105 protein-coding genes and 1 other annotated feature (2 of these 106 only partly in view) are annotated in these 115343 nt (G+C 46.9%); of the genes, 77 read left to right on the top strand and 28 right to left on the bottom strand.

The window, feature by feature from the left end; all coding sequences use genetic code 11:
• The 7 genes from mdtC to AC791_RS14760 all read right to left on the bottom strand — a co-directional run.
• On the bottom strand, positions 1 to 1522 hold the 5' end (the start) of the coding sequence (gene mdtC, locus AC791_RS14790; protein ID WP_049841169.1) for a multidrug efflux RND transporter permease subunit MdtC. The gene continues 1556 nt to the left of window position 1, outside the view; the window shows 1522 of its 3078 coding nt (coding positions 1-1522); it begins with the start codon at positions 1520 to 1522; its stop codon lies beyond the left edge, outside the window.
• Positions 1523 to 4645, bottom strand: coding sequence for an MdtB/MuxB family multidrug efflux RND transporter permease subunit (locus tag AC791_RS14785; RefSeq protein WP_049841168.1), 3123 nt, complete (start codon positions 4643 to 4645; stop codon positions 1523 to 1525). It lies immediately after the preceding gene.
• Positions 4645 to 5871, bottom strand: a complete 1227-nt coding sequence (locus AC791_RS14780; protein ID WP_049841167.1) for an MdtA/MuxA family multidrug efflux RND transporter periplasmic adaptor subunit — start codon at positions 5869 to 5871, stop codon at positions 4645 to 4647. The genes AC791_RS14785 and AC791_RS14780 overlap by 1 nt, the downstream gene beginning before the upstream one ends.
• Before the next feature lie 319 nt (positions 5872 to 6190).
• Positions 6191 to 7543 carry a molecular chaperone gene (yegD, locus tag AC791_RS14775; RefSeq protein WP_049841166.1) on the bottom strand — a complete coding sequence of 451 codons (1353 nt, stop codon included), beginning with the start codon at positions 7541 to 7543 and terminating at the stop codon, positions 6191 to 6193.
• 86 nt (positions 7544 to 7629) lie between these two features.
• Positions 7630 to 8847, bottom strand: a complete 1218-nt coding sequence (locus AC791_RS14770) for an SGNH/GDSL hydrolase family protein (RefSeq protein WP_049841165.1) — start codon at positions 8845 to 8847, stop codon at positions 7630 to 7632.
• Positions 8834 to 9889, bottom strand: coding sequence for a DUF459 domain-containing protein (locus tag AC791_RS14765; RefSeq protein ID WP_049841164.1), 1056 nt, complete (start codon positions 9887 to 9889; stop codon positions 8834 to 8836). Before AC791_RS14765 ends, AC791_RS14770 begins: the two co-directional genes overlap by 14 nt.
• Positions 9876 to 11042, bottom strand: a complete 1167-nt coding sequence (locus AC791_RS14760) for an MBOAT family O-acyltransferase (RefSeq protein ID WP_339374365.1) — start codon at positions 11040 to 11042, stop codon at positions 9876 to 9878. The genes AC791_RS14765 and AC791_RS14760 overlap by 14 nt, the downstream gene beginning before the upstream one ends.
• A gap of 410 nt (positions 11043 to 11452) precedes the next feature.
• Here AC791_RS14760 and alkA point away from each other — a divergent pair, with 410 nt between their 5' ends.
• A complete protein-coding gene (alkA, locus tag AC791_RS14755; RefSeq protein WP_049841162.1) occupies positions 11453 to 12304 on the top strand; it encodes a DNA-3-methyladenine glycosylase 2 in 852 nt (283 codons plus the stop codon).
• On the opposite strand, the gene AC791_RS14750 is transcribed toward alkA, so the two are convergent.
• The gene (locus tag AC791_RS14750) at positions 12297 to 15626 is read right to left on the bottom strand and encodes a diguanylate cyclase (protein WP_049841648.1); all 3330 of its coding nucleotides are present in this window, start codon (positions 15624 to 15626) and stop codon (positions 12297 to 12299) included. The genes alkA and AC791_RS14750 overlap by 8 nt on opposite strands.
• 339 nt (positions 15627 to 15965) lie before the next feature.
• Between AC791_RS14750 and udk the strand changes: the two genes are divergently transcribed.
• The 3 genes from udk (at position 15966) to asmA (ending at position 19152) form a co-directional block, all read left to right on the top strand.
• Positions 15966 to 16607 carry a uridine kinase gene (gene udk / locus AC791_RS14745; RefSeq protein WP_049841161.1) on the top strand — a complete coding sequence of 214 codons (642 nt, stop codon included), beginning with the start codon at positions 15966 to 15968 and terminating at the stop codon, positions 16605 to 16607.
• 89 nt (positions 16608 to 16696) lie between these two features.
• Complete coding sequence (gene dcd, locus AC791_RS14740; RefSeq protein ID WP_049841160.1) at positions 16697 to 17278, top strand: dCTP deaminase; 582 nt, start codon at positions 16697 to 16699, stop codon at positions 17276 to 17278.
• A gap of 26 nt (positions 17279 to 17304) precedes the next feature.
• Positions 17305 to 19152, top strand: a complete 1848-nt coding sequence (asmA, locus tag AC791_RS14735; protein ID WP_049841159.1) for an outer membrane assembly protein AsmA — start codon at positions 17305 to 17307, stop codon at positions 19150 to 19152.
• Between the two features lie 68 nt (positions 19153 to 19220).
• On the opposite strand, the gene AC791_RS14730 is transcribed toward asmA, so the two are convergent.
• A complete protein-coding gene (locus tag AC791_RS14730; RefSeq protein ID WP_049841158.1) occupies positions 19221 to 20804 on the bottom strand; it encodes a TerC family protein in 1584 nt (527 codons plus the stop codon).
• Positions 20805 to 21478: 674 nt separating this feature from the next.
• Here AC791_RS14730 and AC791_RS14725 point away from each other — a divergent pair.
• The 28 genes from AC791_RS14725 to ugd all read left to right on the top strand — a co-directional run bounded on the left by AC791_RS14725 (position 21479) and on the right by ugd (position 54186).
• Positions 21479 to 22618 (top strand): polysaccharide export protein, encoded by a 1140-nt coding sequence (locus tag AC791_RS14725; RefSeq protein WP_049841157.1) that lies wholly within the window; start codon positions 21479 to 21481, stop codon positions 22616 to 22618.
• Between the two features lie 6 nt (positions 22619 to 22624).
• Positions 22625 to 23068 carry a low molecular weight protein-tyrosine-phosphatase Wzb gene (wzb, locus tag AC791_RS14720; RefSeq protein WP_049841156.1) on the top strand — a complete coding sequence of 148 codons (444 nt, stop codon included), beginning with the start codon at positions 22625 to 22627 and terminating at the stop codon, positions 23066 to 23068.
• 2 nt (positions 23069 to 23070) lie between these two features.
• Positions 23071 to 25233 (top strand): tyrosine-protein kinase Wzc, encoded by a 2163-nt coding sequence (gene wzc / locus AC791_RS14715; protein WP_049841155.1) that lies wholly within the window; start codon positions 23071 to 23073, stop codon positions 25231 to 25233.
• 120 nt (positions 25234 to 25353) lie between these two features.
• On the top strand, positions 25354 to 26199 hold the full coding sequence (gene wcaA / locus AC791_RS14710; RefSeq protein ID WP_416202307.1) for a colanic acid biosynthesis glycosyltransferase WcaA: 846 nt from the start codon (positions 25354 to 25356) through the stop codon (positions 26197 to 26199).
• A gap of 2 nt (positions 26200 to 26201) precedes the next feature.
• Complete coding sequence (gene wcaB, locus AC791_RS14705) at positions 26202 to 26690, top strand: colanic acid biosynthesis acetyltransferase WcaB (RefSeq protein WP_148677828.1); 489 nt, start codon at positions 26202 to 26204, stop codon at positions 26688 to 26690.
• Positions 26687 to 27901 (top strand): glycosyltransferase, encoded by a 1215-nt coding sequence (locus AC791_RS14700; RefSeq protein ID WP_049841153.1) that lies wholly within the window; start codon positions 26687 to 26689, stop codon positions 27899 to 27901. The genes wcaB and AC791_RS14700 overlap by 4 nt, the downstream gene beginning before the upstream one ends.
• Positions 27876 to 29099, top strand: a complete 1224-nt coding sequence (wcaD, locus tag AC791_RS14695; RefSeq protein WP_049841152.1) for a colanic acid polymerase WcaD — start codon at positions 27876 to 27878, stop codon at positions 29097 to 29099. Before AC791_RS14700 ends, wcaD begins: the two co-directional genes overlap by 26 nt.
• A 10-nt stretch (positions 29100 to 29109) precedes the next feature.
• The gene (gene wcaE / locus AC791_RS14690) at positions 29110 to 29856 is read left to right on the top strand and encodes a colanic acid biosynthesis glycosyltransferase WcaE (protein ID WP_049841151.1); all 747 of its coding nucleotides are present in this window, start codon (positions 29110 to 29112) and stop codon (positions 29854 to 29856) included.
• Positions 29857 to 29871: 15 nt separating this feature from the next.
• Positions 29872 to 30435, top strand: a complete 564-nt coding sequence (gene wcaF, locus AC791_RS14685) for a colanic acid biosynthesis acetyltransferase WcaF (protein ID WP_049841150.1) — start codon at positions 29872 to 29874, stop codon at positions 30433 to 30435.
• A 71-nt stretch (positions 30436 to 30506) separates the two neighbouring features.
• Positions 30507 to 31628, top strand: a complete 1122-nt coding sequence (gene gmd / locus AC791_RS14680; RefSeq protein WP_049841149.1) for a GDP-mannose 4,6-dehydratase — start codon at positions 30507 to 30509, stop codon at positions 31626 to 31628.
• 2 nt (positions 31629 to 31630) lie between these two features.
• Complete coding sequence (fcl, locus tag AC791_RS14675; RefSeq protein ID WP_049841148.1) at positions 31631 to 32596, top strand: GDP-L-fucose synthase; 966 nt, start codon at positions 31631 to 31633, stop codon at positions 32594 to 32596.
• Between the two features lie 2 nt (positions 32597 to 32598).
• The gene (locus AC791_RS14670) at positions 32599 to 33078 is read left to right on the top strand and encodes a GDP-mannose mannosyl hydrolase (RefSeq protein ID WP_049841147.1); all 480 of its coding nucleotides are present in this window, start codon (positions 32599 to 32601) and stop codon (positions 33076 to 33078) included.
• Positions 33075 to 34301 (top strand): colanic acid biosynthesis fucosyltransferase WcaI, encoded by a 1227-nt coding sequence (gene wcaI / locus AC791_RS14665; protein WP_049841146.1) that lies wholly within the window; start codon positions 33075 to 33077, stop codon positions 34299 to 34301. Before AC791_RS14670 ends, wcaI begins: the two co-directional genes overlap by 4 nt.
• Position 34302: 1 nt before the next feature.
• Entirely contained in the window at positions 34303 to 35739 is a 1437-nt protein-coding gene (gene cpsB, locus AC791_RS14660; protein WP_049841145.1) for a mannose-1-phosphate guanyltransferase, read from the top strand.
• Positions 35740 to 35789: 50 nt separating this feature from the next.
• Positions 35790 to 37160, top strand: a complete 1371-nt coding sequence (gene cpsG / locus AC791_RS14655) for a colanic acid biosynthesis phosphomannomutase CpsG (RefSeq protein ID WP_049841144.1) — start codon at positions 35790 to 35792, stop codon at positions 37158 to 37160.
• Positions 37161 to 37356: 196 nt separating this feature from the next.
• A complete protein-coding gene (gene wcaJ / locus AC791_RS14650) occupies positions 37357 to 38739 on the top strand; it encodes an undecaprenyl-phosphate glucose phosphotransferase (RefSeq protein WP_049841143.1) in 1383 nt (460 codons plus the stop codon).
• 10 nt (positions 38740 to 38749) lie between these two features.
• Complete coding sequence (locus tag AC791_RS14645; RefSeq protein ID WP_049841142.1) at positions 38750 to 40228, top strand: MOP flippase family protein; 1479 nt, start codon at positions 38750 to 38752, stop codon at positions 40226 to 40228.
• Between the two features lie 22 nt (positions 40229 to 40250).
• The gene (wcaK, locus tag AC791_RS14640) at positions 40251 to 41531 is read left to right on the top strand and encodes a colanic acid biosynthesis pyruvyl transferase WcaK (RefSeq protein WP_049841141.1); all 1281 of its coding nucleotides are present in this window, start codon (positions 40251 to 40253) and stop codon (positions 41529 to 41531) included.
• Positions 41528 to 42748, top strand: coding sequence for a colanic acid biosynthesis glycosyltransferase WcaL (gene wcaL, locus AC791_RS14635; RefSeq protein WP_049841140.1), 1221 nt, complete (start codon positions 41528 to 41530; stop codon positions 42746 to 42748). The genes wcaK and wcaL overlap by 4 nt, the downstream gene beginning before the upstream one ends.
• A 12-nt stretch (positions 42749 to 42760) precedes the next feature.
• Positions 42761 to 44167 (top strand): colanic acid biosynthesis protein WcaM, encoded by a 1407-nt coding sequence (wcaM, locus tag AC791_RS14630; protein ID WP_049841139.1) that lies wholly within the window; start codon positions 42761 to 42763, stop codon positions 44165 to 44167.
• A gap of 146 nt (positions 44168 to 44313) precedes the next feature.
• Positions 44314 to 45210, top strand: coding sequence for a GalU regulator GalF (gene galF, locus AC791_RS14625; RefSeq protein ID WP_049841138.1), 897 nt, complete (start codon positions 44314 to 44316; stop codon positions 45208 to 45210).
• 485 nt (positions 45211 to 45695) lie between these two features.
• The gene (locus tag AC791_RS14620) at positions 45696 to 46718 is read left to right on the top strand and encodes an EpsG family protein (RefSeq protein ID WP_049841137.1); all 1023 of its coding nucleotides are present in this window, start codon (positions 45696 to 45698) and stop codon (positions 46716 to 46718) included.
• The gene (locus tag AC791_RS14615; RefSeq protein ID WP_049841136.1) at positions 46718 to 47959 is read left to right on the top strand and encodes an oligosaccharide flippase family protein; all 1242 of its coding nucleotides are present in this window, start codon (positions 46718 to 46720) and stop codon (positions 47957 to 47959) included. Before AC791_RS14620 ends, AC791_RS14615 begins: the two co-directional genes overlap by 1 nt.
• Positions 47960 to 47971: 12 nt before the next feature.
• Entirely contained in the window at positions 47972 to 48967 is a 996-nt protein-coding gene (locus AC791_RS14610; protein WP_148677808.1) for a DUF6625 family protein, read from the top strand.
• 8 nt (positions 48968 to 48975) lie between these two features.
• On the top strand, positions 48976 to 50046 hold the full coding sequence (locus AC791_RS14605; protein ID WP_228136912.1) for a glycosyltransferase: 1071 nt from the start codon (positions 48976 to 48978) through the stop codon (positions 50044 to 50046).
• Between the two features lie 54 nt (positions 50047 to 50100).
• Entirely contained in the window at positions 50101 to 51219 is a 1119-nt protein-coding gene (locus AC791_RS14600) for a glycosyltransferase family 4 protein (RefSeq protein WP_049841133.1), read from the top strand.
• Positions 51220 to 51354: 135 nt separating this feature from the next.
• Positions 51355 to 52761, top strand: coding sequence for an NADP-dependent phosphogluconate dehydrogenase (gene gndA / locus AC791_RS14595; protein WP_049841132.1), 1407 nt, complete (start codon positions 51355 to 51357; stop codon positions 52759 to 52761).
• A 258-nt stretch (positions 52762 to 53019) separates the two neighbouring features.
• On the top strand, positions 53020 to 54186 hold the full coding sequence (gene ugd / locus AC791_RS14590) for a UDP-glucose 6-dehydrogenase (protein WP_049841131.1): 1167 nt from the start codon (positions 53020 to 53022) through the stop codon (positions 54184 to 54186).
• A 61-nt stretch (positions 54187 to 54247) separates the two neighbouring features.
• Here the strand turns inward: ugd and AC791_RS14585 are convergent, their stop codons facing one another.
• Positions 54248 to 55252, bottom strand: a complete 1005-nt coding sequence (locus tag AC791_RS14585) for an NAD-dependent epimerase (RefSeq protein ID WP_049841130.1) — start codon at positions 55250 to 55252, stop codon at positions 54248 to 54250.
• A gap of 1056 nt (positions 55253 to 56308) precedes the next feature.
• Between AC791_RS14585 and AC791_RS14580 the strand changes: the two genes are divergently transcribed.
• From AC791_RS14580 to AC791_RS14530, 11 genes are all read left to right on the top strand, one after another.
• Positions 56309 to 57562: a flippase gene (locus AC791_RS14580; RefSeq protein WP_049841129.1), complete on the top strand. Its 1254-nt coding sequence runs from the start codon at positions 56309 to 56311 to the stop codon at positions 57560 to 57562.
• An 89-nt stretch (positions 57563 to 57651) separates the two neighbouring features.
• On the top strand, positions 57652 to 58557 hold the full coding sequence (locus AC791_RS14575; protein ID WP_049841128.1) for a glycosyltransferase family 2 protein: 906 nt from the start codon (positions 57652 to 57654) through the stop codon (positions 58555 to 58557).
• On the top strand, positions 58550 to 59689 hold the full coding sequence (locus AC791_RS14570) for a glycosyltransferase (RefSeq protein WP_049841127.1): 1140 nt from the start codon (positions 58550 to 58552) through the stop codon (positions 59687 to 59689). Before AC791_RS14575 ends, AC791_RS14570 begins: the two co-directional genes overlap by 8 nt.
• On the top strand, positions 59689 to 60627 hold the full coding sequence (locus AC791_RS14565; RefSeq protein ID WP_049841126.1) for a glycosyltransferase family 2 protein: 939 nt from the start codon (positions 59689 to 59691) through the stop codon (positions 60625 to 60627). Before AC791_RS14570 ends, AC791_RS14565 begins: the two co-directional genes overlap by 1 nt.
• A gap of 5 nt (positions 60628 to 60632) precedes the next feature.
• On the top strand, positions 60633 to 62060 hold the full coding sequence (gene wbaP, locus AC791_RS14560) for an undecaprenyl-phosphate galactose phosphotransferase WbaP (protein WP_199485509.1): 1428 nt from the start codon (positions 60633 to 60635) through the stop codon (positions 62058 to 62060).
• 19 nt (positions 62061 to 62079) lie between these two features.
• Positions 62080 to 62622, top strand: a complete 543-nt coding sequence (rfbC, locus tag AC791_RS14555; RefSeq protein WP_049841125.1) for a dTDP-4-dehydrorhamnose 3,5-epimerase — start codon at positions 62080 to 62082, stop codon at positions 62620 to 62622.
• Positions 62623 to 62648: 26 nt separating this feature from the next.
• Positions 62649 to 63734: a dTDP-glucose 4,6-dehydratase gene (gene rfbB, locus AC791_RS14550; RefSeq protein ID WP_049841124.1), complete on the top strand. Its 1086-nt coding sequence runs from the start codon at positions 62649 to 62651 to the stop codon at positions 63732 to 63734.
• Positions 63734 to 64633: a dTDP-4-dehydrorhamnose reductase gene (gene rfbD, locus AC791_RS14545; RefSeq protein ID WP_049841123.1), complete on the top strand. Its 900-nt coding sequence runs from the start codon at positions 63734 to 63736 to the stop codon at positions 64631 to 64633. The genes rfbB and rfbD overlap by 1 nt, the downstream gene beginning before the upstream one ends.
• 38 nt (positions 64634 to 64671) lie before the next feature.
• Positions 64672 to 65550, top strand: a complete 879-nt coding sequence (gene rfbA, locus AC791_RS14540) for a glucose-1-phosphate thymidylyltransferase RfbA (RefSeq protein ID WP_049841122.1) — start codon at positions 64672 to 64674, stop codon at positions 65548 to 65550.
• A 115-nt stretch (positions 65551 to 65665) separates the two neighbouring features.
• Complete coding sequence (gene wzzB / locus AC791_RS14535) at positions 65666 to 66646, top strand: LPS O-antigen chain length determinant protein WzzB (RefSeq protein WP_049841121.1); 981 nt, start codon at positions 65666 to 65668, stop codon at positions 66644 to 66646.
• A gap of 161 nt (positions 66647 to 66807) precedes the next feature.
• Positions 66808 to 67935: a hypothetical protein gene (locus tag AC791_RS14530; RefSeq protein ID WP_148677807.1), complete on the top strand. Its 1128-nt coding sequence runs from the start codon at positions 66808 to 66810 to the stop codon at positions 67933 to 67935.
• A 41-nt stretch (positions 67936 to 67976) separates the two neighbouring features.
• Here AC791_RS14530 and hisIE read toward each other — a convergent pair whose 3' ends face one another.
• From hisIE to hisL, 9 genes are all read right to left on the bottom strand, one after another.
• Entirely contained in the window at positions 67977 to 68588 is a 612-nt protein-coding gene (hisIE, locus tag AC791_RS14525) for a bifunctional phosphoribosyl-AMP cyclohydrolase/phosphoribosyl-ATP diphosphatase HisIE (RefSeq protein WP_049841119.1), read from the bottom strand.
• Positions 68582 to 69358, bottom strand: a complete 777-nt coding sequence (gene hisF / locus AC791_RS14520) for an imidazole glycerol phosphate synthase subunit HisF (protein WP_049841118.1) — start codon at positions 69356 to 69358, stop codon at positions 68582 to 68584. The genes hisIE and hisF overlap by 7 nt, the downstream gene beginning before the upstream one ends.
• On the bottom strand, positions 69340 to 70077 hold the full coding sequence (gene hisA / locus AC791_RS14515; protein WP_049841117.1) for a 1-(5-phosphoribosyl)-5-[(5-phosphoribosylamino)methylideneamino]imidazole-4-carboxamide isomerase: 738 nt from the start codon (positions 70075 to 70077) through the stop codon (positions 69340 to 69342). The genes hisF and hisA overlap by 19 nt, the downstream gene beginning before the upstream one ends.
• Positions 70077 to 70667, bottom strand: coding sequence for an imidazole glycerol phosphate synthase subunit HisH (gene hisH / locus AC791_RS14510; RefSeq protein WP_049841116.1), 591 nt, complete (start codon positions 70665 to 70667; stop codon positions 70077 to 70079). The genes hisA and hisH overlap by 1 nt, the downstream gene beginning before the upstream one ends.
• Entirely contained in the window at positions 70667 to 71734 is a 1068-nt protein-coding gene (gene hisB / locus AC791_RS14505) for a bifunctional histidinol-phosphatase/imidazoleglycerol-phosphate dehydratase HisB (protein ID WP_049841115.1), read from the bottom strand. The genes hisH and hisB overlap by 1 nt, the downstream gene beginning before the upstream one ends.
• Positions 71731 to 72792 carry a histidinol-phosphate transaminase gene (gene hisC / locus AC791_RS14500; RefSeq protein ID WP_049841114.1) on the bottom strand — a complete coding sequence of 354 codons (1062 nt, stop codon included), beginning with the start codon at positions 72790 to 72792 and terminating at the stop codon, positions 71731 to 71733. The genes hisB and hisC overlap by 4 nt, the downstream gene beginning before the upstream one ends.
• A complete protein-coding gene (gene hisD / locus AC791_RS14495; RefSeq protein WP_049841113.1) occupies positions 72789 to 74093 on the bottom strand; it encodes a histidinol dehydrogenase in 1305 nt (434 codons plus the stop codon). Before hisD ends, hisC begins: the two co-directional genes overlap by 4 nt.
• Positions 74094 to 74152: 59 nt before the next feature.
• A complete protein-coding gene (gene hisG / locus AC791_RS14490) occupies positions 74153 to 75052 on the bottom strand; it encodes an ATP phosphoribosyltransferase (RefSeq protein ID WP_049841112.1) in 900 nt (299 codons plus the stop codon).
• Between the two features lie 38 nt (positions 75053 to 75090).
• Positions 75091 to 75212 (bottom strand) — a sequence feature (His leader region).
• Positions 75188 to 75238, bottom strand: coding sequence for a his operon leader peptide (gene hisL / locus AC791_RS20435; RefSeq protein WP_148677827.1), 51 nt, complete (start codon positions 75236 to 75238; stop codon positions 75188 to 75190). It overlaps the preceding feature by 25 nt.
• 171 nt (positions 75239 to 75409) lie before the next feature.
• Between hisL and AC791_RS14485 the strand changes: the two genes are divergently transcribed.
• The 5 genes from AC791_RS14485 to tsuB all read left to right on the top strand — a co-directional run bounded on the left by AC791_RS14485 (position 75410) and on the right by tsuB (position 79455).
• Positions 75410 to 76234 carry an SDR family oxidoreductase gene (locus AC791_RS14485; protein ID WP_049841111.1) on the top strand — a complete coding sequence of 275 codons (825 nt, stop codon included), beginning with the start codon at positions 75410 to 75412 and terminating at the stop codon, positions 76232 to 76234.
• 284 nt (positions 76235 to 76518) lie between these two features.
• Positions 76519 to 76581, top strand: a complete 63-nt coding sequence (gene yoeI, locus AC791_RS20975; RefSeq protein WP_148677826.1) for a membrane protein YoeI — start codon at positions 76519 to 76521, stop codon at positions 76579 to 76581.
• On the top strand, positions 76571 to 77932 hold the full coding sequence (locus AC791_RS14480) for an APC family permease (RefSeq protein ID WP_049841110.1): 1362 nt from the start codon (positions 76571 to 76573) through the stop codon (positions 77930 to 77932). The genes yoeI and AC791_RS14480 overlap by 11 nt, the downstream gene beginning before the upstream one ends.
• A gap of 220 nt (positions 77933 to 78152) precedes the next feature.
• Positions 78153 to 79208 (top strand): thiosulfate utilization transporter TsuA/YeeE, encoded by a 1056-nt coding sequence (tsuA, locus tag AC791_RS14475; protein ID WP_049841109.1) that lies wholly within the window; start codon positions 78153 to 78155, stop codon positions 79206 to 79208.
• A gap of 19 nt (positions 79209 to 79227) precedes the next feature.
• Complete coding sequence (gene tsuB, locus AC791_RS14470; RefSeq protein ID WP_049841108.1) at positions 79228 to 79455, top strand: thiosulfate utilization sulfurtransferase TsuB/YeeD; 228 nt, start codon at positions 79228 to 79230, stop codon at positions 79453 to 79455.
• A 24-nt stretch (positions 79456 to 79479) separates the two neighbouring features.
• On the opposite strand, the gene sbcB is transcribed toward tsuB, so the two are convergent.
• On the bottom strand, positions 79480 to 80904 hold the full coding sequence (gene sbcB / locus AC791_RS14465; RefSeq protein WP_049841107.1) for an exodeoxyribonuclease I: 1425 nt from the start codon (positions 80902 to 80904) through the stop codon (positions 79480 to 79482).
• Between the two features lie 184 nt (positions 80905 to 81088).
• Here sbcB and dacD point away from each other — a divergent pair, with 184 nt between their 5' ends.
• The 4 genes from dacD (at position 81089) to AC791_RS14445 (ending at position 84461) form a co-directional block, all read left to right on the top strand.
• The gene (gene dacD, locus AC791_RS14460; protein WP_148677806.1) at positions 81089 to 82261 is read left to right on the top strand and encodes a serine-type D-Ala-D-Ala carboxypeptidase DacD; all 1173 of its coding nucleotides are present in this window, start codon (positions 81089 to 81091) and stop codon (positions 82259 to 82261) included.
• A gap of 99 nt (positions 82262 to 82360) precedes the next feature.
• Positions 82361 to 82876 carry a DNA gyrase inhibitor SbmC gene (gene sbmC / locus AC791_RS14455; protein WP_049841106.1) on the top strand — a complete coding sequence of 172 codons (516 nt, stop codon included), beginning with the start codon at positions 82361 to 82363 and terminating at the stop codon, positions 82874 to 82876.
• Between the two features lie 21 nt (positions 82877 to 82897).
• On the top strand, positions 82898 to 83956 hold the full coding sequence (locus AC791_RS14450) for an FUSC family protein (RefSeq protein WP_049841105.1): 1059 nt from the start codon (positions 82898 to 82900) through the stop codon (positions 83954 to 83956).
• Positions 83957 to 84119: 163 nt separating this feature from the next.
• On the top strand, positions 84120 to 84461 hold the full coding sequence (locus AC791_RS14445; RefSeq protein WP_049841104.1) for a DUF496 family protein: 342 nt from the start codon (positions 84120 to 84122) through the stop codon (positions 84459 to 84461).
• 126 nt (positions 84462 to 84587) lie between these two features.
• Here the strand turns inward: AC791_RS14445 and AC791_RS14440 are convergent, their stop codons facing one another.
• The 6 genes from AC791_RS14440 to AC791_RS14415 form a co-directional block, all read right to left on the bottom strand.
• Positions 84588 to 85286: a hypothetical protein gene (locus AC791_RS14440; protein ID WP_049841103.1), complete on the bottom strand. Its 699-nt coding sequence runs from the start codon at positions 85284 to 85286 to the stop codon at positions 84588 to 84590.
• Positions 85279 to 85845: a hypothetical protein gene (locus AC791_RS14435; protein WP_049841102.1), complete on the bottom strand. Its 567-nt coding sequence runs from the start codon at positions 85843 to 85845 to the stop codon at positions 85279 to 85281. Before AC791_RS14435 ends, AC791_RS14440 begins: the two co-directional genes overlap by 8 nt.
• An 80-nt stretch (positions 85846 to 85925) precedes the next feature.
• Positions 85926 to 86657 carry a type III secretion system inner membrane ring lipoprotein SctJ gene (sctJ, locus tag AC791_RS14430; protein WP_049841101.1) on the bottom strand — a complete coding sequence of 244 codons (732 nt, stop codon included), beginning with the start codon at positions 86655 to 86657 and terminating at the stop codon, positions 85926 to 85928.
• Entirely contained in the window at positions 86654 to 86974 is a 321-nt protein-coding gene (gene sctI / locus AC791_RS14425; RefSeq protein ID WP_049841100.1) for a type III secretion system inner rod subunit SctI, read from the bottom strand. Before sctI ends, sctJ begins: the two co-directional genes overlap by 4 nt.
• Before the next feature lie 13 nt (positions 86975 to 86987).
• Positions 86988 to 87266, bottom strand: a complete 279-nt coding sequence (locus AC791_RS14420) for a type III secretion system needle complex protein (protein ID WP_049841099.1) — start codon at positions 87264 to 87266, stop codon at positions 86988 to 86990.
• Positions 87267 to 87284: 18 nt separating this feature from the next.
• Positions 87285 to 88613, bottom strand: a complete 1329-nt coding sequence (locus tag AC791_RS14415) for a PrgH/EprH family type III secretion apparatus protein (protein ID WP_049841098.1) — start codon at positions 88611 to 88613, stop codon at positions 87285 to 87287.
• 266 nt (positions 88614 to 88879) lie between these two features.
• Between AC791_RS14415 and AC791_RS14410 the strand changes: the two genes are divergently transcribed.
• The 21 genes from AC791_RS14410 to ispG all read left to right on the top strand — a co-directional run bounded on the left by AC791_RS14410 (position 88880) and on the right by ispG (position 106781).
• Complete coding sequence (locus tag AC791_RS14410) at positions 88880 to 89236, top strand: hypothetical protein (protein ID WP_049841097.1); 357 nt, start codon at positions 88880 to 88882, stop codon at positions 89234 to 89236.
• 2 nt (positions 89237 to 89238) lie between these two features.
• Entirely contained in the window at positions 89239 to 89982 is a 744-nt protein-coding gene (locus AC791_RS14405; RefSeq protein WP_049841096.1) for a helix-turn-helix domain-containing protein, read from the top strand.
• A complete protein-coding gene (locus tag AC791_RS14400) occupies positions 89972 to 90241 on the top strand; it encodes a hypothetical protein (RefSeq protein ID WP_049841095.1) in 270 nt (89 codons plus the stop codon). Before AC791_RS14405 ends, AC791_RS14400 begins: the two co-directional genes overlap by 11 nt.
• Positions 90213 to 91970 (top strand): type III secretion system outer membrane ring subunit SctC, encoded by a 1758-nt coding sequence (gene sctC, locus AC791_RS14395; RefSeq protein WP_158443037.1) that lies wholly within the window; start codon positions 90213 to 90215, stop codon positions 91968 to 91970. Before AC791_RS14400 ends, sctC begins: the two co-directional genes overlap by 29 nt.
• 6 nt (positions 91971 to 91976) lie before the next feature.
• Complete coding sequence (locus AC791_RS14390) at positions 91977 to 93113, top strand: HrpJ domain-containing protein (RefSeq protein WP_049841093.1); 1137 nt, start codon at positions 91977 to 91979, stop codon at positions 93111 to 93113.
• Positions 93079 to 93423: a hypothetical protein gene (locus AC791_RS14385; RefSeq protein ID WP_049841092.1), complete on the top strand. Its 345-nt coding sequence runs from the start codon at positions 93079 to 93081 to the stop codon at positions 93421 to 93423. Before AC791_RS14390 ends, AC791_RS14385 begins: the two co-directional genes overlap by 35 nt.
• A gap of 13 nt (positions 93424 to 93436) precedes the next feature.
• On the top strand, positions 93437 to 95506 hold the full coding sequence (locus AC791_RS14380) for an EscV/YscV/HrcV family type III secretion system export apparatus protein (RefSeq protein WP_049841091.1): 2070 nt from the start codon (positions 93437 to 93439) through the stop codon (positions 95504 to 95506).
• A gap of 11 nt (positions 95507 to 95517) precedes the next feature.
• The gene (locus AC791_RS14375) at positions 95518 to 95922 is read left to right on the top strand and encodes a hypothetical protein (protein ID WP_049841090.1); all 405 of its coding nucleotides are present in this window, start codon (positions 95518 to 95520) and stop codon (positions 95920 to 95922) included.
• On the top strand, positions 95922 to 97223 hold the full coding sequence (gene sctN, locus AC791_RS14370) for a type III secretion system ATPase SctN (RefSeq protein WP_049841089.1): 1302 nt from the start codon (positions 95922 to 95924) through the stop codon (positions 97221 to 97223). Before AC791_RS14375 ends, sctN begins: the two co-directional genes overlap by 1 nt.
• Complete coding sequence (locus AC791_RS14365; RefSeq protein WP_049841088.1) at positions 97213 to 97665, top strand: hypothetical protein; 453 nt, start codon at positions 97213 to 97215, stop codon at positions 97663 to 97665. Before sctN ends, AC791_RS14365 begins: the two co-directional genes overlap by 11 nt.
• A complete protein-coding gene (locus AC791_RS14360) occupies positions 97650 to 98717 on the top strand; it encodes a hypothetical protein (RefSeq protein WP_049841087.1) in 1068 nt (355 codons plus the stop codon). The genes AC791_RS14365 and AC791_RS14360 overlap by 16 nt, the downstream gene beginning before the upstream one ends.
• An 8-nt stretch (positions 98718 to 98725) precedes the next feature.
• Positions 98726 to 99637 (top strand): FliM/FliN family flagellar motor switch protein, encoded by a 912-nt coding sequence (locus tag AC791_RS14355; protein ID WP_158443036.1) that lies wholly within the window; start codon positions 98726 to 98728, stop codon positions 99635 to 99637.
• A gap of 9 nt (positions 99638 to 99646) precedes the next feature.
• Positions 99647 to 100330 (top strand): EscR/YscR/HrcR family type III secretion system export apparatus protein, encoded by a 684-nt coding sequence (locus tag AC791_RS14350; RefSeq protein ID WP_049841085.1) that lies wholly within the window; start codon positions 99647 to 99649, stop codon positions 100328 to 100330.
• 6 nt (positions 100331 to 100336) lie between these two features.
• Entirely contained in the window at positions 100337 to 100597 is a 261-nt protein-coding gene (gene sctS, locus AC791_RS19915) for a type III secretion system export apparatus subunit SctS (protein WP_072094360.1), read from the top strand.
• 12 nt (positions 100598 to 100609) lie between these two features.
• Positions 100610 to 101377, top strand: coding sequence for a type III secretion system export apparatus subunit SctT (gene sctT, locus AC791_RS14345; RefSeq protein ID WP_049841084.1), 768 nt, complete (start codon positions 100610 to 100612; stop codon positions 101375 to 101377).
• Position 101378: 1 nt separating this feature from the next.
• Positions 101379 to 102470 carry an EscU/YscU/HrcU family type III secretion system export apparatus switch protein gene (locus AC791_RS14340; protein ID WP_049841083.1) on the top strand — a complete coding sequence of 364 codons (1092 nt, stop codon included), beginning with the start codon at positions 101379 to 101381 and terminating at the stop codon, positions 102468 to 102470.
• Positions 102471 to 102484: 14 nt separating this feature from the next.
• A complete protein-coding gene (locus AC791_RS20210; RefSeq protein ID WP_077264642.1) occupies positions 102485 to 103183 on the top strand; it encodes a lytic transglycosylase domain-containing protein in 699 nt (232 codons plus the stop codon).
• Between the two features lie 86 nt (positions 103184 to 103269).
• Positions 103270 to 104133 carry an IpaD/SipD/SspD family type III secretion system needle tip protein gene (locus AC791_RS14330; RefSeq protein WP_049841081.1) on the top strand — a complete coding sequence of 288 codons (864 nt, stop codon included), beginning with the start codon at positions 103270 to 103272 and terminating at the stop codon, positions 104131 to 104133.
• An 18-nt stretch (positions 104134 to 104151) separates the two neighbouring features.
• Positions 104152 to 104778, top strand: a complete 627-nt coding sequence (locus tag AC791_RS14325) for a hypothetical protein (RefSeq protein WP_049841080.1) — start codon at positions 104152 to 104154, stop codon at positions 104776 to 104778.
• 181 nt (positions 104779 to 104959) lie between these two features.
• Positions 104960 to 105622 carry a response regulator transcription factor gene (locus AC791_RS14320; protein WP_049841079.1) on the top strand — a complete coding sequence of 221 codons (663 nt, stop codon included), beginning with the start codon at positions 104960 to 104962 and terminating at the stop codon, positions 105620 to 105622.
• Between the two features lie 73 nt (positions 105623 to 105695).
• Positions 105696 to 106781: a flavodoxin-dependent (E)-4-hydroxy-3-methylbut-2-enyl-diphosphate synthase gene (gene ispG, locus AC791_RS14315; protein ID WP_049841078.1), complete on the top strand. Its 1086-nt coding sequence runs from the start codon at positions 105696 to 105698 to the stop codon at positions 106779 to 106781.
• 82 nt (positions 106782 to 106863) lie between these two features.
• Here the strand turns inward: ispG and AC791_RS14310 are convergent, their stop codons facing one another.
• Positions 106864 to 108306, bottom strand: a complete 1443-nt coding sequence (locus AC791_RS14310) for a hypothetical protein (protein WP_049841077.1) — start codon at positions 108304 to 108306, stop codon at positions 106864 to 106866.
• A 715-nt stretch (positions 108307 to 109021) separates the two neighbouring features.
• Here AC791_RS14310 and AC791_RS14305 point away from each other — a divergent pair.
• Positions 109022 to 109774, top strand: coding sequence for a hypothetical protein (locus AC791_RS14305; RefSeq protein ID WP_049841076.1), 753 nt, complete (start codon positions 109022 to 109024; stop codon positions 109772 to 109774).
• A gap of 153 nt (positions 109775 to 109927) precedes the next feature.
• Here the strand turns inward: AC791_RS14305 and AC791_RS14300 are convergent, their stop codons facing one another.
• Positions 109928 to 112510 (bottom strand): hypothetical protein, encoded by a 2583-nt coding sequence (locus tag AC791_RS14300; RefSeq protein ID WP_148677804.1) that lies wholly within the window; start codon positions 112508 to 112510, stop codon positions 109928 to 109930.
• 252 nt (positions 112511 to 112762) lie between these two features.
• Here AC791_RS14300 and AC791_RS14295 point away from each other — a divergent pair, with 252 nt between their 5' ends.
• The 3 genes from AC791_RS14295 to AC791_RS14285 all read left to right on the top strand — a co-directional run.
• Positions 112763 to 113311 (top strand): tetratricopeptide repeat protein, encoded by a 549-nt coding sequence (locus AC791_RS14295; RefSeq protein WP_049841074.1) that lies wholly within the window; start codon positions 112763 to 112765, stop codon positions 113309 to 113311.
• Positions 113292 to 115214 carry a type III secretion system translocon subunit SctE gene (sctE, locus tag AC791_RS14290; protein ID WP_228136911.1) on the top strand — a complete coding sequence of 641 codons (1923 nt, stop codon included), beginning with the start codon at positions 113292 to 113294 and terminating at the stop codon, positions 115212 to 115214. Before AC791_RS14295 ends, sctE begins: the two co-directional genes overlap by 20 nt.
• A 111-nt stretch (positions 115215 to 115325) precedes the next feature.
• On the top strand, positions 115326 to 115343 hold the 5' portion of the coding sequence (locus tag AC791_RS14285) for an IpaC/SipC family type III secretion system effector (protein WP_049841072.1). 1068 nt of this gene lie beyond the right edge of the window; only the first 18 of its 1086 coding nucleotides appear in the window; its start codon is at positions 115326 to 115328; the stop codon falls past the right edge of the window.

Here is a 115343-nt window from a genome sequence, read left to right as displayed (position 1 = left end):
GCATCCGGCTAAACCCTCTGGTGCGGGTTGGCTGATGCGGCTGGCTGCGCTTAAGCATCAGACCGCACATCATGGGCGTCAGGGTGAGAGAAACCACCAGTGAAATACCGATGGCGACCGATAGCGTTACCGCAAACTCGCGCAGCAGTCGGCCCGGTAAACCGCCCATTAGCAGCAGCGGCAGGAAAACCGCTACCAGCGAAAGGCTCATCGACAACACCGTAAAACCGACTTCGCGGGTACCCTGTAGCGCAGCCTGAAGCGGTCTCATGCCCGCTTCCAGGTGACGGGAGATATTTTCCAGCACCACAATGGCGTCATCAACCACAAAGCCGGTAGCAATGGTTAACGCCATCAGCGACAGGTTATTGAGGCTAAAGCCGCACAGATACATGGCGGCAAAGGTGCCAATCAGCGACACCGGCACGGCCACCGCCGGGATCAGCGTGGCGCGCCCGGAGCGCAGGAACAGGAACACGACGAGGATCACCAGCGCCACGGAGATGATCAGCGTCTGTTCCACTTCTTCCAGCGAGGCGCGGATGGTTGGAGAGCGGTCCTGGGCAATTTGCAGATCAATTGCCGCCGGGATGGTCTTCTGTAATTCAGGTAAGCGGGCGCGGATGCTGTCGACAGTCTGAATAATGTTGGCTTCCGGCAGCTTGCGGATCATTAACAGGATCGCCGGTTTAGCATTGGTCATCCCGGCGTTGCGGACATCCTGTACCGAATCCGTAACCGTAGCGACGTCGCTCAGGCGCACTGCCGCGCCATTGTTGTAATGCACAATCACCGGCTGGTATTCGGCGGCGGTTTTCAGTTCATCATTGGTCTGAATTTGCCAGCGGCGGCTGCCGTCTTCTATCGCGCCCTGGGGGCGACGGACGTTGGCGCTGCTGATGGCGTTGCTAACATCATCCAGCGATACGCCCTGGTTGAACAGCGCCTGCGGATTTAACCCGACGCGTACCGCGGGCAGGGAGCTACCGCCGACATCGACATCGCCAACGCCGTCAATTTGCGCAATAGTCTGCGCCAGCTGCGTTGAGGCAAAGTCATAGAGCTCGCCCTGGGAATAGGTATCCGAGGTAAGCGTCAGGATCATAATTGGCGCATCGGACGGATTAGCTTTGCGATAGGTCGGACGGCTCGGCATCCCGCTCGGCAGCAGGCTTTGCGCCGCATTAATTGCCGCCTGTACATCACGCGCCGCGCCGTTAATATCGCGATCGAAATTGAACTCCAGAATAATGCGCGTGCTGCCAAGTGAACTGCTGGAGGTCATTTCGCTGACGCCGGCAATGCGGCCCAGCGAGCGTTCGAGCGGCGTTGCCACCGATGAGGCCATTGTTTCCGGCGACGCGCCCGGTAGCGAGGCGCTGATCATAATGACCGGAAAATCGACCTGCGGCAGCGGGGCGACGGGCAGCAGGCGAAAGCCCAGTACGCCGCACAGCGTAATCGCCAGCGAAATTAAGAATGTGGCTACCGGACGATGAATGAAAAGCGCGAAAAACTTCACCTACGCCTCCTCATTACGCTGCGGGAGCCGACTGCGCAACCAGAGTGAGAGACGATCAAACAGCAGGTAAATGACCGGCGTGGTAAACAGCGTCAGCACCTGACTGACCAGCAGGCCGCCGACCATCCCAATCCCTAGCGGACGTCGCAATTCAGCGCCGACTCCGGTACTGAGCATTAATGGCAGCGCCCCGAGCAGCGCCGCCAGGGTGGTCATCAGAATCGGCCTGAAGCGCAGCAGACAGGCCTGATAAATGGCGTCGCGCGGGGTCATGCCCTGTTCACGCTCGGCGGCCAGCGCGAAGTCAATCATCATGATCGCATTCTTTTTCACAATGCCGATCAGCAGTATGATGCCGATAATGGCGATGATATCCAGCTCGCTACCCGCCAGCCACAGCGACAGGAGCGCGCCGACGCCTGCTGTCGGGAGGGTTGAGAGGATCGTGATGGGATGAATAAAGCTTTCATACAGCACGCCAAGTACGATGTACATGGCCACCACCGCAGCTACAATCAGCCATACCGTACTGCCCAGCGCCGACTGGAACGCCAGGGTGCTGCCCTGAAACTGGGTAGTGATATCCGCAGGCAGGCTCAGTTCTTGCTCCGCAGCGGTAATCGCCTCAACCGCATCGCCCAGTGAATGACCAGACGCCACATTAAACGAGATGGTAGTCACCGGAAACTGATCGAGGTGATTAATCGACAGTGGCGCAAAACGTTGTTCAACCCTGGCAATCGAATTCAGCGGCACCATGCCGCCGTCGCTGCTGGTGAGGCGGATACCGTCCAGTGCCGCCAGCCCCGGCGTGTTGTCGGTATTGTGCTCCAGCACCACCCGATACTGATTCGCCTGGGTGTAAATTGTCGAGATCAGGCGCTGACCAAATGCGTTATACAGCGCATTATCGATATCAGCCATACTAATGCCGAGGCGGCTGGCGCTATCGCGATCCACATTCACGTATGCCACCAGGCCTTTATCCTGCCAGTCGCTGCTGACATCGGCCAGCGCCGGCTGCGACTGGAGACGCGTCATCAGCAGCGGTACCCAGTGGCTTAGCGCATCCAGCGACGTTGCCTGTAACGTGAACTGATACTGGGTGCGACTGACGGTCGTATCAATGGTGAGATCCTGGGTCGGTTGCAAATAGAGTTCAGCGCCCGGCACACGGCCTGCCGCCTGCTGTAGGCGGCTAATGACGGTTTGCACCCGGTCATCGCGATCCTCCAGCGGCTTCAGGTTAATTTGCAGACGCGCGCTGTTAAGCGACGGATTAGTGCCGTCAACGCCAACAAAGGTGGTTAAGCTCTCTACTGCCGGATCCTGCAGGATGGCATCGGCGACCTGCCGCTGGCGCTGCGCCATGCTGGCGAATGATGCCGACTGTGGTGCCTGGAGCGTGCCCTGAATAATGCCGTTATCCTGGATCGGAAAGAAACCTTTAGGAATAAAAACCCACAGCAGCACCGACAGCACCAGCGTGGTGAGCGCCACGCTCAGCGTCAGCCACGGATGATTCAGTACTTTTGTTAAGCCACGACCGTAAGCGGCAATCACCCGTTCAAAAAAGCGCTCGCTGGCGCGTGAGAAACGATTCTGCTTACGCAGAGACTCTGCGCTTAGCATTCGCGCGCACATCATGGGGGTGAGCGTCAACGACACAACGGCCGAAATAAGGATGGCCACCGCCAGGGTTACGGCAAATTCACGGAACAGGCGTCCAACGATATCGCCCATAAACAGCAGCGGGATCAGCACCGCAATTAGCGAGAAGGTCAGGGAAATAATGGTAAAGCCAATCTCACCCGCACCTTTTAACGCCGCGGCCATCGGTTTTTCGCCTTTCTCGATGTAGCGGGAGATATTCTCGATAACCACAATCGCATCATCAACCACAAAGCCGGTGGCGATAGTCAGCGCCATCAGCGTCAGGTTGTTAATCGAGAAGTCGAGAAACACCATTACCGCGAAGGTGCCGACCAGCGACAGCGGCACTGCCACGCCGGGAATGATCGTCGCCGGGACGTTGCGCAGGAACAGATAAATAATCATTACCACCAGCGCAATTGCCAGCATCAGCTCAAACTGGGTATCGCTAACGGAGGCGCTGATATTGGTGGTGCGATCCGAGAGCACGTTTACCTGCACGGATTTAGGCAGACTTTCGGTCAGCTGCGGCAGCATCTGTCGAATGCTGCCCGCAGTGTCGATAATATTGGCTCCCGGCTGACGCTGGACGTTCATCACAATCGCCTGCTCTTTATTTGCCCACGCGCCAAGCCAGCTATTTTCCGCCCCCTGTTCGATGGTCGCCACATCGCCAAGACGGATCGCCGCGCCATTCTGATAAGCAATAATCAGGCGACGATAATCTTCCGCATTTTGCATTTGATCGTTAGCGGAGAGCGTGATTGCCCGGGTTGGGCCATCAAGACTGCCTTTAGCTGAGTTGACGTTCGCGCTGGTAATGGCGGTGCGCACGGTTTCGCTGGTCAGACCCAGCGCGGCAATGGCCTGGGCGTTAAGCTTGACGCGAACGGCCGGGCGCTGACCGCCCGCCAGCGTCACCAGGCCGACGCCTGACACCTGGGATATTTTCTGCGCCACCCGCGTTTCAACCATATCTTCGACCTGGGTCATCGGCAGGGCAGAAGAGGTTACTGCAAGGGTCATGATCGGCGGGTCTGCCGGGTTGACTTTGCTGTAGACCGGCGGGTTAGGTAAATCGTCCGGCAGCAAATTGGTAGCGGCATTGATCGCCGCCTGCACTTCCTGCTCGGCAACGTCCAGCGGCAGAGTCAGCTGGAACTGAAGCGTTACTACCGATGCGCCGCCGGAGCTTTGCGAAGACATCTGTTTAAGGCCCGACATTTGACCAAACTGACGCTCAAGCGGGGCGGTAATGGCTGATGTCACCACATCCGGGCTGGCCCCGGGATAGAGTGTCACCACCTGAATGGTGGGATAATCCACTTCCGGCAGAGCGGAAACTGGCAAAAAGCGATAGCCGATGATCCCGGCAATCATGATCGCCACCATCAACAGCGTTGTGGCGACCGGGCGCAGAATAAAAAGACGGGAAGGACCGCCACTGGCACGGGGAGGTGACACCTGCATCAGGAGCGTACTCCTTTTTTACCGTACTCGCGGCTGGTGGGTTTTTCAGCGGCCGCAGCGGGCGCGCCCTGAGCTTCAACGACCTCAACCTTCGCCCCCTCTGTCAGGCGATCAATACCGTCGGTGACGACCCGGTCACCGGCTGACAGCCCGTCAGTAATCACCACTTTCAGGCTATCCTGAATACCGGGTACTACGGTGTGCTTGCTGACTTTATTTTCTGCATTCACCACCCAGACAAAGTTACCTTCGTTACCCATTTGCAGTGCGGCGGTGGGGATCACCACGGCATCTTGCTGAGTATCGACCAGCAGACGGGCGTTAACAAACTGGTTGGGAAACAGCGCATCATCCTGGTTGTCAAAACGCGCTTTAAGTTTAATGGTCCCGGTGGTGGCATCAATTTGGTTGTCGAGGCTAAGTAACGTTCCGCTGCTCAGTTTCTGCTTATTGGTGCGATCCCACGCTTCCACCGGCAGCGTTTTCCCGGACTTCTGCGCCTGGACAATGGTGGCAATATTGCCTTCGGGCAGGGTAAACACCAGATCAATAGGATGGGTTTGCGTCAGGACGACGATCCCTGTGGTATCGCCGCTGGAGATTTGATTACCAATATCGACCTGTTTAAGGCCTGCGCGTCCGTCAACCGGCGCGGTGATCTTGCTCCATGTCACCTGAAGCTGTGCGCTGGCGACGCTGGCTTCATCCGCCTTCAGCGTGCCCTCTGTTTCACTGACCAGCGCCTGCTGCGCATCCATCTCCTGACGCGAAATAACATTGGTTTTCACCAGCTGTTGGTAGCGCGCCAGGTCGCGCCGGGCGTTGGCAAGCGTGGCCCGATCTTTGGCCAGTTGGCCCTGAGCCTGTGCCAGCGCCACGTTAAAAGCGCTGGGATCGATCTCCGCCAGTAAATCGCCTGCTTTGACCTGCTGGCCTTCTTTAAAATGGATTGCCAGTAACTGCCCGTCCACCCGGCTACGTACCGTCACCGTGTTGGCGGCAGTAATCGTACCCAGTCCGGAAAGATAGCGCGGAACCGACTCGCTGGTCGCCGTCGCGGCCTGTACCGGGGCCAGCTGCGCGTGACGTCCACCGCCGGCTGGCGCAGTACGTGCCGCAGAGGGCGTTTCGGATGGCGCGCGGCTATGCCACAACCAGAGGGCGGCAATGGCCGCAAGGATCACGATTAGCGCTGTTGCCCAGCGGGCTTTGTTACTGCCTTTCATTGTTATAAACGTCTCATCCTGAAGCGGGTCGCGGAATAATACTAGTTTAGTCAGGCAGCGACCTGCAAAAATGGAGGAACTATGAAAGATAAGAAGGAATAGTCTGAATGCGGGGAAGTATGAAACCCTTTTCTGGCGGTAAAACAGGCACCTGACGCTGCAAGAGTGGCTGCCGTTTTGCCGGGTGGCGGCTTCGCCTTACCCGGCTTGCGAAGACTGAATAGTATTCGTCATTTATAGGCCTGTACAAGCGTAGCGCCGCCAGACCTATTGCGGCCCAGGTAAATCACCCGTCGAGGCAGGTCACCGGGTAAGTTCTTTACCTGAACATCACCTCTGCCCAGCGTGCCAGCCCTGCTGTTACCGAACCGAAATCATCGCCGCCGGCAACCGGAATTCCCGGTAAATACCCGGCAAGCGCTTTTTTGATCAGCGGAGAGCGGGCGCTGCCGCCGGTCAGATAAATAACGTCCGGTTTCTCCTGGGCATTGTCCAGCGCCAGATGCACCTGCTCCAGTATGCGGGCGAGCGGCTGACTGAGCGCCGTTTCCAGCTCCTGGCGGGTAATGGCGGTGGCCAGATCGTCGCTGATAAAAGGCAGCGTCGCCAGCGTGTGCGCACTTTGCGAGAGGGCAATTTTGTGTTCTTCGGCACTGCGTACCAGACGATAGCTCAGGCGCTGTTTCCAGACTTTCAGCAACAGCGCAACTTTATCGCCGTCGCGGGCATCACGCACCAGATCGTTAAGCATACGACCATTGGCGCTGCTGTAGAAATCACTCTGTGCCGGAACATCGTTAATCGCCACCGCGTTCCACCACGGCAGGATCGGCAGGGCGATGCCTTTTTCGGTCTCACCGCCCAGCCCCAGCAGCGGCATCAGGCTTTTAAATGCCAGCGCAATATCCAGATCGTTGCCGCCAATGCGACAGCCGCTATGCCCCAGCAGGCTGCCATCACGATCGCGTCGATGACGCCATTGTGGCCCCATCAGCAGCAGCGAGCAGTCGGTAGTCCCGCCGCCGATATCGACTACCAGCACGCGTTTCTCTTCTTGCAGGGTGGCTTCAAAATCCAGACCTGCTGCGACCGGCTCATACTGGAACACAACATCCTGAAACCCTGCGCGGTGAGCCGCACGCTCAAGAATGCCCTGGGCCTGGGTATTAGCGTCATCGCCGCCTAACCCCTGGAAGTTGATTGGCCGACCAATAACGGCCTGAGTTATGGTTTCGCTCAGCTGGCTTTCAGCCTGCTTGCGAATATGCAGCATCATTGAGCAGACCAGATCTTCAAACAGGGCGATCTGCTGAGGTTTCAGTCCGCTGGCACCGAGGAAGGATTTGGGCGATTTAACGAAGTAAACTTCTTGTGGGTCGTCAACGTACTGATGCAATGAGGCCAGGCCGAATTGAACACTGCCCGGCAGGACATCAATATCTTCATCGCGATTATAATTCATGGCGCGGCGCAGCAGCGCCTGCGTTTCACCCGGCGTCGCCGGAACATCATGATGACGGTAAAGCCACTCGCTGACCGCTTCACGCGTGGGTGCGCTAAGCATCGAGGGGAGAAGAGTACTGCCATTTTCCATTGTCAGCAGCTGTGGCGCACCCTCGCGCATCACAGCCACCGAACAGTTTGCCGTACCGTAGTCAAATCCGATAAACACGCGTAAATCCCCATGCCGGTGAAGAAGGGGGGCGACTTTAGCGAAATGTCAGCACAGCTGCAAGCCCGGCGGTGCGGGTCAGCGCTTTATTGCGCCTGCTTAAGTAGCGTAATCAGTTGCCCGAAAAGGGCATCGGCGCTCTTTTTATATCCTGCAGCGGAGAGATGTATCATATCAGGCCGGGCCTTATCTTCCGCAGACCAGCGCTCCATTGAACATGCGCCACCCATATATGCGCGCCAGTCCCAGAAAAGGATCTGTTGCTGTTCGGCAACCTCTTTCTGGATCTGTATCACTTTCATCAGACTCACCGGCTCACGCGTGCTACACGCAGATTGCGCTTTATTTTTTATACTGTCAGGCGGGCTAATGAGCAGGATCGCGGTATCGGGCATAGCCTCGCGGATCTGAATGAGCCGTTCTTCCAGCTGATGCCGGTAGAGATCGGGGTCGAGCTGGTCATTAAATGCTTCGTTAGTGCCGTAGGCCATGATTACCATATCGGGTTTTAGCGCTGCCAGAGGGACGAGCCAGTCAGATTGCCATTTTTTCCATGCCGAAAGCGTGGCTCCGTTAATCCCTGTTGCAGAGAAAATCACGCCCGGGCGCAGGGAGGAGATGAACCAGCCGCCCAGTTGAAGCTGCTTCTGACCCCTGAATGTAACATTCAGGGGAAACGTGATCTGTCTGGCGTCGGAGAACTGCCAGCGATCCTGTGTGTCTGGCAGTACCATAACGCCGTTGTGTGTCAGTGACAGCGCACTGATTGCGGAGGATTTATACAGTGCGCGAATACGATAATGCCCGCTATTGTCATCTTTCATGTTCAGGCTCACCGGCGCTGGACTCTGTAACGGCTGGGCAATCAGCCCGGTAAATGGAAAATCCTGGCGCGCATCTGTCCGCGTTGAATAAAGCTGCCAGAATTTGCCCGGCCTGCTGAAACTGACTACGTTGCTGCGCTGACCGGCTACGGTCATCGGGCTGACCATTCCGGGGCCACCGTCGCCAAAGCGTTGCTGAAAGCGCAGTCGCAGTTGGCCGGTAAAAATATCAGCCGCAGTATGCGAGTCGCCAAGTTGCAGAATGTGCACGCTCTGTTTATTGACCAGCAGCTTATCAGCCAGGCGATGAAGACTTTTATTACCGAAGGAAGCTAACGGGTTTCGGCTCGCCGTTTTATGCGCCGGTTTTGCCGGTTTCAGGGTGTTTTGATTCGCGACGTCTTTACATGAAAGCATGAGCAGCAGGCTTAACAGCAGGATCAGTGGTCGATAAAGCCGTAAAATTTTAGGGTTGTTCAACGGAGTTTTCCTTTTTTGCTTCTGCGCCTTCAACGACAATCATCGAAAGCACTCTGGCGGCAATCAGTTTTTGCGCATAGGGAGTAAAGTGAATGCCGTCACCGCTGCGGAGCTTAAGTTTGCGCCCGTCCTTTTCCTGATAATCAGAATAGGTGTCACCCTGATAACCCAGAATGTCATTGGCCGAAAGATAATATTGCCCGGCGTCGGAAACGGCTGAAGAGTAGAGGGTAGCAAGCCAGGCAACCCCTTCGGAGAGCGCTTTCTTGCGCATATTGGGCGGGCCTATCCATAACACGGGAATATGCTTTTGCTGCGCGCTTTGCAGGATAGTATTGATACGACTGCGGTACAGCTGTTCCCATTCCGGGGTTTTGAATTTGAGATATTGTCCGCCGCCATCCGGTTTCATGGACCACGGATCGTTGGGACCTAAAAACATCACCAGCAGTTCAATATCTGCATTATCGTGCAGCGTTTCGCTGATGGTGCGCGGCCAGTTAAAAAAACCAGGCAGCGTCAGACCAGTGCTCTGTTTACTTTTATTGATGCTTTGGATGCCATATTGTTTATTCAGCGCCAGCATGATGTGGGGGGCGACACCCTGCATCATCGAATCTCCGGCAAAAAAGACTTTACCCTGCGCGGTTAACACGATGTGGTCTTTGTCGTGCTCAGGGGCGAACGCAGCCGGGACGAGTTGTGCGGCGGCGACCGGCGGTACCGCTGTCTCAATAGTGGCGGAAACAATACGCGCGGCAACCAGCAGCGGCAGCGGCGGCGAAATGGCCGCGTCGGGGGTGTCGTCCAGCGCATCTGTGAAGGCGTTTTTGCTGGCATTAAAGGCAGCCAAAATCTTGCCGCCCTCCAGCCATGCCGGCTGCCTGACCACGCTCCACGGGGCATCCTCGTGAAACTCCTGTTGCCAGTAAAGCGTCAGTGAGCGCTGATTAAGCCAGACGGTCAATAGCGTGCTGAAGAGCATGATATAGACAAATTTATAGACTTTATAAAACTGCGAAATATTATCAAAAGTTTGCATAGATAAACTCCGGCAGACCCGCAGGTGAGAAAAAGAACACCGTAGTTAAGAACAGCGCCAGCGGGACCGGAAACCAGAACCAGGGGATTCGGCAGGCCAGCGCACCGAGTTTTATTCTCAAGGTATTGAACTGCGGATACACAATAAAGAAGATTAAAAAAACGCTAAGGGCTGATATTTCTGGTGCTGATGCTAGTGAAGAAAAGGAGAGATGGTTGAGGCCCGTGAGGATGGCACAGGCCGTTGAGAAATCCGTCGCGCGAAAAAATATCCATGCAAAGCAGATAAAGTGAAAGGTCAGCAGGCGCGAGGCCAGCGTTATTAGCGGACCCCTGCGCCGTGCCGGATAAAGGCGATTTTTATAATTTAAGCCCACCAGCCCGAGGCCATGGATCGCGCCCCAAAGAACGAAATTAAATCCGGTCCCGTGCCACAGGCCGGAGAGGATCATTGCTATCAGCAAATTGATATTCTTGCGTAAAAAACCGCGTCGATTGCCACCCAGTGGGATATAAATATAATCGCGAATAAACAACGATAAGCTAATATGCCAGCGCGCCCAGAATATCTGTAAGTTTTGGGCGCCGTAGGGAGCGTTAAAGTTAACCGGCAGTGTAAAACCGAGCAGGGCGGCCAGCGCAGTAACCAGATTGGTATAGCCAGAAAAGTTAAAGTAAATCTGCCATGCATACGCATATATCGCCACGAGCAGTTGCAGTGGCGTGGCATTTTCCGGCGAGTCAAATACCGCATTAACATAGCGTTCGGCAAGCCAGGCGCCGCACAAAAATAACTTCGCGATGGCCAGCGCCAGTAAGCACAGCGGCCTGCGAATACTGCTCAACTTACGCGGTGTTTCCCGCTCGATTTGCGGCAGAAAGTGGCTGGCGCGGTTGATTGGGCCGCAAACAACGCTCGGGAAGAAGCTGATATACAGCAACACATTGACCAGGCCTGCGGGTAGCAACTCCTTTTTAGCAATCGAAACGATATAGCTGACCGAGTGAAAAATATAAAATGAAAGCCCGAGCGGGACAATAATATCAATCAGCGGCAAATCAACATTGATGTTCGCCTGATAGAAGCTAAGTTGCAGATTTTCACGCGTAGCCGGATAGTATTTAAAGGTGATAAAAAAGGCCAGAATGAGCATGATGAGCAGCGTATACCCGACCCTGTGATAATTTGTTTTATGAATAAATATACTGATGATATATATCAATAAACTATATATTAATAAGGTGGCAGCCGAGCTAACTGAAAAGCAGGCAATAAAAGCATAGCTGGTAATAAGTAAAAGGCCATTTTGCAGTCGAGGCCAGGCGGTCAGCAGCCAGTACAGCAAAAAGAATAACAAGAAGAAATAACAGAAAGTCAGCGACAATATATTCATTATTTAGCCATCCCTGCTAAATCATGGTAAGGGCGCAGGAATATACGCTGCGGGCCTGACCGGATGCAACGGTTGAATGGAAGAAAATTTATTATATATTTGTAATGAATAATTTTTGTTTAAATATATATTTATAATTATAACTATCACGCCACAATGAGGAAGATAATATGTTCACCCTGCACTGGCAGCCGCCCTACGACTGGACGTGGATGTTCTCTTTTTTGCGGGCGCGCGCCGTTGACGGCATCGAGACATTCAGTGGCAACAGTTTTACCCGCAGCATGGTTGTTGACGGGTATCGCGGCCTGCTTACCCTGACACCTGTAGAGCAAAACCATACGCTGAAGGTTGAACTGACCGACGGGCTAATGCCGGTGGCCGACGAGTGTCTACAGCGCATTGAACGGCTGCTGGACCTTAATTGCGATCCGCACTGTATTGCCCGCGCGCTGGGTCCGCTGGCCAGTGCCAGACCTGGATTGCGCCTGCCGGGATCGGTTGATGCGTTTGAACAGGGCATTCGGGCCATTCTTGGTCAGCTGGTGAGCGTGGCGATGGCGGCAAAGCTCACCGGAAACGTGGTGACTGCCTACGGTGAGCCGCTGGCGGAGGCGCCGGAATATTACACGTTTCCGGGGCCAGAGGTTCTGGCCGCAGCCGATCCGCAACGTTTAAGGTCGCTGGGAATGTCGTTAAAACGGGCGCAGGCAATTATTCATCTGGCGCAGGTGGCACATGCCGGGGAATTTCCGCTGCGTGCGCCGGCGGATGTGGCGCTGGGGGTTAAAATGCTCCAAACGTATCCGGGAATTGGCCGCTGGACGGCAAACTATTTTGCCCTGCACGGCTGGCAGGCAACCGATATTTTTCTGCCGGATGATTACGCCATCAAACAGCGCTTTACCGGCATGACGCCTGCGCAAATTCGCCGCTATGCAGAACGCTGGCAGCCCTGGCGCTCCTATGCGGTACTGCACATCTGGTTTACCAAAGACTGGCAGCCGGAACCGGTTAATTGATAGCGAAATAGCTGGTATTAAGCAGCAGATCCAGCGGCTGAGTTTGCGCAATGGTATCGCCATAAATCAGGTCGATACCAATACCTGAAAGCGTATCCATCATCAGTGGGGTGTTAGTGGGTCCGGCGATAGTGCGCATTCCAAGACGGTGCGCATGTCCCTGGACAATCGTTACCATCATCTCATCCAGCAAATTAGTCTGCACATTTGCGACCAGTTCAGGATCGAGCAAAATATAATCTGCCACTGACGGCGTAAGATGATTAAACAGTTCAAGATCCTGATTAATATGGCTAAGAATAATCTTGCAGCCCGCCTGGCGTAATTTGCGCAATCCTTCATTGATCTGATGCCCATTACGCATAATCGCTTCGGAATGAATAATCAGGTGGAGCAGGCGTGCTGGCAGGGCGCTTTGCGCGAGGGTTTCCAGCAGCTCGTCCACCAGCGTCATACTGGTCAGGCCAGCCGTCGACAGAGGCAGGGTGATGCCTAACCCTTTGGCGGCAACGGCCTGCGCATGATGAGCAAAGAATTCAGTAAATATCCGCCGATCCAGGGCGTGGAGTAACTCCGGGTCGGAGAGTCCGGCGCGAAATGCCTGTTCTTCAATCATTTCACCTTCGCTGGTCCATAACCGCAGCGACAGCAGCCAGAAATGGCTGGTCTCCGGTATACGCGGGGAGGCCACGCTGCGGGCCATGATCATCAGCGCATTGTCTTTGATCATCGTCCACTGCTCTTCCAGCGCCATCATACTGCGTGCGCCGTGAGCCCGCTCCTGTTGCGCTTCATAAACGGTGACAATGCCCCGACCATGATTTTTGGACGCATAACAGGCGATATCGGCCTGCGACATCACCTCAGATGCCTGATCGTTGGTCTCATCGACGAGGGTAATGCCCGCACTGGCCCCGATACGATGCAGTCGACCTTCCCACATAAAGTGATAGTCATTGATCGCTTCAATAATTCTTCCGGCAATATAGCGGGCGCTCTCAATATTGCAATCCGGCAGCAGCAGGCCAAATTCATCGCCGCCAAGACGCGCCAGAATGTCGCTGGTCCGCAGCATACTGAGCATCAGTGAGGACAGTTCGCGCAGGAGCGCGTCGCCCGCTGCATGCCCCGCAGTATCATTGACTGCCTTAAAGCGATCGAGATCGATAAACACCAGCGCGTGACGCTGATGCGTCTCATGAACCGTTTGCAGCAGGCGTTTCAGATGGCTTTCAAAACTGACCCGGTTTGCCAGGTGGGTCAGCGCATCGTGGGAAGCGCTGTAGCTGAGCTGCCGCAGCATTTTACGCGATTCGGTCACATCCTGAATGACCAGCACCGATCCAATGGTTTGCCCATCGAGGGTACTGAGTGGAGTGATACTGTAGTGAATATCGTAACTGCCGCCGTTACGGCATTTTAATACCAGATCCTGCTCAATGGCTGAGCGGGACATATCTCCGCTATGAATATTCTCCATCAGCGGACCCTCATCACCAAAAGTGATGTGTAAGACCTGAAGCAGCGGCTGGCCCATAGCCTGCTCCTGCGTCCAGCCGCTCATTTTCTCGGCAACCGGATTCATAAAGCTCACGTGCATATTGTCATCGATGCAGACGACGGCCTCACCGATGGAATCGAGCGTAATATGCAGACGCTCTTTTTCCTGATATAGCGCTTCATTAAGCTGTTTAACCTCGGTCATATCCATGTTGACCCCCAGCAGACGTTCTACTTCGCCCTGGTTGTTCAACACCCTGCTGGCCAGAGAACGGATATGGCGTACGCCTTCTTTCACCTGAATACGAAATTCGAGCTTAAAGGGCGCGCGGCTGTGTAGCGCATCACGCACCGTTGTTGAAGCGCTGTCGCGATCTTCCGGGAGTAAACTTTGATACCACAGCTGCCAGGTGGGTTTGGTGTGCGGGGGGATCTCATACAACTCAAACATACGCTGATCCCAGCTAATCACGTCGGGTTCCAGTTCCCATTCCCAGATGCCGATACCGCCGGCTTCATTAGCAAGCGTAATGCGCTCCATCAGGCGCTTATTCACCCATTCGGTATGTTTAAGATCGGTAATGTCTTCTATTTGCGAGATAAAATAGAGCGGCGTACCGTCTGCATGCCGCACCAGCGATACCGCCAGTAACGCCCATACCACTTCACCTTTACGGTTGTAATAGCGTTTTTCCAGTGAGTAGCTGTTAATTTCGCCGCGCACCAGCATATTCAGCTGATCGAGATCGGAATTAAGATCTTCCGGCCAGGTCAGTTGCTGAAAGGTGAGGTTGCGCAGCTCTTCCTGGCTATAGCCGAGAAAACGGCACAGAGCTTTGTTAACCTGGAGCCACTGTCCCTCGGTGCCGACCAGCGCCATACCGATGGCGGAATACTCCATTGCATTGCGAAAACGCTCTTCGCTTTCAGTAATGTGCTTACGCTCGGCGCGAAAAGCATACATCACCATGGTCATAATATTTGCCGGAAGTAGCATCATCAGGAAAGGCAGCCATGGCGCATTGGTCATCGCAGAAATGTGCGTTGCCGTTAAATCGCGCGGGTTAGTCGCCATGATCATGGAGACCAGCATGATGGTCAGCAGGAAAACCAGAAATGCTTCCATGCGCGGTAAACGTACTGCGCTCCACATGAGCAGCACAATAATGCAGGTGAATGGCCACGGCAGATACAGCATTGCCCCTGCACTAAGCGCCAGCGTTGCCGCCAGGGTGACCAGCGTCTCCACCAGCATTCGCGGTTCCCGGTGGCGCAGCAAATAATGCGGTTTATACAGTAAGCCCAGCGGCACCAGCGCCAGCGCGGCAATTGCCTCGGACAGCGTCCAGACAAGAACGATTTGTAGCGTAGGGCCGCCGTTGGCCAGCGGCAGGATCAGCAAGCCACCCACCAGCGGCGGAATAATCGCACTGCCGACAGCCAGCCGAATCCAGTCACCAAGGCCTTTCAACGGGTTATATTGTGGAAGCAATTTTCGCAGCAGCAGTGCGCCAATGACGGCTTCAACGATGTTGATGCAGGTGTACCACAGGTTCAGCGTGTGTAGCGGATTGACGATGAGCGATGCGCCGATGCTGCCAAGCGAGCAGGCAATGGCGATGCCCGGCCAGACTTTACCGGCATGGCGGTAAAATGCCACCATCATGATTGCCGTTGGAAACCACAGCGGTGCGATAAGCGTGCCAAAACGGGTCAACTCAAGCGAGAAGAGCGTAAAAATGAAGGTTAACAGCCCCAGGCTGATAAAACGCATCAATGGATGCGTCGGAGTGATTAATACTCGCTGGTACGGTTTCTTCATTACCATTCTATCCGCCAGGCTCTGCTCCAGGAGCAAGCCCGGACGTTAAGATGTCAAATTGGGATTATGCTAGTACAAACAATTTACAATTCCTATGGTACCTGCTCATAATTTGACATCATAAAGATATTAATTAATGAGTCTGGTTAAAAAAAGACGAAACTGCCTCATAATTAAGCATAAAAATTTGACTAAGGGTACGTCATTGGCCATTAAGCCGGGTCTTAAACCATTACGTGTATTCGACTGGTATCATCACGCACAAATCCCTATAATTGCCGCGTTTGGCGCTTCGGCGTCGCCCTCCCTTACATCCAGGTTAATCAGGTCGCTAAATTTATGACTGATAAGTCTCATCAGTGCGTCATCATAGGCATCGCAGGCGCATCCGCATCAGGTAAAAGTCTCATTGCCAGCACGTTATACCGCGAATTGCGTGAACAAGTCGGCGATGAGCATATCGGCGTTATTCCAGAAGACAGTTACTACAAAGATCAAAGCCATCTGCTCATGGAAGAACGTATCAAGACCAACTATGACCATCCCAGTGCAATGGATCACAGCCTGCTGTTCCAGCATTTACAGGACTTAAAGCGCGGAACGGCTATCGAATTACCGGTGTATAGCTACGTTGAGCATACCCGCCTGCCAGAAACGATTCATGTCGAGCCAAAGAAAGTGATTATTCTGGAAGGCATTTTACTGCTGACGGATGCTCGCCTGCGTGAGGCGATGAACTTTTCGATTTTTGTCGATACCCCGCTGGACATCTGCCTGATGCGCCGCATCAAGCGTGATGTTAACGAACGTGGACGCTCAATGGATTCGGTAATGGCGCAGTATCAAAAAACGGTTCGTCCAATGTTTCTGCAGTTTATCGATCCGTCGAAACAGTATGCTGACATCATTGTGCCGCGCGGCGGTAAGAACCGGATTGCCATTGATATTCTGAAAGCCAAAATTAGTCAGTTTTTTGAATAAATCCCGCGAATTGTGTAACGTGCAGAGAGTTTCTGTTAATCCCTTATGCTCAATGGCGTGAGGGCACGCTGCACGAAAGGAGAAAGCGCATGCGTTTGTGTGACCGAGATATTGAAGCCTGGCTGGATGCAGGCCGTCTGTCGATTAATCCCCGTCCACCGGTGGAGCGGATCAGTGGCGCGACGGTGGATGTGCGTCTGGGCAATAAATTTCGCACATTCAGCGGACACACCGCTGCGTTTATCGATTTAAGCGGGCCGAAAGCGGAGGTCAGCGCGGCGCTTGATCGCGTGATGAGCGATGAAATTGCCCTGGCAGAAGGCGACGCCTTTTATTTGCATCCCGGTGAACTGGCGCTGGCAGTGACGCTGGAGTCGGTAACGCTACCTGCCGATCTGGTGGGCTGGCTCGACGGACGTTCATCGCTGGCGCGTCTGGGGCTGATGGTGCACGTTACGGCGCACCGCATCGATCCCGGCTGGTCAGGATGTATTGTGCTTGAATTCTATAATTCCGGTAAGCTGCCGCTGGCACTGCGTCCGGGAATGTTGATTGGCGCATTAAGCTTTGAACCGCTTTCCGGTCCTGCAGCGCGTCCCTATAACCGCCGTGAAGATGCGAAATATCGCGATCAGCAGGGTGCTGTCGCCAGTCGTATTGATAAAGACTGAGTTAACGCGGTGTAACTGAGGAAGCCATGAGACGAATTCTGACGACGCTGATGATCCTGCTGGTGGTACTGGTTGCCGGTCTCTCTGCGTTAGTGATGCTGGTGAATCCGAACGACTTCCGCGCCTATATGGTGCGTCAGGTTGCTGAGCGTAGTGGCTATCAGCTTAAACTGGATGGCCCGCTACGCTGGCACGTCTGGCCACAGCTGAGCATCATCTCCGGCAGAATGACGCTGACGGCTCCCGGAGCCAGTCAGCCGTTGATTGCCGCTGATAACATGCGCCTTGATGTGGCGCTGATGCCGCTGCTTTCACATCAGTTACAGGTTAAACAGGTGATGCTGAAAGGCTCAGTGATTCAGCTAACACCACAAACTGAAGCCGTGCATGACAACAATGCACCGGTTGCGCCACGGGTTAATTCGCTGCCGCAGGTGGCTGAAGATCGCGGCTGGTCTTTTGACATCGCCGGTCTGCAAGTGGCCGACAGCGTACTGGTGTTTCAGCATGACAGCGATGAGCAGGTCACGATCCGCAACATTCGTCTCAAAATGACCCAAAATCAATATCACCAGGCTGATGTTGATTTCTCAGGCAATATTACCCGCAATCAACGTGATTTAGCGCTGTCGTTGCAGGCCCAGGTCGATGCTGGCGACTATCCGCATCTGCTTACCGCCACTTTCAATCAGCTCAACTGGAAGCTCCAGGGAGCCGATTTACCTGCGCAGGGCATCGGCGGGCAGGGTACGCTACGCGCCCAGTGGCAGGAAGAAGAGAAAAAAATTGCCTTTAGCCAGCTTAACCTCACCGCCAGCGACAGCGTTCTGCGCGGTGAAGGGAGCGTGGTGCTGGGCGATCGGCCGCAGTGGTGGCTTAATCTCCAGTTCGATAACCTCAACCTTGATAATCTGCTGTTACGCAGCGATGCGACAACCGCAGCGCACGTCGATCAACAGGGACAAAGCCAGAAAAATCCGCCGCGCCCGGTGATAGCATCGAGCGGTGACGAGGCGGATTACCGCGATCTGGCCGGGTTCGATGCGCAACTGGTGCTAAAAGCCAAACAGCTACAGTGGCGCGGAATGCCCTTTTCTCAGGTGAGCACGCAGATGACTAATCAGGGCGGACTGCTTAAATTTAATGAGTTGCAGGGTAATCTGGGAAGCGGACATATTTCGCTCCCCGGTTCGCTGGATGCGCGTAAAGCCGTTCCTGTGGCCGCGTTCAGGCCACAGCTTGAAAATATTGAAATCAGCACGCTGCTAAAAGCATTTGATTACCCTGTTGCCCTGACCGGTAAAACCCGCCTGAGCGGCGAATTTTCCGGCAGTAAAATCGATGCTGCTACGTTTCGCCGGGAATGGCAGGGCAAGGCTCAGATCAGTATTACCGACGCTCGCGGTGAAGGGCTTAACTTTCAGCAGCTGGTGCAGCAGGCGGTGGCACGCAGTACCAATGTGCAGGCTCAGGAAGACTACGAGAGCGCCACGCGTCTTGATTTACTGGCCAGCACCATGACATTCAATAATGGTAAGGTAAATCTGGACAGTATCACCGGGCGCTCACCGCTGTTGTTGCTTGACGGCCAGGGGACGCTGGACCTGCTTCAGGAGGAGGGCGATGTACTATTTAATATTCGCGTTATTGACGGCTGGAAAGGCAATCCTGAACTGATTGCCCTTCTGAAAAACACCGCCATTCCGCTGCGCGTTTACGGCAAATGGCAGGCGCTTAATTACAACCTGCAAATCGATCAGGCGTTGCGTAAACATCTTCAGGATGAAGCGAAACGACGGATCAATGACTGGATCGAGCGTAATAAAGACAGCCGCGATGCGCAGGATGTGAAAAAGCTGCTGGATAACAGGTAGCGCGTTACGTTATTGCCGGACAGGAGTGAGGGGCAGAGCATGGATAGTCGTGCTCTGCCCCTGGTGCATTACACTTCGTCGTCCGCTAAATCCTCGTCGGCTGGCGGAATGATTTTAACCTTCTGCACCCGGTGGCTTTCGACCTGAAGCGTTTTCAACGTATAGCCATCCACCACCACTTCCTCACCGGCTTTCGGTACGCGCTGCAAATACTCCATCAACAGGCCAGCAATGGTGTGATACTCACGACGATCGTCCAGCGGCAGAGGGACATACTGAACCAAATCTTCCAGCGGCATATGGCCGTTGGCCGTCCAGCCACCGTCGGCATCTTTCTGGATATCATGACGGGCGTCGATCTCTTCCACTTCATTTGGTAAATTCCCGGCAATGGTTTCCATTACGTCGCTGAGGGTGACCACCCCTTCAACCGAGCCAAACTCATCCACTACGAAGGCAAAGTGGGTGCGCGCATTACGGAACTGCTCCAGCGCAGAGAGCAGAGGAAGCCCTTCGGGAAACACCAGCGGCTGACGGATCAGGGCGCGCAGGTTTAACGCTTCGCCATGCAGCGACTGCTGAAGCAGATCGAGAATATGTACCACTCCCAGCAAATCCTCTTCTGCATCGCCGCCGGTGATCACCAGGCGAGTGTGCTGATTCTTATCAAGCAGCGCGCGTACTTCTTCTTCCGGGGCGCTGAGATCGATATGCTCAATATCGTGCCGCGAGGTCATAATGCTGCTGACCGTACGCTGGTTAAGATTCAGCACCCGTTCAATCATCAACCGCTCCTGCGGATTAAAAATCTGCCGGTTATCATGATCGGCAAGCAGCGAGGAGGTTTGCGCATCCAGCTCGGCATCCTCTTTCCTGCCGCTTAACAAACGCATTACGGCTTCCGTGGTGCGCTGGCGCAGCGTGTGATTCGCTGACAGAAAGCGACGACGATTAAAATTGGCCAGCTGGTTAAGCGATTCAATCAGCACTGAGAAACCAATCGCGGCATACAGATAGCCTTTTGGAATATGATAACCAAAACCGTCGGCGATCAGACTGAAGCCAATCATCAGCAGGAAGCTCAGACACAGCACCACCACGGTCGGGTGATTATTCACAAAGCGGGTCAGCGCTTTACTGGCCAGCAGCATGACGGTAATGGCGATAATAACCGCCGCCATCATTACCGCCAGATGATCGACCATGCCGACCGCCGTGATCACCGAATCCAGCGAGAAAACCGCATCCAGAATGACGATTTGCGCCACCACCGCCCAAAATTTAGCCCCGCGTCGTTGGGTCGGGTTTTCACTGTCTTTGCCTTCCAGCCGCTCGTTTAATTCAACGGTTGCCTTAAACAGCAGAAATAGCCCCCCCACCAGCATAATCAGATCGCGGGCGCTAAAACTGAAACTGCGGATCGTAAATAGCGGCGCAGTTAAGGTGACTAACCAGGAGATAGAGGCAAGCAGCGCAAGGCGCATGATCATGGCCATCAGCAGCCCCGTCACTCTGGCGCGGTCGCGCTCTTCGGGGGGAAGTTTATCGGCCAGGATAGCAATAAAGACCAGGTTATCGATACCCAGTACCAGCTCGATGACCACCAGCGTTAACAGACCCGCCCAGATTGAAGGATCGGCAATCCATTCCATATTGAAGCAATACCTTAAGTAGCATGACATTTGTCAATATTTGATCATGGATAAAGCGACGGCAAAATGCAATAAATTGCTGCGATTTATCCTGGTGACAACTCAATAACTGTACGAAATATCACTTAATTTTTATTTGCAATAGCATAATTTATTTTCAGACTTTATCCATGTGAGATAATTTAATTCTAATTGACCTAATATTGTCAATATCAATAAAATCCTAAAACTTCAAAAGTTAGGGATTAATATTATTCTTAAAAACTAAGGGGGTCAGGATAAGCGCCTTGCCAGTATTTAGGTTAGCTGTAACAATCCTCTGCGCATAAACAATGAGAATGATTTTTGGTCATATTAAAAGATTATTACCGCAACGTTTAATCTGCTGTTTTGCTGTGCCATAAATAATTCTCCCCGACTGCTGTTTATGCGGAGTGGTGCCTGTAAATTAATGATTCGACAGTGAATTGGTAACTGAAAGCCAGGGGCGGTAGCGTGCTGAAAGACCTGTCAGTTAACCCCCCGGAATTCTGTCAATAGCCGGCGGATGAATAAACTTTTTTTTCGGATATATGCCAGTTAACTTTTTTATGTTTCCCGGCATTCTTTTTCTCTCAATCCCTGTTTATTTAAATCGCACAGGATAATTACTCTGCCAAAGTGATAACTAATCAATGATGAAACCCAAACTAAAATTGATGCCGTTATTGGTGTCTGCAATTCTACTAAGCGGTTGTACGGTCTTTCCCGGGAGTAATATGTCAACGCTGGGCAAAGACGTGGTTAAACAACAAGACGCTGATTTCGATCTTGATCGGATGGTGAATGTTTATCCGCTGACGCCCCGACTTATTGAGCAATTACGGCCGCGTCCTTCCGTGGCGCAGCCCAATATGTCGCTGGATCAGGAGCTAAGCAATTATCAATATCGCATCGGGCCGGGCGACGTGCTCAACGTCACCGTCTGGGATCACCCTGAACTCACCACCCCGGCAGGTCAGTATCGTAGCTCCAGTGATACCGGCAACTGGGTCCAGCCTGACGGCACGATTTTTTACCCCTATGTTGGCCGGATCCACGTTGGCGGTAAAACCCTTGCTGAGGTGCGCAACGATATAACCGGACGGCTGGCAAGCTACATTACCGACCCGCAGGTTGACGTCAATATTGCCGCATTCCGTTCGCAAAAAGCGTATATCTCCGGCCAGGTGAATAAATCCGGCCAGCAGGCCATTACTAACGTGCCGCTGACCATTCTGGATGCCATCAATACCGCAGGCGGCCTGACGGATTCTGCCGACTGGCGCAACGTTATTCTGACCCACAAAGGAAAGGAACAACGCATTTCTCTACAGGCGCTGATGCAAAACGGCGATCTGAGTCAGAACCGGCTGCTTTACCCTGGCGACATTCTGTTTGTGCCACGCAATGACGATTTGAAAGTGTTCGTGATGGGTGAAGTGAAAAAGCAGAGCACGCTGAAGATGGACTTTAGCGGAATGACGCTGACCGAAGCGCTGGGCCAGGCGGAAGGTCTTGACCTGACGACGTCCAACGCCAGCGGTATTTTTGTTATCCGTCTGCTGAAAGGCGAGGGCGCGGCGCGGGGCAAGATTGCCAATATTTACCAGCTCAATATGTCAGACGCCACTTCGCTGGTGATGGCCACTAATTTTCGTCTCCAGCCGTATGACGTGGTGTATGTCACGACCGCACCGGTTGCCCGCTGGAACCGTCTGGTCAGTCAGTTGCTGCCAACGATCAGTGGCGTGCGCTACATGACCGATACGGCCACCGACCTTCATAACTGGTAATGCGCGATGTTTAACAAAATTTTAGTGGTTTGTGTGGGGAATATTTGTCGTTCCCCAACGGCAGAGCGTCTGCTACAGCGCTACGCCCCACAGCTTACGGTGACCTCTGCCGGACTGGGTGCGCTGGTCGGTAAAGGCGCGGATAGCCGTGCGGCGAGCGTGGCCGGGGCGCATCAGCTGTCGCTGGAGGGACATATCGCCCGACAGATCGACCGCCGCCTGTGCCAGCAGCACGATCTGATCCTGGTAATGGAGAAACAGCATATCGCCGCGCTATGCGAGATCGTGCCGGAGATGCGCGGCAAAGTGATGTTGTTTGGTCACTGGGATAGCCAGCGAGAGATCCCCGATCCATATCGAAAAAGCCGCGAGGCGTTTGAGGCGGTGTATGCCTTACTCGATCAATCTGCCCGCCAGTGGGCGCAGGCACTGAACGTTCAGCAGGGATAACAATGACTGATAAAGTACAACCTTCTGCCGCTGCCACCGCAGCCAGCGACGAGATCGATATCGGCCGCCTGGCAGGCACCGTTATCGAAGCAAAATGGTGGGTGCTCGGCGTTACAGCGCTGTTCGCGCTGATCGCTATCATTTACACCCTCTTCGCCACGCCTATTTATAGCGCCGATGCGCTGGTACGCATTGAACAAAATCAGGGCAGCGCGCTGGTGCAGGATATCAACAGCGCATTAGCCAACAAGCCGCCCGCGTCGGAAGCTGAAATTAAACTGATCCAGTCGCGCCTCGTACTCGGTCAGACGGTGGATGATTTGGATCTGGATATCGCGGTAACCAAAAATACCCTGCCGCTGCTCGGCGACGGCTGGGAGCGGTTGATGGGACGACAAAATGAAACGGTTAACGTATCGACCTTTATTCTGCCAAAAGGGATGGGACAGGATGCTTTCACGCTGCACGTGCTGGACAAGCAGCACTATCAACTCACCAGCGATGGCGGCATCAGCGCTGACGGTCAGGTGGGTAAACCCCTTGAACAGGATGGCATTACCCTGACGGTCGATGCCATTCATGCCCGGCCTGATACCGACTTTACGCTAACCAAATTTTCCACCCTGGGGATGATTAATACGCTGCAAAACAACCTGACCGTCACTGAAGACGGTAAAGATACCGGCGTGCTGACCCTGACATATACCGGCGAAGACCGCGAGCAGATCCGCGATATTCTCAACAGCATTACCCACAATTACGTCAAACAAAACGTGGCGCGTAAATCAGAAGAAGCGTCCAAAAGCCTCGCTTTCCTCAAACAACAGCTTCCGGAAGTGCGTGCCAGTCTGGACGTAGCGGAGAATAAACTTAACACTTTTCGCCAGACCAAAGATTCAGTGGACTTACCGCTGGAGGCTAAATCAGTGCTGGACTCGATGGTGAATATCGACGCCCAGCTTAATGAACTGATGTTTAAAGAGGCTGAAATCTCCAAGCTGTACACCAAACGCCATCCGGCTTACCGCACGCTGATGGAAAAACGTCAGGCGCTGGAAGAGGAAAAAGCACAGCTCAACAAGCGCGTAACGGCAATGCCGAAAACGCAGCAGGAGATCGTGCGGCTGACCCGCGATGTGGAATCCGGTCAGCAGGTCTACATGCAGTTGCTGAATAAACAGCAGGAGTTAAGGATTAATGAAGCCAGTACCGTCGGCGACGTGCGCATTGTCGACGATGCCATCACTCAGCCTGGGGTACTGAAGCCGAAAAAAGGGCTGATTATCCTCGGCAGCATTCTGTTTGGTCTGATCGCTTCTGTTGTTGGTGTCCTGCTGTTATCTCTGCTGCGTCGCGGTGTGGAAAGCCCGCAGGCCCTTGAGGAGCGCGGCATTAATGTTTATGCCAGCATCCCGCTTTCAGAATGGCAGAAAGCACGTGACCGCGTGACGGCCAGTAAAGGGGTGAAGCGCTATAAACAGAGTCAGCTTCTGGCAGTAGGTAATCCGGCCGATCTGGCAATTGAAGCCATCCGCAGCCTGCGTACCAGCCTGCATTTTGCCATGATGCAGGCCAGCAACAACGTGGTGATGATGACCGGGGTCAGTCCGTCAATTGGTAAAACCTTTGTCTGTGCCAACCTCGCGGCGGTGATTAGCCAGACCAATAAACGGGTACTGTTAATCGACTGTGATATGCGTAAAGGTTATACCCACGAGCTGATGGGCACCACCAATGCCAACGGGCTGTCGGACATTCTGATCGAAAAAGATGAGATTGCGTCCTGCGCCCGACCGACCTCGATTACCAACTTTGATCTTGTTCCGCGCGGACAGGTGCCACCAAATCCTTCAGAGCTGCTAATGAGCGATCGCTTCGGCGAACTGATTAGCTGGGCCAGCGAAAACTACGATCTGGTCCTGATTGATACCCCGCCAATTCTTGCCGTAACCGACGCCGCCGTGGTCGCCCGCTATGCCGGAACCACGCTGATGGTAGTGCGCTATGCGGTCAACACCCTGCGCGAAGTGGAAACCAGCATTAGCCGTTTTGAGCAGAACGGAATTCCGGTGAAAGGCGTGATCCTGAACTCTATTTTCCGCCGGGCGTCGGGGTATCAGGACTACGGATACTACGAGTATGAGTATAAGTCTGATGCGACATAGTGGGCTTTTTGCCCTCACCCTAACCCTCAGGAGAGGGTGAGGGTAGCCCTGATGACAGGCACCCGCCGCCGGCGCATTAACCCGCAGGGCGCAAGTGAAATTTCTTCCGGAGAATGGAAAATGAATACAATGGTGACTCCTTTGATCTCCATCTATATGCCAACCTGGAACCGGCAGCAGCTGGCGATTCGGGCGATAAAATCAGTGCTGCGTCAGGATTATCCCCACTGGGAAATGCACATTGTCGACGACTGTTCAGCCAATTTTGAGCAGTTGCAACAGTTTGTCAGAGCGCTAAACGATCCGCGCGTTAGCTATACCCATAATGATTTCAACGCCGGGGCCTGTGCGGTGCGTAATCAGGCAATCTGCCAGGCTAACGGGCGTTTTATTACCGGCATCGACGACGACGATGAATGGATGCCAAACCGTCTGTCGCTGTTTCTTGAACATCAGCATCAGCTGGTGACTCACGCGTTTCTGTATGCCAATGACTATGTGTGTGAAGGCGAAGTCTATTCTCAGCCCGCCAGCCTGCCGCTTTATCCCAAATCACCGTTTTCCCGCAAGCTATTCTACAAGCGCAATATTATTGGCAATCAGGTGTTTACTCTGGCAGACCGCTTTAAAGCCAGCCTGTTTGATGTGGAGCTAAAAGCCGCTCAGGATTACGATATTTTTCTGCGGATGGTGGTTGAATACGGCGAGCCGTGGAAAGTGGAAGAAGCAACGCAGATCCTGCATATCAACCACGGCGAAATGCAAATAACCTCATCGCCGAAGAAATTCTCCGGCTATTTCCAGTTTTACCGCAAGCATAAAGACAAATTCGACCGCGGCAGTAAGAAATATCAACTGTTTACTCTCTATCAAATCCGCAATAAGCGGATGAACTGGCGCACCTTACTCACGCTGTTGTCGCTACGAAATGGTAAGCGTCTGGCCGATGGCCTGCGGGGGAAGTAATGCTGCTGGAAGATCTACGCGCTAATAGCTGGAGTCTGCGCCCGTGCTGCATGGTCATCGCCTACCGTGTTGCCCACTTTTGCTCGGTCTGGCGCAAGAAAAATGTGCTTAATAATCTGTGGGCCGCGCCGGTTCTGGTGCTGTACCGCCTGTTTACCGAATGTCTGTTTGGCTATGAAATCCAGGCCGCCGCCACTATTGGTCGACGCTTTACCATCCATCACGGTTACGCGGTGGTGATTAATAAAAACGTGGTCATTGGCGATGATTTTATCCTGCGCCACGGGGTCACTATTGGCAATCGCGGTGCGGATAGCCTTGCCTGTCCGGTGATTGGTAACAGCGTCGAGCTGGGGGCCAACGTGATTATTACCGGCGATATTTCGATCGGCAATCACGTGCGGATTGGTGCGGGCAGCGTGGTACTCGATAGCATCCCGGATCATGCGCTGGTGGTGGGTGAAAAAGCGCGTATCAAGGTGAGCCAATGAATATTTTACAGTTTAATGTTCGCCTCGCCGAAGGCGGGGCCGCCGGTGTTGCGCTGGATCTGCATCAGCGCGCACTCCACCAAGGACTGCATTCGCGTTTTGTCTACGGCTATGGCAAAGGCGGGAAAAACAGCGTCAGTCACGATCGCTACCCTAATGTGATCCGGCATACGCCGCGTCTGACGTCAATCGCCAATCTGGCGCTATTTCGTCTGGTCAATCGCGATCTGTTCGGCAATCTTAATTCTTTATATCGCACTGTGATCCGCACGCCGGAACCGGTGGTGCTGCATTTTCATGTGCTGCACAGCTACTGGCTTAACTTCGAACGGCTGGTAGATTTTTGCCGGCGGGTCAGGGGGCATAAAGCGGGTGTCAGACTGGTCTGGACCCTACACGATCACTGGACGGTTACCGGGCGCTGTGCATTCCTTGACGGTTGCGACGGCTGGAAATCAGGCTGCCAGGCGTGTCCGACGCTGACTAACTATCCGCCGGTAAAGATTGATAATGCTCGCCATCAGGTGGATAAAAAGCGCCGCCTGATCGACGCCATGCTGGCTCTTGGCTGCCAGTTTATCTCGCCCAGCCAGCACGTTGCGGAAGCCTTTAATACGCTGTTCGGCAAAGGGCGCTGCCGAATCATCAATAACGGTATTGATGTCGCAACCGAAACTATCCTGGCCGGTATGACGCCGGTTATCACCGCCGGAAAACCCAAAATTGCCGTTGTCGCCCACGATTTGCGTTATGACGGTAAGACCCGTCAGCAGCTGGTGCGTGATGTTATTGCCCTCGGAGAAGCCGTGGAAGTACACACCTTCGGCAAGTTCTCGCCCTTTAGCGGCAAAAACGTGGTGAACCACGGCTTCCTGACCGACAAACAGCAGTTGATGACCGAACTCAATCATATGGATGCGCTGCTGTTTACCTCCCGGGTGGACAACTATCCGCTGATCCTGTGTGAAGCGCTGTCCATCGGCGTACCGGTTCTGGCGACCCACAGTGAGGCGGCGCAGGAAGTACTGAATAAATGTGGCGGGGTGACCCTTGATGACGCGGCGATTTTGGCCTGCGTCCCGCAGGGTAAAGAGGCTATAACGCAGGCCGTTTTCAATACTACCCACGCTGCTTTTCATCAACGTAGCCGCGTGGCGTATAGCGGACAACAGATGCTGGAGGAGTATGTCTCGTTCTATCAGAATCTGTAGCTACCTGCTGCTGCCGCTCATATACCTGCTGGTCAATGTCAAAATTGTTCAGCTGGGTGAAAGCTTTCCGGTCACCATCGTGACGTTTTTACCGCTGTTGTTGCTGCTGTATATCGAAAAAATTAGCGTTAAAAAGCTGATGATTGCCCTGGGAGCGGGGGGCGGGCTAACGCTTTATAACTATCTGTTCGGTCAGTCGCTTGATGCCAGCAAATACGTCACCTCGACCATGCTGTTTGTCTACATCGTGATCATCATCGGCATGGTCTGGAGTATTCGCTTTAAACCTGTTTCACCGCATAACTATCGTAAGATCCTGCGCTTTTTCTACGCAGTCGTAACGCTGATAGTTCTGCTGGCGGCGATAGAAATGGCGCAAATTATTCTTAGCGGCGGCAGCAGTTTAATGGAGATTATTTCGAAATATCTTATTTACAGTAATAGCTATGTCCTGAATTTTATCAAATATGGTGGAAAGCGAACCACTGCACTCTATTTCGAACCGGCATTCTTCGCTCTGGCATTAATCTCAATTTGGCTCAGCATCAAACAGTTTGGTATCAAAACACCAAAAACTGATGGTATGATCCTGGCCGGAATTGTTCTTTCTGGATCGTTTTCCGGGGTGATGACATTTATCCTGTTTTATCTTCTGGAATGGGCATTTCAGTATTTGAATAAAGACGCAATAAGGAAGAGGCTGCCTCTGGCAATTATTTCTCTGGCCTTTTTCTTAATTGGTGTGTTTTTCGCGATGCCGTATATTGCCGGACGCCTGGGTGAACTGGGGACGGAAGGCTCATCGTCTTATTACCGTATTGTCGGGCCGCTGGTAATGGTAGGGCATTCATTAACCAGTATTGATGGCGTTGTCAGATTTGGCTCACTTTATGAATATGTCGCATCATTCGGAATCTTTAACGGTGCGGACGTCGGAAAAACAATAGACAATGGCCTGTATCTGCTTATTATTTATTTTTCATGGATCGCCGTATTTTTGACGTTATGGTATTTATTTAAAGTTGCAAGAATGGCGGTGCAGGCATTTGGTAATAACCAAAATTATGGTGTGCAGTTGTATCTTTTTACGCCGGTGTCACTGTTTTTTACCGGCTCAATATTTAGCCCGGAATATGCGTTTTTAATCGTTTGTCCATTTATTTTGCGCAAAGCACTGAATATCGTGCAGGCCAGATGAGGAAAGTCAGATGCTGTTAAGTGTCATTACTGTCGCCTTCCGTAACTATGACGGAGTGGTTAAAACGTGGCGGTCGCTGGCTCACCTGGCGCGCGATGAAAACATTGAGTTTGAGTGGATAGTGGTTGACGGCGGTTCCGCTGACGGTACGGCCGAATTTCTGGAAAAACGTAACGCAGAGTTTAACTTACGCTATGTTAGCGAGCAGGATGACGGACTGTATGATGCCATGAATAAAGGGATTGATATGGCGCGGGGCAAGTTCGCTATCTTCCTTAATTCCGGTGACATTTTCCACGAAGATATTGCCCACGTTGTTCGCCAGCTCGCAGATAAAAAAGATAATGCAATGTTTATCGGTGATGCGCTGCTTGATTTTGGTGACGGGACTAAAATTCGCCGTAAGGCAAAACGCGGCTGGTATATTTATCACAGCCTGCCGGCCAGTCATCAGGCGATTTTCTTTCCGCTGATGGGTCTGAAAACTTATCCTTATGAACTGCAGTACCGTGTTTCTTCAGATTATGCTGTGGCAGCAAAATTGTATAAATATGGCTATAAATTTGAGCGTATTCACGGTCTGGTTTCAGAGTTTTCAATGGGCGGTGTCTCAACGTCAAATAATCTGCAACTGTGCCGTGATGCAAAGAACGTGCAGCAAACTATTTTACGCGTGCCGGGCGTAATTGTGCATTTATCCTATTTATTACGGCTGCGCACGACGGGCAAAACTAAAGCCTTATATAACAAAGCATAAATATAAGGAAAACCAATGCAGGAATTAAACGGCTTTTCTGTGCCGCGGGGTTTTCGTGGCGCCAGCGCGCTGAAAGTACAATTGTGGTGGGCAGTTCAGGCCACGCTTTTCGCCTGGTCACCGCAGGTTTTATATCGCTGGCGGGCATTTTTATTACGTCTGTTTGGCGCAAAAATTGGTAAAGGTGTGGTAATTCGTCCGTCAGTGAAAATTACCTATCCGTGGAAATTAACCGTTGGTGATTATGCATGGGTTGGTGATGACGCCGTTCTTTATACCCTCGGGAATATTACCCTTGGGAATAATTCGGTGGTATCGCAGAAGTGTTATTTATGCACCGGCAGTCACGATTATACCAGCGCTCATTTTGAGATTACTGCCACGCCGATTGTGATCGGCGCGAAATGCTGGCTGGCGACGGATGTCTTTGTGGCCCCCGGCGTCACCATCGGTGACGGCAGCGTGGTCGGCGCGCGGAGCAGCGTTTTTAAATCGCTTGCGGGCGGGATGGTTTTTCGCGGCAACCCGTTGAAGGCAGTGCGTGAGCGGGTACCTCTCTCAGGGAGAGAGGCGGGGTGAGGGTGGTTCCCCCCGTCTCCCCGTTTTTACATGAATTAGATGGTTAACACGTTTAACAAAGGAAACTGATTATGACTAAAGTTGCTCTCATTACCGGTGTTACCGGGCAGGATGGGTCTTATCTGGCGGAGCTGCTGCTGGAGAAAGGTTATGAGGTTCACGGTATTAAACGTCGCGCCTCATCATTTAACACCGAACGTGTGGATCACATCTATCAGGATCCGCACACCTGTAACCCAAAATTTCACCTGCACTATGGTGATTTAACCGATACCTCGAACCTGACGCGGATCCTTCAGGAGGTGCAGCCGGATGAAGTGTATAACCTGGGGGCCATGAGCCACGTGGCGGTTTCCTTTGAATCGCCGGAATACACCGCCGATGTCGATGCCATGGGTACCCTGCGCCTGCTGGAAGCCATTCGCTTCCTCGGCCTTGAAAAGAAAACCCGTTTTTATCAGGCGTCCACCTCTGAACTGTACGGTCTGGTGCAGGAAACGCCACAAAAAGAGACCACGCCGTTTTATCCGCGCTCACCCTATGCGGTAGCCAAACTGTATGCCTACTGGATCACCGTTAACTATCGCGAATCCTACGGCATGTATGCCTGCAACGGCATCCTGTTTAACCATGAATCCCCGCGCCGCGGCGAAACCTTCGTCACTCGTAAAATTACCCGGGCGATTGCCAATATTGCCCAGGGCCTGGAGTCCTGCCTGTACCTCGGCAACATGGATTCCCTGCGCGACTGGGGCCATGCCAAAGACTACGTAAAAATGCAGTGGATGATGCTCCAGCAGGAGCAGCCGGAGGATTTCGTGATCGCCACCGGCGTCCAGTATTCAGTACGCGACTTCGTGGAAATGGCGGCGGCACAGCTTGGCATCAAACTGCGTTTTGAAGGCAACGGTGTCGACGAGAAAGGCATTGTGGTCTCCGTCACCGGTCACGATGCGCCGGGGGTTAAGCCGGGCGATGTCATTATTGCTGTCGATCCGCGCTATTTCCGTCCGGCAGAAGTTGAAACCCTGCTCGGCGATCCGACCAAAGCGCACCAGACCCTGGGCTGGAAACCGGAAACCACGCTTCAGGAAATGGTTTCTGAAATGGTGGCCAAAGACCTGGAAGCAGCGAAGAAGCACTCTCTGCTCAAGTCCCACGGTTACGAGGTTGCCATCGCGCTGGAGTCCTGAGCATGAGCAAACAACGCATTTTTGTCGCCGGACATCGCGGAATGGTGGGATCGGCAATCGTACGTCAGCTGGAACAGCGTGGCGATGTCGAACTGGTTTTACGCAGTCGCGACGAACTGAACCTGCTGGATCCGGCGGCGGTCGCGCAGTTTTTTGCCCGCGAACGCATCGACCAGGTCTATCTGGCCGCGGCGAAAGTCGGCGGTATTGTGGCAAACAATACCTATCCGGCAGATTTCATCTACGAAAACATGATGATCGAAAGCAACATTATTCACGCCGCGCACTGCAATGACGTGAATAAACTGCTGTTTCTCGGATCCTCCTGTATCTACCCGAAGCTGGCAAAACAGCCGATGGCAGAGGGCGAACTGCTTCAGGGAACGCTGGAGTCGACCAACGAGCCGTATGCGATTGCCAAAATCGCCGGGATCAAACTGTGTGAATCGTATAACCGCCAGCACAACCGCGATTATCGCTCGGTCATGCCGACCAATTTATACGGGCCGCACGACAACTTTCACCCGAGCAACTCGCATGTGATCCCGGCGCTGCTCAGGCGTTTTCATGAAGCGACCGAACAGAATACGGCGGATGTGGTGGTCTGGGGCAGCGGCACACCGATGCGCGAATTTCTGCACGTCGATGATATGGCCGCCGCCAGCATTCACGTCATGGAACTGGATCGCAGCGTCTGGCAGGAAAACACCGAGCCGATGCTGTCGCACATTAATGTCGGTACCGGCGTTGACTGCACCATTCGCGAGCTGGCGCTGACCCTGGCGCAGGTAGTGGGTTTTAAAGGGCGGGTAGTGTTTGATGCCACTAAACCCGACGGCACGCCGCGTAAATTACTCGACGTTACGCGTCTGCACCAGCTTGGCTGGTTTCATGAAATCACGCTTGAGGCCGGGCTTGCCAGCACGTACCAGTGGTTTCTGGCGAATCAGCAGCGGTTTCGGGGGTAATCATGTTTCTCAGCGCTGAAGATTTCGCCACCGTGGTCCGTACCACGCCGCTGGTTTCCCTGGATTTGATCGTGGAGAACGAGCGCGGCGAATTTTTACTCGGTCAACGGACGAATCGTCCGGCACAGGGGTGCTGGTTTGTGCCGGGCGGGCGGGTTCAGAAAGATGAGACGCTGGCACAGGCGTTTAGCCGCCTGACGGAGGCGGAACTGGGCATTAGCCTGCCGATGACCGCCGGCGAATTTTACGGCGTCTGGCAGCATTTTTATGACGATAACTTTTCCGGTACCGGCTTCTCTACCCATTATATCGTGCTCGGCTTCCGCCTGCGGGTGGAAACCTGCACGTTGCGCCTGCCCACCGAACAGCATAATGCATACCGCTGGCTGACGGCGGATGCCTTACTGGCCAGTGAAAACGTGCACGACAACAGTCGGGCCTATTTTCTGGCTGAACGTCAGGCGGGAGTGCCGGGATTATGAAAATTCTCGTCTACGGCATTAACTATGCGCCCGAACTGACCGGTATCGGCAAATACACCGGTGAAATGGTCGAGTGGATGGCGCGTGAGGGCCACGAGGTCAGAGTGATCACCGCGCCGCCGTATTACCCTCAATGGTACGTGGACGCCCCTTATCGGGCGTGGCGCTATCAGCGTGAAACCGGCGTGGCCACCGTCTGGCGCTGTCCGCTGTACGTGCCGAAACAGCCATCAACCCTGAAGCGGCTGCTCCATCTCGGCAGTTTCGCGCTCAGCAGTTTTTTCCCGCTGATGGCGCAGCGCCGCTGGAAGCCGGACCGCATTATCGGCGTGGTGCCGACGCTATTTTGTACCCCGGGTATGCGTCTGCTGGCAAAACTGAGCGGCGCACGGACGGTGCTGCATATTCAGGACTATGAAGTGGACGCCATGCTCGGCCTGGGCATGGCGGGTAACGGAAAAGCCGGCCTGGTAGCGCGCCTGGCGACCGCCTTTGAGCGCCGCAATTTACGCGGGGTTAACGCGGTTTCGACTATCTCGCGCTCGATGATGAACAAGGCGCAGGAAAAGGGCGTTCCGGCACAAAACATTCTCTATTTTCCCAACTGGTCTGAAGTCGCCCGTTTTCGCGATATTGCCCCGGCTGACGTGAGTGCACTGCGTCGTCGACTCGGGCTGAGCGAGGCGCAAAAAATCATTCTGTACTCCGGCAATATCGGCGAGAAACAGGGATTAGAGAACGTCGTCGAGGCGGCGAACCTGCTGCGCGATCATCCGTGGACGTTTGTGATTGTTGGACAGGGCGGCGGCAAAGCGCGGCTGGAGAAGAAGGTTGCCGAACTCGGCCTGACCAATATCCGCTTTCTGCCGCTGCAACCCTGGGACGATTTGCCCGCGCTGCTGGCGCTTGGCGACTGCCATCTGGTTATCCAGAAACGCGGCGCAGCGGACGCCGTTCTGCCGTCCAAACTGACCAATATTCTCGCGTCAGGCGGTAATGCGGTGATCACCGCCGAAGCACAGACCGAACTGGGCCAGCTCTGCCAGGCCTGGCCGGGGATCGCGATTTGTGTCGAGCCAGAAGAGGTGGCGGCGCTGGTTGGCGGGATTGAGCAGGCGCTATTGCTGCCAGAAAACAACACGGTGGCACGTGAATATGCCGAACGCACGCTCGAAAAAGAGAACGTGTTACGCCAATTTATTTCAGATATTCGGGATCACTAATATGCGTCAACCTACGCTCTATCCGGTCGTTATGGCAGGCGGTTCCGGCAGCCGTTTATGGCCGCTTTCCCGCGTACTCTACCCTAAACAGTTTCTCTGCCTGAAAGGGGAATTGACCATGCTGCAGGCGACCATCAGTCGTCTGAACGGTGTGGAATGCGAAAGCCCGGTGGTGATTTGTAACGAACAGCATCGTTTTATCGTCGCCGAGCAGTTGCGCCAGCTTAATAAGCTCACCGAGAACATCATTCTGGAACCCGCAGGGCGTAACACCGCCCCGGCGATTGCGCTGGCGGCGCTGGCGGCGAGCCGAAATTCTCCCGATGACGATCCGCTGCTGCTGGTGCTGGCGGCCGATCACATGATCCAGGATGAAGCCGCCTTTCGTGCAGCCGTCACGGCCTCGATTCCTCATGCCCGGGCGGGCAAGTTAGTGACCTTCGGCATCGTGCCGGATCTACCGGAAACCGGCTATGGCTATATCCGCCGCGGCGACGTGACGCCGGGCAATGAAGATAGCGTGGCGTTTTCGGTGGCCCAGTTTGTCGAAAAACCGAATCTGGCGACCGCTCAGGCCTATGTCGCCAGCGGTGAATACTACTGGAACAGCGGGATGTTCCTGTTTCGTGCCGGACGTTATCTCGAGGAGCTGGAAAAGTATCGCCCGGACATTCTCGAGGCCTGTCAAAAATCAATGGCGACCGTCGACCCGGATCTTGATTTTATCCGGGTGGATGAGGCGGCCTTTCTCGCCTGCCCGGAAGAATCGATTGACTATGCGGTAATGGAGCGTACCGCCGATGCGGTGGTAGTGCCGATGGATGCCGGCTGGAGCGACGTTGGCTCCTGGTCTTCGCTATGGGAAATCAGCCCGCATACGCCGGAGGGAAACGTTCATCACGGCGACGTCATCAGCCACAACACCGAAAACAGCTACGTCTACGCTGAGTCCGGCCTTGTCACCACCGTCGGGGTAAAAGACCTGGTGGTGGTGCAGACCAAAGACGCCGTGCTGATTGCCGATCGTAACCACGTGCAGGAAGTCAAAAAAGTGGTTGAGCAGATCAAAGCTGACGGTCGTCATGAACACCATATTCACCGCGAAGTGTACCGCCCGTGGGGCAAATATGACTCTATCGACGCCGGCGATCGCTATCAGGTGAAACGGATCACCGTCAAGCCGGGTGAGGGATTGTCGCTGCAAATGCATCATCACCGCGCTGAACACTGGGTGGTGGTCGCGGGCACGGCAAAAGTCACCATTAACGGTGAGATCAAACTGCTGGGTGAGAACGAGTCAATTTATATCCCACTCGGTGCGGCCCACTGTCTGGAAAACCCCGGAAAAATCCCTCTCGATTTGATTGAAGTGCGCTCCGGATCGTATCTCGAAGAGGACGACGTGGTGCGTTTTGAGGATCGATACGGGCGCGTGTAATACGCCGGTTCGCTACGTGTCTGCCGGGTAACCTGAATAAGAGAAAAAGCATGACGACATTAACCTGTTTTAAAGCCTACGACATTCGCGGCAGGCTGGGTGAGGAATTGAATGATGATATCGCCCGGCGAATAGGGCGTGCGTATGGCGAATACCTGAAACCGGACACCGTGGTGCTGGGCGGTGATGTTCGCCTGACCAGCGAAGCACTGAAGCTGGCGCTGGCAGAGGGCCTGCGTGATGCCGGGGTAAACGTGCTGGATATAGGGCTTTCCGGCACCGAAGAGATCTATTTCGCTACCTTCCATCTTGGCATTGACGGCGGCATTGAAGTGACGGCCAGCCACAATCCAATGGACTACAACGGTATGAAACTGGTGCGCAAAGGCGCTCGTCCGATTAGCGGCGACACCGGCTTGCGTGATGTTCAGCGTCTCGCCGAAGCGAATGATTTCCCGCCGGTCAATCCGGCCATGCGCGGCCGCTTTAAGCGCATCGACCTGCGTGAAGCCTACATTGACCATCTGCTTGGCTATATCGATGTTAACAATCTGACCCCGCTGAAACTGGTGATCAATTCCGGCAATGGCGCGGCGGGTCCGGTGGTAGATGCAATCGAAGCCCGTTTTAAGGCGCTTAACGTGCCGGTAGAGTTCGTCAAGGTTCACAACACGCCGGACGGCACTTTTCCCAATGGCATTCCGAATCCGCTGCTGCCCGAATGCCGCGACGACACCCGGCGGGCAGTGATTGAGCACAGCGCGGATCTCGGCATCGCCTTCGATGGTGATTTCGACCGTTGCTTTCTGTTTGATGAGAAAGGGCAGTTTATCGAGGGCTATTACATTGTTGGCCTGCTGGCAGAAGCGTTTCTGGAAAAACACCCCGGCGCGAAGATTATTCACGATCCGCGCCTGTCATGGAACACCGTGGATGTGGTCAGCGCGGCGGGTGGCGTTCCGGTGATGTCGAAGACTGGCCATGCCTTTATCAAAGAGCGAATGCGCGAAGAAGATGCGCTTTACGGCGGTGAAATGAGCGCCCACCACTACTTCCGCGATTTTGCTTATTGCGACAGCGGGATGATCCCGTGGCTGCTGGTCACCGAACTGCTGGGTCTGAAAGGGCTATCGCTGGGCGAACTGGTGCGCGATCGGATGGCAGCCTTTCCGGCCAGCGGGGAGATCAACAGTACGTTGACCGATCCGGCGACGGCAATGGCGCGAGTGGAGGCACATTTTGCGCCACAAGCGCTGGAGGCCGACCGCACTGACGGTATTAGCCTCGCGTTTGCCGACTGGCGCTTTAATTTGCGCTCATCAAACACCGAGCCGGTAGTGCGCCTGAACGTGGAGTCGCGTGGGGATGCCCGGCTGATGCAGTCGCGTACTGAGGCCATTCTGGCACTGCTTAATCAGTAGCGGGCGCGCAGGGTTGCTCTCCCCCTCACCCTAACCCTCTCCCTCAGGGAGAGGGGACGGACCGCGGCACAGAGGAGCGAGGTGCCCCGGATGAGGATAAAGACCGGAGCGCAGTCCCGCTTTTCTCCCTCTCCCTCAGGGAGAGGGCGGGGGGAGGGACAACCCAACCAACGCAAGGAAAAACAAAGGAACAACGATGACGACTCTAAAAAAGCGCGAGCGAGCCAAAACGAATGCATCGTTAATCTCAATGGTGCAGCGATTTTCTGATATCACCATCATGTTCGGTGGATTGTGGGTGGTTTGTCAGGTCAGCGCGCTGCCGTTTTTGTATATGCATCTGTTGATGGCGCTGATCACCCTGGTGGTATTCCAGATGATTGGCGGCATGACCGACTTTTACCGTTCATGGCGCGGTGTCAGGGTAACCACCGAGCTGTTGCTGCTTATCCAGAACTGGACCCTGAGCCTGATTTTTGGCACCGGCCTGATGGCGTTTAACAACGATTTCGATCACAGCGTTGTCACGCTGCTGGCGTGGTATCTGCTCAGCACCTTCGGCATGATTGCCTGCCGCACCCTGATCCGTTTTGGCGCGGGCTGGCTGCGTAATCTCGGCTATAACTCGCGCCGGGTGGCGGTAGCGGGCGAGCTTCCGGCAGGGCAGGCGCTGCTGCAAAGCTTCCGCAATCAGCCGTGGCTGGGCTATGAGGTTGTCGGCATCTATCACGATAACCCGAATGCCGCACGCGTCGGCAATTACACCCAGCTGGTGAGTGATGCGCGCGACGGCAAAATCCATAATATCTACATCGCGATGGCGATGCAGGACGAAGCCTGTATTAAAGCGCTGGTCCGCGATCTGGCGGATACCACCTGTTCGGTGATCCTGATCCCCGATCTGTTTACCTTCAACATTCTGCACTCGCGGGTAGAAGAGGTGAATGGCGTTCCGGTCGTGCCGCTGTACGACACGCCGCTCTCCGGCATTAACCGGATCCTGAAGCGAATTGAAGACATCGTACTGGCGACACTTATTCTGCTGCTTATCTCTCCGGCGCTGGGCTGTATTGCGCTGGCGGTAAAACTGACGTCGTCGGGGCCGGTTATCTTCCGTCAGACCCGCTACGGCATGGATGGCAAGCCGATCATGGTCTGGAAATTTCGCTCTATGCGGGTCATGGAAAACGACGCCGTGGTGACGCAGGCGACGCAGAACGATCCGCGCGTGACGCCGGTGGGCAACTTCCTGCGCCGGACATCGCTGGATGAACTGCCGCAGTTTATTAACGTTCTGACCGGCGGAATGTCTATCGTCGGACCGCGCCCACATGCGGTGGCGCATAACGAGCAGTATCGCGCGCTGATTGAAGGTTACATGCTGCGGCATAAAGTGAAACCGGGTATTACCGGCTGGGCGCAAATTAACGGCTGGCGCGGCGAAACGGATACGCTTGAAAAGATGGAAAAACGTATTGAGTTCGACCTGGAATATATCCGCGAATGGAGTCTGTGGTTCGATATCAAAATCGTCTTTCTGACGGTATTCAAAGGCTTTGTGAATAAAGCGGCTTACTGAGGAAACGTTGATGAGTTTACGGCAAAAGACCCTCAACGGCGCGAAATGGTCAGCCATGGCGACAGTGGTGATTATCGGCCTCGGGCTTATCCAGATGACCCTCCTGGCGCGGATTTTCGATGGTCATCAGTTCGGTCTGCTGACCATTTCGCTGGTGATCATCGCCCTGGCCGATACCCTGTGTGATTTTGGCATCGCCAATTCGATTATCCAGCGTAAAGAGAGTAGCCACGGTGAACTGACCACCCTGTACTGGCTGAATGTCTGGCTGGGCATTGGGGTCTTTATCGCCGTCTATTTGCTCAGCGATGTGATTGCCCGACTGCTGCACAACCCGGATCTCGCCGTGCTGATTAAGACGCTGTCGCTGGCCTTTGTAGTCACCCCGCACGGGCAACAGTTTCGGGCGCTGATGCAAAAGGAGCTGGAATTTAACAAAATTGGCGCAATTGAAACGCTTTCCGTGCTGGCCGGTTTCACCTTTACCGTACTGAGTGCGCGCTACTGGCCGTTGGCTATCACCGCCATTCTCGGCTATCTGGTGAACAGCGCGGTGCGGACCCTGTTATTTGGCTGGTTCGGACGCAAAATTTACCGTCCGGGGCTGCATTTTTCTCTGCGTGAGGTGGTGCCTAACCTGCGTTTTGGCGCATGGCTGACGGCGGACAGTATCATCAATTACGTTAATACCAACCTGTCGACGCTGGCGCTGGCGCGTATTCTTGGCGCCAGCGCGGCGGGTGGCTATAACCTCGCGTGGAACGTGGCGGTGGTTCCGCCGATGAAGCTGAACCCGATTATTACCCGGGTGCTGTTTCCGGCCTTCGCTAAAATTCAGGATGACACCGGAAAACTGCGGGTGAATTTCTACAAGCTGCTGTCGGTAGTGGGAATCATTAATTTTCCGGCGCTGCTGGGGCTGATGGTGGTCGCAAACAACGTCGTGCTGGTGGTATTTGGTGAGAAGTGGGCTTACATCGTACCGGTCCTGCAACTGCTGTGCGTGGTCGGTCTGCTACGCTCGGTGGGAAATCCCATCGGTTCGCTGTTGATGGCCCGGGCGCGGGTCGATCTCAGTTTTAAATTTAACGTGTTCAAAACCTTTCTGTTTATCCCGGCGATCCTGGTGGGCGGACATCTGGCGGGCGTGATTGGCGTCACCCTCGGATTTTTGCTGGTACAGATCCTCAATACCATCCTGAGCTATTTCGTGATGATCAAACCGGTGGTAGGGCCGAGCTACCGTCAGTATTTGCAGAGCCTGTGGCTGCCAATGCGGCTGTCGCTGCCGACGCTGCTGAGCAGCTATGCGGTGGGCGAACTGCTGGCGGGACAGCTCTCTTTACCGCTGCTGCTCGCGGCCCAGATAGCCGTCGGCGTCATCAGTTTTGGTCTGGTACTGGTGCTTTCACGCAACAGCCTGGTCGTGGAAATGAAAAAGCCGTTTTGCCGCAGTGAGACACTAAAAACGCTCCTGCGCGCGCATTAATAAAACCCTTTCAGAGGCGAGAATGAAATTATTAATTTTAGGTAATCACACCTGTGGAAACCGTGGCGATAGCGCCATCATGCGTGGCCTGATCGATGCGATTTACCATCAGGAGCCACAGGCCGAGCTGGATGTGATGAGTCGCTTCCCGATCAGTTCCTCCTGGCTACAGGGCCGGACCATCATGGCCGATCCGCTGTATCAACTCAGCCAGAGACAGCAGGCGGCGGCAGGCATGCGCGGGCGAATTAAAAAAGTGCTGCGCCGTCGCTATCAGCATCGTATTTTACTGGCCAGAGCGACTGGCGAAGGCAAACTGCGTAATTTCCGTCTCGCCCCGGAGTTCAACCGCTTCGCCGAGTTTCTGAAAAACTACGATGCGATTATTCAGGTTGGCGGCTCAAACTATGTCGACCTGTATGGCCTGACTCACTTCGAATATCCGTTCTGCGCCTTTATGGCGAATAAGCCGATTTATATGGTGGGGCATAGCGTCGGGCCGTTCCAGAATCCGGATTTTAATCAACTGGCGAATTATGTTTTTGCCCGCACCAATGCGCTGATCCTTCGGGAAACCGTCAGCCGCGATCTGATGGTAAAAAGCAATATTAGTACCGACAGAGTCGAGCAGGGCGTGGACACCGCCTGGCTGGTGGATCGTCGCCACGACACCTTTACCGCCAGCTATGCGGTACAGCACTGGCTGGATATCGCCCGCCGGCAGAAAACCGTCGCTATTACGCTGCGCGAACTGGAACCCTTCGACAAACGTCTTGGCACTACCCAGCAGGCCTACGAGCAGGCATTTGCCGGGGTGGTTAACCGCCTGACGGCAGACGGTTATCAGGTGCTGGTCCTGTCAACCTGTACCAGTATCGACCGCTATAACCGCGATGACCGGATGGTGGCGCTGCGTATGGCGCAGTACGTTAACCATCCTGAACAGCTGTATATTGCCATGGACGAGCTGAATGACGTGGAGATCGGCAAAATCCTGGCAGAGTGTGCGCTGACGATTGGTACACGTCTGCACTCGGCAATTATCTCAATGAACTTCGGCACGCCGGCGATTGCCATTAATTATGAACACAAGTCGGCAGGCATTATGCAGCAGCTTGGGATGCCGGAGATGGCCATCGACATCCGTCATCTGCTGGACGACTCCCTGCAGGGCGTGGTGGCCGATATCCTTAATCAACTGCCGGCCTTAGGTGAGAAAGTTGAACGCGCCGTGACTGCCGAGCGCGAAAAAGGCTTTGCGATGATCGGCTCCGTACTGGACAGGATCAGGGGGGCGCAATGAAAGTCGGCTTCTTTCTGCTGAAATTCCCGCTGTCGTCAGAGACGTTTGTGCTCAACCAGATCGTGGCGTTTATCGATATGGGCCACGAGGTGGAAATTGTGGCGTTACAGAAGGGGGATTTGCAGAACACGCATCCCGCCTTTCACGCTTATCAACTGGCAGAAAAAACCCACTGGTTGCAGGACGAGCCGCAAAGCAAACTGGCAAAACTGCGTTATCGGGCATTGAGTATTTTACAGGGCGCGCATAAAGCGGCGACATGGCGGGCGCTGAACATTCAGCGCTACGGGGACGAAGCCCGCAATTTGATCCTGCCGGCGATTTGCGCCACCGCGCCCCGGGCTTTCACCGCAGACGTCTGGCTGGCTCATTTCGGCCCGGCGGGCGTCACCGCCAGTCGTCTGCGTGAACTGGGCGTACTTCGCGGCAAAATCGCCACGATTTTTCACGGCATTGATATCTCCAGCCGCGATGTACTGGCGCGCTATACCGCTCAGTACCAGCAGCTTTTTGCCAGCGGTGACGCTATGTTGCCGATCAGTGAGCTGTGGGCAGAACGCCTGCTTGGAATGGGCTGTGCACCGGAAAAAGTCACCGTCTCGCGGATGGGTGTTGATGTCCAGCGCTTCTCCCGCCGGCCAGTCAAAATGCCCGGCGAGACGCTGGAGATCATCTCTGTTGCCCGTCTGACCGAAAAAAAAGGGCTGCACGTTGCTATCGACGCCTGCCGCCAGCTTAAGGCGCAGGGCATCAAGTTTCACTACCGCATTCTGGGCCCTGGACCGTGGGAGCAGCGTCTGCGCACCATGATCGCGCAGTATCAACTGGAAGACGTCATTGAGATGTGCGGCTTTCGCCCCGGTCACGAAGTCAAGGCGATGCTGGATGAAGCGGATGTTTTCCTGCTCCCTTCAGTAACCGGTGAGGATGGAGATATGGAAGGCATCCCCGTCGCGCTGATGGAAGCGATGGCGGTCGGCATTCCGGTCGTGTCTACCCTACACAGCGGTATTCCCGAACTTATCGACAATCACGCATCCGGCTGGCTGGTGGCAGAGAATGACGCTGCCGCGCTGGCTGCTCGCCTGATCGCTTTCAAAACGCTCGACGAAGCAACGCTCACCGCTATTCTCGGACGCGCCAGGCAAAAAATTGAAACTGACTTTAATCAGCAGGTGATTAACCAGCGGCTCGCCAGCCTGCTGCACACGCTCTAATATCGAGGTCCCATGGGTAAACATCCGCAAGAACTCTCCCGACGTCGCTTTCTGTCGGCAGGCTCCGCCCTTGCCGCGCTTCCCTTGCTCCACAGCCCGCTGGTTCATGCCCTGAACCGCAGCCAGACGGTGGACATTAGTGATTTTCTTACCGGCAATGACTGGGTCCGCGCGTTCCGCCAGGCGTTTGCCGTTGCCGATACCGTTAACGTTCCTGAAGGCGTGGTATGCGAGAACATTAATACCAGCATCACCATTCCGCCGGGGAAAACCCTGCGGCTTTCGGGCAGCATCAAAGGCAATGGCCGGGGACGTTTTAACCTGAGCGATGGCTGTCAGATTATCGGTAAGGCGGCTGCCAGCCTGTATAACGTGATGCTCGACGTGCGCGGCTCAGACTGCACCATCCAGGGGGTGACGATGAGCGGCTATGGCCCGGTGGCGCAGATTTTTATCGGCACCAAAAAAAAGCAGACCCTGCGCAACCTGACCATTGATAACATCACTGTGACTAAAGCCAACTACGGCATTCTGCGTCAGGGATTTCACGACGCGGTAGAGAAGGCGAGCATTACCCACAGCCATTTCAGCTATCTCCAGGGCGATGCTATCGAGTGGAACGTGGCCATCAATGACCGCGATATTCTGATTTCTGACCATGTCATTGACCATATCGACTGCACCAATGGCAAAATCAACTGGGGCATCGGCATTGGACTGGCGGGCAGCACCTACGATAATGACTATCCGGAACATATGGCGGTTAAAAACTTTGTCGTTGCCAACATCACCGGCAGCCACTGCCGCCAGCTGATCCATGTTGAAAACGGCAAGCATTTTATTATTCGCAACGTCAAGGCGCGCGATATTACGCCGGCATGGAGTAAAAATGCCGGTATTGATAACGCGACGGTCGCAATTTATGGCTGTGATAATTTTGTTATTGATAATATCGATATGGAAAACAGTGCCGGAATGCTAATTGGCTACGGGGTGATCAAAGGCAATTACCTCTCTATTCCGCAAAACTTCCGCCTGAATAATATTCGCATCAATAATGGTGACCTGCCGTGGAAGCTGCGCGGTATACAAATCTCGTCGGGCAATGCGACCTCATTCGTCGCTATCACCAATCTCAATACCACCCGGGCATCGCTGGAGTTTCACAACAAACCGCAACACCTTTTTATGCGTAATATCAACGTGATGCAGGAAGCCCGCCGTGGGGCCGCACTCAAGCTTAACTTTGACCTGCGTAAAGACGTTCGCGGCAAGTTTATGGCGCGTGACGATACATTGCTGTCGCTGGCAAACATCAAAGCGGTAAATGAGAAAGGGGAGAGTTCAGTTGACATCGACCGGGTGGATCAGCAGGTGGTCAAGACGGAAAGGGTGAATTTCAAACTGCCGGGTCATTAATTTGCGAATATTCCTGGGTGTAAAACCTTCCGCTTAAGAATTTAGCTCAGGTTTTCAACAGTGATAAGGCGTATCCTCTTAGAACTGACTGGATAAAACATTTTTAGAGTCTATAATTCACAAATCATTTATAGGTGGAAGAAATAATGATTAATTTGAAAGCGGTTATACCGGTAGCGGGCTTAGGAATGCACATGCTACCCGCCACAAAAGCCATCCCGAAAGAGATGCTACCGATTGTCGACAAACCCATGATTCAGTACATCGTTGACGAGATTGTGGCAGCAGGGATCAAAGAGATCGTACTTGTTACTCACTCTTCCAAAAACGCGGTTGAAAACCACTTCGACACCTCCTATGAACTGGAAGCTCTGCTGGAGCAGCGCGTTAAGCGTCAGTTGCTGGCTGAAGTGCAGTCCATCTGCCCTCCGGGCGTAACCATTATGAACGTGCGCCAGGCTCAGCCGCTTGGCCTCGGCCATTCGATTCTTTGCGCGCAACCGATTATCGGCGATAATCCTTTCGTTGTCGTGCTGCCCGATATCATCCTCGACACGGCCACCGCAGACCCATTGCGCTATAACCTTGCCGCGATGGTTGCTCGCTTTAATGAGACTGGACGCAGTCAGGTGCTGGCTAAAAGGATGGAAGGCGATCTCTCTGAATATTCCGTTATTCAGACTAAAGAGCCGATCAATAATGAAGGTAACGTCAGCCGTATCGTTAACTTTATTGAAAAACCTGATGAACCGCAGACGCTGGATTCCGACCTGATGGCAGTGGGGCGCTACGTCCTGTCCGCCGATATCTGGCCGGAACTCGAACGTACTCAGGCCGGTGCCTGGGGCCGTATCCAGTTAACAGACGCCATTGCCGAACTAGCTACTAAACAGTCCGTCGATGCGATGTTAATGACCGGCGACAGCTATGACTGTGGTAAAAAAATGGGTTATATGCAGGCCTTTGTCAATTATGGGCTGCGTAACCTGAAAGAAGGTGCAAAATTCCGTGACAGCATTAAAAAGTTGCTTAATGCAGAATAATTAAGCCCCGCTCGGGGTCGGATACGCCATTCAAATAACGGCAGTGGCATTATGAAATTTGAGTTTTTACTCATCTCATAATGCCACTGCCGTTTTGTTTTTATCTTTCAAATCAATAACTAAAAAAGGTAGGGTTAGACGGATTTTTTATAATGCAGATTAAGAATTTTCTTGTCTAAAGGTTAAATTCATATAACAATGATGTTGTCGTTGATGAAGGGTTTAGTATGCATTTTGTGTGCCGGCGTTCGTGCGCGCAGAGGATGCTTGCGAGTGGTTACAGTGGACTGGTAGCTGTTGAGCCAGGGGCGGTAGCGTGGATATATCGTTCAAAATTAATGAGTGATTTTTCTAAATAGATTAAAAATTTGCCTCGAAAATTTCTTAGATAAGATACTTAGAAACTGTCACTTTAATAAAGTTAGGGTTAATAGCCAGTAGCGTTTTTACATGGGAATATTATGTACTATGATAAAAGGTCATAAATGTTAATTTATTATATTATCATTTTTTCTACAGTGATCATTGGCTATGTCTATGAACACTCAGATAAAAACTTGCAGAAAATAATTAATTTTCTTTTCATTGCTATTTTTACTGTAGTAATCGGATTGCGTAATGAAGTAGGTGTAGATTGGTTTGCTTATATTGATATGTATTTGCGTTTAACTGCAGAACCATTTGTATATGATACGAACGAACTTTTATATAAATTCCTAAATGTCGTTTCATACTATACAGGTATAGGTTTTGGTTTAGTGGTTTTTATGACGACGTTTATATTTATACTTTGTAGCATTAGGGGGCCAAAAATAATTAATCTTAATCCTTACTATTTTTTTGCAGTCGTTGGATCTTATTATTTTGTAATGGCTGGATTAAATTTCATTAGGCAGGGTGTTGCCTTAGCTATTATGGTGGTGGCATTTTCTCATCTTATTAATGGTAGTAAAATAAGGTTTCTGGTAACAACATTTTTAGCAGGTATGTTTCATACGTCGGCATTATTATTGATAGTTTTTATAATAGCTGATTTGAATATTATATTTGTAGTGGCATCTGTTTTTTTTGTACTAGGTTTAGTCATTTATTTCCCCATAGAAAGATATCAGTTATATCTTACGAGTGATATGGAGAATGCAGGGTTGGTGCTACGAGTCGGTTATCTCATAGTTCCTAGTATATATATTATTTTCAACTTTAAATCGTGGTTGAAAAAATCGCTGCTTATAAAGCGGTTATATATAATATCTATCTTTTTCGCACCAACACTCGCAACCCTTAGTTTAGTCAGTAGTACAATTTCTGATCGAGTTGCATATTATTTTATCATTTTTATTACGCTATTAGTCATGAAATTAGTAGCGGAAAATAAAAATAACTTCAATAAAGTGACTTTGATTGTTATGTTCGTAATATCAATGATTGCTCTTTCTGTATGGTCATATAATAGTAAATATATTGAATATTATAGGTATAATAGTTACTTAATAAAATGGTTGTCATAATGAAAAGGCTATTAGAGAATGTAATTTTACTGAGCGCTATAAAATTCTGCGATATGTTTATTCCATTATTGATTATACCTTATGTTATATCTATAATAGGATTAAATTCGTATGGGGTTTTTGCTGTATGCTTAACGGTTTTTAACTTTATATTAACTTTCAATGATTTTGGACTTAATACTTTACTAGCTAAAGAGGTGGCCCAGAAAAATGATAAAATATGGTCCCGGAATTATTTAATCACGTGTACAAACGTTAAAATTATTTTATCTTTTTTTTCATCATTAGCTTTTATTTCATTTGTTTTTGTAAAGGGTAGTGACTATATATATGTGTCACTTTTTTTTATAATGGGTGCATTCTTTGAATCTATATCTCCAGTAGCATATTTTCAAGGGATTCAGCAATTAAGGCTTGCGTCTTTATTTCAATTCACTTGTAGATTAATTTCTGCATTATTGGTTTTTGTATTAGTAAAACAAAACAATGATTTGATACTATATGCATTTATTCATAATATTTCGTATGTAGTTAATTGCATGTTACTATTAAATTTAATTAATAAAAAACATGATATAAAATTAAGATTTAAAATAATACCTTTTGCGACCTTTGAGAAAATATTTAAAGATGCATGGCATATCTATTCTTTTAGATTTGTCTCTGGTCTTATTAATCCCATAATTACCATTTTTTTATCTTCCTTTTATGGAGAACAAATTGTCAGTATATACTCTGTATCTCAAAGAGTATGCTCAGCCGCATCCAGAGTTTACGAGCCAATTAATAATGCAATATTTCCTCACATGGCAACTATCGTAAAAACAAGATTTAAAAAATTTTTAAAGCAAAGCATAGTATATATTTTTTTATTACTGATATCTTCATCTATAGTATGTTTCTTTTTATTGATGTATCAAAGCCAGGTTCAGGTTTATTTAATAAAAAGGAATTTTATTGGTAAGGAGCTAAGTATTTATTTTTACGCTATAATTATACTTATTCCAAGTGTTATTAATCTGTATCTCAATTATATGTTAATTGCATTAAACAAGGCATCAGTTATAAAAAATAATTTATTCGCTAGTGTTATTATTCTTATAGTAGGATTAGCTTTTATAGCTAGTGAGAATCTAGAACCGCAATATGTGGCTACATTACTTTTAATATCAAGTGGATTGCTAACAATAGGTTTGTTTTTTTCAATATACGTCACCATTAAAAAAATAACTTTAATATAGAGTAGTAACACCATGAATAGAATTGCTCTGATTTTACCATATATGGGAAGTTTCCCTAATTATTTTAGTCTATGGGCCATGTCTGCTAAAAAAAACGATTTTATAGATTTTTATGTAATCACCGATCAAGTAAAAAATAGATGCAATGATGAAAATATTTACTATATCCCTATGGCATTTAATGAATTAAAATTCAATATACAAAAAATTTTTGATTTCCCTATAGCTCTTGATGAAGCTTATAAAATATGTGATTATCGTCCTGTATTTGGAAAGGTATTCGCTGATATTCTAGCATCCTACGAGTTTTGGGGGCATTGTGATCCCGACGTGATTTGGGGAAAGCTAAAAAATTTTATTACTGAAGAAATATTAAATGATTATGATAAAATATATTCATGTGGACATTTAACAATATATCGTAATAATGAATTTATTAATAATCTTTATGCTAAAAGCATTTGTTTTAATATGCTGAATTATAGAGATGCATTCCAAACAAACTATCCATGTCACTTTGATGAAAGTGAGGGTATGACATACATCTGTAAAAAAACAAATGTTAAAACATACGAAAAAATCGACTATGCCGATATAAACTATAGGAATTATGCTTTTGCTCGCGCCGTTTCAGATGAGTCTAAATTTTTTATCTATAAATGGATTAACGGAGAGCTATTTGAGTGCTCCTATAGTGATGAGCAAAAAAATATTCAAGATAAAAGATGCGCATATATACATTTACAAAAAAGAAAAATGAATATATTTCTGGACATAGAACAGGGGGCTACAGAAAAATTTTTGATAGTACCTAATGCTTTTCTTCCAATGTCTGATGATAATATTATCTCTAAAGCCATATTCATTAAGCATACTACAGATAAAAAGTTTTATTCAGATTATTATATCAGTAGAATGAAAAATATTAAATTTAAATTAAAAAATGGCTATATAAAATATAAGTTAGTAAGGGCTGCTAGAAAGCTGATTAAAGGAGTTAACATCTAGTGAAAGTTATGCATATTATATCATCACCTGCAGCCGGTGGAGCCGAAATTTATGTTAAAGACTTATGCATTAATATGGCTAAAAATGACTGTGATATTTTTATATTATTTATAAGCCATGCGGTGGAAATTGGTCGCTCTAAAGAATTTGAGAATAAATTTTTGGAAGAGTTAACTGCTAATAATATAGCATTTGGTTTTATTGGTAACGATTGTAAAAGAAATATCTATAAGGGTATAACCAAAGTAAGAAAGGCTACCAAGTTTTTCGATCCAGACATAATTCATTCTCACTTATATTTTGGTGCTATTTTTTCTCTTTTCACAAATAAAAAAAATAGAATTTACACGCATCATAATATCAAGCTTCGTGCTAGCAAGCATATTTACAAGGTTCTAGACCTGGGGACTAAAGCCTATATTGGAATCTGTGAGGCTTGCACAGTATTACTTAAAACGCATACACATAAAAGAGTGGTAAAAATAAATAATGGTGTCGATCCTCAAAGGATAATAAAAAAATTACAATCTTGTGATGAGCCTAATAAACCTATAAAAATTTTCATGGCAGGAAGGCTAGTTGAGCAGAAAAATTATAAACTGATATTAGAGGCTTTAAGCGAAATTAGCTTTTCGAATTATCAACTTATTATTGCAGGTGAGGGGCCAGAGAAAGAAAATCTGGAGAGTCTTGCTAAAAGATTAGGTATTTCTGGTAAGGTTATTTTTTTAGGTAATTGTAATAGTGTTAATGAAGCCATGAGTGAAGCAGATGTCTTTGCTATGTGCTCTGCATGGGAAGGGCTTCCAATCTCATTAATTGAGGCAACACTTGCTGGTTTGCCTGTAATTGTAACAGATGTTGGTGGATGTGCTGAGATTGTGAATTATGTTAATAATGGCATCATTGTAGATAACCTTAGTGCAAATAGTTATGGCAATGCTCTTAATAATATTCTTGCATCCCCATCATTAAGAGAGAAATTTCATAAGAATGCTTTAAATAAAAGCCACATATATACAATAGAGTCTTGTGTGGAACAGCACATGAATCTTTACTATGAAATATTAAATTCTTAATCCTACTTCCTATTTCATTTAACAATAACCCAGTCTTATTAGCATAGGTTCTATATGGCTACCATTGCTCTCACAGCAAATACCAGTTGGTATATATATAATTTTCGCAGAAATACTATTTTGCAATTGATAGAAATAGGTTATTGTGTTGTGGTTGTAAGCCCTACAGATGAATATACAAAAAAGATCATAGCTTTGGGGGCCAGACATATAGAAATTAGAATGAATCCCAATGGCTTAAATCCATTTCAAGATGTCAAAACATTAATTGAATTTTACAGAATTTATAAGAACACCAATATTGATGTCATTCTTAATTTTACTCCCAAAAACAATATATATAGTACTCTAGCAGCTTTTTATTCCAATAAAAAAGTTATCAATAATATTGCTGGTTTAGGTACTGTTTTTACTCAAAAAAATTTACTTTCTTGGGTTGTTAAAAACTTATATCGTATAAGTCAAAAAAAAGCTGATTATATATTCTTCCAAAATGATGATGATAGAAATGTTTTTTTGGCAGCGAATATTGTTAAATTTGAAAAAACCATGAGGGTTCCCGGTTCAGGTGTGGATATCAAGAGGTTTAATTTTTCATTTTCAGAAACATATAGTTTAGAGTTTTTATTAATTGCGAGAATGCTATATCAAAAAGGTATTACATATTATGCAGATGCGGCAAGAGTTTTGAAAAAAAAATATGGAGATAAAGTAAGGTTCAGTTTGTTAGGTTTTTTAGAACCAACTAATCCTTCCTATGTATCTCCTGAACAGATGGACGCTTGGATTAAAGAGGGTATCATAACTTATCTGGGTGTATCTGATTCAGTAGAAAATGAAATTGAAAAAGCAGATTGTATAGTATTACCCTCTTTCTACCGTGAGGGTGTTCCAAAGTCGTTATTAGAAGCTGCTGCTATGGGTAAACCAATCATTACCACAGATAATGTCGGCTGTAGAGATATAGTTGATGATGGTGTTAATGGCTATTTATGTAAACCTCAGTCATTAGATGAATTGGTAAACGCAATGGAAAAAGTGATATTGATGTCACCTAAACAAAGGAAAGATTTTTCTATTGCAAGTCGTAAAAAAGTGGAAAAAGAATTTGACGAAAAAATTGTAATTAATAAATACCTTGACGCAATTAATAAAGTCTTAAAGGTTGAATAAGCTTTTTTCTAACAATAAAATGCGATTAAATATAATCTTATTAATTAACTTGTTCTTTTCAGTGTGTTATTGGAGTAATATCTGATCACATCGAAACAGTAAAACTAGTGGTTAACATCCTGACAGGAGTAAGAAATGTCCAAGCAACAGATCGGCGTCGTCGGTATGGCAGTAATGGGGCGCAACCTTGCGCTCAACATTGAAAGCCGTGGCTATACCGTCTCCGTTTTCAACCGCTCACGTGAAAAGACCGAAGAGGTCGTTGCTGAGAATCCGGGTAAGAAGCTGGTTCCTTACTATACGGTACAGGAGTTCGTTGAATCCCTTGAAACGCCGCGTCGTATCCTGTTAATGGTGCAAGCGGGCGCAGGTACTGACAGCGCCATCAACTCTCTTAAGCCTTATCTTGATAAAGGCGATATCATTATTGATGGCGGTAATACCTTCTTCCAGGACACCATCCGCCGTAACCGTGAGCTTTCAGAAGATGGCTTTAACTTCATCGGTACGGGTGTTTCAGGTGGCGAAGAGGGCGCGCTCAAGGGGCCGTCCATCATGCCTGGCGGTCAGAAAGATGCTTACGAGCTGGTCGCACCTATCCTGACTAAAATTGCTGCCGTCGCGGAAGATGGAGAGCCATGTGTCACCTATATTGGCCCGGATGGCGCAGGTCATTATGTCAAAATGGTGCACAACGGCATCGAATACGGTGATATGCAGCTGATTGCTGAAGCATATGCTTTGCTTAAGGGAGGCCTGAATCTGTCAAATGAAGAGCTGGCATCTACCTTTACCGAGTGGAACGAAGGTGAACTGAGCAGCTACCTGATTGACATCACTAAAGACATCTTCACTAAAAAAGATGAAGAGGGTAAATACCTGGTCGATGTCATCCTGGATGAAGCGGCGAATAAAGGCACAGGTAAGTGGACCAGCCAGAGCTCGCTGGATCTGGGTGAGCCACTGTCGCTGATCACCGAGTCTGTCTTTGCTCGCTACATCTCTTCTCTGAAAGAACAGCGCGTTGCCGCATCTAAAGTATTGAGCGGTCCTCAGGCGAAACTGGCTGCAGACAAAGGCGAGTTTATTGAGAAAGTGCGTCGTGCACTTTACCTGGGCAAAATCGTTTCTTATGCGCAGGGATTCTCGCAGTTACGTGCAGCGTCCGATGAGCATAGCTGGGATCTGAACTACGGTGAGATTGCGAAAATCTTCCGCGCCGGCTGTATCATCCGCGCTCAGTTCCTGCAGAAGATCACAGATGCCTACGCACAGGACGCGGGAATCGCTAACTTACTGCTGGCCCCTTACTTCAAGCAGATCGCTGACGATTATCAGCAGGCCCTGCGTGATGTCGTTGCTTACGCGGTGCAGAATGGCATTCCAGTTCCGACGTTCTCTGCGGCAATTGCCTATTACGATAGCTATCGTTCTGCCGTACTGCCTGCAAACCTGATTCAGGCGCAGCGTGACTACTTCGGCGCTCATACTTATAAGCGTACCGATAAAGACGGCGTCTTCCACACTGAGTGGCTGGATTAATCTGATTTAATCTTGCACAGAATTTAAACCCGGAAAATAAAAATCCGGGTTTCTTTTACTTAAGTTCCTTTGTATCACTGCTTTCTAATCATTAATTATAAGAATAAACTCAGGTTAGTCTTTTAATTTATTTAAATGTGTTCAAATACCCTACTTGACAAGCTATTAGCGTTAACGTTAAAACGCTAAGGTTAATAGTTATCGTGATGGCGATGGAGCCATCTCCTTTACTTATAAACTTATAAAAGTTGCGCTCTAATGAAAATAACGATATCGGGTACAGGTTATGTTGGTTTATCAAACGGGATTTTGATTGCTCAAAATCATGAGGTCGTGGCATTAGATATTATTCCTGCTAAGGTAGACATGCTGAATCAGAAGCAGTCGCCTATTGTGGATAAAGAAATTCAGCACTATCTGGCTGAGAAAGAACTGAATTTTCGTGCCACGACGGACAAGCATGAAGCCTATCAGAATGCCGATTACGTAATTATTGCTACACCAACCGACTACGATCCCAAAACTAATTATTTTAATACCGCATCGGTAGAGAGTGTCATACGCGATGTAATTGAAATTAACCCTTCGGCGGTAATGATCATTAAATCTACCATTCCGGTTGGATTTACTGAGACGATTAAGAAAGAGTTGGGTGTCGACAATATCCTTTTCTCTCCTGAGTTTTTGCGCGAGGGAAGGGCGCTTTACGACAACCTGCATCCATCTCGCATTGTGATTGGCGAGCGTTCAGAACGTGCAGAGCGTTTTGCCGCGTTGCTTCAGGAAGGCGCGATTAAGAAAGATGTTCCGGTTCTGTTCACAGATTCAACGGAAGCAGAGGCTATTAAACTCTTTGCTAATACCTATCTGGCAATGCGCGTAGCCTATTTTAATGAGCTGGACAGCTACGCCGAAAGCCTGGGGCTTGATTCCCGTCAAATCATTGAGGGTGTTTGTTTAGACCCACGTATTGGTAGTCACTATAATAACCCCTCATTTGGGTATGGCGGCTACTGCCTGCCGAAGGATACTAAGCAGCTGCTGGCCAACTATCAGTCTGTGCCTAATAACATCATCTCTGCCATTGTGGATGCTAACCGTACACGTAAGGATTTTATCGCTGATTCTATTCTGGCGCGTAAGCCTAAAGTGGTTGGCATTTATCGTTTGATTATGAAAAGCGGATCGGATAATTTCCGGGCTTCATCTATTCAGGGGATTATGAAACGCATCAAAGCTAAGGGCGTAGAAGTTATCGTCTACGAGCCGGTTATGGCTGAAGATGAGTTTTTTAATTCACGAGTGATTGACAATATTGAGGCTTTTAAAAGTGAAGCCGATGTCATTATTTCGAATCGTATGGCTGAAGAGCTGGCAGACGTCGCAACGAAAGTCTATACGCGCGATCTTTTTGGTGGCGATTAATTATATTTTACGGTTATATTCATTAAAATCAGAAGAGCCCTCATATGAGGGCTCCTGAATATTATATATTATAATATTCTTTATACCACGCTACAAAATTCGCCACGCCCTTTTTAACACTCGTCTCAGGTTTAAATCCAATCACATCATACAGCGCTTTCGTATCCGCACTCGTCTCTAATACATCCCCGGCCTGAATCGGCATCATATTTTTTTCAGCTTCGATACCAAGTGCTTCTTCAAGCGCAGTAATATAGTCCATTAATTCGACGGGGGAACTATTGCCGATGTTGTAAACACGATAAGGCGCAGAGCTGGTAGCAGGGGAGCCGCCTTCTACAGTCCAGTCTGTCTCTGCTTGAGGAATAACGTCCTGAAGCCGAATAATAGCTTCAGCAATGTCATCGATGTAAGTGAAGTCACGTTTCATCTTGCCATAGTTATAGACATCGATACTTTCTCCCGCGATCATGGCTTTAGTAAACTTGAAAAGTGCCATATCCGGTCTGCCCCACGGCCCATATACCGTAAAGAAGCGCAGGCCAGTTGTGGGCAGTCCATAGAGATGCGAATAAGTATGCGACATCAGTTCATTTGCTTTTTTTGTCGCCGCATACAGTGATACCGGGTGGTCAACTGAATCTTCAGTTGAAAATGGCATCTTACGATTGAGGCCATATACCGAACTTGAAGAAGCATAGAGGAGATGTTTCACTTTATTATGCCTGCATCCTTCAAGCACGTTCAAATGCCCCATGAGGTTCGACTCAGCATAAGCATGAGGATTCTCAATCGAGTAACGAACGCCTGCCTGGGCAGCAAGATGAATCACACGGTCAAACTTGCCTTCTGAAAAAAGTTGCTCCATGGCTGCCCGATTGGCGAGATCGATTTCTTTAAAAATAAACTGTTGCGATGTAATCTGCGCCAGACGTGCTTCTTTTAACGTTACTTCATAGTAATCATTCAGATTGTCTATCCCTGTAACGTCGTGACCAGCTTCAAGCAGACGTTGAGCAACGTGAAAACCGATAAATCCCGCTGCGCCAGTAACCAGAAACTTCATATATTTCTCCGGATTTGAGTTTTTCCATATCGATCTTTATCTTACACTGATTCATATTGCTTTCTAATCACTAATTCGGGTTTTGTTTATTCACTACTATAAATGGTATAAAATCGCCGGAAAGTAATATTTTCGCCAGGTAAATCGCTTATGACTAATATCCTGGCAGAGTATGCTTTTTGTTTGACCTCGCATTTATGCCGAATGTCACTGGCATCCACCGGCCGATCTCAGCAGCGATCGGATAATTTCTATTCTTTATCCATTAGAGAGAACATATAAACAACGGCGCTGAAGTCGCTTTATGAGTGACAATGGCTAAAGATTAATTTTCATCTATCATGTCGCAGGCATTCCAACAGCATTCAAAAATGATGCGTTTAATTAGTGGCTACGGCTGCTGTTACTGACTTAGAAAAGAACACATAATGTCTAGCCAGAACCTATAGCGCGATTGACTCTACGCATCGGCAGCGGGTTTTGCGAGAATTCTTAGCGCCCATAATGCTCAAAAGGTATACCGTTTGCTCAAGTCCTGCAACGAAGCATGGACTTTCACTGGAGATATGAATGGAACGGACTATAATGCCACAGCGTAATTGGCAGTAAGCGGCTCGTTTTTCAATCAGTTAGGGAGGTTTTACGTGCCTGCACGGCGGTGTGCATGATAGCAACGAGATACCATTGCGCCACGCATCATTCATGCTGTCGATACCTCGGGAGAGTACCAAGGTTTGGACGATCGCATCCTGTTGAGCATAGTCTGGATATTCACATTTGCTGTCGGTATGTTGAGGTTTAGTTGAATTCCGTTTGTAATTACGCCTTTTAGCCTCAATTTCGGTTGAATTATGAGCAAAAAAGCTGCTTGTATCTGGTAATGATACAAACGACAATATCGCAGAATTTTGGTCTGAACGCTTAAGACAGGGCGTGCGTCAGGCCTGCGTTGTCAATCGGGTTGCAAATCAGTGCACTGGTAGCTGTTAAGCCAGGGGCGGTAGCGTGCTCATATGATTCATGGCATGTTGAATTTTTATTTATTGCAGAAAAATTATGAGTTTAATAAAGAATAGCGTCTATAATTTGGCCGGGTTTGCGATCCCTACTTTGATCGCTGTGCCAGCGCTGGGCTTCCTGGCGCGGGTAATTGGTGTAGAAGCATTTGGTATCTTTACCCTGGCTTTTGCTATCGTAGGATATGCCAGCATATTTGATGCCGGTCTTAGTCGGGCAGTGATACGAGAAGTTTCAATGTATCGTGCTGACAACGCTGAACAAAAAAAAATCGTTTCTACTGCCAGCAGCGTTGTTTTTATCCTCGGAGTTATCGCGGCACTTCTGCTCTATATCAGTACGCCGCATCTCGGCTCGCTTTTAAAGGTGTCGGTAAAAAATACTCAGGAGGTACGGCAGTCTTTTGCGCTGCTGGCGCTGGTCATTCCTCTGTATTTGCTAAATCAGGTGTGGCTGGGATGGCTGGAAGGCCATGAAAAGTTCTTAAACATTAATATTCAAAAGACTATTAGCAACTCTGCAATTGCCGGTTTTCCTGCGCTGTTTTGCCTGTTTGAGGCATCACTAAAGTCGGCTATTCTTGGACTGATACTGGGGCGGGTCATTTCCTTTTTAATTACACTGGTGATCTGTCGCAAGATTATTTTTGACAGCGGCGTTAAATTTTATAAAGAAACCTTCTCGCGGCTGGTTAAATTTGGCGGCTGGCTCACCGTGAGCAATATAATTAGTCCGTTAATGGTTTACTGCGATCGCTTTATTATATCTAATTTACTCGGGGCCAATAAAATTGCTTACTATACCGCGCCATCCGAAGGGGTGGGGCGGCTATTGAACATCCCTGCAGCGCTTTCCAGAGCGCTGTTTCCTAAGCTCAGCTACGCAAAGACCCTTGAGGAAAGAAAAAAACTTGAGAAACTCAGTTTTGTTCTGATGTCAGTTGCATGTGTACCTGTTGTAATAGTGTGTCTTCTTTTCGCTCAACAGCTTATGACGTTATGGATGGGAGCGGAGCTTGGTGAACATTCAGCAAATATTCTGAAAGTATTGATTATTGGGTTTTACATGAACTCGATAGCTCAAATACCTTATTCTTCAATTCAGGCGCTGGGGTGGGCAAAAATAACCGCATTCATTCATATGTGCGAGATTGTGCCCTATCTTCTGGCCCTGTACCTTTTAACCCTGCACTACGGCTTATTGGGTACCGCAATTGCGTGGACTGCGCGCATGACATTCGATGCTGCCGTATTAATCTATTTCTCCAGAAAAATAGTTAAGCTGAAGTATTAGCTCTCATATTCCTTTGATTCAGTTACTGATAAAAAATTTAATGCTAACTGATAAATATCATTTTGCGTTAGTCAAGGCCAATAAATACTATGTGTAATACGGTTGTTGATGTCATTCTTGCCGCTCATAATGGCGAAAAATACATAAAAGAACAAATCGAATCCATTTTGGGTCAGACGCATTCTGCACTAAAGTTAATTGTCACTGACGATGGCTCTAAAGATTCCACGGTCGACATTGTGAAAAGCATAGCCGCAATTGATACTCGTGTGAGTCTCCACATTTGTCCTGATTCAACCGGTGTAGTAAGCAACTTTAACTATGGCTTACAGTTCAGTAATGCAGACTACATTTTCTTCAGCGATCAAGATGATGTCTGGGAAGACACTAAAATTGAATTGATGCTAAGCAAAATGCGTGAAACTGAAATGGTTAATGGCGCAGTCGCTCCCTGCCTTGGTTTTTCGAATCTACATGTAGTCGATGAGCATCTACAAACTATCCATAGTGATTTCTACCGTTTCTCGCAGCTCGCTCCTGAGAACAATCTTAACATCAATTATTTACTGTGGCGCTCATCTGTGTATGGCTGTACGACGGTGATGAATCGGGTCTTATTTAATTGTGCAGGTAAAGTTCCTGCCAGGATCGCAATGCACGATCACTGGTACGCTTTTCAGGCTGCGCTGCACGGCAAAATATTCTACGTTCCTCAGACGTTGATTCGATACCGTCAGCATTCGGCAAATGTCGTTGGGGCCCATCAACGGGGCTTGCTGGCGCGAATTAAGCGCTTCAGGAAAACGCTGGATGGGATAAAACGATCGGTAGTTTCTGCCCGCCTTATGTATCTGATGTACCATCATAAAGACGAAAATAGCCCACTCTCTTTGACGGAAAAACTTTCATTTTTAAAGAATAATATTCTGCCTTACTACAAAGAGAGACTGGCTTACAATATGATTTTTTCAATACTGTGGTTGACTCATGGATAAGTTAATTGTTCTTTCAGGCGTCAATATGGTCGAGGGCGGTATTCTGACCGTCTACCGAACTATGATTGCCACTTTTAGTAAAGTTCAGGGCGTCAAACTGATTTGTCTGGTTCACGATACTGCACTGTTTAGTGAATATACTGGCCTGTCGAACGTTGAGTTTCGTGAGTACCCGGCAATCAAAAGCAGCTGGTTTAAGCGAATAAAATTTGAGTATGTGACCAGCTATACATTAAGCAAAGAGATCAAGCCTGACGCATGGATTTCTTTACACGATATGTCAGCTCGGGTGGCAACGCCGAACCAGTTTGTTTACTGCCATAATCCATCGCCTTTTTATCAGTCCAGCAGTGTTGATTTAAAGTACGATCGTACTTTTTACCTATTCACTAAATTTTATAAATTTCTGTATGGTATTAATATAAAAGCTAACCGCTATGTAATTGTTCAGCAGCAGTGGATTGCGCGCTACTTTCAGAAAACGTATGGCATCAGTAATATTATGGTTGCGCGCCCAGTTGCTGAAGTCAAAACGCATGAGCAGCACATACCTGTAATTAGAGAATCTGAATATCAGAAAACGTTACTTTATCCTGCGTTTCCTCGTACCTTTAAAAACTTTTCGGTACTGGTTGAGGCGATGGATATTCTCAAGCAGCGTCAGCGTGAAATTTATGATCGGATTGAGATCCTGCTGACCTTTGATAAAGGCATGACCAAATTTGGTGATTACATTATCGAGGAATGCGAGCAGCGCCAGTTAGATAATATTCGCTTTATTGGATTACAGAGTAAACAGCGACTGGATGAGATGTATCGTAACGAGACGGATGCTCTGATCTTTCCTTCAAAGCTTGAAACGTGGGGATTACCGCTTTCAGAAGCGAAAGCTTTTTCACTGCCGATCCTTTCCGCTGAATTGCCCTACGCGCATGAGACGATAGGCGATTACGATAAGGTTGCTTTTTTCCCACCGGACGATGCAACGCAGTTAGCAGAAAAGTTGGCGGCATTCTGTAACGGGCAAAATATTTTCAGCAGCACTGCATTTGTTGACGATCCCGCGTTTTTAACTAGCCATAGCTGGGATGCATTAGTAAAAAATATTCTCAATTCCCTGGAAACAAGATAATGAGTTCTTCGGTAAAGATAGGTATCGCGGTTGTAACTTATAACGGCGGCAAAATCTGGGAGCAGGCGGCACAAGCCATTCATCAGAACTGCCAGTCAGGCATGGATGTGGTCGTAATAGATTCTCAGAGCCGGGACAACACCCAGCACATTGCCCGTCAGTATGGTTTCACTGTTCATGAGATCGCGCAAAGTGAATTTAACCACGGTGGCACGCGCAATGTTGCCATGGAACATTTCCATGATAAAGACTACGTGGTACTCCTGACGCAAGATGCAATTCTCGCCTCCGGCGATGCCGTTACTGCTCTGGTCAGCTATATGGTGGAAAACGATCTTAGCGCTGCCTATGGCAAGCAGTTACCACATCTGGATGCCAACGCGGTAGCGTCACATGCCCGCTATTTTAACTATGGCGATCGCTCGCTGGTGAATCAGCAGCAGGATATTCCGCTGCGCGGTATTAAAACCGTTTTTATGTCGAATTCCTTTTCGGCCTATAAAGTAGCGGATTTTCAGCGACTTGGTGGCTTTCCTACCGATACAATTCTTTGTGAAGATATGTTCTTCGCGGCAAAGGCTATCCAACAAAATCTCAAAACGGGTTACTGCGCTGATGCAGCAGCTCGTCACTCGCATAACTATTCTACTGTCGAAGAATTTAAACGCTATTTTGATATTGGTGTGTTTCATTTTGATGAACCCTGGATCCAAAAAGAGTTCAATGGTGTTTCTTCCGAAGGTAGCAAATTCATTAAGTCAGAAATTAGCTACTTAATCAAACACAATCCATTATTATTGCCTAAAGCGTTTGCTAATAATGCTGCTAAATTACTTGGCTATAAACTTGGTTTGAAATATAAATCTCTGCCGTCTTCACTGGTCAAAAAAATGAGCATGCACAGACGTTACTGGGATAGCAGCGCGTATAACAGGTGAGCATAATGAGTAATAGCGTTCGTCATTTTATACCTAAATACCTTTTTGCATTGATGGATTTTGGTATTTATATTTCGTGCTTATTTGTGGGCATGTGGTTAACAAAGCACTTTTTTGGAGGCGACCTCTCGCCATTTTTGCCTCAGGAAGATTACAACTTCCGTGTGCTTTCGCATTTTGCGCTGGGCTTTATCGCGGTAGCCTGGTTTGGCATACGCCTACGGCACTATACCTACCGTAAGCCTTTCTGGAATGAACTTAAGGAAATCCTGCGGACCATCGTCATTTTTGCGATCATCGATCTGGCGATGGTAGCCTTCTCAAAATGGCATTTTTCCCGTTATCTTTGGGTGTTCACATGGATCGGCATTTTTATTCTGATCCCGGTAGGAAGAAAGCTCATTAAGTTATTGCTTAATAAGCTAGGCATGTGGAAGAAAAAAACCATTATTCTTGGCGGTGGCATTAATGCGTATGATGCTTATCAGGCATTGATGAGCGAGAAAAACCTTGGTTACGATATTCAATATCTCTATTCTATTAATGGCCAGGACGTACCTGTTGACAGTAATATTCAGGTGCTGACAGCTGAAGAAGAAATTTATCGCTTAAAGGATTACCGAAATATTCAGTACATTCTTGCTTTTGACGACAATGATTCTCAGCAGCTTGAAATGTGGCTTAAAAACCTGACCAAGAAAAAGTGCCGTTCTATTTCAGTTATCCCAACGATTCGCGGGGTACCGCTGTACGGGACGGATATGGCGTTTATCTTCAGTCACGAAGTTTTACTTCTGCGCGTCAATAACAACCTGGCTAAACGCAGCTCCCGCTTTGTTAAGCGGACCTTTGATATCGTGGTCTCCAGTCTGTTGCTCATCGTGCTTTCGCCGCTGTTTATTTATCTCAGCCTGCAGGTGAAAAAAGATGGCGGTTATGCGATCTACGGTCACGAGCGGGTAGGGCGCAGAGGCCGTCTGTTCAAGTGTCTTAAGTTCCGATCAATGGTCATGAATTCTCAGGAAGTCCTGCAAAACTTACTGGAAAACGATCCGGTAGCGCGGGCCGAATGGGATAAGGACTTTAAACTGCGTGACGATCCGCGCATTACGCCCATCGGTAAGTTTATTCGCCGCACCAGCCTTGATGAGCTTCCGCAATTGTTTAACGTGCTAAAAGGTGAGATGAGCCTGGTAGGACCGCGGCCTGTTATTGCTGAAGAACTGCTGCGCTATTGTGATGATGCAGATTATTATCGCATGGCCAAGCCGGGAATGACCGGACTATGGCAGGTGAGCGGGCGTAATGACGTCGATTATGAAAAGCGGGTCTACTTTGATTCGTGGTACGTCAAAAACTGGTCCTTGTGGAATGATATCGTAATATTGTTCAAAACTGTCAGCGTCGTTTTAAAACGCGACGGCGCATATTAAAAGTACGAAAGGAATGATGATGAAAGTAATTGACACCAAAATTGCGGGTGTGAAGATTATTGAGCCCCGCGTTTTTGAAGATGCGCGCGGCTTTTTTCTGGAAACCTTTAATGCCCAGCGTTACAAGCAAATGCTGAATATCGACCTCGATTTTATTCAGGATAATCATTCACGTTCGGTTAAGAATGTTCTGCGCGGGCTGCATCTGCAAACTAATAACCCGCAGGGCAAACTGGTTCGCGTAGTGCAGGGCGAAGTCCTGGACGTGGCAGTTGACATCCGCAAAGACTCCCCGACCTTTGGCGTCTGGGAGTCCGTGATCCTCAGCGAAAGCAATAAAAAACAGTTCTGGATCCCGCCCGGTCTTGCTCACGGTTTCGTCGTCCTCTCTGATACCGTTGATTTTGAATATAAATGCACTAACTATTACGATCCGCAAAGTGAGAAATGCATTCTGTGGAATGATGCCGATCTGAATATTGACTGGCAGGTCACCGATCCTATTCTGTCTGAAAAAGATATGAAGGGAATGACGTTCAAAGAATATGTTGCTCAACTTTAAATAATTACGACATAAAGGTCCATTTAATGAAAATTCTGGTAACAGGTGGCGCGGGTTTTATTGGTTCTGCGGTTGTTCGCCACATCATCGAGAATACGACTGACTACGTTGTTAATGTCGATAAATTGACGTATGCCGGCAACCTGGAGTCGCTGGAAAGCGTGGCGGAAAGCGAGCGTTATGCTTTTGAAAAAGCCGATATCTGCGATAAAGCTGCTATGGATCGCATTTTCGCCGATCACCAGCCCGATCTGGTGATGCATCTGGCGGCAGAAAGCCATGTGGATCGCTCTATTAGCGGACCGGCTGATTTTATTGAAACCAATGTGGTAGGCACCTATACCCTGTTAGAAGCTGCACGCGCTTACTGGAATCAACTGGATGCCGCGCGTAAAGACGCATTCCGTTTCCATCATATTTCCACGGATGAAGTTTACGGTGATTTGCCGCATCCGGACGAGTGGACCAGTAGCGAACCGCTGCCGCTTTTCACTGAAACTACCGCCTATGCGCCAAGCAGCCCTTACTCTGCATCCAAAGCCTCCAGCGATCATCTCGTTCGCGCCTGGAAACGTACCTATGGTCTGCCTACTCTGGTGACCAACTGCTCTAACAATTATGGTCCTTATCACTTCCCGGAAAAACTGATCCCGCTGGTGATCCTGAATGCACTGGAAGGTAAGCCGCTGCCGATTTATGGCAAAGGCGATCAGATCCGTGACTGGCTATACGTTGAAGATCATGCGCGAGCACTGTATTGCGTTCTGACTCAGGGCAAACCGGGCGAGACTTATAATATCGGCGGCCATAACGAGAAGAAAAATATCGAAGTAGTGCACACTATTTGCGATCTGCTTAATGAACTGGCTCCGTCTGCAACCTCGTATCGCGATCTTATCACCTGGGTTGCTGACCGCCCGGGCCACGATCGCCGTTATGCCATTGACGCTGATAAAATTCAGCGTGAACTGAACTGGGCGCCGCAGGAAAGTTTTGAAACGGGCATCCGCAAAACGGTGCAGTGGTATCTGGATAATCAGGCGTGGGTAAATAACGTAAAAAGCGGTGCCTATGCCAACTGGATCGATCAGAATTATAAGGATCGCGCGTAATGAACATTCTGTTATTCGGTAAGAGTGGTCAGGTAGGCTGGGAGCTTCAACGTGCGCTGGCTCCGCTGGGTAACCTGACGGCGCTGGACTTTAATTCCACGGATTTTTGCGGCGATTTCACCAAACCTGAAGGCGTTGCTGAAACCGTGCGCCGCCTGCGCCCGGACGTAATTGTTAACGCGGCGGCACATACCGCCGTGGATAAAGCTGAATCAGAGCCCGATCTGGCGTATCTGCTGAATGCGCAGAGCGTAGAAGCTATCGCCCACGAAGCACAGAAACTGGGTGCATGGGTCGTTCACTACTCAACGGATTACGTTTTCCCCGGTGATGGTGAAATGCCGTGGACAGAAACAGATGCCACCGGCCCGCTTAATGTCTATGGCGATACTAAGCTCGCCGGTGAGCAGGCATTGCAGCAGCACTGCGACAAACATCTTATTTTCCGAACCAGTTGGGTATATGCCGGCAAAGGAAATAACTTTGCAAAGACGATGCTGAATTTGGCGAAAACCCGCGATACGCTTTCTATTATCAGCGATCAGTTTGGTGCGCCGACCGGTGCAGAGTTACTGGCCGACTGTACTGCGCATGCCATTCGCACCGCGCTATTGAAGCCTGAGGTCGCCGGGCTGTATCATCTTGTGGCCTCGGGCATCACAACCTGGGCCGACTATGCCGAACTGGTGTTTGCCCAGGCGCGTCAGGCAGGTATTGAACTGGCCGTTCAGGAAGTGAAGAAAGTGCCCACCAGCGCTTACCCGACACCGGCTCGCCGTCCTAATAACTCCCGTCTGTCGACAGAAAAATTCCAGAGCACGTTTGATCTCCAGTTGCCTCAGTGGCAGGCTGGCGTTGAAAGAATGCTGGCGGAACTGTTTACGGCAGCCGCTGTTTAATTACTGCGTTTTGACACAAGAAAAATAGAGATAAAATAATGACAACTCGTAAAGGTATTATTCTGGCTGGTGGCTCGGGAACGCGTCTTTACCCGGTTACCATGGCTGTCAGCAAGCAACTTCTGCCCATCTATGACAAGCCGATGATCTACTACCCGTTGACGACCCTGATGCTGGCTGGGATCCGCGATATTCTTATTATCAGTACCCCGCAGGATACACCGCGTTTTGAACAATTGCTGGGTGACGGAAGCCAGTGGGGCCTGAACCTGCAATATAAAGTGCAGGAAAGTCCGGATGGTCTGGCCCAGGCATTTATTATTGGCGAAGAGTTTATCGGGAGTGACAGCTGTGCGCTGGTACTGGGTGACAATATTTTCTACGGTCACGACCTGCCTAAGCTGCTTTCAAATGCGGTAAGCAAAGAATCGGGTGCGACGGTGTTTGCCTACCACGTTAACGATCCTGAGCGTTACGGTGTAGCCGAGTTTGATGAAAATGGTAAAGCTATCTCTCTGGAAGAGAAACCTGCACAGCCTAAAAGCAACTATGCGGTGACTGGACTCTATTTCTATGACAATGAAGTGGTTTCCCTGGCGAAAAATCTGAAGCCTTCCGCACGCGGCGAGCTGGAAATTACGGATATCAACCAGCTGTATCTGGAGCAAGGTAAACTTTCTGTTGAAATGATGGGGCGTGGCTATGCCTGGCTGGATACCGGGACCCACCAGAGCCTGATTGAGGCCAGCAACTTTATTGCCACCATTGAAGAGCGACAGGGCCTGAAAGTAGCTTGTCCGGAAGAGATTGCCTACCGTAAGGGTTTTATCGATGCTGAACAGGTGCGCAAACTGGCGAAGCCGCTGGCGAAAAATAATTACGGTAAGTACCTGCTGAAATTAGTATCTGCTAATTAATCTTTCAGCGGCCTGAAGCTCCTCAGGCCGTTGTTCATTCCACTTTTTCGGATATATTACGTCGTAATATTTACGTTCCGAACAGTTTGCATGATTATTTCCATTTAAGGCTAATATGAATCAGTCCAGTACCCATTACGTTAATCGCTCAAAAAAGCGCCAGCAGATTAATTTAATCGACCTTCTTGTGCAACTTTGGCATGGTAAAAAAACAATTGCCATCTGGGTTATTATCGGCATTGTGTTATCAGTAGGTTATCTTTTTATCGCGAAAGAAAAATGGACTTCAACGTCAATTGTTACGGCACCTGATGCTGGTCAAATCAATTCTTATAGCAATGCAATGAATATCATGTATGGGCCTGCTGCGCCGGGCTTACCTAATATCCAACAGGATTTCATTCAACGCTTTAATGCTGCTTTCTCAGCACTCGCTGAAACGGTTAACGATCGGGAAGATAAAAAAGTTATCGATATCGAACCGGCAGTGAAAGATCAGGGATTACCTATCAAGATATCCTATGTCGATCAGGCGCCTGATCTGGCGCAGAGAATGCTGGCTGAGACTATTCAGCAGGTCGATGATGAAGTAGCGAAAGAGCTGCGCGCGGATCTCCAGATGAATATTAAAGCGCGTTCAGCCGAGCTACAACAAATGTTAACCCGCCAGGAAACTATTGCTAAAGAGCAAAAGGATCAGCGGATGGCGCAAATCAACCAGGCGCTTACCGTGGCGAATCAGGCAAATATTAAGTTGCCTCAGGCACAGCAAGCGGAACAGGTTTCTCAGGATACGATGTTTCTGCTTGGTAGCGATGCATTAGCCTCTATGGTTAAAAATGAACAGTCGCGCCCGTTAGCACTATCAGATGATTATTATTCTACTCGTCAGACATTAATGGCAATCAATGCGCTGAAGATTGATGATTCTGAATTGCACTCTTATCGTTACGTAATGAAGCCAAAATTACCAGTACGCCGCGATAGTCCGAAGCGTGCTTTAACGGTGGCTATTGGCTTATTCCTTGGATTGATGGCCGGTGCTGGCGTTGTATTAACGCGTAATGCTCTACGCGATCACAAAGCGAACGTATAACGGGTAGTGAAATTTTGAAGTAATTTTTAGGTGCCTGCGGGGCCAGTCGTTACGCTACCAGGGAGGGTGGCGTAACGTATATTGTTTTCTGACAGATACAGTTCTGGCAATGTATCATGGGTCAGTAAATTTCCTGATGACATTAACTATTATCGTATAATATGACAGCACTCTTATTGTTTTTAATGCAAACAAATTCGCTGTTGATTAGCGGTCTGGAAGTGATCGACGACCGGACAGGAATACTATTAAGAGCCACGATTGGTATAATTATAGTTATTTATTATATCAAAAATCTTGATATCGAGTTGAATCTTATTGTCGGTAGTGTGGTGCTTGCCGTCTTTTTCCTTTTTAATTTCAACCAATCCTGTATCAACCTGATTTTTACACTATGGTTTATTTATCTGCTAAGGCGTCAAGGTGCGGTTAAAAGCATTGAAGTTGTCTATTATTCAACGTTAATGTTTTCGTTACTTTTTACCGGCCTGGTAATCAAAGGCATCATTCATCCAGATATCGACTATATCCCCGAAACAGGGCGCTATAGAAATAACATGGGCTTCTGGTCGGCAAACTATCCAGGAATGATTGCGTACTCCTGCTTTATGACGTTGTTCACCTGTAAAGGATATCTCTCTGGCAGAATACCTACAGTTATTCGCTGGTTTACAAATATTCTTCTGGCATTCTTCATCTGTGTGCCTTTCCTGGCAGATTCCCGCACGCCGGGTTATGCGATGATTGTTTCATTGATCTTTTACGTTGTCATTTCCGCTGGCTTGTTTCGTTATCTGGTGGTTTTCTATCTGCCGCTGGTACCCGTCACTTTACTGGCGATATCGCTGTTTTTGCCGTGGGATTATCATGGTGGCCGTTTAGATTATATGCTGAGTGGTCGTTTAAGTTATTTTTATGATTATCTTAGCTCGCTTGAACCCTACAATTATGTGTTTGGATCAGCGCTTCCGGATTATGCTCTTGATAACTCCTATCTGATACTCATGAGCGCGCTCGGTTTATTTTTTATCATTCCTTTTACGTGGATGCTGTATCAGGCCGTTTTGAACAACCCGAATAAGTACTTTATCGTGCTGGTCTTTTCGCTAATCTGTTATGGATTTACGGAGGCGATAATGGCAAGGGCAGAGACGAGCGTCGTTATCATCTTCTACCTGCTAATGTTTATTAAAACTAATGGCATTGAGTTTGATAAAGCCGGTAAACTGAGAAAACATATCGATCAGTTTTACCGTAAACGTTATTTTTATACGCAAATGAACCGGTAACGCGCTGGCGGTCAACATAAATTATGTTGACCGCTGTATTTTTACTGATGCCGTGCCCGCAAATTCTCAATCACCGCCGTTAAATCCAGCTCCTGATCCTGTAGCAGCACCAGCAGGTGATACATCAAATCCGACGCCTCGTTTGTCAGTTCTTCACGGTCATGCACCGTCGCGGCCAGTGCCGTTTCCACCCCTTCTTCTCCAACCTTTTGCGCAATACGCTTCGTGCCGCTGGCATACAGTTTGGCGGTATAAGAGCTGGCCGGATCGGCAGTTTTTCTCTCTGCCAGCAACTGCTCAAGCTGATACAGGAACAGCCACTGGTGGCTGGCCTCGCCAAAGCAGCTGGACGTGCCTTTATGGCAGGTCGGCCCAATCGGATTGACCAGCACCAGCAAGGTATCGTTATCGCAATCCGGCGTGATACTCACCACGTTCAGGAAATGGCCGGAGGTTTCGCCCTTGGTCCATAAGCGCTGCTTCGTGCGCGAGAAGAAGGTGACGTTGCCGGTTTCTTCGGTTTTCGCCAGCGCGTCCTGATCCATATAGCCCAGCATTAACACCTCGCCGGATACCGCATGCTGGATGACTACCGGCAGCAGCCCGTCAGTTTTTTGCCAGTCCAGCTGCCCGCGTTGTTGCTCAGTTAACATACTCGTATCTCCACGCCCTGGGTAATCAGAAACGCTTTTAATTCACCAATATTAATAATTTGTTTGTGAAAAACGGAGGCGGCCAGTGCGCCGTCTACGTCAGCGTCGCGGAAGACCTCATGAAAATGCTCCATTGTTCCCGCGCCGCCGGAGGCGATGAGGGGAACATGGCAGACGTCGCGCACTTTTTTTAATTGCTCAATATCATAGCCGTTACGGACGCCATCCTGATTCATCATATTCAGAACGATTTCGCCCGCGCCCCGTTTCTGGACTTCCTGTACCCAGTCCAGCGTTTCCCAGGTGGTGACACGGGTGCGCGATTCATCGCCGGTATATTGATTGACGTGATATTTACCGGTGTGCTCATCAAACCAGGTATCGATGCCGACCACGATGCACTGAACGCCAAAGCGATCGGCCAGGCGGGTGATCAGCTCAGGATCGGCCAGAGCAGGAGAGTTGACAGAAATTTTATCCGCGCCAAATGAAAGAATTTGCGCCGCGTCATCAACCGATTTGATCCCACCTGCGACACAGAAGGGAATATCGATCACCTCCGCCACGCGTGAAACCCAGCTTTTGTCGACTACGCGGCCGTCGCTTGAGGCGGTGATATCGTAGAACACCAGTTCGTCTGCGCCTTCAGCCGCGTAGCGCTGAGCCAGCGGAACGATATCGCCAATAATTTCATGATTGCGGAACTGCACACCTTTTACCACCTGGCCTTCACGTACATCGAGGCAGGGGATTATCCGTTTTGCCAGCATTGAATGGCCTCCTTCACGCTGAATTTATCTTCCAGAAGCGCACGTCCGACAATCACGCCGCGCACGCCGGTGCCGCGCAGAGCGGCAATATCATTGATGTCACCTATGCCACCTGATGACTGGAAGGCCACCTGCGGATAGCGCGCACAAATTTCTTCATACAGCGAAACGTTAGAGCCAGCCAGCGTGCCGTCGCGGGAGATATCGGTACACAGCACATGTTTTAATCCCACGGGCAGATAGGTTTCCACCAGCGTCTCGAGTGAAACGCCGGAATCTTCCTGCCAGCCGCTCACCGCAACCTGTTTTTGCCCCCGGGCATCAATGCGGATATCCAGGGCCAGAACTAACGCTTCTGCGCCGAAGCGTTCAAACCAGCCTTTTACAACGTCCGGCGATTTAACGGCCGTTGAGCCCACCACGACCCGCGCCACGCCCGCTGCCAGCAGGGCCGCGACGTCTTCTTCACTTCGTACGCCACCGCCCACCTGAACCGGCACATTAACGCTTGCCACCAGGGTTTTAAGCAGGGGGATCTGGCGTTTTGCCGGATCTTTTGCGCCGGTCAGATCGACCAGGTGCAGCACTTCCGCTCCCTGGGCCGCATAATCCTGAAGCCGGGGCAAAGGATCAGTACCGTAATCACGCTGTTGGGCGTAATCGCCCTGATGCAGTCTGACGACCGTACCATCGATTAAATCCAGAGCCGGAATGATCATCACATCTCCAGGAAGTTTTTCAGTAGCTGCGCGCCCGCCGCGCCAGAACGCTCCGGGTGAAACTGCACGCCAAAGAAGTTGTCTTTATTGATTGCCGCGGTGAACGGCTCGCCGTAATGGCATTGTGCGATGGTCCAGGTGTTGACCGGCATGGCGTAGCTGTGGACGAAATAAAACCATTCGCCATCTTCAATGCCACGAAACAGCCGATTACCGGCCTGCGGGTAAACCCGGTTCCAGCCCATATGCGGTAGCGGCAGGCCAAAATCGGTCATTTTTGGCACCTCCTGCTCAATAATATTGAGAAGATCAACGCCGTCGCTCTCTTCGCTGCGACTGCCGAGCAGTTGCATACCCAGACAAATACCTAATACGGGTTGGGTGCAGGCTCTGATCAAATCATATAGCTCACGCTCACGAATTTGATCCATTGCGGCCTGCGCTGTTCCTACGCCCGGCAGAAACAACTTGTCGGCACGAAGAACGACATCAGGATCGCGGCTCACTATCGGCTCGTAGCCGTGGCGCATGATGGCGGATTTAACCGAATTCAGATTGGCACAGCCGGTATCGAGGATCGCGACGTTCATTACAGCACCCCTTTAGAGGAGGGAAGAGTATCGCCTTCAACGCGGATCGCCTGACGCAGCGTGCGACCAAAGGCTTTGAACAAACTTTCAACACGGTGGTGGTCGTTCTTACCCTTGGTTTTAAGGTGCAGGGTGACGCCCATGGTGTAGGAGAGCGAGCGGAAAAAGTGTTCAACCATTTCTGTGCTTAAGTCGCCTACGCGCTGGTAGGTGAACTCTGCACGGTACTCAAGATGCGGACGACCGGAAATATCCAGCGCACAGCGGGCAAGGCATTCATCCATTGGCAGGACAAAACCAAAGCGGTTAATGCCGCGTTTGTCGCCGAGCGCTATTTTCAGCGCTTCGCCTAATGCCAGGCCGGTATCTTCGATGGTGTGGTGATCGTCAATATATAAATCACCTTTGACCAGAACCTCCATGCGGAATCCACCGTGGGTGGCGATCTGGTCGAGCATGTGATCAAAAAAGCCAACGCCGGTATTTATCTTGCTGCCGCCTTCGCGATCCAGCCACACTTGCACATCGATCTGCGTCTCTTTTGTATTGCGTTCTACATGCGCATATCGGTCGCGGCGGGTAAGCTGCTCGCCGATGGCTGACCAGTTCAGGGTTTCGCGGTTATACAGTAAACCAGTGATACCCATATTATCAGCCAGCTGAATATCAGTAGCGCGATCGCCAATCACGTAGCTGTGGGCTTTATCCATTACGCCATCGGCCAGCCAGCTCTCGACCAGACGGGTCTTCGGCTTGCGGCAGTCGCAGTTATCTGCGGGCAGGTGAGGACATATCAGCACTTTTTCAAATGTGACGCCCTGCGAAGAGAAGATCTGCATCATCAGATTGTGCGGGCCATCGAATTCAGCCTGTGGCAGGCTGGCGGTGCCCAGCCCGTCCTGATTGGTGATCATCACCAGTTTAAAGCCGGCTTTTTGCAGCTTACGCAGCGCCGGAATGACCTCTGGCTCGAAGGCCAGCTTGTCGAAACGATCGACCTGAAAATCGCTGGGTGGCTCGGCAATCAGCGTTCCATCGCGATCAATAAACAGAAACTTCTGTGTCATACCTTCTCCGCACTTAAGGCGTCAATAACGCGCTGAGACTCTTCACGGGTTCCCACGGTAATACGCAGGCAGCCGCTTAAAGAGGGTTGTCTATTCTGGTCTCGTAAGATGATGCCCTGATCCCATAATGATTTAAATACGGCACTGGATGCCGTGATCCGCACCAGAATATAGTTGGTTTCTGACGGAAATACCTGCTCGATGCAGGCGATATTTTTTAGTTTATCCAGCAGATATTGACGCTCATCAAGAATACGCTGGACGCGCTCGCGCATCGCAAGGATCCCCGACGGACTAAGCGCCTGCGCGGCGATATCGGCCACGGGCGTCGACAGCGGGTAGGGCGCAATCACTTTCATCAGCAGATTGATGACGTCTTCGTTCGCCAGGGTAAAGCCACAGCGCAGGCCGGCCAGGGCAAAAGCCTTAGACAGCGTACGCAGGATCACCAGATGCGGATATTCGCTCAGCCAGCCCACCAGCGAGGCCTGCGGGCAAAACTCAATATAGGCTTCATCAGCAACCACGATGGCTTTGCCGCGCGTCATTTCCAGCAAAACCCGCAAATCCTGAGGGTTAATAATCTGCCCGGTAGGGTTATTCGGGCTGCAAACATACACCACTTTAACGCCGTCCAGTTTGTCGGCAATGCCCTGCAAATCGAGTTGCCAGCCGTCCAGCGCCGATACCGTGCGGTACTCGACGCCCAGGGTTTCGGCACTCACGCTGTACATGCCATAGGTGGGCGGGCAAAACAGGATCGCGTCAGTCCCCGGCTCGCAGAAGGCGCGGATTAACAGTTCAATGCCTTCATCTGCCCCGCGACTTACCAGTACCTGCGACGGCATGACCCCGGCATAGCGGGCGTAGTTTTCAATAACGGCTTTCGGCTGGCACTCAGGGTAGCGATTCAGCGTTTGTAATGTGAGCTGGAATTCCACCGCCTGCGGATATTCATTAGCATTCAGCCATACATCGCCTTTACCGCCGAGGCGGCGGGCCGATTGATAAGGCACCAGCGTGCGGACGTTGGCGCGGGCTAACTCTTCGATGCTCATGCTTGCTCCTTTAGCGCAGCCATGCGCAACGTGACGGCATTTTTGTGTGCGGTTAGCTGTTCAGCCGCCGCCAGCGTTTCAATGGTTGAAGCCAGCGCGGCAAACCCTTCGCGCGACAGCTCCTGAACGGTCATCCGCTTCTGGAAATCAGCCAGGCCCAGGCTTGAGCTGGTGCGGGTATAACCGTAAGTGGGTAACACGTGATTGGTACCAGAGGCATAATCGCCTGCGGATTCCGGTGACCAGTCGCCTAAAAAAACCGAGCCGGCGCTGGTGATGTCCTCTACCAGTTCGCGCGCATTGCGGGTCTGAATAATCAGATGCTCGGGGCCATATTGATTGGAGATAGCCACGCACTGCCTGATGTCCTGGGCCACAATCAGGCGGCTGGCAGAAAGCGCCTGACGAGCCGTGTCCGCTCGCGGCAGGGCGACAAGCTGACGCTCAACGGCCTGAGCCACGCGGCGGGCCATTTCAGCATCCGGGGTTAGCAGGATCACCTGTGAGTCAGGGCCGTGTTCTGCCTGAGAAAGCAGGTCCGAGGCGACAAAGTCCGGAGTGGCACCGCTATCGGCAATCACCAGCACTTCTGACGGTCCGGCTGGCATGTCGATGGCGGCTCCGTCCAGTCGCTGGCTGACCTGGCGTTTGGCTTCGGTAACAAACGCATTGCCCGGACCAAAAATTTTATCGACCTTAGGTACGGATTGGGTGCCAAATGCAAGGGCGGCAATCGCCTGCGCGCCACCCACCTTAAACACCTCGCGTACCCCGCAAAGCTGAGCGGCGTAAAGTATTTCATCAGCAATCGGCGGCGGAGAACACAGCACAATCCTGTTGCATCCGGCTATCCGTGCTGGCGTTGCCAGCATCAGTACGGTCGAAAAAAGAGGCGCTGAGCCGCCGGGAATATATAAACCCACCGACTCGACCGGGCGAGTGACCTGCTGACAGCGCACGCCGGGCAGGGTTTCAACATCAACAGCAGGCAGAATTTGCGCATTATGAAAGGTGGTAATGTTACTTACAGCCACCGCCATCGCCTGTTTAATATTGTCTCCGAGGCGCGCGCTGGCTGCGTCAATTTCTTCTGCCGTCACTTGCAGCGCCTGCACATCGGTTTTGTCGAATCTGGCACTGTATTCACGCAGCGCATTGTCGCCGCGTGATTTCACATTATCCAGAATGTCGATAACCGTCCGGGTAATGGTTTCAGAGGCGGAGATGGCCGGGCGCATCAGCAGTTCACGCTGCTGCTGTGGCGTACTGCTGTTCCAGTCAATGATGGTATTGAAGCTCATGTGATTGCCCTGTCTGGTTAGTCTGATAACGCGTCTTTAAACCTGTTAGCTACGACCGTTTATTCCATCATCTTCTCAATCGGCAGCACCAGAATGGAGCTGGCACCCAGCGCTTTCAGTTTTTCCATCGTTTCCCAGAACAGCGTCTCGCTACTGACCATGTGCATCGCTACGCGCTGCTGATCGCCTGCCAGCGGCAGAATAGTCGGACGTTCAGCACCCGGCAGCAGAGCAATGACCTCGTCCAGACGCTCAGTCGGCGCATGCATCATGATATATTTAGATTCACGTGCCTGGATCACGCCCTGAATACGCGTCAGCAGTTTGTCGATTAATTGCTGTTTACCCGCATCCATCTCGCCATCGCGCTGGATAAGACAGGCTTTAGACTGGTAAATCACTTCAACTTCACGCAGGCCATTGGCCTCAAGCGTGGCACCGGTAGAGACCAGGTCGCAGATGGCATCGGCCAGACCCGCACGCGGCGCAACTTCGACAGAGCCGTTCAGCAGGCAGGATTTAAACGCGATACCTTTTTGATCGAGGTAGCGCTTTAACAGGTGCGGGTAAGAGGTGGCGATACGCTTACCGTTTAGCATTGCCGGGCCGTCCCAGGGTTCGTCGGCAGGGGTGGCCAGCGACAGACGGCAGCCGCCGAAATCCAGGCGGCGCAGCGTAAAGTAGCGGGGATCTTCGCCCTGAGCGCGGCGGGTCAGCAGCTCTTCTTCCAGAACGTTTTCACCAATAATGCCCAGATCCACCACGCCGTCCATTACCAGGCCCGGGATGTCGTCGTCACGTACGCGCAGAATATCAATAGGCATATTTTCTGCCAGCGCGATCAACCGCTGGGTGTGCAGGTTGATCTTAATACCACAGCGGGCAAGGAGTTCGCGTGAATCATCGCTCAGACGGCCTGACTTCTGCATAGCTATGCGTAAACGGGTGTTATCTAACATGGTGATGTCCTCATTATTGTTCTGTCTGAATTGCGTCCAAAAAAAAGCCCCCGGAAGGCGATCTTCCGGGGGCTCTCTTGCGTTCATGCACCTCTGGAAGATCTGAATGTCTTCCAGCACACATCGCCTGAAAGACTAGTCAGGGTGATGGTGATGATGGTGGTTTTTAAATTGAACGCTGATCATATAAATTCCGATGAATGCTTATTCATGTGTTGCTTTAAACCTAAACCACTTTGCCTGATATTGGCAAGCCATTTTTTTATCTTTCACACATTTCATATTCATCCTGTTAATTGTCAGTTCAACCTGTGTGGCGTAGCCTTAAGAGAACAAGTGGTGGACAGGAGATAAAGCGTGAAAAAGGTCGCAATCGTCGGGTTAGGGTGGCTGGGGATGCCGCTGGCACTTTCGCTTAGCGCGCGTGGCTGGCAAGTTGCCGGCAGCAAAACGACGCTCGATGGCGTCGAGGCGGCAGGAATGTGCGGAATCGAAAGCTATATGCTGCGTCTGGAACCGGAGCTGGTCTGTGAGACAGACGATCTTGAGGCGCTGATGAATGTTGATGCGCTGGTGATAACCCTTCCTGCCCGACGCACCGGTCCGGGCGATGATTTCTATTTTCAGGCCGTCCAGCAGATCGTTGACAGCGCGCTGGCCTGGCAGGTAAAACGCATTATCTTTACCAGCTCAACGTCGGTTTACGGCACTGCAGCGGGGGTGGTAAAAGAGACCACGCGGCGCGAGCCGGTCACCGCCAGCGGCAACGTGTTAAAAGAACTCGAGGACTGGCTGCATAATTTGCCGGGAACTTCGGTCGATATCCTGCGTCTTGCCGGGCTGGTCGGCCCGCAGCGACATCCCGGACGTTTCTTTGCCGGTAAAACGGCCCCCGATGGCCAGCAGGGCGTTAATCTCGTGCATCTTGAGGATGTGGTTGCTGCCATCACCCTGCTGCTACAGACGCCAAAAGGAGGGCACATCTATAACCTGTGCGCACCGGAACATCCTGCGCGGGCTGTTTTTTATCCGCAGATGGCGCGCGACCTTGGACTGGAGCCACCGGTTTTCACCTCAGGTGACGAAAAAAACACGGGTAAATGTGTCGACGGTAGCCGGATTTGCCACGAGCTGGGATTCGAATATCAGTATCCCGATCCGCTGGTTATGCCGATGGCGTAAGCGTTTTTTAGCAAATAATGCTATTAGTACATCTAATAATGTTTTCCGGGTTTAAGAAACAATCAGTTAGGAAAAATTAATTTACGATCGTTCTCGCATTCTCTTGTCATTGCGACATTGTTTAGGGCAAAATACGCCGCCTGTAAAAAATGAAGCTAACCGACGTTAAACGCGTCGGTTATTTTTTTGCATAAAGACACTCATTTAATACCAAGAGGCCGGGCTTCGTACCGGATAGATATTTACTAAAAAACGACAGTTGTTGTCGCTGAGGAATCCTGAAGATGGGGCAATTTTTTGTTTACGCCACGGTTTTCGCCAATAAGGAGAATAGCCATGTCGCATAACGTTACTCCAACCACCTCTCGCGTGGAATTGCGTAAAACGCTTACGCTAATCCCGGTTGTTATGATGGGCCTTGCCTATATGCAGCCGATGACGCTGTTCGATACATTCGGCATTGTCTCTGGTTTAACGGATGGTCACGTAGCGACGGCATATGCTTTCGCGCTGGTGGCAATTCTCTTCACGGCCCTGAGCTACGGTAAACTGGTGCGTCGCTTCCCGTCCGCTGGCTCTGCCTATACCTATGCCCAGAAATCCATTAGCCCGGTTGTTGGCTTTATGGTTGGCTGGTCGTCGTTGCTGGACTATTTGTTCATGCCGATGATCAACATTCTGCTGGCTAAAATCTATTTTGAAGCGCTGGTGCCTTCCGTACCATCGTGGATCTTTGTTGTTGCGCTGGTGGCTTTCATGACCATCTCTAACCTGCGCAGCATTAAAACGGTTGCCAACTTCAACACGTTGATCGTTATCCTGCAAATGGGTATTGTGGCGGTCATTGTTGGCATGATCATTTACGGTGTTGATCACGGTGAAGGTGCCGGCACGCTCACCAGTTCGCGTCCGTTCTGGTCTGAAGACGCGCATGTGGTCCCGATGATCACCGGCGCGACGATCCTGTGCTTCTCGTTCCTGGGCTTTGACGGCATCTCTTCGCTGTCTGAAGAAACCAAAGACGCTGAGCGGGTGATCCCGAAAGCCATTTTCCTGACGGCGCTGATTGGCGGGCTGGTCTTTATTGTTGCTTCCTACTTCCTGCAACTGTACTTCCCGGACATTTCTCGCTTTAAAGACCCGGATGCGTCTCAACCCGAAATTATGCTGTATGTTGCCGGTAAAACCTTCCAGTGGGGCGTGCTGATCTTCTCAAGCGTCACCGTGCTGGCATCCGGTATGGCTGCACATGCAGGGGTTTCTCGCCTGATGTACGTAATGGGCCGTGATGGCGTGTTCCCGAGCCGCTTCTTCGGCTATGTGCATCCGAAATGGCGTACGCCGGCGTGGAACGTGCTGCTGGTTGGGGTGATTGCCCTGCTGGCGATTAAATTCGACCTGGTTACCGCTACGGCGCTGATCAACTTTGGCGCGCTGGTGGCTTTCACCTTTGTTAATCTGTCGGTGATTTCCCAGTTCTGGATCCGTGAAAAGCGTAATAAAACGCTGAAAGATCATTTTAATTATCTGCTGATGCCGGTATGTGGCGCGCTCACCGTGGGCGCACTGTGGGTTAACCTCGAACAAAGCTCGATGATTCTGGGTCTGATTTGGGGCTCCATCGGTCTGATTTATCTGGCGTGTGTGACTCGCGTATTCCGCAGCCCGGTACCTCAGTACGAAGATATCGCCTCATAATGGCGTACCGGCCAGGCGTTGGCCGGTAAGTAACAGACGTTTATTGAGTGTCTGCCAGTGCCGGGTAACACGGCATAATTTCTGAAAAACCGGAGACGTTGTTCTCCGGTTTTTTTTATGCGTTATAACTCATGATTATGTATTAGAGAGTTTGGTTATTGGTTTGTGCCGGACGAGTCAGGAATAATTTGCCCACTGATATTTTCCGGATAATGTTTTTATGTTTCAGATGATGTTAAGCGGCCTGATTTGTGGTGCGCTACTGGGATTCGTCATGCAGCGCGGACGTTTTTGCCTGACAGGCGGCTTTCGCGATATGTATATCGCCAAAAACAACCGTATGTTCTACGCGTTACTGATTGCCATCTGTATTCAGAGCGTTGGCGTTTTCGCACTTATTGAGATGGGCATCGTGCACTATGATGCCGGGACGTTCCCCTGGCTTGGTACTGTTGTCGGAGGGTTTGTATTCGGCCTCGGGATTGTCTATGCCGGCGGCTGCGCGACGGGCACATGGTATCGGGCGGGGGAAGGGCTTATCGGCAGCTGGATTGCGCTGGTCACCTATATGGTGATGAGTGCAGTAATGCGTTCTCCGCACGCTGCCGGACTGAATCAATTTCTCAAAAGCTACAGTACAGAACATAACGCTATTGCTGAGACGTTCAATTTTTCCGTCTGGCCATTGATTGCCCTTCTGCTGGTGGTGACCGCATGGCTGGTTCTCAAAGAACTGCGTAAACCGAAGCTCAGAGTCGCCACGCTGCCACCGCGCCGCAGCGGTCTGGCACATTTATTGTTCGAAAAACGCTGGCATCCGTTTGTTACCGCGACGCTCATCGGGCTGATTGCCCTGCTGGCGTGGCCAATGAGTGAAGCCACCGGCCGTATGTTTGGCTTAGGTATCACTTCGCCAACGGCCAATATTTTGCAGTATCTGGTAGGTGGCGACAGTAAATATCTCAACTGGGGAGTCTTTCTGGTGCTGGGTATTTTTGTTGGCTCATTTATTGCGGCCAAAGCCAGTCGCGAGTTTCGCGTGCGTGCGGCAGACGTTAGCACGACGCTGCGCAGTGCATCCGGTGGTGTACTGATGGGCTTTGGTGCCAGCATCGCGGGCGGCTGTTCTATTGGTAACGGCCTGGTGATGACCGCCATGATGACATGGCAGGGATGGATTGGCCTGGTCTTTATGATCCTTGGCGTCTGGACCGCATCCTGGTTCCTGTATATTCGCCCGCAGCGTAAAGCGGATCCCGCTGCTGCGGTAGCCTAACTGATTGACTGGAGTAAATATGGCTATTAAAAAACTGGACGTCGTAACCCAGGTTTGTCCGTTCCCGCTTATCGAAGCAAAAGCCGCATTGGCGCAGATGCACAGCGGTGATGAACTAGTTATTGATTTTGACTGCACCCAGGCGACAGAGGCCATTCCGCAGTGGGCTGCGGAAGAGGGGCACAGCATCACCGACTATCAGCAGGTGGGCGATGCTGCCTGGTCTATTACCGTTAAGAAAGCCTGAGTGTGACGCCTGCAGGAGACGGACTCATACCGTCTCCTGTGCATACTGGTACAATGCCTTAATAAGCGCCTGTTTCTCGCTGTTTCCTTCGTACTGCCCCCACAATCTTTCCAGCTCCTGCGCCCAGGTCTGCAAAAACTCAGGCGTAAAGATGTTTTGTCGATGCTGTAGCCAGCGTTGCTGCTCCATCTCGTCAAGGGTGCCCGGAAAATTGCGCGCCCGATAGTTAAACAGCAGACGCTCAATACGCTTATCGGCGAAAGTAATATCCAGCGCGGGCAAATTGCGTGGTTCAGTTTCCAGCACAATCTTCATCGCTGCACGATCCGCATCGCTGAAAAAGCCATTATAGAGCTGTGCATCGACATTTTCTGAGGGGACAAACGGCTCGGCATCAGCAAAAATAGCCACCACTTTCTCGCGCACGAGGGGATTTTCCCGCAGGATTTTCAGGTTATCGAGGCAACGCTGGCGGTTAATCCCCAGCCGATCGGCATCTTCCGGACGCAGCGTATTCGCCTGAGCCAGCACCGGGCATTTATTAAGGTGCACCAGCTTGACGGGTACCGGTAATGCCTCGCCCAACTCCGCTTTTGCGGTATACAAGCGATCGCGCAGTGCGTCGGCATCTAAATCGAGCAGTACAGATACATCTTCCGCGAGATCGACCATAATGACCGCATTACGGTTGTCCGGATGCCATGCCAGCGGCGCGACCCAGCTGGTATTCCCCCGCCAGGCACCAAACATGCCGGAGACATGCACCAGCGGTTTCATTTGCGGAACGTCAATCAGCGTCATCAGCTTATTTTTACCGCGATATGCATAAAGATATTCAAACAGTCGCGGCTGCTTATCTTTAACCAGCTTTGCCATGGCGATAGTCGCATACACATCGGCCATCGCATCATGCGCATTACTGTGCTCAATGCCATTGGCTTTAGTCAGATGTTCCAGCCGAAAGCTCGGCAGACCCTCTTCATTTTCGGGCCAGTTAATGCCTTCAGGACGCAGAGCATAGCAGGCGCGCATCACATCCAGCAGATCCCAGCGTGAGTTATCGTGCTGCCAGCTCCAGGCATAGGGATCGTAAAAATTACGGTAAAAAATGTTACGCGTGACCTCGTCATCAAAACGCACGTTGTTATAGCCGACGATACACGTTTTCGGCACGGTAAACAGATCATGAATGCGGCGAGCGAATGTGGCTTCATTATCGCCTTTCGCCAGTGCCTCCTGCGGCGTAATGCCGGTGATCATTACCGCTTCAGGCTGCGGAAGATAATCATCCGCCGGCTTGCAGTAGAATACCTCAGGCTCGCCAGTCACCGTAAAATCGACATCGGTACGAATGGCGGCAAACTGTGCGGGTCTGTCCAGTGCCGGATGGGTACCAAACGTTTCATAGTCGTGAAATAAAAATCCTGGCTGAAGCGGCGTGTCTTGCATGGCTATGGTTAATCCGTGATGAGGCTGCGAAGGATGTTCATTGGTATGGTAAACGATTTAGTCAGACACCGTAAGCGCCAGTATCGGCTTTCTGTTATTGATGTATGTCATATTTTCTTGCACTTTAACCGGGCAAGCTATCAGGATCTCCCGTACAAAGGACGGCGAATTATAGAATGAGGATATGCTGTTGAAACGCCGTCTTTTTATTGCTGTTTCTTTACTCGCTTCGGGTATTTCTTCGGCGCTTGCTGCCGACGCTTTTGCTGTACCGCTACAGCCGCCGGCTATTCAGGCAGGATCGTGGGTACTGATGGATTATACCACCGGCCAGGTGCTGGCTGCCGGGAACGAACACCAGCAGCGCAACCCTGCCAGCCTGACTAAACTGATGACTGGCTATGTGGTTGACCGCGCTATTGATAGCCACCGCATCAGTGCAGACGACGTGGTGACCGTCGGCAAAGATGCGTGGGCGAAGGGAAATCCGGTGTTTAACGGCTCGTCACTGATGTTTCTGAAACCTGGCGATCGCCTGACAGTACATGATTTGAGCCGCGGGATGATTGTTGATTCCGGCAATGATGCCTGCGTAGCGCTGGCCGATTATGTGGCCGGGGGACAGCCGCAGTTCGTGGCACTGATGAACAGCTATGTTCAAAAACTTAACTTGCGCGATACCCATTTTGAAACGGTTCACGGTCTTGATGCGCCGGGGCAGCACAGCTCCGCTTACGATCTGGCGGTGCTTTCCCGGGCCATTATTCACGGCGAGCCCGATTTTTATCACATGTACAGTGAGAAAAGCCTGACCTGGAATGGGATCACGCAGCAGAATCGTAATGGGCTGCTGTGGGATAAAACGCTCAAAATAGATGGTCTGAAAACCGGGCATACGTCGGGTGCCGGATTCAACATCATCGCCTCTGCGGTAGAAGGTGACCAGCGTCTGATTAGCGTTGTTATGGGCGCTGACAGCCCCAAAAGTCGTGAGGCTGAGGCGCGTAAGTTAATTGTCTGGGGGCAACAAAATTACGCCACCGTACAGATCCTGACGCAGGGAAAATCGATCGGGCACGAGCGGATCTGGTTTGGTGATAAAGAAAATATCGCCGTTGGGCCGGACCGCGATTTCTGGATGGCGCTGCCAAAAACAGAGATTGCGCACATCAAAGCGCGCTATGTTCTGAATGGTAAAGAGCTGGATGCGCCAATTGCAGCCCATCAACGTATCGGCGAAATCGAGCTTTATGATCGGGATAAAGTCGTTGCCAGAATGCCGCTAACGACGCTTGAAAGCGTTAATAAGGGGGGGCTTTTCTCCCGCATGAGTGATTACTTTCACCATAAGTCCTGACCAGAAGCGCCTCTGATGAGAGGCGTTTTTTGCATCCCGGCTATTCAGCAGACATACTTGTTTCTTCGGCTTCTACCTATTTATTGTGCGGGAGACACTATGGATTATCACATTGCGCAGACAGAGAAACGAAAAATTGCTGGCTTTCACCTTGTAGGACCATGGGAGAAAACGGTCAGGCAAGGGTTTGAACAACTGATGCTATGGGTTAATACGCAACATGTGCAGCCGCAAGAGTGGCTGGCCGTTTATTATGATAATCCTGATAACACGCCAGAGGAAAAATTACGTTGTGCAACTGTTGTCAGTGTCGGGGACGATTTTATTGTTTCACCAAACAGTAGCGGAGTGATCCTCACTGAAATTGAGGGGGGCGAATATGCTATTGCCAGTGCGCGCGTTGAGCAGCACGATTTTGAAACACCGTGGCGTCAGTTTTTTGAATGCCTGCTTCAGGATAACCATCGCCAGATTGCGCCGCGTCCCTGTTTTGAAATTTATCGTAATGACGGCAACACTGACGGCTACTGGGATATCGATATGTATATACCCCTTGAGAATTCGCACGCAGAGGGTGCTGGTGGCGGCAAAAAAACGGTACAATCGCGTTTTTGAATATGTGGTCGGAGAGCGGTTTTGCGCGCTGATAAGTCCCTGAGTCCATTTGAGATCCGTTTATACCGTCACTATCGGGTAGTGCACGGTATCCGCGTCGCGCTGGCGTTTATTCTTACTTTCCTGCTAGTCAGGTTGCTTAATATTCCTGAAGGAACGTGGCCGCTGATCACTCTGGTGGTGATCATGGGGCCTATTTCATTTTGGGGAAACGTTGTTCCACGTGCTCTGGAGCGTATAGGTGGAACCATCCTCGGGTCGGTACTGGGTCTGGGGGCGCTTCAGCTTGAACGCTACTCGCTGCCAATAATGCTGGTATGGTGTGCGGCAGCCATGTTTTTATGCGCCTGGCTGACGCTTGGCAAACGGCCCTATCAGGCATTGCTGATCGGTATCACTCTTGCCGTGGTCGTCGGCTCGCCAGCCGGTGATATGCATACTGCACTATGGCGAAGCGGTGATGTTATTTTTGGATCCTTATTGGCCATGCTCTTTACCGGCATCTGGCCTCAGCGTGCTTTTTTACACTGGCGTATTCAAATGGCGAACTACGTCACCACGTTTAACCGACTTTATCAGGCAGGTTTTTCCCCAAATCTGGTCGAACGTCCGCGCATTGAAAAGCATCAGCAGAAAGTGCTTAATGATGTGATTAAAATGCGCGGGCTGATAACACCAGCCAGTAAAGAAACTCATATTCAAAAATCCGTTTTTGAAGCCATTCAGACCATCAACCGCAACCTGGTCTGTATTCTCGAACTACAGATCAATGCATTTTGGGCTTCCCGCGCCAGTCACTTCGTGATGCTTAATGCCCGCACGCTGCGCGAAACGCAGCAAATGACGCAGCAAACCTTACTGACTATTGCCCATGCGCTGTATGAAGGAAATCCGCAACCGATCCTCGCCAACACCGAAAAATTAAACGAAATTGTGGCTGAACTTCGTCAGTTAATAAACGAGTACAGGGGCGACAATCTGGCCGAGACGCCCATGCACGGATATGTGTGGCTAAGTATGGAGCTGGCTCGTCAACTGGAGCTATTGTCGCATTTGATTTGCCGGGCATTGCGCAAATAAACTGCGGTAACAAGGGGTTTTAAGCGCTGGTGTTTCGATTCAGCTGCATTTAGAGTTATGATACGCACACTAAAATGATTGTCTTCAGCGATGGCTAAACGTAGTGTTTACCCTATGGCTGTCGCATTAACGAATCCGAATCTCAATTATCAGAGGTATAGCAATGGAAACAACCAAGCCTTCGTTTCAGGATGTTCTGGAGTTTGTTCGCCTGTTCCGTCGTAAAAATAAACTACAGCGTGAAATCCAGGACGTTGAGAAAAAGATCCGTGATAACCAGAAGCGCGTACTGCTGCTCGACAATCTTGGTGACTACATCAAGCCCGGGATGAGCGTAGAAGCGATTCAGGGCATCATCGCGAATATGAAAAGCGACTATGAAGATCGCGTTGATGATTACATCATCAAAAATGCAGAAATCTCGAAAGAGCGTCGTGAAATTTCTAAAAAATTGAAAGTGATGGGTGAACTAAAAGTTCATGGCAATGATGCTGACGCCGGGTAAGGCAGGCAGATAAACATCTACAGTTTTGTGGCAGACGCTCCGCATCTGAAGAGGATACGGAGCGTTTTTTACCAGACTCATCTTATGCTCTATCATAGCACTTAATATAATCTGGCAGCAGGTTAACTATGACAGCTGCTGCAGCTCATCAAGATAGGTGGTTAAAGTATCACGTATATTATGTAGTGCCTGCAGGCTGGAGAGGGCGCACTGTTTCTGAAGTTGATCGGATAGCAATGCTTTTTCTAACGCTGCACGGGCAAGTTTATCTGTAACTTTGCTTATTTCAAAAGTCCAAATTTCTTTACCATATTCAACAACGATGCCATGGTGCGGTGAGCGTTTTACCTCGGCAGCTAATCCATTATCAATAAAAATCTTTTTAACTTTATGACTATGAGGGTAAAGTGTTTCCGGCACAGTCAGCATTACCCTGGGGTTATCCTGGATTTCTTTATTCAATTGCTCAGTTAATACCGCCAGTAGCTGGCATAGAGTTTCTTCATGATCAAAAAATTCTCTCAGACTGTTGGTCACGATTTCCAGTGTATCATTGATAATATTATTTTTATGAGCCTCATTGTCGTTAACGAATTTTGCCAAATCCTGAATCGCGAAAGCCATACCTGAAACATAACCTTCTATCCATGCGTTGTTATGGATATCATCAACTCTGCTTTCAGCAGCGCTGATTCTTTTTTTAGCGAAATTTTTCGCATGGTCATAAATTTTATTAATAGTATTATAATGGACTATGTCTTCTTTCTTAATTATGACTTTTTGGCTGATGCCTGGAATGTTTTTAAGTGTTAAAGTCTTAAGCATAATCAAAAGCCCATTTTAAAGTAGAGAGAGAGTTTTCGAAATCCATAGATGATGCTTTTTCATAGCTAAATGAGGCTGGAAATATGAGTTTTAGATATTCAGAGAGCACTGAAGGTAACAATTTCCTGGCTACGCTAATGATATACAATGCACCGACCTGGGTGATGTTAGAGTCAGTGAGTTGACTTGTACTGTCTGGGGCGTTTTTATTTAATAAAGGAAGCGGCAAGCAAAGAAACTGGCGCTCTCTGTTATCTAATTCTGCCATATATACAGGATGATTAATAAGAGAGGCAGAAAAAAACTTCAAACCAATTAAATAGGCTGCGCGCTTTATTTTGTGCCAATTATTGATAAAGAACTCTATATCTTTGTTTTTTTCTATATTCGTTTTTAAAATGCAAAGGTTTGAATGCTGTACAAGGATTAAGTAGTTAACCAGACAAGCAGGTAGTGTATCAATATCGACGGTTAATTTATCTGGAAGACTAAGCCAGCTGTGATCATAATAACGAGCAGGATTATAGAGAATGTCAATCAATTTGGTAGAATAGTGCATAATAAGTTCCTTCCCTGATATTACTATAATAAAGCTAAAGCTTGAGGGGGTTAGCCCTCAAGTTTTATACTTTATTAAGTTTACTTAGTGCTGCTGTCTGCTTTTGTGGTGCTGGCTTTCCTTCTGTAAAAGTAAAAAGAAACTGAACCTGCACAGAGTAATATAATTAAAAGACCTGCAACGGGGTATACCCATGCTGAAATAGATGAGTGAAGCTTGCTGGGCCTGATAACTTCTCCTTTCTTAAAGATCACAACAGAAATGTCCTCATACTGAATTGTGCTTAAGCTATTTTTAATCAATCGCTTAATTTTATCGATATACTCAGCCTCATTAATAGCATTTTTATAGATAATTAGCACAGACGCCGATGGCGTCGTCGAGTTTTCGTCCGAATCACCCTTGATTGGATAGCCTAAATGAACCCTTGCAGTGGTAACATTGTCCAGTTCCAGTATGGTCTGCCCAAGCCTCTGTTCGATGGATGAAATGAGTCGCACTTTCTCACCCAATGGTGTAGAAACCATTGAGTCCGCAGGAAACTGGTCGGCAATTTCAACATGATCTGCTGACGGCAAATCATAAGCATTAAGCAATTCAATAGAATCACTCATATAGCTTTGATCAATACGCACCGAAAAAATGTTTTTTTCACCTTTAATTTTGTGCGCGTCGATGTTGTTTTGCTCGAGTAATGCCACAATTTCATTGGCCTGACGTTCAGACAGGTTAGACACTAATTCTGTGTCGCACCCACTTAACAGAAAAAGGCTTAAAATCAGGAAAAAATTACACAGGAACTTTTTACTCATGTTTTAACCAGTGTTTCAATCGCGGCAACCCCTTTTCTTGCTAGTGTGCTGCATAAATTGACATCAAGAGTATAAACAGAAAGCTGTTGTTGCCAGTAAATAAGCTTTTGCGGATCGCTTGTAACATTGGGATCGTTAAGCGCTGAATAAATTCTTTCTCGGGTAAACTGATCGGTTACCGCCTGATTCGAAATTGCTTCCTTAAATCTGTCTTCGAGCGAAATAACCGAAACGTTTGAAAAATTATTTTCATCTATCCGGCTAGTATCAGTGTACTTACTGATACTAGCAATAGCATTTATTGGGCCAGTTGACACAGTAAGCTCCCTATTATTTATAGTTAGCTATAATAGACTGATCGATATCACGGAATGCTTTCACAACGTTCGACTGCGCATTGCGATAAAGCGTATAGGAAGAAAGGGCAGACTGATATTGAGCCAGCAATGCCGGGTCAGATGGATCGGCCTGTAAGGCCGTCAGAGCATCAGTAAGCTGAGTCTGGAGAGACACTACCCCGGCATCAAAGTTATTAGACAATTGCTCAATATAGCGGCTGTTAGCGCCACCATCGACCGGAGTAATAACGGGAGTTTTAGTAACGGACATAATATACCTCACCTATAATTAATGGGTTGTTACGATATCTGAATAGAGCCAATGGTTTCCAGGAACCACCACGTAACTATCTGGACCTGATTTGAATGTCCTGTTACGCAGAGGGTCCTCATTTAGGTTTACAACAAACTTGACATACTCATCGCCGTATTGATCGTAAAATTCATCCACTTGACGACGTAAGGTATTCAGCTGAAAATCGTCAATCTCACCGCTGATGCTTAAAGTAACATGATTTGGGGAGATATCTTTTTCACTGTATACACCTAACGATCTCAGGCGATCAATAGCATTTGACAATACAGTTTTGTCAGAAACTCTTTGAATGTTTATGGATTTCAAATAAGGAAATTTAAAGGTCAGTAATTTTTGGATACTTTGATCGATATTTTGGAGCTTGGCGCTTCGCTCCTGGCTCAGCAACAATTTAACTGTGAAAGCTGAAGTAAATTTAATGTCGAAAAAGGGGATTAAATGTTCTGCAAGTATTTTTTTCATGCGACTTATTTCAGCAGTCTCTGCTAAAATAGAAACGCTATTACTCCTGGCAACATTACTTTTTCGCAGTGCTTTTTCTGACCATTCTGCCTCGGGCTGGGTTTTGGTCAAAACATAGATGCTACCGTTAATATTTTGGCTAATAGCAGGATTGATCAGGCTTAGTGTATCCTTCAGTGTTACTACCTCATTGGGTGAGCAAAGTACAAACAACAATGCTGCGCCCGCTATGCAAACTGCAGCACATGCCGCAGATAACAGGATTGAGGGACGTTTTTTTTCTGATTCAGAAGACAAGACAATCTGTGAGTGTATATCTTCATTATATGGCGAAAAAGGATAGTCGTATTGAGTGACTAATGAACTCCATGAGTCAGAAGCTAATCTAAGGGCAATAACTGCATTACCAATCACAACCGGTTGATTAAGCGAAATAGTGATAACGCTGTAGTCGTCAGCGAGAGGTAAGACATCACTATTTGCATCTTCATTTGCATCTTCGTTCGTACTTTCACTTTCATCGTCATCTGCCAGGTCATTTTCAATATTGCAATCTGCCTGTGATTCTTCTACTGGAATCCGTTGAGCTGTGATTTTTATTGGACTCGCAATGTCATCTGCATCTTCTTCTGATGTGATCTGGCGTAAAATTATTTTTTCATTTTTCCCAGGAGCACAGGGTATGAGTAGCGTATTTAAAGAATGCTGATAGACACTACCGGATTGTTGTTTCTCCATAGAATCACTGTCGCAGAAAAACAGATGAGCACTATCATCAGGTAATGCGACATCAACACCAAACATTGGTCCAGAAAGGATTCTCAAAAGTATACGTTGCATAAGCTTAATGTGACCTATTCCATTCTTCAGAATATTATTAATAGCACCACATTGTGTAATGGTTAGTTCCACTAAAGTAATGATATTGTAAAAATTTGAAGCAATTGTCCATGTTGCAAATGAGTTTAATCAACATTGGGGGGGAAGTTAATAAAATTTTATTTAGAGATCCACATTTATAAATAAAATACTATCATCATCCGCTCAGTGAGCGTTGTCAGTGGGAAAACGAAAGAACAATGGCAGGATGCCACGAGGAAGAAAACATGACTAACTTAGCATTAGCAGTATTCAAGCGTGTTTTAGTATTAAATTTAATCACTGTTTTGCTAAGCAGCTGTACCACACATTATATCCGGGTGTCGCAAGGGATGGAACCGACAGCTGATAAAAGCTCTTTAGATGTATTAAAGGAAAAGATGAAATCCTGTCTCGTTGGATATGCTGTTGAGACAGATATGAAAGATAAATCACAGGTCTATTTCATCGCTGATAAGCAACACATAACCTATCAATCAGCAGATACTACCCTGGTCGACTATATGAAGATTTGCGTTGGAGAATCTTATAACAGTTATGATAAAGACAAAGGAAGTATCAGCATCTCTGGAGAAAGGGGTTAATAATGAAAAAGGAATTCAACTGGCAGGACACATCAGGTGACATGAAGATCGACGTTGATGACTTAATATTCATGAAAACTCCTTTAACTGACCAACAATACCTCGCAGAAAAAATAAAAAATGCTGGAGCGAAGTTGTGTATAACAGGTATTCATGATGATGTTATGACATTGATATACACTGAGCGCCAGTTGCATTTACCTTTAATTGAGCATGCGAAATATGTCCGCTTGTCACTAAGCCCGCTGTGCGAAATAATGGCTTTTCTTGATGAATGTCAACAGATGCCAGGAGATAATAATTACAAAGAATTTCTCCTCAACATGGATGTTGGTAGTTATGATAAACTTAACTATTGGTTTATTTGCTGCTATTTGATGGGGAGTAAACGGGATGATTATGAAGAACTATTGGCGTATATTCGTCGGCAAGAGCCTTATTTTTTAACAAGTTATCTCATTAAAAATAGATGTTCTCATGAGAAGATACATACACTTTGTGAGCGCTACGGCTTGTCATACTCCTATTTCCGTAAGATCTCTAAGAAATATTTAGGAGTCTCGGCTAAAACTAAAATGTCTGAATGGCGTATGGCACAAACTATCCTGGATATTTTGGAAAATGACAGCAGCATTACAGATATAGCGCTTAAAAATGGTTATTCATCTTCAGCGCACGTCTGTTCGACCTTTAAGTCCGTATTGGGCTTGTCTCCATATGCGATAAGGAAAATTAATGGAAAATAATAGTCCTGAAATTGATATCGATAATATGGATGTTGTAGATATTGATTTGTTTTCATTAAATGATGCAGACTTCCTGGTTAAATATGGTCTCCTGTCTGCAATATGGTCCAAACTTATACAGCTTAAAATCATCACTATAGTTGTTAAGAATAATAATGTGGCTCTCCGTTTGCTCACAAATGCACAGGATAGCGATGTGATATTAAACACTTACTTGGATGAAGTCAGGAATGTATTTACAAGTATCCAAAAAATGTAAATTTAGCATAATAGCGCTAATTTGCGGTTGTTTAACTGCGCAGGCAAGTGCCAGCGAAGAGCCAAAACTTACAACGACACCGCCGACATCGATGCTCATGTCAGCACCGGTGGCTGAGGCCCAGAAACTCAGTTCGGAAACACATTCTACAGAGGATAATTATGTTGCCAGAGATAAAGGTATTGATTATCTCTTAAAAGCATTATCATCTAAGTTGCACAAACCGATTGTAGCCAGCCCAAAAGCAAAAAAATATTTTGTTACTGGCAACTTTAATCTCGCTAAGCCTCTTGAAACACTGACTAATGTTGCGGCGGATTTGGGGTTAATTTGGTATTATGATGGTTCGATTTTCTATGTATATGAGGCCTCTGAAGCTACAACTGCGGTTGTGCAATTTTCCAGAAGAAATTTTGCAGATTTAGTGAGCTTTTTACGGCAAAATGATTTATATGATAATCGCTACCCGTTAAAAATGAACTATAGCGCCGACACGCTCTATATTTCCGGGCCACCGAAATATGTAGATATCCTCACGGCAATTGCCAGTCTTATGCAGGATAACCCAGATGAGGATCTACAACAGCAGGTTATCGAAACCATCAAGTTACGACATGCATTTGTGGATGATCGTAGTTTCTCCTATCGCGATCGCAATGTTGTCATCCCTGGAATTGCCTCAACTATTAATACACTTTTATCGGATAATCATAGTCCAAAAGAAGTCGCAGCTGCACGCAAAACAGTTGAAAACAATCCTGAGGCAGAAAATTCGAACGCAAAATTGGGTCAAGCTGCGCGCTTCGAAAGAGACGATTATAATGAGAATGACAATAATGTGAAGGTTGTTGCATTTACCGGGCGCAATAGTTTGATGGTTAAAGGAACACGAGCACAGGTTAATATGATAAAAGATCTGGTAGCTTCATTAGATGTTCCACGTAAACAAATCGAATTATCATTATGGATTATTGATATCAGCAAAGACGATCTTGATTCAATAGGGGTTAACTGGTCCGGTCAATTTAAAATAGGTAATGAAATTTCAGGGCTTTTTAACACAGCAAGTATTATTTCGTCAACTCAACAAAACGCTTTTCTGGCAAAAGTATCGGCGTTGAGCCAGGACAATAAAGCTAACATTGTTTCCAGACCATTTCTTTTGGCACAAGAGAACATGCCATCATTGTTTGATAACACTAAAAACTTTTACGTTCGTCTGGCAGGTGAAAACAATGTCGATCTACAAACCGTGACATATGGTACCACGATCAGTGTTACTCCAATGATTTCTGATAACAGTAAAGTTATTGAAATGACGCTTGAAATAATGGATGGTAGCACCAGTGTAACAGACGAAGGCAAAACTGAGGTTGTCGACAATCTACCCGTTGTAGGTAATACTACAATTAATACATTGGCGCGAGTAAGTGAAGGCCAAAGTCTAATGATTGGGGGTTATACTCGCGACCAAAGTCAGTTGAGTGTGGCTAAAGTCCCACTATTAGGCGATCTACCTTTTATTGGAAATTTTTTCAAAAATACCTCTAATACAGTTAGTAAGTCAGTACGTATTTTTTTAATACAGCCAAAAACGCTAAAAGATTCTGACGTTGAAAATAGCGATCTCAATCGATACATTAATGAAGGATGGGATGCTATCAATCATTTTAATGAAAAGTACAATGTTTTGAATCCAGACAATACTAATCAAAGTAGTAGCAGGTAATATATCATGGCTATAAATATTTCAGCATTATCACAAGCAGGAGCGACAGCAGGAATTAGTGAGCTTGTAGATGATTTGGTCAGAATGCAGGATAATGCTGAAGTAAAGGCAAATTATTCAACAACCTCCGTGGCATTGAACATGGCAGACGACCTGTCTGCCCTATTAAGTTCAATGCTACAGAACAGGCGTACTGACAAAGGTGCGCCACTTTCAGCTGAGACTGAAAGAAAATATGCTCAGACGCTTGAGGAGAAAAAGCCTGAAAGTATAACTAAAGTAATTAGTTATGCTAAAGATGCTAATATGACTCCAAAGCAATTATTATTTGTTTTGTCACAAATGTATAATGACCCAACAGATGTAGCACTACTCATTCAGGCATTTATTCAGAAAAAGAAATTAATGGCAGAGGGTGGTGATGAAGAAGAACTAGTCGGGGTATCTCTGACGCTTCTGGAAGATACATATGAATTATTAATGTCAGGCCCTAAAAAAAGGCAAATTAAAGCTGGTTTAAATATACAGCAGCAAACTGATAAATATAGTTCTCTACTCAATTTGAATGCAGAGACAATGCGGAATCTGTACCGAGACTTTATATCTCAAGATATTGAACCTATTGATATCTATAAGTCTTTAATCGAAAAAGCAGGAGTGGAAAAACGTTATCTGGCATTAGAGTATATTATAAAATCATTGCATTGTGATATTGGTTCACATGATCCTGCTTGCTCTTACCAGGAGTTTGGTTCATTGTTAGATACTTCTTTTATCCTGAGCGTGATAAAGTCTGCTGATATGTCTTTCATGAAAGGAATTAAGAGTATAGGTATTTTGAATGACACTTGGGATAAATCTCAGTCTATGGTTGTGGAATATTTCTTTTCCTTGATCAGCGAGCCGGTAAATTGTGGTGATTTGACCACTAATTTTATAAAGCGCTGTATGAAATATCACACCAGAGATGATAAGGTCCACTTTCTGCATGTTGTGCAGAATCTGGTACGTGCATTACCCTTTTTTCTTTTTTCCAATACTATGCAAGATTGCGCCACTTTCAAAAATATGGTTGATCAGGAGCTAAGTATTATCATGAGTAGCTTTAATGCAACATCAAGAGAGAGCTTTCGTTATGAATGACAGTGATGCTGCATTTAGACACCAGCTTGATAAATTACATCATGGTGGCGAGCTACAGCTGGAATGCTGTGGTATGATAATTAAGGTTAGCTATATTCATGATGTTTATATGATATTGACAGAAACCTATATATCGCCTGACAGATTTTACGATTTTATTCAGATAAAAAAAGATGAAATGCAGAATAATGAACAGTATCTTTTGCATAAAAATAAGATATTTCATTGCTTTTTTCTAAAAGAAATAGATTTGAGCAAAGTTATTAACAATGCATATGCGGCAGTCAAATGTTGTATGGGATATAAGTAAAGCAGGGATAAATATGCTCAAGAAATTTTTAAATAAGCTGGGGCAACGACCAGAGTTGTTTTTAGTAGTGTTAATGGTTGTGATCCTTGCAATGTTGATTATCCCGTTACCAACGTGGCTAATTGATATTTTATTGGCAGTCAATATTAGCATCTCTGTACTCCTGTTTATCGGAACTTTTTATATTCAAAAGGTACTTGAGTTTTCAGCGCTGCCCTCTGTATTATTGATTACAACTTTATTTAGACTCGCATTGTCAATCAGTACTAGCCGAATGATACTGATTCAAGCTGATGCTGGTCATATCATTAGTACATTTGGTAACTTTGTCATTGGTGGTGATATTGTCGTTGGGATAATTATTTTCTCAATCATTACACTTTTCCAGTTTATCGTAATAACAAAGGGCTCGGAACGTGTAGCTGAAGTTTGCGCTCGCTTTTCTCTGGACGCGATGCCAGGAAAACAGATGAGTATCGATGCCGATCTACGTGCTGGTTCTATTGATCCTGAAGTTGCGCAGGAGCGTCGCTCTATGTTGGAGAAGGAGTGTCAGCTTTTTGGGGCGCTTGACGGGACAATGAAGTTTATTAAGGGTGATGCTATCGCTGGTATAGCTATCATTTTTGTCAACTTTTTAGGCGGCATTTCCATCGGTATGGGGCGAATGGACATGTCTTTTTCGCATGCCACAGATGTCTATACTATTCTCACCATCGGTGATGCGCTAGTTGCCCAAATTCCAGCTTTGTTGATATCTGTCGGCACCGGATTCGTCATTACACGTGTTAGTGAAGATGGTAAAAACCTTGGCAACAACATTATTGAACAAATATTTAGCCGAGATTTTGTTTTATTGGTGACAGGCATTATTACATTGTTAATGGGAATGTTACCAGGGTTCCCCCTGGCCGTTTTTCTGACACTTGCTGTACTTTTTTTCAGCCTGTTCGGTTATCGCATTTATAAGCGTAAAGCTGAATCGAAGTCAGCTGCTGGCAACACTTCATTTATGTCAAATTTTTCACGCAAACAGAATGAAGAGGACAGTGCCAATGAAGAAACTTTTGAATTAAATAATATAGTGCCTGAAACCTTGCCGATATTGCTACTTATTCCACAAAATGTTTACAGCGAGAAAAAGGAAAGGTTTCTGGTAAACATGTTAAAACGCGATTTTTATATTAACTTTGGCATACAGCTACCCGACATCCGGGTAAGTACCATGTCAGCTGAAAGCACTGATTGCGTAAACTTGCTAATCAATGAGGTTCAGGCCGGTGAATTTCATATAGCATTTGATTACAGTAAGGTTGTTTACTGGAATAATGCACTGGAAGTAATGGATGTTGATATTAAGATATTAACTTCATCTAATACTGAGAGCCAATGGATCAAAAACGAAGATCTGCCTCTGCCTCAACTGAAAGCACTAAATTTGACTGTGCGTTCGGCAGAAAGTGAGTTAAGTTCTTACGTTCAATCAATTATCTCCCAGAATATTACTGAGTTTTTTGGCATTCAAGAGACTAAAAATATTCTCGATAAAATGGAGTCGTTGTATCCTGAGCTTCTTAAAGAAACTTATCGTCATGCAACCGTCCAGCGTGTAGCAGAAGTATTTCAACGCCTGTTAAAAGAAAAAATTTCAGTACGTAATATGAAGGTGGTTCTTGAGGCTCTTGCTTCATGGGCAGGTAAAGAACGTGATACTATATTGCTTGTTGAACATGTTCGTGGTGCATTAGCACGCTATATTTCTGATAAATTTTCTGTTAATAATAGTCTGTCAGTTTTGTTACTTTCATCAGAGATTGAAAATCGTATTCGCAAAGGTATACGTAATACATCTACAGGCTCATTTATTAACCTTGATCCAGAAGATAATGAATATGTTATGAATGCTTTCAGTCAGGGGATTCAATCAATCCACTATCCATTAACGGAAGTTGTTGTTTTAAGTGCTATCGATATCAGACGTTATGCGAAACGTTTGCTTGATACACAGTATCCTGAACTTGAAGTACTCTCTTTTGGCGAAATTTCAGACTCCATAAAAATTAACGTTATTAATACATTGTAAGGGAATATCATATGCGTCAGATTGATTTAGTAGAAATTCTAAAAGAAGCTTTAGATTATCTGGGATGTAAACCATCTATCATCTCTAATATTGACCATCATTCAACAATTGAATTGACATTTGAGTCCTCACCCGCGTTGCTAATATCGTTTGTTGATGACAATGTGGTTCTGTGGTGTCAACTAGTACCTGTCAATCCTAATGTATTGGTTCAATGCGCGCCCAATATTATTGAAGCGCTCATTGCAGAATATGAATGGGCGATGAATTCACAACTTCAGCTGGTAGCTGGTAGCGAATCGTATGAACTGCGCACCGTTGTAAATCCTGATTTTATGGAAAGCGGTGAGAAATTTGCTATCGTACTGGAGAGTTTCTTTGAAATTATGCAAGGATTCTATAAGGTATTAAAATAATGGATGATTTGACCATTCACAATTTTTTCACTTGCAATGCAAAAATATCTACTGTGACTGGTTCAATTATTACTGCGCCATTAAAACTCTCTTTCGTGGGCGAGCGATGCTTTTTGTATCGCTCGTTAAAATCGAGCATACCTATCGGCCAGGCTGAGACTATTGGTCTCGGCGATGGGGGGGTAATGCTAAGTTTGCTCGGATCGCCGGGTGGAATTTCAACATCGGATATCATTGTTCCAACTGGAACATTCTTTTCGATTCCTGTAGACGATTCACTCCTCGGTTGCGTGATTGATTGTGAAGGCCAGGTGCGTCAGCGATTCAGTGAAGCGCCAACTTCGCAGTCGATACTTCCGGCATTGCGTCCAATTTCAAGTTTCCCACCAGACTTTAGTGAGCGTCGGCCGATAAGAGAGATTTTTCAAACCGGAATTCGAGCCATTGACAGTCTGTTAACCTGTGGTGTTGGGCAACGTATCGGGATATTTGCCGGTGCCGGTGCCGGTAAGTCATCTCTTATGTCGATGATCATCAATCATTCTGCGGCGAATGTATACGTTGTTGGCCTGGTAGGGGAACGTGGTAGAGAGGTCACTGAATTTTTAGCAGAAGGTATCCCAGATGGAAAACAACACAATACTATTGTGGTCTATTCCACTTCAGACCGTCCTGCGGTTGAACGCCGTAATGCAGCCTTGATTGCTACTACAATTGCCGAGTATTTTCGTGATAGCGGCAAATCAGTAGTTTTGATGATAGATTCTATGACGCGCTATGCCCGTGCTCTGCGCGATGTGGCGTTATCTGCAGGAGAGATGCCTGCCAGACGCGGTTATCCTGCATCTGTTTTTGAAGCGTTACCACGTATCCTTGAACGTAGTGGTGCTACACATCAGGGTAGTATAACCGCATTTTATACAGTACTTCTTGAAGAAGAGGACGATGTTGATCCAATCGGTGACGAAATACGTTCAATACTAGATGGGCATATTTATTTATCGAGAAAATTGGGTGGTAAAGGACATTTCCCGGCAATAGATATTTTGCGTAGCGCAAGTCGGGTTGTTTCCTCTATATGCGATTCGCAACAACTACGTCAGGCTGCGAAGATGCGTGATTACATTGCTCGTCTGGATGAACTTCAATTGATGCTCGATCTAGGTGAATACACCCCAGGTGAAAATGCTGAAACTGATGCTGTCATAAATCTACGGCCAAAGATTGATAAATTTCTGAAACAGACTATGGATGAACATACGGAATTTTCCGTTATGCTGGATATGCTATATGCAATCTAAGCGTCTGGTCCGTTTTTATGATGAGCATTGTAGTCGCACCATTACGCAAATCGCAGATTGTGAAAACACATTAAATGTGCTCAATGAAAAATTGCAAGATATTTGTCAACAGTCAAGCGAGCTGCAGCAGCAGCTGATTCTATTATGGCAAGATCATGTTGGGGCAACATTGACGCAAAAAGATTTATATCTACTAAGACGTAAAGAGGCACTTATTCTTTCTTACTATGAAGAGTTGCAGCTTCAGGCACAAGAAACAAAATTATTCATAGAGGAAAGTATTGAAACTCGTAATCAATTGTACAAGTTGCGTCTGCATTATGGAAAGAAGAAGAACAAATGGGAGTGGATGTCAGAGCGCGACAGAAAATCGCGTATTAGAAAAGACATCCATAAAGATGGACAAGCGGCTGAAGAATGTGTCACATGGATAAATCAATAAAGATTAAGTCCGTTCCTAACTATACTGGATTAGGCGGTCAAGAAGATACTGAGATCTTAACTCTTAAAGATCGCTATGAAAATAAACTTAAGAAACATAAAGCTTCTCATGATAACGAAGATATGGCAGGCATGGGGTTAGCGGCAGCGCTCTCTTCACAGTTAACGCCGCCTGAGCGGGTAATCTTACCTGGCAATACGATCTACGTGAATAGTAATAAACCCATGTCTGAAAATCGGGTGCGTGAAAAAGCTGACGGACTAACCGGCGAGGGTGATAAAAAAGCTACACGCAGGATGTATCTGAACCACCACATGATTATCAACAACCCTGGCACAGATAAGAGCCAAATTACACGACTAGCTCAGGTACAGGAGAAGCTTTTATCTTCAGCGGAAAGTCGTTTATCATCAGTGTCCAGTCCGGCCCGCTTTGCACAAGTACCACCGAATGATTCAGTAATTCCGAATAATCCATTAGCCTCGAATGATCCGTTAGCATCGAATCATTTATTAGTATCGAAAGAATCATTAGTTTATCAACAAGCGCATACCCTGTCTGAAAATCTTAAAGATAAATTAAGTAATACCGATAAAAGCATGTCCAGGATGCTGAACAAAGATGAATTAATAACTCCTCAGGGAGTATTAACATCAGTAAATGATCATGCCAATGAATTGCAATTTACTGCGGCAGATACCGATTCCCTGTCTCCGATAAAAAAGAATCAGATAGTGCCTGAGTTACCTTTGACAGCAAAAAATATACAATCTGAGCACGTTACCTCTGACCAGTTGACATGGCATTTCAAAAGCTGGGGAGATTCTGAGAATCATTCAGCCAAAATAATTTTTAGCGATCCACTATCTTCGGTCAGAGATGTCAATATTATTCCTTCTAATGAGACTGTGCGTGGAGCATTAATGAAGCAACTCGACGCAAACGGCATCACCCAGATGTCCCAGGTTCAGATAGAGGCCGTAACATCTCAGGGCCATAATCAAGGCAATCAGTCGCGTCAGCACAATGATGAAGAAGAGAGCGAAGCATGAATTCAGTGATGCTACGTAAAGTAAATGCGCGTGAAGCATTACTTGAAGAATATGCTTATACGAATGCAAAAAATTATTTTATATTAAATTCACTTCCGCCTGGCAAATTTTTTAGCATTGTAGCCAGGTTAGGGAACAGAAAAATCAATCTTTACTGCGATGTGGATGAGCTTTTATCTCGCTGTTCTGCTAATTCACATGCGTTGCCGGTAGAGCTTATCGACGATGGTTTGCTTATAAAAGTAGCGAAAAATTATTTTTCAGAACATAAGATATCAATGCCTGTGTCATTAGAACCAATAACACAATTTCTCATTGACGGCATCGCTGACACAGCAAATTTATTCGGCCCTTTCATTTCAATGGATCCTACCTCAGGATTCATTTGGGCTGAGCTCACAAGTATTAACATCCCAGAGTTGATTGAACATAAAAACAACTGTGACTGGTCGCAGCTTATGCTATCAATGAATATCATTTTGGGCTATACCGAAATTAGCCATAAAGAATTGATTAGCCTTAAAGCAGGTGATTTATTAATGTTACATGTGCCAATTAATGTTGGTATTTTAGGAAGGGTATTTACGGTGGATCTTAAATTAGAAGGAGATAATATGATTACTGAATCCATGGACGAGTATACTACTGATTTAGCCGATGATTGTGTTAATTTAGTCGAAGCTAATAATCTATCATTAGATAAACTTGAGCTAAAAGTCATTTTTTGCCTTGAGGAAAAAATAATGACGCTAGCACAACTGCAAAATATGCATGTTAACCAGCGTTTGCCTTTACATAATGAAAATAATGATATCACTGTAAGCCTGCGTGTTGGAAAGCATATTATTGCTACAGGAGAACTGGTGCGGGTTGATGACCAGTTGGCCGTTGAAATACATAACATCAATGGTGCAATTTAAGGGAATATTATGTGGGGGACAAATGATATTGCTTTAATAGGATTACTTAGTTTTGCAACATTATTTCCTTTTTTGATCGCAGGCGGCACATGCTTCATTAAATTTTCGATCGTATTTTCACTGATTAAAAATGCAATAGGCTTACAACAAGTTCCATCAACACTAACATTAAACTCACTAGCACTTTTGCTCGCTGCATTTGTTATGTTCCCGATTGCAAACAAGGTTTATGACTACTCAATTACAGAAAAGGTAGATTTTCATCGTGTGGAATCCGTACAAAATTTTGTTGATGAAGGACTAGGAGACTACAAAAAATATCTATTTAAATTTTCTGATAAATCATTATTAAAATTTTTTGATGATATATACACACAACAACAAAAAATGTCGGGGGAAGACAGGATATTATCTGGAAAATTGACAGCTGAAAATGCGTCACTGTTTTCCCTGTTAGTTTCTTACGCATTGAGTGAAATTAAAGACGCTTTCATTCTTGGGTTTTATATTTATTTGCCATTTATTGTCGTTGATTTAGTAGTATCAAATATACTTTTAGCATTAGGGATGATGATGATGAGTCCTGTAACAATATCCTTACCAATTAAATTAATTCTCTTTGTAGCTATTGATGGGTGGTCCAAAGTCGCAACGGGTATGGTTATGCAATATTCATCACTATGGAAAGGTTAAAGTATTGTGGATACGATTTTTTATATTAGCAATAAGGGGTTGTATTTAATACTGATGTTATCAGCACTTCCTGTTGTTGTTGCAACAGGGGTTGGATTATTTGTCGCTTTAATACAGGCCGTTACTCATATTCAGGAACAAACTTTGCCGTTTGGTGTTAAGCTTTTAGCCGTATGTTGTTGTTTATTTATTACAGCTCCATGGTTTATTTCTACTATGAGGAACTATGCGGTTGAGGTACTTAATATTGCATTCAAAGTTCACTGAGGATCAGGATTTTTGAATTACTACACTGACTTTCATATTATCATAATCGTAACTATTGTTGGAATGGCAAGATTATTGCCAGTTTTTCTGATGTTGCCATATTTGAATAGCCAAATGCTTGGAGGAATGATTGTCAAAAACGTTATAATAATTTTTATAGCTTTTGGGTTTATGCCTCGTCTTGCTGATCAATATGCTGATATCACTAATGAGCCATTTATTTTTATAATATTGAAAGAGGTTGTTATTGGTTTAATATGTGGTTTTTGTTTTGCAATACCATTCTGGATTGTTTTAGCTATTGGTGAAATCATTGATAACCAACGTGGCGCTACAATCAGTAGTACGATGAATCCAGGTATCGGCGTTGATGCGTCCTTCATGGGGACATTTATGAACTTTTATTTTGCTGCTATTTTTGTAGTTAATAATGGTATGGCAACCTTAGTTAGATCACTTTATGAAACGTACGAGATATTCCCTTTAAATATGAAGATGTCTTTTACATGGGCATTAATGAATCAAATTGTAATGTTACTTAATGAGCTTATGATATCAGCCGTAATATTAGTTGGTCCAGTTGTTGTTTCTCTCTTTTTAATTGAGATATCGATAGGAATACTATCACGCTTTGCACCTCAGTTAAACGCATTTTCAGTTGCATTATCAGTCAAAAGTTTTGTCGCTTTTCTGGTATTACTTTTTTATATGACGCCCTTGCTGACGCCTAAATTGCTTCAAATCAAGCTAATATCACCTCTACGAGTAATGGTACAGTAAGATGGAAGAAAAAACAGAGTTACCTACAGACAAGAAAAAGGAAGAATCGGCTAAAAAAGGTCAGGTTTTCATTAGCAAAGATTTAGTTGGCTTCCTGTCATTGTTGGGCATTTCAGGATTTATATATGTAACATTGACTGGCGATCAGTTGATGTTTTATTTTGATATATTTAGCTCAGGTTTTTTGCAACTATCTATCGAACAATATACAAAAATGATTGCGATTACTGCCCTACAAATAATTGGCTCAATAGTGGGCGTTTCTTTGTTTCTGGCCATTATTTTAACCATGGTTCAGACCCGTTTTCATCTGGCATCTGAAGCCATTCGCCTTGATTTTGCCAGCATAAATCCAATTTCAGGATTCAAAGAAATCTTCAGTTTACGCTCTTTGAAAGATAGTATTAAATCTATTTTTTATTTACTAATGTCAACGTGCGGGGTCATTCTTTTTGTAATAAAACATCAACGAAGCATATTTTCACTACCTAATGCAACGTTAGAACAGTTCATTTCCATCTGGCGAGGACTATTACCGCCATTGGTTATTTATATGCTTATCCCAATTTTAGTTGTTATCTCCTTTGATGCTTTAGCAGACTTTTTTCTTTACATAAAAGACCTTATGATGAGTAAACAGGAAGTAAAACAAGAATATAAAAATAGCGAAGGAAATCCTGAAATAAAAGGCATGCGTAAGCAACTTCACCGAGAAATGTTATCAGAGCAGACGAAATCAGATATTCGCGAATCAAAATTTATCCTTGCAAATCCAACACATATTGCTATCGGAATTTTCTGCCATAGCGGCTTCATGGAGATACCATTTATATCTTTGGTTGAAAAAAATGCCAGAGCTATTGCAGTAATAAAGTATGCTGAAGAAAATAATGTTCCAGTATTTAGAAGTATTCCATTAGCACGAGCAATATTTAAAACTGCACAACCTTTTATGTTAGTTGAGCATCAACACGTTTCATCAATAATGCAAATTATAACTTGGCTAGAGCAAGTTGAAAAAGCTGGAAGTATGGATTTGGAAATATCTCAGACTTCTGAAATCGATGGTACAGAGGATGAAAGTCAAGAGTAATAAATGGAGTTATTATGCGTTTAGTAACACAATCGTTGTTGATTGCACTGTGTATCATTGCTGTAAACGGTAATGTACTGGCGCAATCCCATTGCTATACTTACCCACATAGTATTATAGTTATTTCGAATTCAAAAAAAAATAAATACATTAATACATGCGCGCCCTCATTATCACTATCTTTTAATATGCGAAGAAAAATTAAATACTTTGCAAATAATTCTGTTTCGATCCCTCGAAAAATGCAATGGTCTAAACAATCTGTATCATCAGGATTAAAAAAAACTGATGATCATCAAATTATGAATTTCATCAGAACTCAAGCACGTCGTTATAGTGTCGATCCTGGGCTGGTTGCAGCAATTATTTCAGCTGAATCCGGATATAATCCAAACGCGATGTCGTCGAAGGGTGCGCTTGGATTAATGCAGTTAATGCCATCAACGGCCAGCGAACTGGCCAGGCGTGAAAAGATTGTGATTGATAATAAGAAATTATTCGATCCGGAAATTAATATCACTCTGGGAGTGAGATATTTATCCGAACTTAATTCAAGATACAATAATAATATGGAGTTAGTTTTGGCAGCGTATCACGCCGGTATTGGAAATGTAACACGGTATAATAACAAGATACCAGAATTTGAATCTACACAGCGCTATGTTAAAAATGTTATACGCCTTTATAATGAATCTCGTTTTACCAGTTTTTAAGAGCAGTTTATGTAAGTAACTTTTTTCATGTAATGTTACTTTAATAAGGATTATAAACCAACATATTAACATTGAGGTAACAAGTTATGTCAGATATAACCAGTATACATGGTAGAATGCACAATAGACTGTTTACAAATCCGATTGAATCTTATAATGAGCAAGAGGGAAGATTCCTTGAAAATTTTGACCGCGATGAATTCAAAAAAGAGTTCCTGCCACGCTTAGCTGATTATGAGAAACAATGGCATTCATCATTCAGTGAAAATGGTGAGCTTATAGATGTTAATAAAGCAAAAGATATTTTAACTCAGATTCATTCTTTATATGAGCCGTCTTTAAGAAGTACTTTACAAAGCGATCCCACAGCAGTGAAATCTGACTGGGAAATATATGATGAAGTTTGTGAAAAGCTTAGCTATATGCAAGAAAACTATATGGATATATATGCACAGGTAACAGAACAATATCAGTTATATATGCAGGACGTTAGCTCCTTTAAGTCATCTCTGACATCATATATGGACAATGGTACAGATAATATTAACCTCGATATTCCTGGGATAACGAAAGAGATAACAACTATTATCGATAAATGGTCAACAACTCCTATCCTTACAGTTTATTCACAAGAAGATGCGGATTATTGGGCAGATCAGCTTGGCTTGCCTTATACGAAAGATGGCAACACTTATTCATTCTATGTAAATTTAGAACCAATGAATGATCTTCTTGATGCGGTCAGTAAGTTAAAGTCACCTGTAAGTACGCAAGTTTTCAGTGAATGGCAAAATAGTGTTAATACTGCATGTAGTACAGTTGAAAGTGATACGCAAATAATAGCGCAAAAATACTCTCAGGCAAACACTGTTTTTAATAACCTTGCGAAAATATTGTCTTCAACAATGGATGCGCTTTATCAAACTGATAAACAGTTTTTGAGTAACTAATTAATCCAGGAAATAATTATGCGAATCGATCCATCGTTACTCATTAATGATAGTGGCCGTATGATTTCAGATACGCCAGTAATAAAATCTTTAAAAAACTTATGTTCTCTGAATCAACAACTCTCATCTCACCAATTGGATGCATTAACGAAAAATAATGAAGGTATTGCTACTAACAAGAGTGAAAGCAACACCTCAGAGCCCGCTGAAGATAGTAAAGTTAAGAGTATTAATATTAATAAAACTATTGATATCATTATTGATAATTCTGATGTAGATGATGAAAAAGAGCCTGTCCCGGATATTGAAAATGGTACAGACTCCAAATTAGCCACTGATGCCGATATTGATAACAAAACGGATGCGACACCTGCGGATAAAACTGATGAGACGGATACGGATAAAAGTATTGATAAAAAAATACATATTGATAAGCACATTACAATTGACGTAGATAACGATGGAGATATTGACGTTGATATAGATGTTGATATTGATGTTCATATCATGGATGAAGATACTGCGGCCAAAGAAGCAGGTAAAAAAACTGTTATGGCAATTATGATTTCGCAGTATCGTGTAGATGCTATTCTGGGCGGGGATCCGGATGATGAAAGTAATCCTATGTATGCTCCCGAATGGTAGTAATATATAAACGGTATCAATAAAATCACTACACTCAATTTATTTAATACCTCTTTTAAATATAAATAATATCAGGTGCTATAGCTCTAACATTATTTTCATGTTATTCTCATATTCTTGCGTTGCAGTGAAATATTTGCTTCTTCAGTGATTGATGACAAGTGCTAGGGACGTGCGAGTTATGTTTCAGATTGATAAAAATATTAAAATAGCTATAGCTGATGAACAGCCAGTTGTTTTAACAGGGCTGCGTACTATTCTTCATGGAATTGAAAATGTTGAGATAGTTGAGTGCTGTAATTCTGGAGATGCACTGCTCAAAATGTTGAAGAAGAATGATGAGCCGATAGATATTTTATTGACGGACTTCACTTTTACGCAGGGATCAAATGATGACAGTTTTCGTTTAATCAGAAAGATTATCGATTTACAAAAAGTAAAACACATCTTCATATTTACAGATAATCGCTGCGCATGGATGCTACATAAGTTACTGCAGTTAGGTGTTTCATGCCTACTTAGCAAACGCGATGATATCGCTGAACAAGTTAACTCAGCAATAGCTTCTTCCAGAAAACAAAAAACATGGATCTCTCCGCATATTAAAATGTTGTTAGCTCAAGCAGATATGGATTTAGCTAATTCATCACCCATGTCTGAATTGACCGAGCGAGAGTTACAAGTCATACGTTTATATGTAAGTGGGCTGCGATTGAAAGATATTGCTGAAAAGCTATGCCGCTCTGTTGCTACGGTTGCTGTTCATAAACACAATGCTATGCAAAAACTAAATATCTCTAATAATATCCAGCTTGTAACATATATTAAAAGTTTAAATTTGTAATTGAGCTCCTACATAAATGTATTCCGCGAATCAAGAGCATAAGATTTTACCTAATTAATTAACAGGAAATATTATGTATAATTGCAATTCTATCAAGCGTAGAGTATCCAGAAAGATATATGTTGGAAATGTTCCGGTAGGAGGTGATGCTCCAATCAGTGTGCAATCCATGACTAACACTTCAACGTGCGATGTTCAGGCCACCGTCAATCAAATACTCGCGCTACAGCGTGTTGGCGTTGATATTGTCAGAGTATCTGTTCCGACCATGGATGCTGCTGAAGCATTTAAAGTTATACGTCAAAGCGTGAAAATTCCTGTAGTAGCAGATATCCATTTTGACTATCGTATTGCACTCAAAGTTGCAGAGTACGGGGCTGATTGCTTACGTATTAATCCCGGCAACATTGGAAATGAGCAGCGTATTAAAATGGTTATAGACTGCGCGCGCGATAAACATATCCCGATCCGCATAGGAATCAATGGAGGTTCCCTTGAGCGAGATATTCAGGAGAAATACCATGAGCCAACGCCAGCTGCGCTACTTGAGTCTGCCATGAGGCATGTCGATATTCTCGATCGCAATAATTTCGCTGACTTTAAGATCAGTGTCAAGGCTTCTGATGTAGCGCTTGCGGTAGAATCATACCTTTTACTGGCAAAACAAATTGAACAACCGCTTCATCTGGGTATAACTGAAGCTGGCGGTTTACGTGCCGGCTCCGTAAAATCAGCTGTAGGTATAGGAATGCTACTAGCAAAAGGGATAGGGGACACGCTTCGAGTGTCCCTGGCTGCTGATCCAGTAGAAGAGGTTAAAGTTGGTTTTGATATACTGAAGTCTTTACGCATTCGCTCACGGGGCATCAACTTCATTGCTTGCCCAACATGCTCAAGACAAGAATTTGATGTAATTAATACTGTCAACACGTTGGAGCAGCGTCTTGAGGACATCATCACTCCGCTTGATGTATCCATCATTGGTTGCGTTGTAAATGGACCTGGCGAAGCCCTGATTTCAAGTCTGGGTGTCGCTGGAGGCAATAAAAAAAGCGCCTTTTACTGTGATGGGGTTCGTCAAAAAAAACGATTTGAGAATGAAAAAATCATTGACCTTCTTGAAGCTGAGATTAGGCATAAGGTCAGTACAATTAAATAAATTAATGCTCAGTTTTAACTAACAAATTTACCAATCGTCTGCCATCAAGTTTGATGACAGACGAAATTATTTAGAGCGTCATTCAGTGATTAAAAGGCAAAGGTGGTGGAACCGGAATATTTCTTTCATCACGAGGGATTTTTGCTATTAACTCACTTTCTTTTGCCTCCGCTAAAGCTTTAGCTTTAGCTTCATCTTCGGCTTTTATCTTGATGAGTTCTGCTGCTTCAGCCTCAGCTTTGATGGCTTTCTCTACACGAGCATCAGCCTCAGCCTCAGCCTCTGCATCTGCTTGTTTCCTTACTTCAGCTTCTTGCGCAGCCTGGGATTTTAACCATGCAATCTCCCTGGAAAATCGATTTTCTGGTTTTACCTCAAGTTTCTCTCTTGTATTTTGTGTGGACGAGTTTTCCATAAATCGTTTCTTAAGCTCACCGATAATGCCAGAGCGTTTTAAATGTTCTTGAAGTGAATTGTTTGCTTTCAGTGGGGCTGTTTTTACTGATGTCATACTAACAGGTATGGTCGTTGATGGTTCGGGAAGGGGGGGAGGGAGAGGTATGCTATTTTTGTCTAACCGCAGACCAGCAATAAATTCTTTAGCAGGTTGCACTTGCTTAGCCTCTGATTCTGCATTTAGTGCAGCAGCGACTTTCGCTTCTTCTCTGGCATCCATGTCAGCTCTTTTTTTTACTGCAGCTTCACTATTGTATTTCTTCCTCTCGTTCAGGATCTCAAGTTGAATTTTAGTCATTGGCTTTTGAAACTCAACCTCATCATCAGGTGCCACAGCGTCACGAATCTTGTCCAGCCTGGATTTTAATTGCTCCATGACCGTCGCCAAGCCCTGTTTTTCATCTTTTAAGGAATCAGAATTATTCAAAGAGGATGAAGAATGCCTATCAGCATTTGATTTCAGTTTGGTCTGAACGATTGCATCTAACAATGACGAGACACCGGACTCTGGACTTTTTAAATTCGGACTGGTTAGATCCGAGCTAGATGAAGGTTGTAGTACGGAAGGTAAGGAGGAGGACATCTCCCTATCTTCCGGCATTTTAGACTCAGGCTGATCAATTCTCCCTGCTAGCGTTGGCATGCTCTGAGAGAGAGTATGAATTGTACTCATTTTGGGCATAAAATTTTCATCAATGTGATTGTGCTGAGTTTTTGGCAAATCCGGTGAAGCCGATACTGATTGCCGTTGGGTAAAAATATTAGATGACGGCTTATTAATTGGCGAATCAGGTGTCTGAATTCCTGGCCGTCTGGATTCTGAAACGGTTTCTGTAATATTTTTCTCTGCAGATTTATGGATGTTAAACTTACTAATATTCCCTATAAATTTTAAAACTTTGCCTAAATTGTGTGCGATACGTGCAAATGTACCATGAGGTTTTTTTTCATTTTGCGTAACGTTCTTAATTTTATCGCCAAATTGTGTAGTCTTAATGTCAGTAGTAATAACAGTAAGACTGCGCATACTGATAAGGGAGGGGGGGGTACGTGTAGTTATAGTAGTCATAATTATTTCCTTCTTTTTAATAAACCCAAAATTGGCTTATGTGAGTTTAACGTTCACGAAAGCTCGCTGGATATCAAAAAATGCTCGAGTGATGTATTATGTGAGAATTACAAGCATTACCAGTAATATCGTAACTGAATATGAATTTTTATTTATTGCATCATGGCAGGTTCAAAAGAAATAACAGGATTAATTTAACATCAATAGTTAATTGAGAATATTAATGGTAATTAATTGGTTGACTACGCTAGCATATTAAAAACAAAAAGAATAGTAAAATTGTGAATTATAAAGTCGTGGTGTTATCAGCAAATCTAATAAGAAAAAATCTAAAGGAGTTTAGTGGGTATCAATATGTTACAAATTTTTCATCAATAACCAGAAATATTTATGCTGAAGGTTATTAATAAGTTTTAGATAAAACAAATCGCATAGGTTATGTTATTTTTATGAAAAATAAATTAATTTTTATAGTGTATAACCCCTCTTTTCTGTTTAGATAAGGATCTCTGTGCCTGTATTTTTTTTCGAATCAATAAAGCTATAAATATCATGACTAATGACGGTAAATATAGAGAGATAATAAATGAGCGATATCTGTAAATTATTACAATTCATTATGTGTTATACTTGATTTGTTATGAGTGCAATTGTTCCTTTTAATAGTTAAAGGTATGATTATAATATAGTTAGTCGTTAGTTTGGAAAGGTAAATATGATTACTAAGAGTAAATCCTCGCCACGCTCCATCCAGGATAATGCACTTATCTCGACCAATAATAAAATAAATGATGTTTGTGAAGTTGGTAAGGGAAATGCTCCTGAAAAAGGGACTTCACTTAGTGCCAAATTGATGGAAGTAAAGAATATAGATGTCTTTCTGGCACAAAATAAAACAGGTGAAAATTCTTCGTCACATTTTGGCGCATTTTCTGGCGATTTTACAAAGGGGCGAGAGAGCCTACTTGATAATTCAGTTGTTCAAGAAAAAGATCATATCCATATTAATTTTCAGCAGGATATCAACCATATTACAGATTCTTTGTTACCTCAATCTGATGTTTCATATCAATCCGCACTCACTTTATTTCAAAACATTGCTTCATATCATAACGCCTCAGATGCGGAAAAAATAAAAGAATTACTCATGGCAACTCGTGCCGAAAAAGAACAGTTACAAGATCATGCTATATCATTATTTTTACGATCAGAGTCAATAAACAGTGTTACTGAAGATTTTACGGATAAGGATCAATTAACGTTAGATAAGCAATATTCTTTATTTGAATCCATTTTTAAAGTTTCATATTCATTTGATGATGTAGAGCGACTATTAGATGCTTCATCAGTTAAAGATCAATTTTTGGAATTTGCTAGTCAAGATGAGAACAAAAATAAATTAGGTGATTTGTTTTCAGGCCTTATAAAAAATAGCGTAAGATCCTTACAGGAAGAAATGAAAAAGTAGATTGTTATAACTAGTTTTGAATTTGTTGAATTAAAATCAACGAAAATTTTTCCAATGGCTGCAATGGTTTATACTAGCACTTATATATTTCTCAGTAAGTATGTTATTGCCCATAAGTATATTATGGGCAATTTATTTTATTATAAAATTATTTCATTTTAATAGAGGTGACAAACGTTTTTTTATGGCATTAGTTCTGACTTCAGAAATTTCCCCAGGTTTAATAGCTTCACCAAATAACTTGTCAGTTCTTTCTTTGTGCCAATTCATTAACGTAGTTAAACCCGCCATTCCTTTTTCGAAATCATCAGGACTATGAGGGTTGTCTATGGCAGATTTAATCGATTTTCTGATTTGAGTATATTCATTCCATATTTCGTTTTGTTCCGAATCAGGTGTTGAATCGATTTTCTCTTTAAGTAAAATATCAAGCTCATGATTGCTGTTTGTATTTACAGTTAAAATGTTTTTCATTAAGTTCAATAAATTAGTGCGATTGTCTTTGATTAAGCGTTGCCAAACTGGTTGTTCCTGTGGTTTGCCACATAAATAATTATAACGTAGCATTAAGTAATTTAGGGTGTCAGTCCCCATCCTTTGCGCGACAGCATTGGCATTGCTGACGCCAGCACCCATATTAATGCCACCTGCAATCACGTGAGTAGGGGAAACTAATTTTGCAGTAATGTTTGCATCAGTGATAACTTGTAACGTTGTAACCTGATGAGAATAACTGCGTTTTTGCTCATCTTTTTGTGACCAGTCTGGAGAAAAATAACGAATAGTGATTTTGACTCCCTGACTTAAATCTACAGAGCTGCTAAAGGCATCAGATACAGCTGAATGAAGATCCGAAAGTTCAACACCAGCTTCACTTGCAAATTTTGCTGTCAATTTACTAAGTATACCTGAGAGCGTGACATTGCCTGAAAGCGTAATTTCAATATCCCGATGCTCGCCTGCACGAATACGATAAGGATTACTGACATGTTTCGCTATGATAGCAACGCTAACTTTCCCACCGCCTGCTACATTAGCATTTCCTAGATGTGCATTCAATTCAGCAGTTACTGTGTGGGAATGATTATTTATAGATATTGAATTGTTAAAGGATAATAATGGTTTTAATTTTAATTTGTCATAAGTAAAATGTGGGCTAACAATTTTATTGTTTAATTGCACCATCATTTCTTTTAATTCAACATTATTTTCACTTTCAGAGGGGAACCTGGAAATGAATGTTGTAAGGACTAATTCTGCACGTTGTAGAAATCCATATCTTCCTGATTCTTTAACTCCCCACCTTTTTTCTATTTCATGCTTTTTTTTGCCCTCGGAAAGTTGACCTGCACTGTATTTTTGCACACACTCGGTATATTCATCCACTTCTTTATTCAATGAAATAATTGCTAGTCGAAGTTCATCGATTGAAAGTGGCGTATTTATTTTTTCTTCAGTTAAATTAAACCTATTTTGTAACGTAGTTGACATTTCTTTTACATGGTTTTTAGTAATCGTATCAAGGTTTTTTGATTGCATATCTGTTAATTTTTCATGTAAAACCTGCGAGAATACATTTTGGGAAAATTTAACCTCAATATCATTTTCTGCATAATCATATTGCAACTTAGCTCCAGCATCAGCTAATGAGGAAAAATGAGCACTTGCAGATATTTTTGCCGTATAACCATGTCCGTATATACGTTTAGGACTCTTATCTGCCTGGAATGGAACTGGAGTGTTACATTTAACCTGTCGATTAGTTAACGCACTCCAGCTCTGTTCTAACAATGGTTGATTGTTTTGTGCTTGTTGTTGATAATGGCGAAGAGAATGCCTGTGAGTAAATAATTTATCTTTAATTGATTGATTCTTATAGCTAAACAACTTTTCCGAGAATTTTTCTTTAAAATAATCATGTGTGCCACCGTTGTAGTTGACGCCATGAGCAATTGTTTTTTTTGCACTTATTTCACTGCCAGCGTGTAATGATATTTCATCTGTACAAGCCATTGTTGCATTGACACTCAAGGTTCCCTGAATTTTTTTTTCTTTGGCATAGCCAACAATGCCCTCATCATCAGTGTCACTAGTCGTGGTATGTGTAAAATCTACTTTTCCTGAACCTTGAGCAGCGGAAATTCTCTCACCAATACTACACCCAGCACTTAGTTGAATACCCGCAGTAATGTTTTTATTGTGTGAAGTGCCAGGGTTTGAAAACACCTCAATTTCTCGAGAGTAATTATGATGAGATAATTTTAATTGATCATTTAATATGCATGAGTAAATTGTTTTTTCCAGAAGTCGAATGGCTTTTGCAACTTCACTTTTCTTCTGATTAGGAAGTGTTTTTCGGATCTTATATAACTTTTCAAGTAAAAACTTTTCCTCTTTAAGAGTAAGGCAAGAGGTATTATCAGATTTGTTAATTATTGTTACTAATGATGCCAATTGATCATGACCCACTCCTTGTGTTGATTCTGCTGCAATTGATAATAGTTCGCAGATTGCTGTACGTGATAACCCTTCACCATCACATACCTCTAGTGGCGCTACAGTTGGTTCGAAAGGTTCGGTAGCGCTGGGACGATGTGTTGATTGGTTAACTGAAATAATATTTTCGCTAACATTAGTTTGCGGTATTTTTTTATAGGAAAGGGCAATTATGTTCCCTGAGTTATTTGCAGTTTTGCTCGCGGGTATATTATTTTTTCTGATTAAAGATGAAGGCATGATCTTCCCCTAAAAATATGTTTATATTAAAAAATTATGGGATCGGCGTGGTATTGTGAAGATAGAGGATTCTGGATGCTTATTAAATAAATGAAATTATAATTTTTAGCTTATTCTTAGATTAATTAAGTAAATTTTTATTTATATAAATAGAGGTAAAGGTTGAGATAATAGCCTGTTAGTAGAGAGGTAGTGTTAACCAATGTGAATACACTACAACGTACATAGATCTTATGATAAAGGAGATAAATTATGGATGAAAATAAGGCTACCGAACAGATTTTAGGCGGTTTTGATCTTGGTGACAATGATGAACTATTGATGGAATTTATGAAATCGGGTGCATCCAGAAAGCAGATTTATGCTATACCAGAAAACTTGATGGAAGGATTTTATACCTGTGCTCATGATTACTATACTCAGGGAAAACTGGATTTGGCGGAGCAGTTTTTTAAATTTCTTTTTATGTATGATCTTCATAATCCAGACTATGCATTCGGACTTGGAGCCGTGTATCAGTTGAAAAAACAATATCAACGAGCACTTGATATTTACGCTGTAGCATTTGCGCTCAGTAAAACTGATTATCGGGCAATGTTTGAGGCCGGTCAGTGCAACATGCAATTACGCTATATTGGAAGGGCCAAACGGTGCTTTGAAATAGTGGTTGAGCATGAAAAGGATGCGCAATTAGTCGAAAAGGCAAAGCTTTATCTTGAGTCTATCGGCAGCATAAAAAATATTAGCGAGATCACAGCAAAAGAAAAAGAGAGTGAAGATTATGAATGGAATAACAAATAACCCATTACCACGTTCTGCATATTTAAATAATATTGATGGTCAAGTTAAAAGCACAGAGGCAAAGACTGAAGCTGTAAAATTAAGCAATGACCAAATGGATGCAGCCCGTAAAATTGTTGAAAGTAAAGTTATTACACAATTTGAAAAATCACAAAATAATGGTGATACTTTAAAACCCTCCCTGCGAGCACCTTCATCGTCGAAAACCCCTTTAAGCGCCTCAGCACAGACTACATCCAATGGAGGTTCTGAGATCGAAAAAAAGGGGGCAATGGAGACTTACAACGAATTGATGGCAAACCTGATCACCCTGCTGGGTGATCAGAGCATCGATGAGTTGCAGGCACGTGCCGAAATGTATACTAAATATAGTAAAGATCACGGTACTGCCACAAATGCTGTTATCGAACAAGTGGAAGTGGAAGAAAGTGCGTATAACGCTGCTAAAACTGCGCAAGCGTCAGCATCCCAGGATGTTACTTCATTAGAATCGCAAGTCTTTATGCAGCAACAGCAGATTCAGACATTACAGCAGTCAAAGGCTGAAATTGAAGAGAAATTAAATGACCCTGATATATCTCCTGCCGATAAGGAGGATTTATCAGCCCAGCTTAACAATATCAATCAACAAATTTCACAGAAACAGGCATCTCTCAATTACCTGCAAAGCAATTTGATTTTAGCTCAACAGAAACTCGATTTAGCGACAAGCAATGTTAGCAGCAAATCAGCTGAGCTCCAGCAAAGCCTTAATTATCTGGGTTCTCTAAATAAAAATGCGGCAAGTGTTAATGATTCTTTCGATAAGTCATTAAAAACTAATGCTGGTGCGACTGCATATTTAATGGCGCAGCTAATTACCATTATTGGTGAATCGACAGAAGAAACGATGGAAATGAACCTGAAGTTTTCACAAAAAGTTCAGGCGGCTCAGCAAGAAAAACTTCACGAAGATACTTTAGAAGTAGAAAGGCAACAAGAAAAATCTAAGCATATGCAGGAGACGATGGGGTGCATTGGCAAAATTATTGGTGCCATTGTAACCGTTGTTGCCTCAATTGCTGCTGTTTTCACCGGTGGTGCCTCTATGATTGCGCTAGCGGCAATCGGCGCTGCTATAATGACTGCTGATACAATCTATCAGAAAGTAACAGGCAACGAATCATTTGTCGCTGCTGCATTAAAACCGATTGTTGAGCATGTTTTGATGCCGATTATTCAGCTCATTACTGATGCTATTTCTACAGTACTCGAAAGTTTAGGTATCAAAAATGACATAGCAGAAATTATTGCCACTGTTCTGGCTGTAGTAGTATTAATAATTGGCGCGGTTGCCGCCTCCGTAGCGTTAAAAAAATTACCAATTGATAAAATCATGAATGTTGTCGGTTCAGTTCTTAATAAAGTATTTAAGACCGTAATTAGTGCCGTAACTAAAGCAGTCAAGCCAATTGCCTCAGGTCTTAAAAGCATCACAGACGATGTTGCCAAGAAACTTTCGAAGATTATGGACTCACTTTCAGCTGCATTGAATCAGTTGGTTGGCAATCAGGCTAAATCAAAAATCAATGTAATGAAACAGTTTTTTAACAATGAGGCTAAAGTTAAATCTCTTGGGAATGTATTTAATTTGGCTGAGGAGATATTGAGATTAATAAATGTAAGTATAGATGCTGCTGCTGGTATCGCTTCTGGAGCAATTGAGAAAAAAGTGAGTTATAAGCTGGCCGATATCACGAGAGAGCTTGCGGATTCTGCAACTATGAAACGTTATACTGATAGTGTAACTGAAACATTTAGTGATTCTATGGAAAACCTTAATATGTTTGCGACAAGTACTGCTGATATGGCTGGAGACAATATGAAGGCTGGCCAATTTATTTTATCTAACACCAAGGTCTGACACCTCTAATATTTTTAATATACATTGGGCAGTAACAGTGAAATGAATAACTGGTTAATTCTGATGACTTTTGCAATTAGCTAGTATTAATCTTTAATTAAAGGAATTATCATGAGTAATACTATTAGA

Source organism: Klebsiella sp. RIT-PI-d, from assembly GCF_001187865.1.
GTDB lineage: Bacteria > Pseudomonadota > Gammaproteobacteria > Enterobacterales > Enterobacteriaceae > Superficieibacter.
This window is presented reverse-complemented; position numbering and strand designations above follow the sequence as displayed.

What these genes read in the sequence shown, in the direction of transcription:
- AC791_RS14330 (WP_049841081.1), top strand. Translation starts at nt 103,270, where the DNA reads ATGTCAGATATAACCAGTATACATGGTAGAATGCACAATAGACTGTTT.
- AC791_RS14575 (WP_049841128.1), top strand. Translation starts at nt 57,652, where the DNA reads ATGTGTAATACGGTTGTTGATGTCATTCTTGCCGCTCATAATGGCGAA.
- sbcB (WP_049841107.1), bottom strand. Translation starts at nt 80,904, where the DNA reads ATGCAAGACACGCCGCTTCAGCCAGGATTTTTATTTCACGACTATGAA.
- rfbA (WP_049841122.1), top strand. Translation starts at nt 64,672, where the DNA reads ATGACAACTCGTAAAGGTATTATTCTGGCTGGTGGCTCGGGAACGCGT.
- AC791_RS14700 (WP_049841153.1), top strand. Translation starts at nt 26,687, where the DNA reads ATGAATATTTTACAGTTTAATGTTCGCCTCGCCGAAGGCGGGGCCGCC.
- AC791_RS14325 (WP_049841080.1), top strand. Translation starts at nt 104,152, where the DNA reads ATGCGAATCGATCCATCGTTACTCATTAATGATAGTGGCCGTATGATT.
- dacD (WP_148677806.1), top strand. Translation starts at nt 81,089, where the DNA reads ATGCTGTTGAAACGCCGTCTTTTTATTGCTGTTTCTTTACTCGCTTCG.
- AC791_RS14365 (WP_049841088.1), top strand. Translation starts at nt 97,213, where the DNA reads ATGCAATCTAAGCGTCTGGTCCGTTTTTATGATGAGCATTGTAGTCGC.
- AC791_RS14610 (WP_148677808.1), top strand. Translation starts at nt 47,972, where the DNA reads ATGAATAGAATTGCTCTGATTTTACCATATATGGGAAGTTTCCCTAAT.
- AC791_RS14340 (WP_049841083.1), top strand. Translation starts at nt 101,379, where the DNA reads ATGGAAGAAAAAACAGAGTTACCTACAGACAAGAAAAAGGAAGAATCG.
- sctE (WP_228136911.1), top strand. Translation starts at nt 113,292, where the DNA reads ATGAATGGAATAACAAATAACCCATTACCACGTTCTGCATATTTAAAT.
- AC791_RS14730 (WP_049841158.1), bottom strand. Translation starts at nt 20,804, where the DNA reads ATGGAATGGATTGCCGATCCTTCAATCTGGGCGGGTCTGTTAACGCTG.
- gmd (WP_049841149.1), top strand. Translation starts at nt 30,507, where the DNA reads ATGACTAAAGTTGCTCTCATTACCGGTGTTACCGGGCAGGATGGGTCT.
- wzc (WP_049841155.1), top strand. Translation starts at nt 23,071, where the DNA reads ATGACTGATAAAGTACAACCTTCTGCCGCTGCCACCGCAGCCAGCGAC.
- AC791_RS14295 (WP_049841074.1), top strand. Translation starts at nt 112,763, where the DNA reads ATGGATGAAAATAAGGCTACCGAACAGATTTTAGGCGGTTTTGATCTT.
- rfbD (WP_049841123.1), top strand. Translation starts at nt 63,734, where the DNA reads ATGAACATTCTGTTATTCGGTAAGAGTGGTCAGGTAGGCTGGGAGCTT.
- AC791_RS14380 (WP_049841091.1), top strand. Translation starts at nt 93,437, where the DNA reads ATGCTCAAGAAATTTTTAAATAAGCTGGGGCAACGACCAGAGTTGTTT.
- ugd (WP_049841131.1), top strand. Translation starts at nt 53,020, where the DNA reads ATGAAAATAACGATATCGGGTACAGGTTATGTTGGTTTATCAAACGGG.
- AC791_RS14420 (WP_049841099.1), bottom strand. Translation starts at nt 87,266, where the DNA reads ATGTCCGTTACTAAAACTCCCGTTATTACTCCGGTCGATGGTGGCGCT.
- AC791_RS14580 (WP_049841129.1), top strand. Translation starts at nt 56,309, where the DNA reads ATGAGTTTAATAAAGAATAGCGTCTATAATTTGGCCGGGTTTGCGATC.
- hisC (WP_049841114.1), bottom strand. Translation starts at nt 72,792, where the DNA reads ATGAGCATCGAAGAGTTAGCCCGCGCCAACGTCCGCACGCTGGTGCCT.
- AC791_RS14350 (WP_049841085.1), top strand. Translation starts at nt 99,647, where the DNA reads ATGTGGGGGACAAATGATATTGCTTTAATAGGATTACTTAGTTTTGCA.
- AC791_RS14445 (WP_049841104.1), top strand. Translation starts at nt 84,120, where the DNA reads ATGGAAACAACCAAGCCTTCGTTTCAGGATGTTCTGGAGTTTGTTCGC.
- AC791_RS14480 (WP_049841110.1), top strand. Translation starts at nt 76,571, where the DNA reads ATGTCGCATAACGTTACTCCAACCACCTCTCGCGTGGAATTGCGTAAA.
- AC791_RS14670 (WP_049841147.1), top strand. Translation starts at nt 32,599, where the DNA reads ATGTTTCTCAGCGCTGAAGATTTCGCCACCGTGGTCCGTACCACGCCG.
- AC791_RS14760 (WP_339374365.1), bottom strand. Translation starts at nt 11,042, where the DNA reads ATGCTCATTCTGGCCTTTTTTATCACCTTTAAATACTATCCGGCTACG.
- galF (WP_049841138.1), top strand. Translation starts at nt 44,314, where the DNA reads ATGATTAATTTGAAAGCGGTTATACCGGTAGCGGGCTTAGGAATGCAC.
- AC791_RS14570 (WP_049841127.1), top strand. Translation starts at nt 58,550, where the DNA reads ATGGATAAGTTAATTGTTCTTTCAGGCGTCAATATGGTCGAGGGCGGT.
- wcaD (WP_049841152.1), top strand. Translation starts at nt 27,876, where the DNA reads ATGTCTCGTTCTATCAGAATCTGTAGCTACCTGCTGCTGCCGCTCATA.
- AC791_RS14620 (WP_049841137.1), top strand. Translation starts at nt 45,696, where the DNA reads ATGTTAATTTATTATATTATCATTTTTTCTACAGTGATCATTGGCTAT.
- wzb (WP_049841156.1), top strand. Translation starts at nt 22,625, where the DNA reads ATGTTTAACAAAATTTTAGTGGTTTGTGTGGGGAATATTTGTCGTTCC.
- wbaP (WP_199485509.1), top strand. Translation starts at nt 60,633, where the DNA reads ATGAGTAATAGCGTTCGTCATTTTATACCTAAATACCTTTTTGCATTG.
- AC791_RS14400 (WP_049841095.1), top strand. Translation starts at nt 89,972, where the DNA reads ATGGAAAATAATAGTCCTGAAATTGATATCGATAATATGGATGTTGTA.
- AC791_RS14435 (WP_049841102.1), bottom strand. Translation starts at nt 85,845, where the DNA reads ATGCACTATTCTACCAAATTGATTGACATTCTCTATAATCCTGCTCGT.
- sctN (WP_049841089.1), top strand. Translation starts at nt 95,922, where the DNA reads ATGGATGATTTGACCATTCACAATTTTTTCACTTGCAATGCAAAAATA.
- gndA (WP_049841132.1), top strand. Translation starts at nt 51,355, where the DNA reads ATGTCCAAGCAACAGATCGGCGTCGTCGGTATGGCAGTAATGGGGCGC.
- dcd (WP_049841160.1), top strand. Translation starts at nt 16,697, where the DNA reads ATGCGTTTGTGTGACCGAGATATTGAAGCCTGGCTGGATGCAGGCCGT.
- AC791_RS14405 (WP_049841096.1), top strand. Translation starts at nt 89,239, where the DNA reads ATGAAAAAGGAATTCAACTGGCAGGACACATCAGGTGACATGAAGATC.
- AC791_RS14410 (WP_049841097.1), top strand. Translation starts at nt 88,880, where the DNA reads ATGACTAACTTAGCATTAGCAGTATTCAAGCGTGTTTTAGTATTAAAT.
- AC791_RS14305 (WP_049841076.1), top strand. Translation starts at nt 109,022, where the DNA reads ATGATTACTAAGAGTAAATCCTCGCCACGCTCCATCCAGGATAATGCA.
- AC791_RS14310 (WP_049841077.1), bottom strand. Translation starts at nt 108,306, where the DNA reads ATGACTACTATAACTACACGTACCCCCCCCTCCCTTATCAGTATGCGC.
- alkA (WP_049841162.1), top strand. Translation starts at nt 11,453, where the DNA reads ATGTTCACCCTGCACTGGCAGCCGCCCTACGACTGGACGTGGATGTTC.
- hisD (WP_049841113.1), bottom strand. Translation starts at nt 74,093, where the DNA reads ATGAGCTTCAATACCATCATTGACTGGAACAGCAGTACGCCACAGCAG.
- cpsB (WP_049841145.1), top strand. Translation starts at nt 34,303, where the DNA reads ATGCGTCAACCTACGCTCTATCCGGTCGTTATGGCAGGCGGTTCCGGC.
- rfbC (WP_049841125.1), top strand. Translation starts at nt 62,080, where the DNA reads ATGAAAGTAATTGACACCAAAATTGCGGGTGTGAAGATTATTGAGCCC.
- tsuB (WP_049841108.1), top strand. Translation starts at nt 79,228, where the DNA reads ATGGCTATTAAAAAACTGGACGTCGTAACCCAGGTTTGTCCGTTCCCG.
- AC791_RS14385 (WP_049841092.1), top strand. Translation starts at nt 93,079, where the DNA reads ATGCAACATCAAGAGAGAGCTTTCGTTATGAATGACAGTGATGCTGCA.
- AC791_RS14390 (WP_049841093.1), top strand. Translation starts at nt 91,977, where the DNA reads ATGGCTATAAATATTTCAGCATTATCACAAGCAGGAGCGACAGCAGGA.
- AC791_RS14585 (WP_049841130.1), bottom strand. Translation starts at nt 55,252, where the DNA reads ATGAAGTTTCTGGTTACTGGCGCAGCGGGATTTATCGGTTTTCACGTT.
- AC791_RS14375 (WP_049841090.1), top strand. Translation starts at nt 95,518, where the DNA reads ATGCGTCAGATTGATTTAGTAGAAATTCTAAAAGAAGCTTTAGATTAT.
- hisIE (WP_049841119.1), bottom strand. Translation starts at nt 68,588, where the DNA reads ATGTTAACTGAGCAACAACGCGGGCAGCTGGACTGGCAAAAAACTGAC.
- sctC (WP_158443037.1), top strand. Translation starts at nt 90,213, where the DNA reads ATGTATTTACAAGTATCCAAAAAATGTAAATTTAGCATAATAGCGCTA.
- AC791_RS14765 (WP_049841164.1), bottom strand. Translation starts at nt 9,889, where the DNA reads ATGCAAACTTTTGATAATATTTCGCAGTTTTATAAAGTCTATAAATTT.
- asmA (WP_049841159.1), top strand. Translation starts at nt 17,305, where the DNA reads ATGAGACGAATTCTGACGACGCTGATGATCCTGCTGGTGGTACTGGTT.
- AC791_RS14750 (WP_049841648.1), bottom strand. Translation starts at nt 15,626, where the DNA reads ATGAAGAAACCGTACCAGCGAGTATTAATCACTCCGACGCATCCATTG.
- wcaM (WP_049841139.1), top strand. Translation starts at nt 42,761, where the DNA reads ATGGGTAAACATCCGCAAGAACTCTCCCGACGTCGCTTTCTGTCGGCA.
- AC791_RS14600 (WP_049841133.1), top strand. Translation starts at nt 50,101, where the DNA reads ATGGCTACCATTGCTCTCACAGCAAATACCAGTTGGTATATATATAAT.
- hisB (WP_049841115.1), bottom strand. Translation starts at nt 71,734, where the DNA reads ATGACACAGAAGTTTCTGTTTATTGATCGCGATGGAACGCTGATTGCC.
- AC791_RS14780 (WP_049841167.1), bottom strand. Translation starts at nt 5,871, where the DNA reads ATGAAAGGCAGTAACAAAGCCCGCTGGGCAACAGCGCTAATCGTGATC.
- sbmC (WP_049841106.1), top strand. Translation starts at nt 82,361, where the DNA reads ATGGATTATCACATTGCGCAGACAGAGAAACGAAAAATTGCTGGCTTT.
- AC791_RS14320 (WP_049841079.1), top strand. Translation starts at nt 104,960, where the DNA reads ATGTTTCAGATTGATAAAAATATTAAAATAGCTATAGCTGATGAACAG.
- AC791_RS14355 (WP_158443036.1), top strand. Translation starts at nt 98,726, where the DNA reads ATGCTACGTAAAGTAAATGCGCGTGAAGCATTACTTGAAGAATATGCT.
- hisA (WP_049841117.1), bottom strand. Translation starts at nt 70,077, where the DNA reads ATGATCATTCCGGCTCTGGATTTAATCGATGGTACGGTCGTCAGACTG.
- wcaF (WP_049841150.1), top strand. Translation starts at nt 29,872, where the DNA reads ATGCAGGAATTAAACGGCTTTTCTGTGCCGCGGGGTTTTCGTGGCGCC.
- cpsG (WP_049841144.1), top strand. Translation starts at nt 35,790, where the DNA reads ATGACGACATTAACCTGTTTTAAAGCCTACGACATTCGCGGCAGGCTG.
- rfbB (WP_049841124.1), top strand. Translation starts at nt 62,649, where the DNA reads ATGAAAATTCTGGTAACAGGTGGCGCGGGTTTTATTGGTTCTGCGGTT.
- fcl (WP_049841148.1), top strand. Translation starts at nt 31,631, where the DNA reads ATGAGCAAACAACGCATTTTTGTCGCCGGACATCGCGGAATGGTGGGA.
- AC791_RS20210 (WP_077264642.1), top strand. Translation starts at nt 102,485, where the DNA reads ATGCGTTTAGTAACACAATCGTTGTTGATTGCACTGTGTATCATTGCT.
- hisG (WP_049841112.1), bottom strand. Translation starts at nt 75,052, where the DNA reads ATGTTAGATAACACCCGTTTACGCATAGCTATGCAGAAGTCAGGCCGT.
- AC791_RS14725 (WP_049841157.1), top strand. Translation starts at nt 21,479, where the DNA reads ATGATGAAACCCAAACTAAAATTGATGCCGTTATTGGTGTCTGCAATT.
- hisF (WP_049841118.1), bottom strand. Translation starts at nt 69,358, where the DNA reads ATGCTGGCAAAACGGATAATCCCCTGCCTCGATGTACGTGAAGGCCAG.
- AC791_RS14360 (WP_049841087.1), top strand. Translation starts at nt 97,650, where the DNA reads ATGGATAAATCAATAAAGATTAAGTCCGTTCCTAACTATACTGGATTA.
- ispG (WP_049841078.1), top strand. Translation starts at nt 105,696, where the DNA reads ATGTATAATTGCAATTCTATCAAGCGTAGAGTATCCAGAAAGATATAT.
- wcaE (WP_049841151.1), top strand. Translation starts at nt 29,110, where the DNA reads ATGCTGTTAAGTGTCATTACTGTCGCCTTCCGTAACTATGACGGAGTG.
- sctJ (WP_049841101.1), bottom strand. Translation starts at nt 86,657, where the DNA reads ATGAGTAAAAAGTTCCTGTGTAATTTTTTCCTGATTTTAAGCCTTTTT.
- AC791_RS14645 (WP_049841142.1), top strand. Translation starts at nt 38,750, where the DNA reads ATGAGTTTACGGCAAAAGACCCTCAACGGCGCGAAATGGTCAGCCATG.
- wcaL (WP_049841140.1), top strand. Translation starts at nt 41,528, where the DNA reads ATGAAAGTCGGCTTCTTTCTGCTGAAATTCCCGCTGTCGTCAGAGACG.
- hisH (WP_049841116.1), bottom strand. Translation starts at nt 70,667, where the DNA reads ATGAACGTCGCGATCCTCGATACCGGCTGTGCCAATCTGAATTCGGTT.
- AC791_RS14605 (WP_228136912.1), top strand. Translation starts at nt 48,976, where the DNA reads ATGCATATTATATCATCACCTGCAGCCGGTGGAGCCGAAATTTATGTT.
- wcaA (WP_416202307.1), top strand. Translation starts at nt 25,354, where the DNA reads ATGAATACAATGGTGACTCCTTTGATCTCCATCTATATGCCAACCTGG.
- wcaI (WP_049841146.1), top strand. Translation starts at nt 33,075, where the DNA reads ATGAAAATTCTCGTCTACGGCATTAACTATGCGCCCGAACTGACCGGT.
- AC791_RS14300 (WP_148677804.1), bottom strand. Translation starts at nt 112,510, where the DNA reads ATGCCTTCATCTTTAATCAGAAAAAATAATATACCCGCGAGCAAAACT.
- wcaJ (WP_049841143.1), top strand. Translation starts at nt 37,357, where the DNA reads ATGACGACTCTAAAAAAGCGCGAGCGAGCCAAAACGAATGCATCGTTA.
- AC791_RS14530 (WP_148677807.1), top strand. Translation starts at nt 66,808, where the DNA reads ATGACAGCACTCTTATTGTTTTTAATGCAAACAAATTCGCTGTTGATT.
- AC791_RS14440 (WP_049841103.1), bottom strand. Translation starts at nt 85,286, where the DNA reads ATGCTTAAGACTTTAACACTTAAAAACATTCCAGGCATCAGCCAAAAA.
- AC791_RS14785 (WP_049841168.1), bottom strand. Translation starts at nt 4,645, where the DNA reads ATGCAGGTGTCACCTCCCCGTGCCAGTGGCGGTCCTTCCCGTCTTTTT.
- AC791_RS14415 (WP_049841098.1), bottom strand. Translation starts at nt 88,613, where the DNA reads ATGCAACGTATACTTTTGAGAATCCTTTCTGGACCAATGTTTGGTGTT.
- udk (WP_049841161.1), top strand. Translation starts at nt 15,966, where the DNA reads ATGACTGATAAGTCTCATCAGTGCGTCATCATAGGCATCGCAGGCGCA.
- AC791_RS14615 (WP_049841136.1), top strand. Translation starts at nt 46,718, where the DNA reads ATGAAAAGGCTATTAGAGAATGTAATTTTACTGAGCGCTATAAAATTC.
- wcaK (WP_049841141.1), top strand. Translation starts at nt 40,251, where the DNA reads ATGAAATTATTAATTTTAGGTAATCACACCTGTGGAAACCGTGGCGAT.
- wzzB (WP_049841121.1), top strand. Translation starts at nt 65,666, where the DNA reads ATGAATCAGTCCAGTACCCATTACGTTAATCGCTCAAAAAAGCGCCAG.
- tsuA (WP_049841109.1), top strand. Translation starts at nt 78,153, where the DNA reads ATGTTTCAGATGATGTTAAGCGGCCTGATTTGTGGTGCGCTACTGGGA.
- AC791_RS14565 (WP_049841126.1), top strand. Translation starts at nt 59,689, where the DNA reads ATGAGTTCTTCGGTAAAGATAGGTATCGCGGTTGTAACTTATAACGGC.